Source organism: Mycobacterium sp. NPDC050041, assembly GCF_049541695.1.
In the GTDB taxonomy this organism is placed as follows: Bacteria; Actinomycetota; Actinomycetes; order Mycobacteriales; family Mycobacteriaceae; genus Mycobacterium.
On the sequence record NZ_JBMVDG010000002.1, the window covers coordinates 901382 to 1012114 of the forward strand.

At 68.6% G+C, this 110733-nt stretch carries 111 protein-coding genes, 2 tRNA genes and 1 pseudogene (2 of these 114 only partly in view); 51 read left to right on the forward strand and 63 right to left on the reverse strand.

Annotated features, from left to right (window positions below; translation table 11 throughout):
- On the forward strand, positions 1-422 hold the end of the coding sequence (gene rsmA / locus ACPCHZ_RS09745) for a 16S rRNA (adenine(1518)-N(6)/adenine(1519)-N(6))-dimethyltransferase RsmA (protein ID WP_423484700.1). The gene continues 463 nt to the left of window position 1, outside the view; the window shows 422 of its 885 coding nt (coding positions 464-885); the start codon falls outside the window, past its left edge; the stop codon is at positions 420-422.
- Positions 423-431: 9 nt separating this feature from the next.
- Here rsmA and ACPCHZ_RS09750 read toward each other — a convergent pair whose 3' ends face one another.
- Both ACPCHZ_RS09750 and ACPCHZ_RS09755 read right to left on the reverse strand, forming a co-directional pair.
- A complete protein-coding gene (locus tag ACPCHZ_RS09750) occupies positions 432-1934 on the reverse strand; it encodes an amino acid permease (protein ID WP_423484527.1) in 1503 nt (500 codons plus the stop codon).
- A gap of 80 nt (positions 1935-2014) precedes the next feature.
- Entirely contained in the window at positions 2015-2806 is a 792-nt protein-coding gene (locus tag ACPCHZ_RS09755) for a serine/threonine-protein kinase (RefSeq protein WP_423484528.1), read from the reverse strand.
- Between the two features lie 50 nt (positions 2807-2856).
- Between ACPCHZ_RS09755 and ACPCHZ_RS09760 the strand changes: the two genes are divergently transcribed.
- The 5 genes from ACPCHZ_RS09760 to ACPCHZ_RS09780 all read left to right on the forward strand — a co-directional run bounded on the left by ACPCHZ_RS09760 (position 2857) and on the right by ACPCHZ_RS09780 (position 8767).
- Positions 2857-3825, forward strand: coding sequence for a 4-(cytidine 5'-diphospho)-2-C-methyl-D-erythritol kinase (locus ACPCHZ_RS09760; protein ID WP_423484529.1), 969 nt, complete (start codon positions 2857-2859; stop codon positions 3823-3825).
- 343 nt (positions 3826-4168) lie between these two features.
- The gene (locus ACPCHZ_RS09765) at positions 4169-5803 is read left to right on the forward strand and encodes a fatty acyl-AMP ligase (RefSeq protein ID WP_423484530.1); all 1635 of its coding nucleotides are present in this window, start codon (positions 4169-4171) and stop codon (positions 5801-5803) included.
- Positions 5804-5860: 57 nt separating this feature from the next.
- Positions 5861-6823 carry an ATP-binding cassette domain-containing protein gene (locus ACPCHZ_RS09770; protein ID WP_423484531.1) on the forward strand — a complete coding sequence of 321 codons (963 nt, stop codon included), beginning with the start codon at positions 5861-5863 and terminating at the stop codon, positions 6821-6823.
- A gap of 22 nt (positions 6824-6845) precedes the next feature.
- Positions 6846-7694, forward strand: a complete 849-nt coding sequence (locus ACPCHZ_RS09775) for an ABC transporter permease (RefSeq protein ID WP_423484532.1) — start codon at positions 6846-6848, stop codon at positions 7692-7694.
- A gap of 44 nt (positions 7695-7738) precedes the next feature.
- A complete protein-coding gene (locus ACPCHZ_RS09780; protein ID WP_423484533.1) occupies positions 7739-8767 on the forward strand; it encodes an epoxyqueuosine reductase in 1029 nt (342 codons plus the stop codon).
- Between the two features lie 6 nt (positions 8768-8773).
- Here ACPCHZ_RS09780 and pth read toward each other — a convergent pair whose 3' ends face one another.
- The 8 genes from pth to ACPCHZ_RS09820 form a co-directional block, all read right to left on the reverse strand.
- Positions 8774-9349: an aminoacyl-tRNA hydrolase gene (pth, locus tag ACPCHZ_RS09785; protein WP_423484534.1), complete on the reverse strand. Its 576-nt coding sequence runs from the start codon at positions 9347-9349 to the stop codon at positions 8774-8776.
- Positions 9350-9367: 18 nt separating this feature from the next.
- Positions 9368-10057: a 50S ribosomal protein L25/general stress protein Ctc gene (locus tag ACPCHZ_RS09790; protein ID WP_423484535.1), complete on the reverse strand. Its 690-nt coding sequence runs from the start codon at positions 10055-10057 to the stop codon at positions 9368-9370.
- A 154-nt stretch (positions 10058-10211) separates the two neighbouring features.
- Positions 10212-11078 carry an oxidoreductase gene (locus ACPCHZ_RS09795; RefSeq protein WP_423484536.1) on the reverse strand — a complete coding sequence of 289 codons (867 nt, stop codon included), beginning with the start codon at positions 11076-11078 and terminating at the stop codon, positions 10212-10214.
- Between the two features lie 38 nt (positions 11079-11116).
- Positions 11117-11791, reverse strand: coding sequence for an LpqN/LpqT family lipoprotein (locus tag ACPCHZ_RS09800; RefSeq protein ID WP_423484537.1), 675 nt, complete (start codon positions 11789-11791; stop codon positions 11117-11119).
- Positions 11788-12135, reverse strand: a complete 348-nt coding sequence (gene arsC / locus ACPCHZ_RS09805; protein ID WP_423484538.1) for an arsenate reductase (glutaredoxin) — start codon at positions 12133-12135, stop codon at positions 11788-11790. Before arsC ends, ACPCHZ_RS09800 begins: the two co-directional genes overlap by 4 nt.
- A complete protein-coding gene (locus tag ACPCHZ_RS09810) occupies positions 12136-13116 on the reverse strand; it encodes a ribose-phosphate diphosphokinase (RefSeq protein WP_364974836.1) in 981 nt (326 codons plus the stop codon). It abuts the gene before it with no gap.
- Positions 13117-13218: 102 nt separating this feature from the next.
- Positions 13219-14703 carry a bifunctional UDP-N-acetylglucosamine diphosphorylase/glucosamine-1-phosphate N-acetyltransferase GlmU gene (glmU, locus tag ACPCHZ_RS09815; RefSeq protein WP_423484539.1) on the reverse strand — a complete coding sequence of 495 codons (1485 nt, stop codon included), beginning with the start codon at positions 14701-14703 and terminating at the stop codon, positions 13219-13221.
- 89 nt (positions 14704-14792) lie between these two features.
- A tRNA-Gln gene (locus ACPCHZ_RS09820) sits at positions 14793-14864 on the reverse strand.
- 94 nt (positions 14865-14958) lie between these two features.
- On the opposite strand from ACPCHZ_RS09820, the gene ACPCHZ_RS09825 reads away from it, so the two are divergent.
- From ACPCHZ_RS09825 to ACPCHZ_RS09835, 3 genes are all read left to right on the forward strand, one after another.
- The gene (locus ACPCHZ_RS09825; RefSeq protein WP_423484701.1) at positions 14959-15558 is read left to right on the forward strand and encodes a TetR/AcrR family transcriptional regulator; all 600 of its coding nucleotides are present in this window, start codon (positions 14959-14961) and stop codon (positions 15556-15558) included.
- 71 nt (positions 15559-15629) lie between these two features.
- A complete protein-coding gene (mfd, locus tag ACPCHZ_RS09830) occupies positions 15630-19286 on the forward strand; it encodes a transcription-repair coupling factor (protein WP_423484540.1) in 3657 nt (1218 codons plus the stop codon).
- Positions 19283-20503, forward strand: a complete 1221-nt coding sequence (locus ACPCHZ_RS09835) for a nucleoside triphosphate pyrophosphohydrolase (protein ID WP_423484541.1) — start codon at positions 19283-19285, stop codon at positions 20501-20503. The genes mfd and ACPCHZ_RS09835 overlap by 4 nt, the downstream gene beginning before the upstream one ends.
- Before the next feature lie 74 nt (positions 20504-20577).
- Here ACPCHZ_RS09835 and efeB read toward each other — a convergent pair whose 3' ends face one another.
- The 3 genes from efeB to efeU are packed head-to-tail and all read right to left on the reverse strand — an operon-like array spanning position 20578 to position 23976.
- Positions 20578-21900 carry an iron uptake transporter deferrochelatase/peroxidase subunit gene (gene efeB / locus ACPCHZ_RS09840; protein ID WP_423484542.1) on the reverse strand — a complete coding sequence of 441 codons (1323 nt, stop codon included), beginning with the start codon at positions 21898-21900 and terminating at the stop codon, positions 20578-20580.
- Positions 21881-23017, reverse strand: a complete 1137-nt coding sequence (gene efeO, locus ACPCHZ_RS09845; protein WP_423484702.1) for an iron uptake system protein EfeO — start codon at positions 23015-23017, stop codon at positions 21881-21883. The genes efeB and efeO overlap by 20 nt, the downstream gene beginning before the upstream one ends.
- Positions 23018-23043: 26 nt before the next feature.
- Entirely contained in the window at positions 23044-23976 is a 933-nt protein-coding gene (gene efeU, locus ACPCHZ_RS09850; protein ID WP_423484543.1) for an iron uptake transporter permease EfeU, read from the reverse strand.
- Between the two features lie 188 nt (positions 23977-24164).
- On the opposite strand from efeU, the gene ACPCHZ_RS09855 reads away from it, so the two are divergent.
- The 5 genes from ACPCHZ_RS09855 (at position 24165) to ACPCHZ_RS09875 (ending at position 28377) form a co-directional block, all read left to right on the forward strand.
- Positions 24165-24896, forward strand: coding sequence for a lytic transglycosylase domain-containing protein (locus tag ACPCHZ_RS09855; RefSeq protein ID WP_423484544.1), 732 nt, complete (start codon positions 24165-24167; stop codon positions 24894-24896).
- Positions 24897-24980: 84 nt separating this feature from the next.
- Positions 24981-26276, forward strand: coding sequence for a phosphopyruvate hydratase (gene eno, locus ACPCHZ_RS09860; RefSeq protein WP_364974817.1), 1296 nt, complete (start codon positions 24981-24983; stop codon positions 26274-26276).
- Positions 26277-26283: 7 nt separating this feature from the next.
- The gene (locus ACPCHZ_RS09865) at positions 26284-26958 is read left to right on the forward strand and encodes an FtsB family cell division protein (RefSeq protein WP_423484545.1); all 675 of its coding nucleotides are present in this window, start codon (positions 26284-26286) and stop codon (positions 26956-26958) included.
- Entirely contained in the window at positions 26951-27442 is a 492-nt protein-coding gene (locus ACPCHZ_RS09870) for a DUF501 domain-containing protein (RefSeq protein ID WP_364974812.1), read from the forward strand. Before ACPCHZ_RS09865 ends, ACPCHZ_RS09870 begins: the two co-directional genes overlap by 8 nt.
- A complete protein-coding gene (locus ACPCHZ_RS09875) occupies positions 27439-28377 on the forward strand; it encodes an exopolyphosphatase (RefSeq protein WP_423484546.1) in 939 nt (312 codons plus the stop codon). The genes ACPCHZ_RS09870 and ACPCHZ_RS09875 overlap by 4 nt, the downstream gene beginning before the upstream one ends.
- 5 nt (positions 28378-28382) lie before the next feature.
- On the opposite strand, the gene ACPCHZ_RS09880 is transcribed toward ACPCHZ_RS09875, so the two are convergent.
- From ACPCHZ_RS09880 to ACPCHZ_RS09910, 7 genes are all read right to left on the reverse strand, one after another.
- Positions 28383-29492 carry a GGDEF domain-containing protein gene (locus ACPCHZ_RS09880; RefSeq protein WP_423484547.1) on the reverse strand — a complete coding sequence of 370 codons (1110 nt, stop codon included), beginning with the start codon at positions 29490-29492 and terminating at the stop codon, positions 28383-28385.
- Positions 29493-29987: 495 nt separating this feature from the next.
- A complete protein-coding gene (locus ACPCHZ_RS09885; protein ID WP_423484703.1) occupies positions 29988-31532 on the reverse strand; it encodes a radical SAM protein in 1545 nt (514 codons plus the stop codon).
- An 8-nt stretch (positions 31533-31540) separates the two neighbouring features.
- Complete coding sequence (locus ACPCHZ_RS09890; protein WP_423484548.1) at positions 31541-32017, reverse strand: hypothetical protein; 477 nt, start codon at positions 32015-32017, stop codon at positions 31541-31543.
- Positions 32014-32799: a prolipoprotein diacylglyceryl transferase gene (locus ACPCHZ_RS09895; protein ID WP_423484549.1), complete on the reverse strand. Its 786-nt coding sequence runs from the start codon at positions 32797-32799 to the stop codon at positions 32014-32016. The genes ACPCHZ_RS09890 and ACPCHZ_RS09895 overlap by 4 nt, the downstream gene beginning before the upstream one ends.
- A 49-nt stretch (positions 32800-32848) precedes the next feature.
- Positions 32849-33550, reverse strand: a complete 702-nt coding sequence (locus tag ACPCHZ_RS09900; protein ID WP_423484550.1) for a ZIP family metal transporter — start codon at positions 33548-33550, stop codon at positions 32849-32851.
- Positions 33551-33560: 10 nt separating this feature from the next.
- The gene (locus ACPCHZ_RS09905) at positions 33561-34028 is read right to left on the reverse strand and encodes a DUF4383 domain-containing protein (RefSeq protein WP_423484551.1); all 468 of its coding nucleotides are present in this window, start codon (positions 34026-34028) and stop codon (positions 33561-33563) included.
- A 79-nt stretch (positions 34029-34107) separates the two neighbouring features.
- A complete protein-coding gene (locus ACPCHZ_RS09910) occupies positions 34108-35979 on the reverse strand; it encodes an acetate--CoA ligase (protein ID WP_423484552.1) in 1872 nt (623 codons plus the stop codon).
- A gap of 73 nt (positions 35980-36052) precedes the next feature.
- Between ACPCHZ_RS09910 and ACPCHZ_RS09915 the strand changes: the two genes are divergently transcribed.
- Together ACPCHZ_RS09915 and ACPCHZ_RS09920 are read left to right on the forward strand one after the other, a co-directional pair.
- Complete coding sequence (locus ACPCHZ_RS09915; protein WP_423484553.1) at positions 36053-36853, forward strand: SDR family NAD(P)-dependent oxidoreductase; 801 nt, start codon at positions 36053-36055, stop codon at positions 36851-36853.
- Positions 36850-38439: a phytoene desaturase family protein gene (locus ACPCHZ_RS09920; RefSeq protein WP_423484554.1), complete on the forward strand. Its 1590-nt coding sequence runs from the start codon at positions 36850-36852 to the stop codon at positions 38437-38439. The genes ACPCHZ_RS09915 and ACPCHZ_RS09920 overlap by 4 nt, the downstream gene beginning before the upstream one ends.
- Positions 38440-38452: 13 nt before the next feature.
- Here the strand turns inward: ACPCHZ_RS09920 and ACPCHZ_RS09925 are convergent, their stop codons facing one another.
- The 3 genes from ACPCHZ_RS09925 to ACPCHZ_RS09935 form a co-directional block, all read right to left on the reverse strand.
- Positions 38453-39094 carry a TetR/AcrR family transcriptional regulator gene (locus ACPCHZ_RS09925; protein ID WP_423484555.1) on the reverse strand — a complete coding sequence of 214 codons (642 nt, stop codon included), beginning with the start codon at positions 39092-39094 and terminating at the stop codon, positions 38453-38455.
- A gap of 163 nt (positions 39095-39257) precedes the next feature.
- On the reverse strand, positions 39258-40394 hold the full coding sequence (locus tag ACPCHZ_RS09930; RefSeq protein ID WP_423484556.1) for a serine hydrolase domain-containing protein: 1137 nt from the start codon (positions 40392-40394) through the stop codon (positions 39258-39260).
- A gap of 41 nt (positions 40395-40435) precedes the next feature.
- Positions 40436-41071 (reverse strand): TetR/AcrR family transcriptional regulator, encoded by a 636-nt coding sequence (locus tag ACPCHZ_RS09935; protein WP_423484557.1) that lies wholly within the window; start codon positions 41069-41071, stop codon positions 40436-40438.
- Between the two features lie 77 nt (positions 41072-41148).
- Between ACPCHZ_RS09935 and ACPCHZ_RS09940 the strand changes: the two genes are divergently transcribed.
- The gene (locus ACPCHZ_RS09940) at positions 41149-41817 is read left to right on the forward strand and encodes a DUF998 domain-containing protein (protein ID WP_423484558.1); all 669 of its coding nucleotides are present in this window, start codon (positions 41149-41151) and stop codon (positions 41815-41817) included.
- 31 nt (positions 41818-41848) lie between these two features.
- Here ACPCHZ_RS09940 and ACPCHZ_RS09945 read toward each other — a convergent pair whose 3' ends face one another.
- Genes ACPCHZ_RS09945 through ACPCHZ_RS09960 form a run of 4 tightly spaced genes read right to left on the reverse strand, consistent with a single transcriptional unit; the run spans position 41849 to position 44257 of the window.
- Positions 41849-42214 (reverse strand): hypothetical protein, encoded by a 366-nt coding sequence (locus ACPCHZ_RS09945; protein ID WP_423484559.1) that lies wholly within the window; start codon positions 42212-42214, stop codon positions 41849-41851.
- A gap of 10 nt (positions 42215-42224) precedes the next feature.
- A complete protein-coding gene (locus ACPCHZ_RS09950; protein WP_423484560.1) occupies positions 42225-42854 on the reverse strand; it encodes a hypothetical protein in 630 nt (209 codons plus the stop codon).
- Positions 42847-43536, reverse strand: coding sequence for an MspA family porin (locus ACPCHZ_RS09955; RefSeq protein ID WP_423484561.1), 690 nt, complete (start codon positions 43534-43536; stop codon positions 42847-42849). Before ACPCHZ_RS09955 ends, ACPCHZ_RS09950 begins: the two co-directional genes overlap by 8 nt.
- 58 nt (positions 43537-43594) lie before the next feature.
- Positions 43595-44257 carry an MspA family porin gene (locus tag ACPCHZ_RS09960; RefSeq protein ID WP_423484562.1) on the reverse strand — a complete coding sequence of 221 codons (663 nt, stop codon included), beginning with the start codon at positions 44255-44257 and terminating at the stop codon, positions 43595-43597.
- A gap of 354 nt (positions 44258-44611) precedes the next feature.
- Between ACPCHZ_RS09960 and ACPCHZ_RS09965 the strand changes: the two genes are divergently transcribed.
- The gene (locus ACPCHZ_RS09965) at positions 44612-45118 is read left to right on the forward strand and encodes a hypothetical protein (protein ID WP_423484563.1); all 507 of its coding nucleotides are present in this window, start codon (positions 44612-44614) and stop codon (positions 45116-45118) included.
- A gap of 16 nt (positions 45119-45134) precedes the next feature.
- On the opposite strand, the gene ACPCHZ_RS09970 is transcribed toward ACPCHZ_RS09965, so the two are convergent.
- The 6 genes from ACPCHZ_RS09970 to ACPCHZ_RS09995 are packed head-to-tail and all read right to left on the reverse strand — an operon-like array spanning position 45135 to position 53105.
- Complete coding sequence (locus ACPCHZ_RS09970) at positions 45135-45818, reverse strand: response regulator (protein WP_423484564.1); 684 nt, start codon at positions 45816-45818, stop codon at positions 45135-45137.
- Entirely contained in the window at positions 45815-48340 is a 2526-nt protein-coding gene (locus ACPCHZ_RS09975) for a DUF4118 domain-containing protein (RefSeq protein ID WP_423484565.1), read from the reverse strand. The genes ACPCHZ_RS09970 and ACPCHZ_RS09975 overlap by 4 nt, the downstream gene beginning before the upstream one ends.
- Entirely contained in the window at positions 48333-49199 is an 867-nt protein-coding gene (locus ACPCHZ_RS09980; RefSeq protein WP_423484566.1) for a potassium-transporting ATPase subunit C, read from the reverse strand. Before ACPCHZ_RS09980 ends, ACPCHZ_RS09975 begins: the two co-directional genes overlap by 8 nt.
- A 2-nt stretch (positions 49200-49201) precedes the next feature.
- Positions 49202-51331, reverse strand: coding sequence for a potassium-transporting ATPase subunit KdpB (gene kdpB, locus ACPCHZ_RS09985; RefSeq protein ID WP_423484567.1), 2130 nt, complete (start codon positions 51329-51331; stop codon positions 49202-49204).
- Positions 51332-51333: 2 nt separating this feature from the next.
- On the reverse strand, positions 51334-53004 hold the full coding sequence (gene kdpA, locus ACPCHZ_RS09990; RefSeq protein ID WP_423484568.1) for a potassium-transporting ATPase subunit KdpA: 1671 nt from the start codon (positions 53002-53004) through the stop codon (positions 51334-51336).
- On the reverse strand, positions 53004-53105 hold the full coding sequence (locus ACPCHZ_RS09995) for a potassium-transporting ATPase subunit F (protein ID WP_423484569.1): 102 nt from the start codon (positions 53103-53105) through the stop codon (positions 53004-53006). The genes kdpA and ACPCHZ_RS09995 overlap by 1 nt, the downstream gene beginning before the upstream one ends.
- A 321-nt stretch (positions 53106-53426) precedes the next feature.
- Here ACPCHZ_RS09995 and ACPCHZ_RS10000 point away from each other — a divergent pair, with 321 nt between their 5' ends.
- Both ACPCHZ_RS10000 and ACPCHZ_RS10005 read left to right on the forward strand, forming a co-directional pair.
- Positions 53427-54110 (forward strand): decarboxylase, encoded by a 684-nt coding sequence (locus ACPCHZ_RS10000; RefSeq protein WP_423484570.1) that lies wholly within the window; start codon positions 53427-53429, stop codon positions 54108-54110.
- Positions 54111-54160: 50 nt separating this feature from the next.
- Positions 54161-54808: a DUF4396 domain-containing protein gene (locus ACPCHZ_RS10005; RefSeq protein WP_423484571.1), complete on the forward strand. Its 648-nt coding sequence runs from the start codon at positions 54161-54163 to the stop codon at positions 54806-54808.
- A gap of 47 nt (positions 54809-54855) precedes the next feature.
- Here ACPCHZ_RS10005 and ACPCHZ_RS10010 read toward each other — a convergent pair whose 3' ends face one another.
- Complete coding sequence (locus ACPCHZ_RS10010; RefSeq protein ID WP_423484572.1) at positions 54856-55608, reverse strand: ANTAR domain-containing protein; 753 nt, start codon at positions 55606-55608, stop codon at positions 54856-54858.
- 153 nt (positions 55609-55761) lie between these two features.
- Between ACPCHZ_RS10010 and ACPCHZ_RS10015 the strand changes: the two genes are divergently transcribed.
- Positions 55762-55835: transfer RNA gene (locus tag ACPCHZ_RS10015), tRNA-Leu, on the forward strand.
- A 500-nt stretch (positions 55836-56335) separates the two neighbouring features.
- Positions 56336-57139 (forward strand): glycoside hydrolase family 16 protein, encoded by an 804-nt coding sequence (locus ACPCHZ_RS10020; RefSeq protein WP_423484704.1) that lies wholly within the window; start codon positions 56336-56338, stop codon positions 57137-57139.
- 81 nt (positions 57140-57220) lie between these two features.
- On the opposite strand, the gene ACPCHZ_RS10025 is transcribed toward ACPCHZ_RS10020, so the two are convergent.
- The 3 genes from ACPCHZ_RS10025 to ACPCHZ_RS10035 all read right to left on the reverse strand — a co-directional run bounded on the left by ACPCHZ_RS10025 (position 57221) and on the right by ACPCHZ_RS10035 (position 59598).
- Complete coding sequence (locus ACPCHZ_RS10025) at positions 57221-57688, reverse strand: glucose-6-phosphate dehydrogenase (RefSeq protein ID WP_423484573.1); 468 nt, start codon at positions 57686-57688, stop codon at positions 57221-57223.
- Positions 57689-57877: 189 nt separating this feature from the next.
- The gene (locus tag ACPCHZ_RS10030; RefSeq protein ID WP_423484574.1) at positions 57878-58765 is read right to left on the reverse strand and encodes an oxygenase MpaB family protein; all 888 of its coding nucleotides are present in this window, start codon (positions 58763-58765) and stop codon (positions 57878-57880) included.
- Positions 58766-58809: 44 nt separating this feature from the next.
- Positions 58810-59598 (reverse strand): TIGR02206 family membrane protein, encoded by a 789-nt coding sequence (locus ACPCHZ_RS10035; protein WP_423484575.1) that lies wholly within the window; start codon positions 59596-59598, stop codon positions 58810-58812.
- A gap of 178 nt (positions 59599-59776) precedes the next feature.
- Between ACPCHZ_RS10035 and ACPCHZ_RS10040 the strand changes: the two genes are divergently transcribed.
- Positions 59777-60460, forward strand: coding sequence for a hypothetical protein (locus ACPCHZ_RS10040; protein WP_423484576.1), 684 nt, complete (start codon positions 59777-59779; stop codon positions 60458-60460).
- Positions 60457-60831, forward strand: a complete 375-nt coding sequence (locus ACPCHZ_RS10045) for a hypothetical protein (RefSeq protein ID WP_423484577.1) — start codon at positions 60457-60459, stop codon at positions 60829-60831. Before ACPCHZ_RS10040 ends, ACPCHZ_RS10045 begins: the two co-directional genes overlap by 4 nt.
- Before the next feature lie 27 nt (positions 60832-60858).
- Here ACPCHZ_RS10045 and ACPCHZ_RS10050 read toward each other — a convergent pair whose 3' ends face one another.
- Together ACPCHZ_RS10050 and ACPCHZ_RS10055 are read right to left on the reverse strand one after the other, a co-directional pair.
- Positions 60859-62214 carry an acetamidase/formamidase family protein gene (locus tag ACPCHZ_RS10050; RefSeq protein ID WP_423484578.1) on the reverse strand — a complete coding sequence of 452 codons (1356 nt, stop codon included), beginning with the start codon at positions 62212-62214 and terminating at the stop codon, positions 60859-60861.
- A gap of 206 nt (positions 62215-62420) precedes the next feature.
- A complete protein-coding gene (locus ACPCHZ_RS10055) occupies positions 62421-63077 on the reverse strand; it encodes a lysophospholipid acyltransferase family protein (RefSeq protein WP_423484579.1) in 657 nt (218 codons plus the stop codon).
- 251 nt (positions 63078-63328) lie between these two features.
- On the opposite strand from ACPCHZ_RS10055, the pseudogene ACPCHZ_RS10060 reads away from it, so the two are divergent.
- A pseudogene (locus ACPCHZ_RS10060) lies at positions 63329-64258 on the forward strand (YbfB/YjiJ family MFS transporter); the annotation flags it as partial.
- 107 nt (positions 64259-64365) lie between these two features.
- Here ACPCHZ_RS10060 and ACPCHZ_RS10065 read toward each other — a convergent pair.
- A complete protein-coding gene (locus tag ACPCHZ_RS10065) occupies positions 64366-65418 on the reverse strand; it encodes a class I SAM-dependent methyltransferase (protein WP_423484580.1) in 1053 nt (350 codons plus the stop codon).
- A gap of 302 nt (positions 65419-65720) precedes the next feature.
- On the opposite strand from ACPCHZ_RS10065, the gene ACPCHZ_RS10070 reads away from it, so the two are divergent.
- Both ACPCHZ_RS10070 and ACPCHZ_RS10075 read left to right on the forward strand, forming a co-directional pair.
- Complete coding sequence (locus ACPCHZ_RS10070) at positions 65721-67355, forward strand: long-chain fatty acid--CoA ligase (RefSeq protein WP_423484581.1); 1635 nt, start codon at positions 65721-65723, stop codon at positions 67353-67355.
- 53 nt (positions 67356-67408) lie between these two features.
- The gene (locus ACPCHZ_RS10075) at positions 67409-67957 is read left to right on the forward strand and encodes a DUF1697 domain-containing protein (protein ID WP_423484582.1); all 549 of its coding nucleotides are present in this window, start codon (positions 67409-67411) and stop codon (positions 67955-67957) included.
- Positions 67958-67975: 18 nt separating this feature from the next.
- Here ACPCHZ_RS10075 and ACPCHZ_RS10080 read toward each other — a convergent pair whose 3' ends face one another.
- Entirely contained in the window at positions 67976-68272 is a 297-nt protein-coding gene (locus ACPCHZ_RS10080; protein ID WP_423484583.1) for a hypothetical protein, read from the reverse strand.
- Positions 68273-68377: 105 nt separating this feature from the next.
- Here ACPCHZ_RS10080 and ACPCHZ_RS10085 point away from each other — a divergent pair, with 105 nt between their 5' ends.
- The 4 genes from ACPCHZ_RS10085 to ACPCHZ_RS10100 are packed head-to-tail and all read left to right on the forward strand — an operon-like array spanning position 68378 to position 71274.
- A complete protein-coding gene (locus ACPCHZ_RS10085) occupies positions 68378-68623 on the forward strand; it encodes a BatC protein (RefSeq protein ID WP_364974713.1) in 246 nt (81 codons plus the stop codon).
- 9 nt (positions 68624-68632) lie between these two features.
- Entirely contained in the window at positions 68633-69844 is a 1212-nt protein-coding gene (locus tag ACPCHZ_RS10090) for a cupin domain-containing protein (RefSeq protein WP_423484584.1), read from the forward strand.
- Positions 69841-70728: a sucrase ferredoxin gene (locus tag ACPCHZ_RS10095; RefSeq protein WP_423484585.1), complete on the forward strand. Its 888-nt coding sequence runs from the start codon at positions 69841-69843 to the stop codon at positions 70726-70728. The genes ACPCHZ_RS10090 and ACPCHZ_RS10095 overlap by 4 nt, the downstream gene beginning before the upstream one ends.
- A 60-nt stretch (positions 70729-70788) precedes the next feature.
- Positions 70789-71274: a MarR family winged helix-turn-helix transcriptional regulator gene (locus ACPCHZ_RS10100; protein WP_423484586.1), complete on the forward strand. Its 486-nt coding sequence runs from the start codon at positions 70789-70791 to the stop codon at positions 71272-71274.
- On the opposite strand, the gene ACPCHZ_RS10105 is transcribed toward ACPCHZ_RS10100, so the two are convergent.
- The 3 genes from ACPCHZ_RS10105 to fucP form a co-directional block, all read right to left on the reverse strand.
- Positions 71271-72017 (reverse strand): SDR family oxidoreductase, encoded by a 747-nt coding sequence (locus ACPCHZ_RS10105; RefSeq protein WP_423484587.1) that lies wholly within the window; start codon positions 72015-72017, stop codon positions 71271-71273. The genes ACPCHZ_RS10100 and ACPCHZ_RS10105 overlap by 4 nt on opposite strands.
- Before the next feature lie 90 nt (positions 72018-72107).
- Complete coding sequence (locus tag ACPCHZ_RS10110) at positions 72108-73376, reverse strand: ABC transporter substrate-binding protein (RefSeq protein WP_423484588.1); 1269 nt, start codon at positions 73374-73376, stop codon at positions 72108-72110.
- A complete protein-coding gene (gene fucP / locus ACPCHZ_RS10115; RefSeq protein WP_423484589.1) occupies positions 73373-74704 on the reverse strand; it encodes an L-fucose:H+ symporter permease in 1332 nt (443 codons plus the stop codon). Before fucP ends, ACPCHZ_RS10110 begins: the two co-directional genes overlap by 4 nt.
- 209 nt (positions 74705-74913) lie before the next feature.
- Here fucP and ACPCHZ_RS10120 point away from each other — a divergent pair, with 209 nt between their 5' ends.
- Positions 74914-75189, forward strand: coding sequence for a hypothetical protein (locus ACPCHZ_RS10120; protein ID WP_423484590.1), 276 nt, complete (start codon positions 74914-74916; stop codon positions 75187-75189).
- On the opposite strand, the gene ACPCHZ_RS10125 is transcribed toward ACPCHZ_RS10120, so the two are convergent.
- The gene (locus tag ACPCHZ_RS10125) at positions 75176-75976 is read right to left on the reverse strand and encodes a M15 family metallopeptidase (protein ID WP_423484591.1); all 801 of its coding nucleotides are present in this window, start codon (positions 75974-75976) and stop codon (positions 75176-75178) included. The genes ACPCHZ_RS10120 and ACPCHZ_RS10125 overlap by 14 nt on opposite strands.
- 172 nt (positions 75977-76148) lie before the next feature.
- On the opposite strand from ACPCHZ_RS10125, the gene ACPCHZ_RS10130 reads away from it, so the two are divergent.
- Positions 76149-77015 carry a formate/nitrite transporter family protein gene (locus ACPCHZ_RS10130; protein WP_423484592.1) on the forward strand — a complete coding sequence of 289 codons (867 nt, stop codon included), beginning with the start codon at positions 76149-76151 and terminating at the stop codon, positions 77013-77015.
- An 8-nt stretch (positions 77016-77023) separates the two neighbouring features.
- On the forward strand, positions 77024-77461 hold the full coding sequence (gene cynS / locus ACPCHZ_RS10135; protein ID WP_364976691.1) for a cyanase: 438 nt from the start codon (positions 77024-77026) through the stop codon (positions 77459-77461).
- A gap of 19 nt (positions 77462-77480) precedes the next feature.
- Here the strand turns inward: cynS and ACPCHZ_RS10140 are convergent, their stop codons facing one another.
- The gene (locus tag ACPCHZ_RS10140; protein WP_423484593.1) at positions 77481-77978 is read right to left on the reverse strand and encodes a hypothetical protein; all 498 of its coding nucleotides are present in this window, start codon (positions 77976-77978) and stop codon (positions 77481-77483) included.
- A gap of 210 nt (positions 77979-78188) precedes the next feature.
- Here ACPCHZ_RS10140 and ACPCHZ_RS10145 point away from each other — a divergent pair, with 210 nt between their 5' ends.
- Positions 78189-79514 (forward strand): MFS transporter, encoded by a 1326-nt coding sequence (locus ACPCHZ_RS10145; protein ID WP_423484705.1) that lies wholly within the window; start codon positions 78189-78191, stop codon positions 79512-79514.
- An 11-nt stretch (positions 79515-79525) separates the two neighbouring features.
- Here ACPCHZ_RS10145 and ACPCHZ_RS10150 read toward each other — a convergent pair whose 3' ends face one another.
- Entirely contained in the window at positions 79526-79786 is a 261-nt protein-coding gene (locus ACPCHZ_RS10150) for a hypothetical protein (RefSeq protein ID WP_423484594.1), read from the reverse strand.
- Positions 79787-79875: 89 nt separating this feature from the next.
- Here ACPCHZ_RS10150 and ACPCHZ_RS10155 point away from each other — a divergent pair, with 89 nt between their 5' ends.
- Together ACPCHZ_RS10155 and ACPCHZ_RS10160 are read left to right on the forward strand one after the other, a co-directional pair.
- On the forward strand, positions 79876-80511 hold the full coding sequence (locus ACPCHZ_RS10155; RefSeq protein ID WP_423484595.1) for a cutinase family protein: 636 nt from the start codon (positions 79876-79878) through the stop codon (positions 80509-80511).
- Between the two features lie 80 nt (positions 80512-80591).
- The gene (locus ACPCHZ_RS10160; RefSeq protein WP_423484596.1) at positions 80592-81023 is read left to right on the forward strand and encodes a cupin domain-containing protein; all 432 of its coding nucleotides are present in this window, start codon (positions 80592-80594) and stop codon (positions 81021-81023) included.
- On the opposite strand, the gene ACPCHZ_RS10165 is transcribed toward ACPCHZ_RS10160, so the two are convergent.
- Positions 81000-81680 (reverse strand): DedA family protein, encoded by a 681-nt coding sequence (locus tag ACPCHZ_RS10165; RefSeq protein ID WP_423484706.1) that lies wholly within the window; start codon positions 81678-81680, stop codon positions 81000-81002. The genes ACPCHZ_RS10160 and ACPCHZ_RS10165 overlap by 24 nt on opposite strands.
- Positions 81681-81839: 159 nt before the next feature.
- Between ACPCHZ_RS10165 and ACPCHZ_RS10170 the strand changes: the two genes are divergently transcribed.
- The 3 genes from ACPCHZ_RS10170 to ACPCHZ_RS10180 all read left to right on the forward strand — a co-directional run bounded on the left by ACPCHZ_RS10170 (position 81840) and on the right by ACPCHZ_RS10180 (position 84585).
- Positions 81840-82139, forward strand: a complete 300-nt coding sequence (locus ACPCHZ_RS10170) for a hypothetical protein (RefSeq protein ID WP_364974679.1) — start codon at positions 81840-81842, stop codon at positions 82137-82139.
- 57 nt (positions 82140-82196) lie between these two features.
- A complete protein-coding gene (locus ACPCHZ_RS10175) occupies positions 82197-83081 on the forward strand; it encodes a peptidoglycan recognition protein family protein (RefSeq protein ID WP_423484597.1) in 885 nt (294 codons plus the stop codon).
- Positions 83082-83529: 448 nt separating this feature from the next.
- Positions 83530-84585, forward strand: a complete 1056-nt coding sequence (locus tag ACPCHZ_RS10180; RefSeq protein WP_423484598.1) for a YncE family protein — start codon at positions 83530-83532, stop codon at positions 84583-84585.
- A 6-nt stretch (positions 84586-84591) separates the two neighbouring features.
- On the opposite strand, the gene ACPCHZ_RS10185 is transcribed toward ACPCHZ_RS10180, so the two are convergent.
- Genes ACPCHZ_RS10185 through ACPCHZ_RS10195 form a run of 3 tightly spaced genes read right to left on the reverse strand, consistent with a single transcriptional unit; the run spans position 84592 to position 87750 of the window.
- Entirely contained in the window at positions 84592-85281 is a 690-nt protein-coding gene (locus ACPCHZ_RS10185) for a response regulator (protein ID WP_364974673.1), read from the reverse strand.
- Positions 85278-86789 (reverse strand): ATP-binding protein, encoded by a 1512-nt coding sequence (locus ACPCHZ_RS10190; RefSeq protein ID WP_423484707.1) that lies wholly within the window; start codon positions 86787-86789, stop codon positions 85278-85280. Before ACPCHZ_RS10190 ends, ACPCHZ_RS10185 begins: the two co-directional genes overlap by 4 nt.
- Positions 86790-86847: 58 nt before the next feature.
- The gene (locus ACPCHZ_RS10195) at positions 86848-87750 is read right to left on the reverse strand and encodes an alpha/beta fold hydrolase (protein ID WP_423484599.1); all 903 of its coding nucleotides are present in this window, start codon (positions 87748-87750) and stop codon (positions 86848-86850) included.
- 104 nt (positions 87751-87854) lie between these two features.
- Here ACPCHZ_RS10195 and ACPCHZ_RS10200 point away from each other — a divergent pair, with 104 nt between their 5' ends.
- Both ACPCHZ_RS10200 and ACPCHZ_RS10205 read left to right on the forward strand, forming a co-directional pair.
- On the forward strand, positions 87855-89234 hold the full coding sequence (locus ACPCHZ_RS10200; RefSeq protein ID WP_423484600.1) for a cation:dicarboxylate symporter family transporter: 1380 nt from the start codon (positions 87855-87857) through the stop codon (positions 89232-89234).
- Positions 89235-89335: 101 nt separating this feature from the next.
- A complete protein-coding gene (locus ACPCHZ_RS10205; RefSeq protein ID WP_423484601.1) occupies positions 89336-89662 on the forward strand; it encodes a hypothetical protein in 327 nt (108 codons plus the stop codon).
- A 9-nt stretch (positions 89663-89671) separates the two neighbouring features.
- Here the strand turns inward: ACPCHZ_RS10205 and ACPCHZ_RS10210 are convergent, their stop codons facing one another.
- Positions 89672-89992, reverse strand: coding sequence for a hypothetical protein (locus ACPCHZ_RS10210; protein ID WP_423484602.1), 321 nt, complete (start codon positions 89990-89992; stop codon positions 89672-89674).
- Between the two features lie 153 nt (positions 89993-90145).
- Between ACPCHZ_RS10210 and ACPCHZ_RS10215 the strand changes: the two genes are divergently transcribed.
- Complete coding sequence (locus ACPCHZ_RS10215) at positions 90146-91777, forward strand: long-chain fatty acid--CoA ligase (RefSeq protein ID WP_423484603.1); 1632 nt, start codon at positions 90146-90148, stop codon at positions 91775-91777.
- An 82-nt stretch (positions 91778-91859) separates the two neighbouring features.
- Here the strand turns inward: ACPCHZ_RS10215 and ACPCHZ_RS10220 are convergent, their stop codons facing one another.
- Positions 91860-93050, reverse strand: coding sequence for a lipid-transfer protein (locus tag ACPCHZ_RS10220; protein ID WP_423484604.1), 1191 nt, complete (start codon positions 93048-93050; stop codon positions 91860-91862).
- Between the two features lie 80 nt (positions 93051-93130).
- Here ACPCHZ_RS10220 and ACPCHZ_RS10225 point away from each other — a divergent pair, with 80 nt between their 5' ends.
- Positions 93131-94186 carry a dihydrodipicolinate reductase gene (locus tag ACPCHZ_RS10225; protein ID WP_423484605.1) on the forward strand — a complete coding sequence of 352 codons (1056 nt, stop codon included), beginning with the start codon at positions 93131-93133 and terminating at the stop codon, positions 94184-94186.
- A gap of 9 nt (positions 94187-94195) precedes the next feature.
- Here ACPCHZ_RS10225 and ACPCHZ_RS10230 read toward each other — a convergent pair whose 3' ends face one another.
- Entirely contained in the window at positions 94196-95236 is a 1041-nt protein-coding gene (locus tag ACPCHZ_RS10230) for a zinc-binding dehydrogenase (RefSeq protein WP_423484606.1), read from the reverse strand.
- Between the two features lie 39 nt (positions 95237-95275).
- Here ACPCHZ_RS10230 and ACPCHZ_RS10235 point away from each other — a divergent pair, with 39 nt between their 5' ends.
- Positions 95276-96130 (forward strand): patatin-like phospholipase family protein, encoded by an 855-nt coding sequence (locus tag ACPCHZ_RS10235; RefSeq protein WP_423484607.1) that lies wholly within the window; start codon positions 95276-95278, stop codon positions 96128-96130.
- Here the strand turns inward: ACPCHZ_RS10235 and ACPCHZ_RS10240 are convergent.
- From ACPCHZ_RS10240 to ACPCHZ_RS10250, 3 genes are read right to left on the reverse strand one after another with little or no spacing between them, the layout of a single operon-like run.
- Positions 96127-97176 carry a patatin-like phospholipase family protein gene (locus ACPCHZ_RS10240; protein WP_423484608.1) on the reverse strand — a complete coding sequence of 350 codons (1050 nt, stop codon included), beginning with the start codon at positions 97174-97176 and terminating at the stop codon, positions 96127-96129. The two genes, ACPCHZ_RS10235 and ACPCHZ_RS10240, sit on opposite strands and share 4 nt — an antisense overlap.
- Positions 97177-97209: 33 nt before the next feature.
- A complete protein-coding gene (gene lpqV, locus ACPCHZ_RS10245; protein WP_423484609.1) occupies positions 97210-97641 on the reverse strand; it encodes a lipoprotein LpqV in 432 nt (143 codons plus the stop codon).
- 47 nt (positions 97642-97688) lie between these two features.
- A complete protein-coding gene (locus ACPCHZ_RS10250; protein ID WP_423484610.1) occupies positions 97689-97961 on the reverse strand; it encodes a hypothetical protein in 273 nt (90 codons plus the stop codon).
- 287 nt (positions 97962-98248) lie between these two features.
- Here ACPCHZ_RS10250 and ACPCHZ_RS10255 point away from each other — a divergent pair, with 287 nt between their 5' ends.
- Both ACPCHZ_RS10255 and ACPCHZ_RS10260 read left to right on the forward strand, forming a co-directional pair.
- Positions 98249-98803 (forward strand): cysteine dioxygenase, encoded by a 555-nt coding sequence (locus ACPCHZ_RS10255; protein WP_364974640.1) that lies wholly within the window; start codon positions 98249-98251, stop codon positions 98801-98803.
- Positions 98804-98805: 2 nt separating this feature from the next.
- Positions 98806-99180, forward strand: a complete 375-nt coding sequence (locus ACPCHZ_RS10260; RefSeq protein WP_423484611.1) for a rhodanese-like domain-containing protein — start codon at positions 98806-98808, stop codon at positions 99178-99180.
- Here the strand turns inward: ACPCHZ_RS10260 and ACPCHZ_RS10265 are convergent.
- The 4 genes from ACPCHZ_RS10265 to ACPCHZ_RS10280 all read right to left on the reverse strand — a co-directional run bounded on the left by ACPCHZ_RS10265 (position 99177) and on the right by ACPCHZ_RS10280 (position 104001).
- Positions 99177-100280, reverse strand: coding sequence for a hypothetical protein (locus ACPCHZ_RS10265; RefSeq protein ID WP_423484612.1), 1104 nt, complete (start codon positions 100278-100280; stop codon positions 99177-99179). The two genes, ACPCHZ_RS10260 and ACPCHZ_RS10265, sit on opposite strands and share 4 nt — an antisense overlap.
- Before the next feature lie 188 nt (positions 100281-100468).
- Positions 100469-102169: an alpha/beta hydrolase gene (locus ACPCHZ_RS10270; protein ID WP_423484613.1), complete on the reverse strand. Its 1701-nt coding sequence runs from the start codon at positions 102167-102169 to the stop codon at positions 100469-100471.
- 9 nt (positions 102170-102178) lie between these two features.
- Positions 102179-102955, reverse strand: a complete 777-nt coding sequence (locus ACPCHZ_RS10275; protein ID WP_423484614.1) for an enoyl-CoA hydratase — start codon at positions 102953-102955, stop codon at positions 102179-102181.
- Entirely contained in the window at positions 102952-104001 is a 1050-nt protein-coding gene (locus ACPCHZ_RS10280) for an enoyl-CoA hydratase/isomerase family protein (protein WP_423484615.1), read from the reverse strand. Before ACPCHZ_RS10280 ends, ACPCHZ_RS10275 begins: the two co-directional genes overlap by 4 nt.
- A gap of 172 nt (positions 104002-104173) precedes the next feature.
- On the opposite strand from ACPCHZ_RS10280, the gene ACPCHZ_RS10285 reads away from it, so the two are divergent.
- Positions 104174-105013, forward strand: a complete 840-nt coding sequence (locus ACPCHZ_RS10285) for a Bax inhibitor-1/YccA family protein (RefSeq protein ID WP_423484616.1) — start codon at positions 104174-104176, stop codon at positions 105011-105013.
- Between the two features lie 164 nt (positions 105014-105177).
- Positions 105178-106023, forward strand: a complete 846-nt coding sequence (locus ACPCHZ_RS10290) for a hypothetical protein (RefSeq protein WP_423484617.1) — start codon at positions 105178-105180, stop codon at positions 106021-106023.
- Positions 106024-106088: 65 nt separating this feature from the next.
- On the opposite strand, the gene ACPCHZ_RS10295 is transcribed toward ACPCHZ_RS10290, so the two are convergent.
- Together ACPCHZ_RS10295 and ACPCHZ_RS10300 are read right to left on the reverse strand one after the other, a co-directional pair.
- Positions 106089-107306 (reverse strand): acetyl-CoA C-acetyltransferase, encoded by a 1218-nt coding sequence (locus tag ACPCHZ_RS10295; protein ID WP_269892458.1) that lies wholly within the window; start codon positions 107304-107306, stop codon positions 106089-106091.
- A 33-nt stretch (positions 107307-107339) separates the two neighbouring features.
- Positions 107340-108302 carry an SGNH/GDSL hydrolase family protein gene (locus tag ACPCHZ_RS10300; RefSeq protein WP_423484618.1) on the reverse strand — a complete coding sequence of 321 codons (963 nt, stop codon included), beginning with the start codon at positions 108300-108302 and terminating at the stop codon, positions 107340-107342.
- A gap of 193 nt (positions 108303-108495) precedes the next feature.
- Here ACPCHZ_RS10300 and ACPCHZ_RS10305 point away from each other — a divergent pair, with 193 nt between their 5' ends.
- Together ACPCHZ_RS10305 and ACPCHZ_RS10310 are read left to right on the forward strand one after the other, a co-directional pair.
- Positions 108496-109548, forward strand: a complete 1053-nt coding sequence (locus ACPCHZ_RS10305) for an alpha/beta hydrolase (protein WP_423484619.1) — start codon at positions 108496-108498, stop codon at positions 109546-109548.
- A gap of 29 nt (positions 109549-109577) precedes the next feature.
- Positions 109578-110733 carry the 5' portion of a cystathionine beta-synthase gene (locus tag ACPCHZ_RS10310; protein ID WP_364974613.1) on the forward strand. 239 nt of this gene lie beyond the right edge of the window, so 1156 of the gene's 1395 nt are visible here — the first part of the coding sequence; the start codon lies at positions 109578-109580; its stop codon lies off the right edge, out of view.

The window sequence follows — 110733 nt, forward strand, 5'->3', positions numbered from 1 at the left end:
CCGAGGTCGCCGAGCGACTGGCCGCCGAACCCGGTGGCAAGGACTACGGCGTGCCGAGTGCCAAGGTGCGGTTCTACGGCAAGGTGCGCCGGTACGGCATGGTGTCGCCGACGGTGTTCTGGCCGATCCCGCGGGTGTACTCCGGGCTGGTGCGGCTCGACCGTTACGAGACCTCGCCGTGGCCGACCGAGCCCGCCTTCCGCAAGCAGGTCTTCGACCTCATCGACATCGCGTTCGCGCAACGCCGCAAGACGTCGCGCAACGCATTCGCCGAGTGGGCGGGATCGGGCAACGAGTCGGCACGCCGGCTGCTCGCCGCCAGCATCGACCCGTCGCGTCGCGGGGAGACCCTCGGGGTCGCCGACTTCGTGCGGCTGCTGCAGCGCTCGGACGACTCCGAAGAGCCCGTCCGCCTCGCGTAGTCCGGCCGGCTACTCCTTGTCGGCGTCGCGCCGGTTGTCCTTGCCGAGCAGTTCGTCGAGCAGCGGCGTCTCTGCAACCACCGGGTAGTTGCCGGTGAATCCGATGCGCTCGCGCGCCATCTCGAGCACCCGGCCGCGGACCGCGTACCACCCGCCGACCAGCGTCGGGATGATCACGAGCAGCGCGATCAGGTTCCAGTAGTTCTGGTAACACATCAGTGCGGTCACACCGACGAGGAACACCAGGGTGGCGTAGCTCGTGTAGGGCGTGCCGAACAGCCGGAAGCTGGGCCGCTCGAGGATGCCCTTCTGCGACCAGCGGTACAACTGGATCTGGCAGATGACGATCGTCCCCCATGACGCGATGATGCCCAGGGCCGACAGGTCGAGGGCGATGTTGAACGCCTCCGAGGGCACGATCAGGTTGAGGAAGACGCCGACGACGGTGAAGCAGGCCGTCAACGCGATGCCGGCCCAGGGCACGCCCCTGCTCGACATCTTGGCGGTGAACTTGGGCGCGCTGCCGTTCATGGACATCGACCGCAGGATGCGCCCCGTCGAGTACAACCCGGCGTTGAGACTGGACAGCGCGGCGGTGAGCACCACGAAGTTCATGATGTCGCCCGCCGCGGGAACGCCGATCTTGGAGAAGAACGTGACGAACGGGCTGGTGCCCTCCTCGTAGGCGGTGTACGGCAGCAACAGTGCCAACAGGATGAGTGAGCCGACGTAGAACACCGCGATCCGGAAGATGACGGAGTTGATCGCCTTGGGCATCACCTTGGGCGGATCCTCGGTCTCGCCGGCGGCGGTGCCCACCAATTCGACTGCGGCGTAGGCGAAGATGACGCCCGAGGTGATGATCACCAGTTGCAGGATGCCGGTCGGCAGGATGCCGCCGTTGTCGGCGATCACCGAGGGGCCGGTGGTCTGGCCCTCGATCGAGAATCGGCCCGCCAGGAAGACGATGCCGACGATCAGGAAGGTGACGAGCGCGACGACCTTGATCAGCGCCGCCCAGAACTCCATCTCGCCGAACCACTTGACCGAGATCATGTTCACGCTGAGGACGATCACCAGCGCGATCAGTGCGATGGTCCACTGCGGTATCGCCTCGAAGGCGCCCCAGTAGTGCATGTAGAGCGCGATGGCGGTGACGTCGACGATCGACGTGCAGGCCCAGTTGAAGAAGTACATCCAGCCGGCGACATATGCGGCCTTCTCGCCGAGGAACTCGCGCGCGTAGGAGACGAACGATCCCGACGAAGGGCGGTGCAGCACAAGCTCGCCCAGTGCGCGCAGGATGAAGAACACGAAGACGCCGCAGATCGCGTACACGATGAACAGGCCCGGTCCGGCGCTGTTGAGCCGGCCGCCGGCGCCCATGAACAGGCCGGTGCCGATGGCGCCGCCGATGGCGATCATCTGCAGCTGCCGCGGCTTCAGGCCCTTCTCGTAGCCCTCCTCCTCGTGCGCGAGTGCGGAGTTGTCGTACGGCGCGGTCGCGGTCATACGCCCGAAGTTAGCCCCGGCCGTGTAAAGCGGAACCTGACGCCAGTTAAAGCTGCGTTAAGTCGGCGGGCGGACGCCGTTCACCGCAGCGTGCGGGTGATCAGCCGGATCATCTCCGAACACGAGTCGTAGCGCAGGTCAGGATCCTTCGCCAGCGCCTTGGCCATGATCGAGTCGAACGCGTGCGGGATCCACGCGATCCGCCGCGCCAGCCGCGGTGGCGGGGAGTTCAGATGCTCGTCGACCAGGCCGAGCGAGGTGCTCGCGGTGAAGGGCGTTGCACCGGTGATCATCTCGATGGCGGTGCAGGCCAGCGCGTACTCGTCGACCGCCGGCGTCGGCGTCCGTCCTCGCAGCAGCTCCGGTGCCGAGTAGGGCAGCGACGCCTCGATGCGGGTCGGGTGGCGGGCGGCGTCGTCGGCCATCGAGTGCGCCACGCCGAAGTCGACGAGCACCGCATCTGTCGGCGAGAACGGCTCGCGCACAAGGATGTTGGCGGGTTTGACGTCACAGTGCACGATTCCCTGACGGTGTGTGTGGTCCAGCGCGCCGGCGATCTGAGCCAACGCCGTCAGCCGGTCGTCCATCCGGGGCAGGGTCATCGCCGTTCCGCCGCCGACGATCTCCATGGTGAGCCAGTGCGGTCCGGCCTCGTAGACCTTCACGACGTGCGGGTGGTCGGCCGCGCGGGCGAACCCGAACTCGCGCTGTAGCCGGCCGAGGTCGGCGGGCCTGCGGTGATGCTCGTCGAGCATCTTGAGCGCCACCTCGGCGCCTGCGTCGGTACGCACCCGGTAGACCTCGGCGTACCCGCCGCGGCCCAGCGGTTCGTCGACGACGTAGGACGCCACCCGGTCGCCGCGCGCGAGCATATGGGGAAGCCTAGGTTCTCCGGGCCGGCCCGCGGCGCTAGTGTCGTGCGGTGGCCGACGGCAACACCGCATCGCAGTGGGTCCCCACGGGTTCGGTGACCGTGCGCGCACCAGGCAAGGTCAACCTCTACCTCGGGGTCGGCGACCTGCGCGAGGACGGCTACCACGACCTCACCACCGTCTTCCACGCCGTGTCGCTGGTCGACGAGATCACCGTGCGCAACGCCGACGTGCAGTCGCTGGAGATCGCGGGCGAGGGTGCCGAGGGGCTGCCCCTCGACGAGCGGAACCTGGCGTGGCAGGCCGCCGAACTGCTCGCCGAACACGTCGGACGCGCCCCCGACGTCGCGATCTCGATCGAGAAGGCGATTCCGGTGGCGGGCGGCATGGCGGGCGGCAGCGCGGACGCAGCGGCCGTGCTGGTGGCGATGAACGCCCTGTGGGAGCTGGGGGTGCCGCGCCGCGACCTGCACGCGCTGGCCGCCACGCTGGGCAGTGACGTGCCGTTCGCCCTGCACGGCGGTACGGCGCTGGGCACCGGCCGTGGCGAGGAACTCGCGACGGTGCTCGCGCGCAACACCTTCCACTGGGTCCTCGCGTTCGCCCCCAAGGGCCTGTCGACCCCCAAGGTCTTCCGGGAGATCGACCGGCTGCGTGCGGCGGCGGACGACCAGCGCGAGGCGCCGCCGCGGCTGGACGATCCCGAGCCGCTGCTCTCGGCGCTGGCCTCCGGTGATCCCGCCGAGCTGGCTCCGCTGCTGGGCAATGACCTGCAGGCCGCGGCGCTCAGTCTGTACCCGGGTCTGCGGCGCACGCTGCGGGCTGGTCGCGAAGCCGGCGCGCTGGCCGGCCTGGTGTCGGGCTCGGGTCCGACCTGTGCGTTCCTGTGCGAGTCTGCGGCGGCGGCGGTCGACATCGGTGTCCGGCTGGCCGGCGCCGGCGTCTGCCGGACCGTGCGGGTGGCCAGCGGGCCGGTGCACGGGGCCCGGTTGGTGCCCGCTCCGACCCCGTCGGGCTGAGCGGCCGCGCTGCGTATTTGACACCGCAAATTGTGACCCAGGCCTCATTCGGCGCTGCGGTTTGTCGGTTACTTAAGGGTCTTCTAAGATGACGGGCGGTGAAAACTCACGGTCAAGCATCGGGCGCACGACCTTTACCTGCCGGGCACCTCGGCGGGTGGCCGCGCAGCCGCGCGGCAGGCACCCTCGAGGGCGTCGTCGCTACCGCGCCCGGGTTTTCCAATGCATCACCGTTTCGAGACGAAATCGCTCCTGAATTGTGTATGCGCGCCTGCTCGGCAGCGTCTGCTCACTGGCGGAGCATGAGAATCCGGGCGATGTCGCCGGTCCCGAGGAGGATGTCGTGAGCAGGTTCACCGACAAGATGTACCGCAACGCCCGCACCGTCACCACCGGCATGGTGACCGGCGAGCCGCACGAGCCGGTCCGGCACACCTGGGGTGAGGTGCACGAGCGTGCACGGCGCATCGCCGGTGGGCTGGCCGCGGCCGGTGTCGGACTGGGCGACGCGGTGGGCGTGCTCGCCGGCTTCCCCGTCGAGATCGCGCCGACCGCACAGGGGCTGTGGATGCGCGGCGCGAGCCTGACCATGCTGCACCAGCCGACCCCGCGCACCGACCTGGTGCTGTGGGCCGAGGACACCATGATGGTGATCGGGATGATCGAGGCCAAGGCCGTGATCGTGTCCGAGCCGTTCAACGTGGCCATCCCGGTGCTCGAGGAGAAGGGCATCACGGTCCTGACCGTCGCCGAGCTGTTGGCGTCGGAGCCGATCGACCCCGTCGAGGTCGGCGAGGACGACCTGGCGCTGATGCAGCTGACGTCGGGTTCGACCGGGTCGCCCAAGGCCGTGCAGATCACCCACCGCAACATCCACTCGAACGCCGAGGCGATGTTCATCGGCGCCGAGTACGACGTCGAGAAGGACGTCATGGTCAGCTGGCTGCCCTGCTTCCACGACATGGGCATGGTCGGCTTCCTCACCATCCCGATGTACTTCGGCGCCGAGCTGGTCAAGGTCACGCCGATGGACTTCCTGCGCGACACGCTGCTGTGGGCCCGGCTGATCGACAAGTACAAGGGCACGATGACGGCCGCGCCGAACTTCGCCTATGCGCTGCTGGCCAAGCGGCTGCGCCGGCAGGCCACGCCCGGCGAGTTCGACCTGTCGACGCTGCGCTTCGCGCTGTCGGGCGCCGAGCCGGTGGAACCGGCCGACGTCGAGGACCTGATCGACGCGGGCAAGCCGTTCGGATTGCGCGCCGAGGCGATCCTGCCCGCCTACGGCATGGCCGAGACGACGCTGGCGGTGTCGTTCTCCGAATGCGGCGCAGGCCTGGTGGTCGACGAGGTGGACGCCGACCTGCTGGCCGCCCTGCGGCGGGCCGTGACCGCCACCAAGGGCAACACCAAGCGGCTGGCCACGCTCGGCCCGCTGCTCGAGGGGCTCGAGGCCCGCATCATCGACGAGCAGGGCAACGTGATGCCCGCCCGCGGCGTCGGCGTCATCGAGCTGCGCGGCGAACCGCTGACCCCCGGCTACATCACCATGGGCGGATTCGTCCCCGCGCAGGACGAGCACGGCTGGTACGACACCGGTGACCTCGGCTACCTGACCGAAGAGGGCCACGTCGTGGTCTGCGGCCGCGTCAAGGACGTCATCATCATGGCCGGGCGCAACATCTACCCGACCGACATCGAGCGGGCCGCCGGCCGCGTGGAAGGCGTGCGGCCGGGCTGTGCCGTCGCCGTCCGGCTGGACGCCGGCCATTCGCGTGAGACGTTCGCCGTCGCGGTGGAGTCCAACGCCTGGCAGGACCCGCTCGAGGTGCGCCGCATCGAGCACCAGGTCGCCCACGAGGTGGTGACCGAGGTGGACGTGCGTCCGCGCAACGTCGTGGTGCTCGGGCCCGGCACCATCCCGAAGACGCCGTCGGGCAAGCTGCGCCGGGCCAACTCGGTCTCGCTGGTCACCTAACCCCGCGGGCCGCCCACGGGTAACGGGGTGTCGGTGATCACCGATACCGTCGTTGACATGACACCGGCCATCGAAGCGATCGACCTGGTGAAGCAGTTCGGGGATCCCGCGGTCGTCCCGCCCGCGGTCGACCACGTCAGCTTCGCCGTCCCGCCGGGCACCGTGCTGGGCCTGCTCGGGCCGAACGGCGCGGGCAAGACCACGACCGTCCGCATGATGACCACGCTCACCGAGCCCACCAGCGGGACGGCCCGCGTCGCCGGTTACGACGTGCTGCGGCAACCGGACGCGGTGCGGCGCAACATGGGGCTCACCGGTCAGGTCGCCACCGTCGACGAACTGCTCACCGGCCGCGAGAACATCCGGATGATCGGCGGCCTCTACGGCATCCGGCGCAGGGAGCTCAGCCGCGTGGGCGATGAACTGCTGGAACGGTTCTCCATCGCCGACGCCGCCGACAAGGTGGTCAAGTCCTACTCCGGCGGGATGCGTCGCCGCCTCGACCTGGCCGTCAGCCTGCTCGCGTCGCCGCCGGTGCTCTTCCTCGACGAGCCGACCACCGGCCTCGACCCGCGCAGCCGCAGCGACCTGTGGGACGTGCTGCGCGGCCTCGTCGATCAGGGCACCACGCTGCTGCTCACCACCCAGTACCTGGAGGAAGCGGACCAGCTCGCGGACAACATCGTCGTGGTCGACCGGGGCCGCATCATCGCCGAGGGATCGCCGCTGGAGCTCAAGCGCCAGGCCGGCAATGCGAGCCTGGTGGTCACCGTGACCGAGGCCGACGACCTGGCGGCGGCGCAGGAACTGCTGGCCCGCACCGGTGCCGAGGTGTTCGTCGAATCCGGGGCCCGCCAGGTCACCGCCTCCGCCGACGGGCTCGACGACGTCATCCGCGTCGCAGGCTGGCTCCGCGACAGCGGCATCGCCGTCGACGACATCGGGCTGTCCCGGCCCAGTCTCGACGACGTCTTCCTGTCGCTCACCGGGCACCGGACCGAAGAGGAGGCCAGCGCGTGACCGAGCGAGGAGGAGTCGAGGCATGACCACCGTCGCATCGCGCACGGAGGTCGAGGCGCAGCGTCCCCGCACGCACCCGACCAACATCGCGCAGCAGTCCTGGATCATGGTCAAGCGCAACATGATCCACACCAAGCGCATGCCGGAGATGCTGAGCGACGTCACCGCGCAGCCCATCATGTTCGTGCTGCTCTTCGCGTTCGTGTTCGGCGCGTCGATCACCGACACCGGCGGCGCGTCCTACCGCGAGTTCCTGCTGCCCGGCATCCTGGCGCAGACCATCGTGTTCTCCGCGTTCGTCGTGGCCTCGGGCATCACCGCCGACGTCGAGAAGGGCATCATCGACCGGTTCCGATCGCTGCCCATCCACCGGTCGTCGGTCCTGATCGGGCGGAGCGTCGCGAGCCTGGTGCACTCGTCCATCGGGGTCGTGGTGATGGCGGTGACGGGCCTGGCGATCGGGTGGCGGATCCGTGGCGGTGTCGGTGAGGCGGTGCTCGCGTTCGTGCTGCTGCTGGTGTTCGGGTTCGGCATCATCTGGTTCGGCATCCTGGTGGGCTCGCTGATGCGATCGGTGGAGGCCGTCAACGGTGTGATGTTCACTGTGCTGTTCCCGATCACCTTCCTGGCGAACACCTTCGTGCCGACCGGGCCGATGCCGCACTGGTTACGGGTGATCGCCGAGTGGAATCCGGTCTCGTCGCTGGCGCAGGCCATGCGCGAACTGTGGGGCAACGGGCCGCCTGCGGCGCCCGAAGCTCAGCTGCCGCTGCACCATCCGGTGCTCGCGACGGTGTTGTGGTCGGTGCTGCTGACCGCGATCATCGCGCCCGTCGCGCTGCGCGCCTACGCCCGCCGCACGGGCGGCTGACGGTCCGCCTGGCGAGCTGAGTATTTATCGCTATACTCAGCTCCATGCTGAAGCCCCCTGCGCGGATCGCCGACCATCCGACCGTGCGGGCGGTGCTGGCACGGAAGCGGGAGAAGCCCGGCGCCGTCGACGCCGGCTGGCTGCGCGAGGTGTGTCTGGCCGCGGGCGCCGACGACGTCGCCTTCGCCAGTGTCGCCAACCCTGAGCTGGCCTCGGAGATCGAGCACGTCGAGGCGGCGCTGCCCGGCGTGAGGAGCTACATCTCGCTGGTGGTGCGGATGAATCGCGACAACGTCCGGTCGACGGCGCGCAGCGTCGCCAACCAGGAGTTCCACCGCAGCGGCGAGATCATCAACGAAGCGGCGCACCGGATCACCCGTGCGCTGGAGGACGCAGGCCACCGGGCGCTCAACCCGTCGGCGACGTTCCCGATGGAGATGGACAAGTTCCCCGGCCGCATCTGGGTGGTGGCGCACAAGCCGGTCGCGGTCGCGGCGGGCCTGGGCGTGATGGGCATCCACCGCAACGTCATCCACCCGAAGTTCGGCAACTTCATCCTGCTGGCGACGATCCTGCTCGACGCCGAGATCACCGAATACGGTTCGCCGCTGGACTATTCACCATGTCTGGAGTGCAAACTCTGCGTCGCGGCCTGCCCGGTCGGCGCCATCGGCAAAGACGGCGCCTTCGACTTCGTCGCATGTTCGGTGCACAACTACCGCGAGTTCATGGGCGGCTTCACCGACTGGGCGCAGACAATTGCCGACAGCGCCGACGCCGACGACTTCCGCTCGCGCGTCAGCGATTCGGAGAACGCCTCGATGTGGCAGAGCCTGTCGTTCAAGGCCAACTACAAGGCGGCCTACTGCCTCGCCGTGTGTCCGGCGGGCGAAGACGTCATCGAGCCCTACCTCGAGGACCGGAAAGGTTTCATGGACCTGGTGCTCAAGCCGTTGCAGGAGAAGCGCGAAACGCTGTACGTGCTGCCGAATTCGGCGGCCAAGGCGCACGCCGAACGACGGTTCCCGCACAAGCCGGTGAAGGTGGTCGACAGCGGGATCCGCGGGCGCTGACAGCCGCTACCAGGCGTGGACGGTGTTCTGCGCCGGTTCGATGCCGTGCAGGAGCAGGAGTTCGGTCGCGTCGGCGGCCTGCTCGCAGATCGTCGGCACCTCGGCGCGCTCGGCGGTGGTGAACGCCTCGAGCACGTATGCTGCCGCATCCTTGCGTCCGGGCGGGCGGCCGATCCCGACGCGAACGCGCTGGAACCCGTTGCTGCCCAGCGCCGCCGACACCGACTTCAGCCCGTTGTGGCCGGCGACGCCGCCGCCGGACTTGAGCCGAATGCGGCCGAAGTCGATGTCCAGCTCGTCGTGGATCACCACCACGTCGGCGGGGTCCACCGAGTAGAACTTGGCGAGCGGGCCCACCTGGCGGCCCGACTCGTTCATGTAGCAACGGGGCTTGGCCAGCACCAACGACCGGCCGCCGAGCCGGCCGGTGACGACCTCGGCGCCGGACTTCTTGTGCACCTTGAAGCCCGACCCCATCCGTCCCGCGAGCAGGTCGGCGACCATGAAGCCCACGTTGTGCCGGGTCTTGGCGTAGGTGGGCCCGGGATTGCCCAGGCCCACCACCAGCAGCGGCTCGGCCATGAGAGGTGAGTCGACCGCCTACTCGGCGGATTCGGCCGGGGCCTCGTCGCCCTCGCCGGCCTCGCCCTCGGCCTCCTCGACGGCTTCGACGAACTCCGCGGCCTGCTCGTCGATCGACGCGCCGCCGCCCTCGGCCTCGAGGTCCTCGGCGGTGGGCGCGGCCACGACGTTGACCACGAGCGCCTCGGGATCGGTGATCAGGGCGACGCCCTTGGGCAGCTCGATCTGGCCCGCGGTGAACTGGGTGCCTGCCTGGGCGCCCTCCACCGAGACGGTGATCTGCTCGGGGATGGCCTGCACGTCCGACTCGATCTCGATCGTGTTGGCTTCCTGCGTCACCAGGGTGCCGGGGATCGCCTCGCCCTCGACCACGATGTTGACCTCGACGGTCACCTTCTCGCCGCGGCGGACGACGAGCAGGTCGGCGTGCTGGATGTTGCGGCGGATCGGGTGGATCTCCAGCGACTTGGTCAGTGCGAGCTGCTCGGTGCCCTCGATGTCGAGGCTCAGCACCGCGTTGGTGCCGGAGTGCCGCAACACGGCCGCGAAGTCGCGGGCGTCGATCTCGAGGTGCTGCGGATCGGTGCCGTGGCCGTACAGAACGGCCGGGACCTTGCCCTCACGGCGGGCGCGACGCGATGCGCCCTTGCCGGTGGCGGTACGGACCGATGCGGTCAGATTGTTCGAAGAGGCCGACTTCTTGGCCATGTGCGGTGCTCCTGTGCTGGTCGAGGGAATTCATCGCACAGCAGGGGCCGCATCCGTGAAGACGCGTGTTCCCGTCGATAACGGTGGCCGACATGCCGGCCGCCCTCGCCGTGACGCTCGCCCAGGGTAGCGCAACCCGCTGGTCAGAGAGAAATCAGCGGGGGAACGCGGTTCCGGTGAGCTGCTCGGACAGCTCCCACAGGGCTGCTGCGGTGTCCTTGTTGCGGGCCAGCGGGCTTCGTCCGACCGACCGCGTCGGGCCCGTCATCGAGAACCTCGGCCCGACGAAACTGTCGCCCGGGACGTCCTGCGACACCGCATAGAGCGTCTGGCGGGCCCCGAAGTCGGTGTCGGTGGCCAACCGGTTGCCGATCGACATCAGCGCATCGCCCAGCTTGCGGCCACTGCGGCCCTGCAGGTTCGTCGAGCTGTAACCGGGGTGGGCGACCACGGCCCGCACGGTGGACCCGGACCGCTGCAGACGGTTCTGGAGTTCGGTGGTGAACAGCAGGTTGGCCAGCTTGGACTGACCGTAGGCCGGCCAGGCGGAGTACGGCCGGGCCTTCCAGTTCAGGTCCTTGAGGTTGATGCGCCCGATCCAGTGCATCATCGACGACACCGTGACCACCCGGTCGGTGATCTTGGGCAGCAGCAGGTTGGTCAGCGCGAAGTGGCCGAGGTGATTGGTGCCGATCTGGCTCTCGAAGCCGTCCTTGGTCTGTGCATACGGCACCGCCATGATGCCGGCGTTGTTCACCAGGACGTCCACCGCGTCGACACCGGCGGCGAACTCCCGCACCGACGCCAGATCCTGCAGGTCGAGCTTGCGGACGGTGACGTCGCCGGTCATGCCCGCCGCGGCCTCGTCGCCCTTGGCGGTGTTGCGGACGGCGAGCACCACCGACGCGCCGGCACGTGCCAGTTCGCGGGCGGTGATCAGCCCCAGACCGCTGTTGGAGCCGGTCACGATGACCGTCCGGCCGGTGTAGGAGGGCAATTCGGCAGCGGTCCAACCAGTCATGGCCACCACCCTATAGACGTCGCCTCAGCGGGCCGCCGTCACTTGGGTGCTGCCGGCTTGGGGGCGACGGTGAACCCGGAGATGATGGTCTCGATGTCCTTGCCCTGCGCCTGGGCTTCGGCGGCGAAGCTGGTGACGGTGAGCTGAACCAGATAGCGCTGGTTGGCCGGTGGCGATCCGGTGGCGATCACGATGCGGTTGTAGCTCTGCATCCGCTGACCGTTGAGGTCATAGCTGCCCTCGATCATCGACGACGGGAATCCTCGCCAGTTCTTCTCGGAGGCGTTGAGGCGCTTGAAGTTCTCCGACAGCTCCGCATCACCCGTGCCGTGCTTGACCGCCTCGGCGGCGTCGAAGTCGCCCTTGAGCTCCAACACCACCAGCATCGCGATCGGGTAGGTGTCGCCCTTGACGATGGTGCGGGTGCCGGGCTCGAAGTTGGGATTGGTGTAGGGCTTCCAGCCCGGCGGCGTCGGCAGCGTCACCGTGAGGTCCGGCAGCCGGTCGGGGGCCACCGGTTTGCCGTCGACCCCGATGCTCGCCAGGTACTGCGACAGCGGCACCGGCGCCTCGGTGCTCGTCGGGGCCGCCGAGGTGGTGCTGCTCGTCGTCGACCAGACCGCTTCGTAGTCAGGGGTTTCCGCGCCGCAGCCGGCGGCAAAGACGGTGATCAGCGCGAGCGTTGCCGCCACGCAGCGGCGGCGGGGGGTCACAGGATCTCGCGCACCGTGTCGATCGGCCGGGCCAGCCGGGTGCCCTTCGCGGTGACGACGAAGGGCCGCTCGATGAGGATCGGGTGCTCGGCGAGCGCGTCGAGCAGCTCCTCGTCGCTCGCGTCGGCCAGATTCAGCTCACCGTAGAGCGATTCGCGCTTGCGCACCGCCGCGCGTACCTCGATGCCCGCGTCGCGGATCAGTGCGGCCAGCTCGTCGCGCGACGGCGGCGTCTTCAGGTACTGCACGATCGTCGGCTCGATGCCGTTGTCCCGCAACAGATCCAGCGTCTTGCGTGACGTGCTGCACCGGGAGTTGTGATAGATGGTGGCGGTCTGCGCCATCTAGGCCGACCCGTCGAACAGGCTGGTCACCGAACCGTTGTCGAACACCGCGCGGATGGTGTTCGCCAGCAGCGGCGCGATCGAGAGCACCGTGAGTTGGGGGAACTGCTTGTCCTCGCCGATCGGCAGGGTGTTGGTGACGATGACCTCGCGGGCACCGGAGTCGGCCAGCCGCTCACGCGCAGGATCGGACAGCACGCCGTGGGTCGCCGCGATGATGACGTCGCCCGCTCCGTCCTGCTTGAGCAGTTTCACCGCGCCGGCGATGGTGCCGCCGGTGTCGATCATGTCGTCGGTCAGCACGCACGTCTTGCCGCGCACGTCGCCGACGACGCGGTTGGACACCACCTGGTTCGGCACGAGTGGATCCCTGGTCTTGTGGATGAAGGCCAGCGGGACGCCGCCGAGTGCGTCGGCCCACTTCTCCGCCACGCGGACGCGGCCGGAGTCGGGGGAGACCACGACCATGTCGTGGTTGGCGTAGTTCTCGGCGATGTACCCGGTCAGCAGCTTCTGCGCCCGCATGTGGTCGACCGGCCCGTCGAAGAAGCCCTGGATCTGGTCGGTGTGCAGATCGACGGTGAGGATCCGGTTCGCGCCTGCGGTCTTGAGCAGATCGGCCACCAGCCTGGCCGAGATCGGTTCACGTCCGCGGTGCTTCTTGTCCTGCCGGGCGTAGGGGTAGAACGGCAGGATCGCCGTGATTCGCTTGGCGCTGCCGCGCTTGAGCGCGTCGATCATCAGCAGCTGTTCCATCAGCCACGTGTTGAGCGGCGCGGGATGGGACTGCAGCACGAAGGCGTCGCAGCCACGCACGGACTCGTCGAAGCGGACGAAGATCTCGCCGTTGGCGAAGTCACGTGCGGTCTGCGCGGTGACCGGGGTGTCGAGCTCCTTGGCCACCTGCTCGGCGAGTTCGGGATGCGCGCGGCCCGAGAAGAGCATCAGGTTCTTGCGGTTGTCGGTCCACTCGGTGCCCACTGTGCGCCTCTGCCGGTCGGGGGTCGATGTCGGCCCAATCGTACGTAGCGGTCCTGCAGATGCGCTGCCGGGTTGCCGGATCGCCAACAGAAGGGGTCGAGATCACGACCCCTGGGCGTCGTCCTGTCGGTCGGCGGCGCGCTCGGCGGCCTCATGTGCCGCCGCCGCGGCATCGGCGGCGGCCGATCCCGGCCGTTTGCGGATCACCCAGCCCTCGATGTTGCGCTGTGGGCCCGCCGACACTGCGAGCGCACCCGGCGGCACGTCCTCGCGGACCACAGTGCCCGCGCCGGTGTAGGCACCGTCGCCCACGGTGACCGGCGCGACGAACATGGTGTCCGAGCCGGTCCGCACGTGTGAACCGATGGTGGTGCGGCTCTTGTTCTCGCCGTCGTAGTTGACGAACACGCTGGACGCGCCGATGTTGGTGTTCTCACCGATGTCGGCGTCACCGACGTAGGTGAGGTGCGGCACCTTGGTGCCCGCGCCCAGGGTGGCGTTCTTGGTCTCGACGAACGCGCCGAGCTTGCCCGCGGCGCCGAGCACGGTGCCGGGCCGCAGGTAGCTGAAGGGTCCGACGGTCGCACCTGATCCGATGGCCGCCTGCGAACCGTGGGTGCGCACCACCGATGCCGCGTCGCCGACGGTGACGTCGGCCAGGGTGGTGTCCGGGCCGATCTGGCAGCGGCCGCCCACGCTGGTGGCGCCGAGCAGCTGGGTGCCCGGCTGGATGACGGTGTCCCGGCCGATGGTCACGTCGACGTCGATCCACGTGGTGGCGGGGTCGACGACGGTCACGCCGGCCCGCTGGTGGGTGGCCACGATGCGGCGGTTCAGCTCGGCGCCCAGCGCGGCCAGCTGGACGCGGTCGTTGATGCCCGCGACCAGGGCGCTGTCGTCGACGTGGCGGGCCCGCACCACCAGGCCGTCCTGCCGCAGGATCGAGACGACGTCGGTGAGGTAGAGCTCGTGCTGGGCGTTGTCGGACCGCAGCCGGCGCAGTGCCGAGCGCAGGGCGCCGATGTCGAAGGCGTACACACCGGCGTTGACCTCGCGGATCGCCAGCTGCGATGGGCTGGCGTCGGACTGCTCGACGATGCGGGTGACCTCGTGGTCCTGGGTGCGCAGCACTCGGCCGTAACCGGTGGGGTCGGGCAGCGTGGTGGTCAGCACGGTGGCGGCGGCGGCCTCCGCGCTGTGGGCGGACAGCAGGTCGGCGAGGGTGTCGGCGTCCAGCAGCGGCACATCCCCCGAGGTGATGACGACGACGCCGGCGAACTCGTCGGGCAGTGCCGACAGCCCGCATTCGGCGGCGTGGCCGGTGCCGAGCTGCTGGTCCTGTACGGCGATGTCCACGGGACGGCCGAGGCCCTCGGCCAGTGCGGTGACCGCAGGCGCGATCCGGTCGCGGTCGTGGCCGAGGACGACGACGAGGTGCTGCGGCGCGACCTTGGCGATGGTGTGCAGGACGTGGGAGAGCAGGCTGCGCCCGCCGAGGGTGTGCAGCACCTTGGGGGTGTCGGACCGCATGCGGGTCCCTGCGCCCGCCGCCAGCACCAGCACCGCGGCTTCGCCGTGCACCGTCATCGCCGTCCCCTCTTCTCGCGTAAGCGGATGCCTGTCGGTCGACACGCCGCTCGTCGCGCCGTTCCGCGCACGCCCGCCGCCGAGAATTGTTCCGTCGCCAGGACTCGAACCTGAACTATCTGAACCAAAATCAGAGGTGCTGCCGATTACACCACGACGGAAAGATCACCTGGAGACTCTAGTCGACACAGGCCAGCGGCTACCCTGAGCATCGTGGCAGCACCCGACAAGGAAGTGCGTGCACCCCGCGCCCGGATGACCGGCAGTGAGCGGCGCCAGCAACTCATCGAGATCGCGAAGTCGCTGTTCGCTGCGCGTGGCTACGAGGGCACCTCCATCGAGGAGATCGCGCAGCGGGCGAACGTCTCCAAGCCGGTGGTCTACGAACACTTCGGCGGCAAGGAGGGCCTGTACGCGGTCGTCGTCGACCGGGAGATGTCCGCACTGCTCGACGGCATCACCTCCTCGCTGACCAACAACCGCTCCCGCGTGCGCGTCGAACGGGTCGCCCTGGCGCTGCTGACCTACGTCGAGGAGCGCACCGACGGGTTCCGCATCCTGATCCGCGACTCGCCGGCCGCGATCACGTCGGGCACCTACTCAACCCTGCTCAACGACGCGGTGAACCAGGTGAGCTCGATCCTGGCCGGTGACTTCTCCCGCCGCGGCCTCGAACCCGAGTTGGCGCCGCTGTACGCACAGGCACTCGTCGGCTCGGTGTCGATGACGGCTCAGTGGTGGCTGGACACACGGGAACCGAAGAAGGAAGTCGTCGCCGCGCACCTGGTGAACCTGATGTGGAACGGCCTGACCCATCTCGAGGCCGACCCCAGGCTGCAGGACGACGAGGGGTAGTTGACACCCGTCGAAACGGGGTAGGTGCACGGAGAACGTGCCCGACGGGCGTTGCCTAGGATGGATGCATCATGACCTCTTCGGGGCCCACCCATGTCGAAACCCCGATCGCGGGGCTCATCTCGTTGGCGTTGCGCGATCCGGCGCTCGCCGACCTCACCCGCCGCGCGGCCGAACGGCCCGAGCGGCTCGCCGTGGTGGGTCCGGCCAGTGCCCGGGTGCTGGTGGCGGCGGCGCTGGCGCAGGACGGCCCGCTGTTGGTGGTTGCCGCAACGGGCCGCGAGGCCGACGACCTGACCGCAGAACTGCGCGGCTATCTCGGGGACGCCGCCGCCCTGTTCCCCTCGTGGGAGACGCTGCCCCACGAACGGCTGTCGCCAGGGGTGGACACAGTCGGCGCGCGGATGATGCTGCTGCGCCGGCTGACCCACCCGGACGACGCCCGGCTCGGCCCGCCGCTGCGGATCGTGGTGACGACGACCCGGTCACTGGTGCAGCCGATGGCGCCCGGCCTCGCCGAGGTGGAGCCGGTGACGTTGACCGTCGGCGCCGAGCTCGACTTCGAGGGACTGGTGGCCCGGCTGGTCGACCTGGCCTACAGCCGGGTGGACATGGTCGCCCGGCGCGGCGAGTTCGCGGTGCGCGGCGGCATCCTCGACCTCTTCCCGCCCACCGCCGAACATCCGGTGCGCGTGGAGTTCTGGGGCGACGAGGTCTCGGAGATGCGGATGTTCGCCGTCGCCGACCAGCGATCGATCCCCGACATCGACATCGACGCGGTGATCGCCGTGCCGTGCCGCGAACTGCTGATGACCGCGGACGTCCGCGAACGGGCCGCCAAGATCGCCGCTGACCATCCCCGCCTGGAGAACGCGGTGCCCGGAGGCGTACCCGACATGCTGGCCAAGCTCGCCGAGGGCATCCCCGTCGACGGCATGGAGGCGCTGCTGCCGGTGCTGCGGCCCGGCGAGCTCTCCTCGCTGGCCGATCACCTCCCCGCGGGCACCCCGGTACTGGTGTGCGACCCGGAGAAGGTGCGCACCCGCGCGGCTGACCTGATCAAGACGGGCCGGGAGTTCCTGGAGGCGTCGTGGTCGACGGCGGCGGTCGGCGGTGACGCGCCGATCGATCTGGAGGAACTCGGCGCGTCGGGGTTCCTGCAGCTCGAGGACGTGGCCGAAGGCGCCCGGGCGGGTGGCCATCCCTGGTGGACGTTGAGCCAGCTGTCCGACGAGTCGGCGATCGCGCTGGACGTCCGGTCCGCGCCGTCGGCCCGCCAGCACTCGACGGTCAGCGAGATCTTCGCGATGCTGCGCGCTCACGTGGCGACCGGTGGTCATGCGGCGGTCGTCACCCCCGGCACCGGCACCGCGCACCGGGTCTGCGAGCAGCTCGCCGACGCCGACACCCCCGCGGGGATGCTCGAACCCGGTGACGAGCCGAGGGCCGGCGTGGTCGGGGTGCTCCGGGGTCCGTTGCACGACGGCGTCGTCCTTCCGGGGTCGAACCTCGTCATCATCACCGAGACCGACCTGACCGGTAACCGCGTCACCGCCCCGGAGGGCAAGCGGCTGGCCGCCAAGCGCCGCAATGTCGTCGACCCGCTGGCACTCTCTGCCGGCGATCTGGTGGTGCACGACCAGCACGGCATCGGCCGGTTCGTCGAGATGACCGAGCGGGTGGTGGGCGGGGCGCGCCGGGAGTACCTGGTGCTCGAGTACGCATCCAGCAAGCGCGGCGGCGGGTCGGACCGGCTCTACGTGCCGATGGACTCCCTGGACCAGCTGTCCCGGTACGTGGGCGGCGAGGCGCCGTCGCTGTCCAAGCTGGGTGGCAGCGACTGGGCGAACACCAAGACCAAGGCCCGTCGGGCGGTGCGCGAGATCGCCGGCGAACTGGTGTCGCTCTACGCCAAGCGGCAGGCCGCGCCCGGTTATGCGTTCGGCCCGGACACCCCGTGGCAGGCCGAGATGGAGGACGCGTTCGGCTTCACCGAGACGATCGACCAGTTGACCGCGATCACCGAGGTCAAGTCCGACATGCAGAAGCCGGTGCCGATGGACCGGGTGATCTGCGGCGACGTCGGATATGGCAAGACCGAGATCGCGGTGCGCGCCGCATTCAAGGCCGTGCAGGACGGCAAGCAGGTCGCCGTGCTGGTGCCCACGACGTTGCTCGCCGACCAGCACCTGCAGACGTTCACCACGCGGATGGCGGGGTTCCCCGTGACGGTCAAGGGACTGTCGCGGTTCACCGACCCGGCCGAGTCCCGGGCGGTGCTCGAGGGCATGAAGGACGGGTCGGTCGACATCGTGATCGGCACCCATCGGTTGCTGCAGACCGGGGTGACGTGGAAGGACCTCGGCCTGGTGGTCGTGGACGAGGAGCAGCGCTTCGGCGTCGAGCACAAGGAGCACATCAAGTCGATGCGCACCTTCGTCGACGTGCTGACGATGAGCGCCACCCCGATCCCGCGCACGCTGGAGATGAGCCTGGCGGGCATCCGCGAGATGTCGACGATCCTCACCCCGCCCGAGGAGCGCTACCCGGTGCTGACCTACGTCGGTCCGCAGGACGACAAACAGGTCGCGGCGGCGCTGCGGCGCGAACTGCTGCGCGACGGTCAGGCGTTCTACATCCACAACCGGGTCCGCACGATCGACCAGGCCGCCGCGCGGGTGCAGGCGCTGGTGCCCGAGGCGCGGGTGGTGGTGGCCCACGGCCAGATGCCGGAGGAGGCGCTCGAGCGCACGGTCGAGGGCTTCTGGAACCGCGAGTACGACATCCTGGTCTGCACGACGATCGTGGAGACCGGGCTGGACATCTCCAACGCCAACACGCTGATCGTCGAGCGGGCCGACACCTTCGGTCTGTCGCAGCTGCACCAGCTGAGGGGCCGGGTGGGTCGCAGCCGGGAACGCGGTTACGCCTACTTCCTGTACCCGCCGGAGATGCCGCTGACCGAGACCGCCTATGACCGGCTGGCCACCATCGCGCAGAACAACGAACTCGGCGCAGGCATGGCGGTGGCGATGAAGGACCTCGAGATCCGCGGCGCGGGCAACGTGCTGGGTGCCGAGCAGTCCGGGCACGTCGCCGGGGTCGGGTTCGACCTCTACGTCCGGCTCGTCGGCGAGGCGGTGGAGGCCTACCGGGCTGCCGCCGACGGCAAAACCGTTGCGACAGCGGAAGAGCCGAAGGATGTCCGGATCGACCTCGCGGTCGACGCGCATCTGCCGCCGGACTACATCGCCAGTGACCGGCTGCGACTGGAGGCTTACCGGCGGCTCGCGGCGGCGCACGACGACGCCGGGGTGGACGCGGTGATCGACGAGCTGGTCGACCGGTACGGGCCGCTGCCGGAGCCGGCACTGCGATTGGTCGCGATGGCGCGGCTGCGGCTGCTGTGCCGCGAATACGGCGTCACCGAGGTCAGCGGAGTCTCAGGGTCGACGGTGAAGGTGTCGCCACTGGAGCTGCCCGATTCGGCGCAGCTGCGGCTGAAACGGCTGTATCCGTCGGCGTCTTACCGGGCGACGACCGCGACGGTGCAGGTCCCGATACCGCGGGCCGGTACCGGGGTCGGCTCGCCGCGGATCCGCGACCTCGAACTGGTGGCGATGGTCGCCGGCTTGATATTGACGCTTAGCGGGAATGCTGTGACGGATGTTGATATAACCAAATTCGGAGGTGGCCCGGCCATGACTGACAGACGGCAGACGCCATGACAGTCGTGCTGGTCGATCCCCGCCGACCCGCCCTGGTCCCGATCGCGGCCATCGAGATGCTCGCCGGAGACGTGCAGTACACCGAGGAGATGCCGATCGCGGTGCCGTGGTCACTACCCGCGGCACGGCCGGCCTACGACGGCGAGGATGCCCCGGTGCTGCTGTCGTCGGATCCCGATCATCCGGCGGTCCGGGCGCGCTTGGCGGCGGGTGACCGGTTGATCGCCGCGCCGGAACCGCAGGCGGGCGAACGACTGGTCGACGCCGTCGCCATGATGGACAAGCTGCGCACGGCGGGGCCGTGGGAGAGCGAACAGACCCACGACTCGCTGCGGCGCTATCTGCTCGAGGAGACATACGAGCTGTTCGACGCGGTGCACAGCGGCAACGCCGACGAACTCCGCGAGGAGCTCGGAGATGTGTTGCTGCAGGTGCTCTTTCACGCCCGGATCGCCGAGGACGCCCCGGAGCATCCGTTCACGATCGACGACGTCGCCGACTCGCTGGTGCGCAAGCTCGGCAACCGGGTGCCCGCGGTGCTGGCCGGCGAGTCGATCTCGCTGGACGAGCAGCTCGCGCAGTGGGAGGAACGCAAGGCCCAGGAGCACTCGGTCAGGTCGCGCAGGTCGTCGATGGACGACGTGCCGACCGGTCAGCCGGCGCTGGCGTTGACGCAGAAGGTGATCGCCCGGGTCACGCAGGCGGGCCTGCCTGCCGACCTGATCCCCGTCTCACTCACCGCGGTCACGATCTCGGCCGATGTCGACGCCGAGAACGACTTGCGCACAGCGACTCTGCGATTCATGGACACGGTGCGGCGGGTGGAGAGGGACATCGCCGCGGGCCGCCGCGGCGAGGATGTGCCCGAGGAACTCGACATCGCCGCGCTCGGTGCGGTGAGCGAGGACGAATGGCGGGCGTACTGGCCGTCGGACACCTCGCCGGCCGTGGATGCCGCCACCGATGCGGATGACGCTGTCGATGCGGATGACATTGCCGACGAAGACATCACGGACGACGACATTGCGGACGACGAGGCAGAGCTGGAGGTCGAGATGGACACCGAACCCGCACCGGATCGGATCCCGGAGCCTTCGCCGGTCGAGGTGCCCGAACCCGGTCCCGTAGAGGTGCCCGAGCCGTCGCCGGTCGACGTACCCGAGCCCGCGCCGGCCGATCCGCCTGCCGCCGGCGAGGTGAGCGCCGCCGAGCGCTGACTCGCCGAATGTGAAGTGGTGGCGAGAATCGGCGCCGAATGTCGCCGTGGTTTCACACTCAGCGCGCTTGCGGCTCAGGCGAACAGGGTCGAGCCCCAGTAGGCCGACTCGTCGCCCTCGCGCAGTCCGGGCGGGCAGGCGAAGATCGCCGTCCCGGTGTGGGTGATGTACTCGTTCATCGCATCCTTGCGCGACATCTCCGCCTGCATCGGGATGAACTGGGTGATGGGATCGCGGACGAAGGCGATGAAGAACAGCCCGGCGTCGAGGTGCCCGAAGCCGTCGGTGCCGTCGGTGAAGTTGTAACCGCGCCGCAGGATCTCGATGCCGCCGAGGTTCTCCGGTGACACCAGGCGCACGTGCGCGTCGACGTCGATCAGCGGCGCTTCCTTGTCGTCGCGCAGGTCGAAGTCGAGCTCTTCGAACTCGTCGGTGAGCCCGTTGGGGGCGCCGCTGCCCTTCTGCCGGCCGATCACCCGTTCCTGCTCGAGCAGTGTCGTGCGGTCCCAGTTCTCGATGCGCATCCGGATCCGCCGGGTGACGAGGTACGACCCGCCGGTGAGCCAGTCCGGGCCGTCGCCGTCGGCCACCCATACGAACTCGTTGATCTTGTCGGTCTCCTCGGCCTTGAGATTGGCCGTTCCGTCCTTGAAGCCGAACAGGTTTCGCGGTGTCGCCTGATCCTGGGTGGTGGAGCTGGTGCGTCCGAAGCCGAGCTGCGCGTAGCGCACCGCGACCGTGCCGAAGCCGACGCGCGCGAGGTTGCGGACGGCGTGGAACGCGACCTGCGGGTCGTTCGCGCACGCCTGGATACAGATGTCGCCGTAGCTCTTGTTCGGGTCCATCGTCTCGTTCGGGAACTTCGGCAGCTTCGCGAGCTGTTTTGGCAGCTTGTCAGCGATGCCGAAGCGGTCCTTGCCGTCCTTGCGGAAGAACGACGGGCCGAACCCGATGGTGAGCGTCAGCTGCGATGCGGGCAGGCCGAGTGCCTCACCGGTGTCCGGCGGTGGGGCATAGGGGTTGTGATCGACAGCGCCGCCTGCGACGGTCTCCTCGCCGCGGGCCATCCGCTCGGCCATCTCGGACCACTGCTTGAGCAGCGCGACGACGTCCTCGCGACGGTCGGTGGTGACGTCGAAGACGACGAAATTCATCCGATCCTGCTGTGCGGTCACGATGCCCGCTTGATGCTCGCCCCGGAATGCGACCGGACTCTGCAGCCCGGCGGTCGACGTGCTGGCCGCTGAGGCACGGCCGGCCAGCGCACCCGCGCTGGCCGCACCGACGACAGCCGCCGTCACCCCCGCCGCGCCGAACAGCTTGCGCCGGGAGAGCCCGGCGTTCTGCTGCTCGGCCTGCGGCACGGGCGGTTCCGGATTACTTCTGGGCGACGACACCTTGTACCTGGCTGACTTCCTTGCTCAGCGCGTCGATCGCGCGCGACAACTCCTGACGCTGCGGCTCGGTCACCTTGTCGTAGGAGACGAAGCCGTCACCCTCACGGCACTTCTCGAGCAGCGCCTCGACGTCCTCGAAGCGCTGGTCGACGCGTTTGCCCAGTTCGGCGTCTTTCTCGTCGAGGATTGGCCGCACCGAGGACACCGCGGTCTGCGAACCCTGAAGGTTGGCGTTGATATCCCACAGGTCGGTGTGGCTGAAGGCTTCCTCTTCGCCGGTGATCTTGCTGATCGCGATCTCGTCGAGCAGACCCTGCGCGCCGCCGGCGATCTGGGTCGAATCGATCGAGTAGTCAGGGGCTTTGACGCCGTCGCTGAGTTCCTTGACGTCGGCGATCAGCTGGTCGCCGAGCTTGTCGGTCTCGGGGGTGAGACCGGTGACCCACAGCGCCTTCTCGATGGCGTGGAAGCCGGTCCACTTCTGGCCCTCTTCGAGATCGGCCTCGCGGAGGTCGATGCGCGGGTCGAGGTCGTTGGGGAACGACTCGGCGACGGGTTCGATGCGCTCGAAGTAGACGCGCGACGTGGGGTATTGCGCCTTGGCCGATGCGACGTCGCGGGCCTTGACCGCGGCGACGAACGCCTCGACGGCGGGCAGCAAGGCGTCGGCCTGACTGTTGACATAGCGCTTGTAACTGTCGGCCGCCTCCTTGAACTTGCCGTCGGTGTCGACCTGGACGGCCTCACCGGAGACCGTGAAGTCGCCGCGGATGCCGTCGCCGACCATCCCCGGGCGGCACGACGTCTGGTAGGTGCCGGGCTCGGTGAGCTGGACGATCAGCTTGCGCTGCAGCCCCGGGGAGATGTTCTCCACCTCGCCCATCACCCGGTCGCCCTCGCCGTAGACGTAGAACTCGGTGACCTTGTTGCCGCTGTTGGTGACGACGAAGGTACTCGGCCCGGTCGAGGTCTCGGTGCCCGACAGCTTGCACTCGCTGTCGGAGGCCTCGACGGTGATGTCGCTCGCGGCGCCGCCCCCGGAAGTGTCGGTGCCCTCGTCTTTGGCCTGACAGCTGGTCAGCGAGACGCCGGCCAGCAGGGCGGCGACGGCGGCCATGCCGGCTCTGGCTCCGGGGAGATTGTTCACGTGGTGGACCTTTCGGACGAGGTGTCGGACGGTAGAGGATTCCGGGAATCGGCGGGGGTGGCGGCGGGCTTGGCGCTGGCGACCGGCCACAGAAACGCGGTCAGCACCGTCACCAGGTAGGCCAACCACAGCAGCAGCTGCAGCCAGGTGGGTGACGGGGTGATGTTGAAGACGCCCTGGATGACCTCGCCGTACCAGGTCGACCAGTTGAACGATGCACTGACGTCGATTGCGCGCGATCCTGCACCGGGGAGCCAGCCGACGGTTTGCAGCGCGCCGATGCCGTAGGACAGGATCCCGGCGGCGACGACGATCAGGAACACGCCGGTGTATTTGAAGAACTTGGCGAGATTGATTCGGACCGCACCGGCGTACATGCCGTAGGCGATGGCCGCGGCGATCAGCACGCCGATGATCAGGCCGAGGAGTGGCCAGGCGGTCTCGGCCTCGGCGAAGCCGACCATGAACAGCGCGGTCTCGACGCCCTCACGCCCGACGGCCAGGAACGCCAGCGCCGTCACCGCGAATGCGCCGGCCTCCAGCGCTCGCGTCATCTCGGTGCGCAGCTCGCTCGACAGCCCCGCGGCGGCCTTCTTCATCCACAGCACCATGGTGGTGACAATCGCGACCGCCGCCAACGACGCGGCACCGGCGATCGCCTCGGCCCCGAGGCCGGTGATGGTGTACGCGGAGAATTGGATGGCGAGGAACACGACGACCGTCATCGCGATTGCTGCGCCCACGCCCAGCCACACCCATTTCAGGGCGTCGCGGCGGTTGGATTTGACCAGGAATGCGACCAAAATCGTTACCACGATCCCGGCTTCGAGGCCCTCGCGCAGACCGATCAGACCGCTGCCGAACAGCTGCGATGTCACGTTGGGGGCGGCGGCGTGGATACTGGCCGGAAATCCCGCGAACGCAGTCATCGACGCAACCTCGCTTCAGGAAAATCGGTAAGCCAGCTATGCCTATCCATAGCAAGGCGTGGCTCACCTTAGCAGGGCGTTCTTGCGACCGGGACGGGCCTGCGAGAGGTGACGTTGCAAGACCGGCGTTGCGGACCACGGCGCAACGCATGCAACTATGGGGACAGCAGAGCAGGTTGAGGAGTCCGGTGTCGCCAGTTCGTTGGCTGCGGGCTGTCGCGGTGATCGGCGCGACGGCCTTGCTGATGGCTTCCAGTTGTTCATGGCAGCTGGGCGCACCGATCCCCGAGGGAATCCCGCCACCGGCGGGGGACCCGGTGCCTGCCATCGACACCTACGCCTCGGGACGGCCCGCCGACCAGTTGCAGGATTGGGCCGCCGAACGGGCCGATGCGCTGGAGATCCCGGTGACCGCGCTGGAGGCCTACGCCTACGCCGCCCGGGTCGCCGAGGTGGAGAACCCCGACTGTCACCTGTCCTGGACGACGCTGGCGGGGATCGGGATGGTCGAGAGCCACCACGGCGGCTACCGGGGCTCGATGGTGGCCACCGACGGTGAGGTGACGCCGCCGATCCGGGGGATGCAGCTCGACGGTTCCAGCGGGAACCTGAAGATCGACGACAGCGACGGCGGCGAACTCGACGGGGACTCCGAGCTGGACCGGGCCATGGGACCGATGCAGTTCATCCCGGAGACGTGGCGGCTCTACGGCGTGGACGCCAACAACGACGGCCACGTCAGCCCCGACAACATCGACGACGCCGTGCTGTCGGCGGCCGGCTACCTGTGTTACCGCGGCAAGGACCTCTCGACGCCCCGTGGCTGGATGAACGCGCTGCGCGCCTACAACTACTCCGACCAGTACGCGCGGACGGTGCGGGACTGGGCCACCGCCTACGCGCAGGGCCGGTCCCTCTAGACGCGTCCTCGTTCCGCCGGCGCGATCTGAAGCCTCTAGGCTGAATGCGCAACGAGCCAGTCGCCGCATACCAAGGAGACGCCAGTGCCCATCATCGAGCAGGTCGGAGCCCGCGAGATCCTCGACTCCCGCGGCAACCCGACGGTCGAGGTCGAAGTCGTGCTGGACGACGGCAGCTTCGCCAGGGCCGCGGTGCCCTCGGGTGCGTCGACCGGTGAACACGAGGCGGTCGAGCTGCGCGACGGTGGCTCGCGCTACGGCGGCAAGGGCGTGCAGAAGGCGGTGGAGGCCGTCCTCGACGAGATAGGCCCGACGGTCATCACCATGAGCGCCGACGACCAGCGGCTGATCGACCAGGCGCTGCTGGACCTCGACGGCACACCGGACAAGTCCCGGCTGGGCGCCAACGCCATCCTGGGCGTGTCTCTGGCGGTGGCGAAGGCCGCGTCGACGGCCGCGGACCTGCCGCTGTTCCGCTACATCGGCGGTCCGAACGCCCACATCCTCCCGGTGCCGATGATGAACATCGTCAACGGCGGCGCGCACGCCGACACCGGTGTCGACGTCCAGGAGTTCATGGTGGCCCCGATCGGGGCGGCGTCGTTCAAGGAGTCGCTGCGGTGGGGCGCCGAGGTGTACCACTCGCTGAAGTCGGTGCTCAAGAAGCAGGGGCTGTCCACCGGCCTGGGTGACGAGGGCGGATTCGCGCCCGACGTCCCCGGCACCAAGGCGGCACTCGACCTGATCTCGTCGGCGATCGAGGGGGCAGGCTTCAAGCTCGGCTCCGAGATCGCACTGGCGCTCGACGTGGCCGCCACCGAGTTCTACACCGCCGGGACGGGTTACGCGTTCGAGAAGGAGACCCGCACCGCCGAGCAGATGGCGCAGTTCTACGGTGAGTTGCTCGACTCCTATCCGCTGGTGTCGATCGAGGACCCGCTGTCGGAGGACGACTGGGACGGCTGGGTGGCGCTGACCACCGAGATCGGCGACCGCGTCCAGATCGTCGGCGACGACCTGTTCGTCACCAACCCCGAGCGGCTCGAGGAGGGTATCGACCGCGGCGCGGCGAACGCGCTGCTGGTCAAGGTCAACCAGATCGGCACGCTCACCGAGACCCTCGACGCCGTCGCACTGGCGCACAACAGCGGCTACCGCACGATGATGAGTCACCGCAGCGGCGAGACCGAGGACACCACCATCGCCGACCTCGCGGTCGCCGTGGGCAGCGGGCAGATCAAGACCGGTGCACCGGCCCGCAGCGAGCGCGTCGCCAAGTACAACCAGCTGCTGCGCATCGAGGAGATCCTCGGCGACGCGGCGCGGTATGCAGGCGATCTGGCGTTCCCGCGGTTCGGGGTGGGCGAGGGTCAGGCCTGACACAGACGTGCCCGAGGCGAAACGGCCCGACCCGAAGCGGCGGTCACCGGCTTCCCGGCCAGGGAAGCCGGCGAAGCCGGGCGAGTCGAAGCGGGACCGTCCCCGCGGTGCGTCGCCGGTGCGGCGCGAGCCGAGGGCGATCGAGGCCAAGCCTGCCGTCCCCGAGACCACACCCGAGGTCGCCGACGCCATCCGCGAGTCGATCGCGGCGTCGGCGGAGCAGCAGTCGGAGCAGCGGTTCGGGTCGGCCGCGCGGCGGGCGGCGATCCTGGCCGCTGTGGTCTGCGTGCTGACGCTGACGATCGCCGGGCCGGTGCGGACCTACTTCGGGCAGCGCACGGAGATGCAGCAGCTGCGGGCGAGCGAGGCGGTGCTGCGTGAGCAGATCGCCGAACTCGAGCAGCAGAAGGTGAAGCTGGCCGACCCGGTCTTCGTCGCCGCGCAGGCCAGGGAGCGGCTCGGCTTCGTGATGCCGGGCGACATCCCGTACCAGGTGCAGCTGCCGCCGTCGGCGGTGCTGCCGGAGGCGCCAGACGCCCGGGTGGACACCGTGCCGCCGGGCACGCCATGGTATTCGGCGCTGTGGAGCACCATCGCCGATGCGCCGCACGGTCTTCCGCCGAGCGCGACACCGCTTCCGCCGCCCCCGCCGGGCCCACCCGCACCCCCGCCCGGTGGTTGAGCGCGCCGACCTCGAGGCCGTCGCGCGGCAACTGGGTCGCGAGGCCCGCGGGGTGCTCGAGATCGCGTACCGGTGTCCCGATGGCACCCCGGCGGTCGTCAAGACCGCGCCGAGACTGCCCGACGGCACGCCGTTCCCGACGCTGTACTACCTGACCCACCCGGCGCTGACCGCGGCGGCCAGCCGGCTGGAGTCGGCGGGTCTGATGCGCGAGATGACCGAACGGTTGCAGCAGGACCCGGAGTTGGCCGCGGCGTACCGGCGGGCGCACGAGTCATATCTGGCCGAGCGCGACGCGATCGAATCGCTGGGCACCACGTTCTCCGGCGGAGGCATGCCGGATCGCGTCAAGTGCCTGCACGTGGTGATCGCCCACTCGCTGGCGAAGGGGCCCGGGACGAACCCGTTCGGTGACGAGGCGTTGGCGGTGCTGGCCGCAGAACCTGGGATGGAGGGCATCTTGGACCCGGAGGTGTGGACATGAGCAGAGTCGCTGCCGTGGACTGTGGCACGAATTCGATCCGGCTGCTGATCGCCGATCCGGTCGACGGCCGGTTGCGCGACGTGCACCGGGAGATGCGCATCGTCCGGCTGGGCCAGGGCGTGGACGCCACCGGTGAGTTCGCGCCGGAAGCGTTGGCGCGCACCAGGGCCGCGCTCGTCGACTACGCCGCGCTGATGCGCGACCACCGCGTCGAGCGGGTCCGGATGGTCGCGACGTCGGCGGCCCGGGACGTGGCCAACCGGGATGCGTTCTTCGCGATGACGGCCGAGGTGTTGGGTGACGTGGTGCCCGGTGCGGTCGCGGAGGTGATCAGCGGCACCGAGGAGGCCGAGCTGTCCTATCGCGGCGCGGTCGGCGAATTGGATCCCGACGCCGGGCCGTTCGTGGTGGTGGATCTGGGTGGCGGCTCGACCGAGGTGGTGGTGGGCCGGGTCGACGTGGAGGCGAGTCACTCGGCCGACATCGGCTGCGTGCGGCTCACCGAGCGGTGCCTGCACTCCGATCCGCCGACCGCCGAAGAGATCTCCGCCGCACGGGAAGTGGTGCGCGACGGTCTGGCCGCGGCGTTTCGGGCGGTGCCCGTCGACGGCGCGCGGACGTGGGTGGGTGTGGCCGGGACGATGACCACGCTGGCCGCACTCGCGGCGAAGATGACGACCTACGATTCCGACGCCATCCATCTCTCGCGTGTGGGTTTCACCCGGCTGCGCGAGGTGTGCGACGAACTGCTGACGATGACGCATGCGCGGCGCGCGGTGCTCGGGCCGATGCACGAGGGCAGGGTCGACGTCATCGGCGGCGGCGCGATCATCGTCGAGGAGCTGGCCGACGCGCTCGGCACCCGGGCCGGGCTGGACGAGCTGGTGGTCAGCGAGCACGACATCCTCGACGGCATCGCGCTGTCGGTCTCCTAGCGAAGTCAGCACCACTCGTCGTCGAGCCGGTCGAGCACGTGCAACCGCGGTGAGAGCCGCAGCGCCGTCCGGCTGCCCCCTGCGCTGCGGGCAGTGGCCATGGCGGCCGTGGCGACGGTGAGCAGTTCGTCGACGACGTCGGGCACCGGCTGATCACTCAGCGGCATCAGCGATGTGCTGACGGCGCCGATGCTGGCCGTCAGCCGGAACGGCGCATTCCTGACGGTGGCGTGGATGCGTTCGGTCAGCGGTTCCGGGTCTGCCCTGGTGAACAGGTCTGCGATCAGGTACTCGGTATCCGCGACGTGGGCCAGGACGGTGTCGCGCCGTACGGTCTCCCGCAGGCGCTGCGCGATCGCGACACGCGCGCGATCTCCGGTCACCGCGCCGTCCAGGCCGGTGAGCAGCGAGAAGCTGTCCAGGCTGACCACCAGAACCACCAGGTACCGGTCGTCGCCCCTGCTGCGCGCGCCGAGCAGCGTGGCCATCCGCTCGTCGAACGTCTCCCGGGTGAGCAGCCCGGTGAGCGGCTCGATCCCCGCGTGGCCCGGCTCGTCGTCGATCAACCGGATCGCCGTCCGGCAGGCAACGGTGAACAGGACGTTGACCAGCAGCACCATGCCGACCGCACAGACCGCGAGGGCCAGGTCGTCCGCGGCGATTCGTGGCGCCAGGACCGCCAGGACTCCGCCTCCGACCAACCACGGGACGGCCAGCAGCCTGCCGGAGTGGAACAGCATGGCGAACGCGGAGAGGATCGCCAGGCCCGTTGCGCCCAGGATGCCGACCAGCGGGTCGTTCTCGATCATGCAGGCGAGCGCGATGCACACGGTGCCGACGACGACGGTGCCCTGCGACTGTCTGCGGGTCGGCCAACGGGGCCTGCGCCACATCCATCCCATGGCCAGGCAACATCCGGCGATGCCGAGCGCGACGGCTCGGTGCAGCGGACCCTGGGGCCCTGCGGGGCTGGCGATCAGGACGGTCGGGATCAACCCGAGGCCGACGATGGTCGCGGCGATGGCCCGGCACAGCACGCTCTGCAGATCGTGGCTCGCGAAGAATGCGGTCAGCCAGTAGTAACGGTCTTCCTCGCGCGGTTGGCGTGGTCGCATCAACAGCACTGTCCCGATAGCCGGGGGTGACCCCCGCCAGAGCGAACGTCGCTCCGGCGGGGACCCGCTTCAGCCCGCCACCGGAATCGGGGTGCCGGGCCGACCCCTCGTGCCGTCGCAATGGTTTGTCGGCGGTGCGTCGAGCTGCGCTGGCTTCTTAACGTCAGGGTTGCTCCCGACGACCACCTCGTGGGGATATGGACGCGACCTGTCCTTCGTCCCACACGTAGATCGGGGTGCTCGGACGATTCGGGACACGCGTCGCAGGGGTCGGCACTCGGTGGCGCGCGGAACCGCCACAGAGCCGACGATCTCGTTTGGTGGTGAGACCCCTGAGACATGGTGAACTCGTCGTCCGCACGCTGTGTCGTCAACGAGGGGCGGAGAAAGAAGGCGCCGAGCGCCTTCGTGCCGGTCGACCAGAAAGAAGTCGCCTTCGACAATACTCACCGTCGAAATAGTTTGTCGAGATCACCGCGGGATGGGCCCGGTGCGTCAGGTGAGCTCGATCAACGGCAACTCGCGCCCCGCGGCGATGGAGAGCCGCTGCCGGCCGAGCGCGGGCCAGGCCTGCACGGCGCAGAACGGGGCGCACTGGTCCTGCGAGGATCTGGTGCCGACGTGCACGCAGCACTGCACGAGGCGCTCCTCGATCATCGTGGACATGTCCATGAACGGTTTGACGGTGAGCCGCACCACCCGTTCACCGAGGAGTCGCCGAATCTTGTTGCGGCGTCCGGGTAGCGCTGACGATGCCAGCGTCAGCATCGTCGGCATGCCGAGATCGCAGCTCTCGCAGATGATCCGCCAGATGTCACCGATCTTGGGATGCGACAGCGACGACTGCTCCGAGAGCAGGCCGAGCAGTGACTCCTGCACGGCGACCCGTAGCTGCTGCGGGATCTCGGCGTCGGCGATGCGATTGGCCACCAGGCCGAGCCGGTCCTTGAGAACGTCGTGCCCGATGAGTGACACCAGCGAGCGCCACCGGTCGCTGTCGTCGCGAATGAGGTAGCCGACCGAGCAGCAGTGCGGATGCGAGCACGGCAGTGCGGTGAGATCCCGCCAGGTCACCAGTCCGTCGGTCTGCGGACCCAGCCGGCTGAGCACCCCGGTGTGGGTGAGCCGGTCGAGCGGGTCGATCAGCCCGGACCGGCCGGAACCGAACTGTGGCTGAATCGTCAGCCCGCCGACGTAGGGGGTGGCCAGCGCCAGCCGCACCATCTGCCCGATCTCGTGGTCGTTGACCCCGAGGGTCACGGTCATCACCAGCGTGGTGAAGATCTCCCGCTCGGAGAGGCGCTGCAGTGCAGTGGCTTTCATCCTGCTCAGGTCTCCGCCGCGGTGGAAGCGGTGGGTCGTGGCGGCCTGGCCGTCGTACTGCAGGTACACCTCGACCCGTTGCCGGTGTTCGGTGAGCAGGTCGAGCAGCGCGTCGTCGGTGGCGATCCGGATGCCGTTGCTGTTGACCAGGATCCGGGTGATCGGCCGAGTCGTCAGTTCGGCGAGCAGCCGCGGGAGTTCCGGGTGCAGCGTCGGTTCGCCGCCGCTGAGCATCAGCACGTCGATGCGGCCGTTCTCCCGGGCCAGTCGCTGGTCGACATTCGCGAGCACGTCGGCCACCGGTACCACGTTGCGCAGATCGGGGGAGGAATCGGTGAAACAGGTGGGGCAGCGCAGATTGCAGGTCTCGGCGATGTCCTCGAGGAGGATGCAGGTGTGTTGGGTCTGCATCTCGGGCAGCCCGCGCAGATACGCCGAGGGCACCGGGTCGAAGTTTCCGGCGACGTCGGGCACGTGGGTCTTGGTCGGCGCGGTCCACTCCTCGAGGTAGCAAAGGATCTCGGGATCCTCGTCGTAGAGGGTGCGGACCAGACCGTGCTCGCGGCATCCTCGCTCCAGCCATACCCGGCCGCCGCGTTCGACCAGCCAGGCGTTGAGCCGGACGACGTCGGCGAGTGGCCGCTCCGGTGCCTCGTCGTGGCAGCGTGGGCAGTAGGCGGTGACGTATCGGTGAATGCGGTCGCCGCGCAGCGACATCCCGGGCGTCACGTCGTGTACAACTCGGGGTTGATGCCGGTGCAGAAACCGACGGTGACCAGGGAGGTGACCGCCCAGCCGATCATCAGGCCGAGCCCCAGTCCTCTGGCGTTGGGGTTCTTCGACCGCAGCAGCGCCGCACCCCCACCGAACGCGATGAGCAGCAGCATCACCGCCGCCCCACCGAAGACGGCGTCGGAATTGCTGGTCTGCGCTCCGACGATGAATGCGGCGAACGCCAGCACGGAGTTGACCATGATGTACAGCAGAGTGCCGAGCACCGCCAGGCCTGCGCTGATACCGGACTTCTGCTGTGGCGCCGGGTAGTACGGATATCCCGGCGGCGGGTAACCCGGCGGATAGCCCTGCGGCGGTCCCGGCGGATATCCCGGCGGCGGGCCCTGCGGGTAACCGGGCGGGGGACCCAACGGCCGGCCGTCCTCCGGATAGTCCTCGGGCGGTGGTTCCGAGGGTGGGAACGTCATACAGGTACTTCCTGGTCGCGGGCCGGTGAGCGATAGTACCCACGTCGGTGGCCGTACCACAGCCGAACCGCGATGATGAGCAGCGAGGGCAGCAGGAACCATTGCGGCCGAGTGAGATTCAGCCACACGGTTTCGTTGGCGCGAGTGAACTCGACCAGGAAGCGAAACGCCGCGTAACCGGCGATGTAGAGAACGAACAATTCCCCGGGCCGGCCGATGCGCGGTCGCAACCAGAGCAGCACCGCGAACGCGGTGAGCTGAAAGGCGATCTCGTACAGGAACGACGGGTGCATGGCCAGGCCGGCGAGACAGCCGGGGCATTCCGGGGTGCCCGGGGATGCGTGCACGCCCCAGGGCAGGCCGGTCGGGCGGCCGGGCGCGTCGGTGAGATGGCACCCGATGCGGCCGATCGCCATGCCGAGTGCCACGGCAGGCGCGAACAGGTCTCCGGTCTTTCCGCGGTAGCCGCCGACGCGTTTGGCGACGAGCACTCCGATGTAGGCGCCCAGCAGTCCGCCGAGGATGCTGCGTGAACCGAACTGCCACGCCTCGGCCAGGCTCGGGTTGGTGGAGAAGTCGAGATGGCGCGCCCATCCGGACAACCGCATGCCGATCGCTCCGCCGATGAGGGCGCCCGCCACGGCGACCAGCGACTGTTCGTTCACCGCTGCGCGCCTTCTGGCCTCGTGCACGAAGACCGCCATCGCCGCGAGCACCCCGAGCGCCACGAACACGCTGTGCACCGGCACCGCGAGCGGCCCGACGTGCCAGACGGGAACCATGGGCGCAACCTATCGTGTTCGGCCGGAGTCAGGCACCCGGTCGCGTCACTCAGGACGAGAGTGACAGCCCGGCCGCGAGGGCGAAGCCGAGGACGGCGGCCAATCCGGCGGATTCCCGGGCCTTCTCGGTGGCCTCCGGGATCATCGAACCGACCAGCATGACGAGCAACGCACCCGCCGCGAAACCGTCGATACCACCACGCATCTGGTCACCGGCGAACTCCTGGAGTTGATAGCCCGCGGCAGTCGCCGCCACGCACAGCAGGGCGACCGCGCCCCAGCCCGCCATGATGAGCTTCGCGGGGCGCCCGGCGGCGCGCATGTCGGTGGCCGAGCCGATGGACTCCGGCAGGTTCGACACGAAGATCGCGAGCAGCAGCGCCGGACTGACGGCGCCGCCGCCGGCGATGCCGATGCCGAGGACGGCCTGCTCCGGGATGCCGTCGAGGAGGGCGCCGAGCAGCAGTGGCCATCCCGTCGTCGGCCCGCCGCCACCGATGCGGTCGACGGCCCGGTCGGCGACGAAGAAGGTCACGGCGCCGAGCGCCAGCCCGACCGAGACCGCCAGCGCGCCGCCGACGCGAAAACCTTCCTCCGCCAACTCGAACGAGATGCTCGACACCAAGGCGCCCGCACCGAATCCGAGCACCCAGCCGACCAGTCGCCCGTTCCAGGTGTGCGCCACGCCGGCGAGCGCGCCGATCAACAGCGAGGACGCTGCGACGGCACCCCACAGCAGCGCGCTCAGCACATGGTCGAGCCTAGGCCGGGGCCGCCCGCCTGCGCACCCGTTGCTTCGTCGGATCGCGCCGGCCGCTCAGCGTCAGGCCCAGCAGCAGCATGCCCGCGCCCAGCCCGAGGTGCAGCCAGTTGTCGGCGTTGTTCAGCGGCACGAAATTGGCTTGGCTGCCATGGTCGATGAGCAGGCCGTACACCCAGAGTCCGAGGTAGGCCACGCCGCCGCCCAGGAGGTAGAGCCGGGAGCCGACGTAGCTACGGGCCGACAACAGCCCGATCACGCCGAACGCCAGATGCAGCGCGTTGTGCAGTCCGGACACCGCGAACGTCCCGAACAGCATGGCCCCGGAGTGGTGGCCCACCCACTCCAGCCGGTCGTAGTGACTGGTCAGGCCAGGAATGAAGCCGGCGGCACCGGCCACCAGGAATGCGGCGGCGACGATGATCGCCGCACCCTGGACGGCCATGTACTTCGGAGTGGTCGTCGTCATCGCCATGCCTCCCTTCGCTCATATTGACGGAGCAGTAGAAGGGAAATACCCCTACGCAGGTCTAACTAACCGGCGGCGGTCAGCCTTTCAGCACCGGTGCCAGGGCGTCGATCACCGACGGGTCCTCGATGGTCGACGGCAACGGCTCGTCGCGGCCCTCGGCGATACCGCGCATCGTCTTGCGCAAGATCTTGCCCGAGCGCGTCTTCGGCAGCGCCGACACCACGTCGACGGTCTTGAAAGCGGCCACGGCGCCGATGTTCTGCCGTACGGCCTCGACGAGTTCCTCGGCAAGTCCGTCGGCCGAGGCTCCGGACTTGAGCACGACCAATCCGCGCGGCACCTGTCCCTTGATGTCGTCGGCCACCCCGATGACGGCGCACTCGGCGACCGCCGGATGGTCGGCCAGCACGGCCTCGATCGATCCCGTCGACATCCGGTGCCCGGCCACGTTGATGACGTCGTCGGTGCGGCCCATCACGAACAGGTAGCCGTCGTCGTCGAGGTAGCCGCCGTCGCCGGTCAGATAGTGGCCGGGGAAGGCGGACAGGTACGACGACACGTAGCGGTCGTCGTCGCCCCACAGCGTCGGCAGGGTGCCCGGCGGCAGCGGCAGCCGGACGCAGATCGCGCCTTCTTCGCCGGGGTCGCACGCTGATCCGTCCGGCCGCAGGATCCGTACGTCGTATCCGGGCATCGGCACGGTCGCCGATCCCGGCTTGACCGGAATCTGCTCGACGCCCATCGGGTCGGCGGCGATCGCCCAGCCGGTCTCGGTCTGCCACCAGTGGTCGATCACCGGGACGCCCAGTTTCTCTGCGGCCCAGTGGTAGGTGCCGGGGTCGAGCCGCTCACCGGCCTGGAACAGGTACTGCAGCGCGGACAGGTCGTGGTCGCCGATGTGCCGGCCCTCGGGGTCTTCCTTCTTGATCGCCCGGATGGCCGTCGGCGCGGTGAACAACGCCTTGACCCGGTGCTGGGCGGCGACCCGCCAGAATGCGCCCGCGTCGGGCGTGCCGACCGGTTTGCCCTCGTACAGCACGGTCGTCGCCCCGGCGAGCAGCGGCGCGTAGACGATGTAGGAGTGGCCGACGACCCAGCCGACGTCGGACGCCGCCCAGTACACGTCGCCGGGCGCGGTGTCGTAGACGTGGCGCATGCTCCACAGCAGCGCGACGGCGTGGCCGCCGTTGTCGCGGACGATGCCCTTGGGTCTTCCGGTGGTGCCGGAGGTGTACAGCACGTAGAGCGGGTCGGTGGCGGCGACCGGTACCGGGTCGACGGGTGCGGCGCCTGCCGCCAGTTCGGCCCAGTCGTGGTCGCGGCCGGGGGTGAGCGTGCACGGCGACTGCTCGCGCTGCAGGATCACGCATGCCGACGGCTGGTGCTCAGCGCGCTCGAGGGCGGCGTCGAGCATCGGCTTGTAGTCCACGATGCGGGTCGGTTCGATGCCGCACGACGCCGTCACCACGACGGTGGGGCGGGCGTCGTCGATGCGGGCGGCGAGTTCGTGGGCCGCGAAGCCGCCGAACACCACCGAGTGCACGGCGCCCAGCCGTGCGCAGGCCAGCATCGCGATGACGGCCTCGGGCACCATCGGCAGGTAGATCACGACGCGGTCGCCTTTCCCGACGCCCAGGCCGCGCAGAGCGCCGGCGAAGCGCGACGTCAGGTCGAGCAGTTCGCGGTAGCTGTAGGTGCGGGTGGCGCCGGTGACCGGCGAGTCGTAGATCAGGGCTGCCTGCTCGGCGCGGCCACCGTCGACATGGCGGTCCAGCGCGTTGGCGCAGGTGTTCATCTCGCCGTCGGGGAACCAGCGGTAGAACGGCGGATTGTCGTCGTCCAGAATGCGTTTCGGTTCGCGGGTCCAGGTGACAGCGGTCGCGGCGTCACCCCAGAAGGCCGTCGGGTCGGCGATGCTGGCGTCGAACAGTTCCCGGTAGGCACCCATCTCCGTACGGTAACCCCGATGGCGGTGCCCACCGTGGTCGTTTGACGCGAGGGGCGGCGGGTAGTCCGTGGCCATGGCAGCCCAGCGTCCGCGCGCTCTCGTCACCGGCGGGTCGAGTGGTATCGGTCTGGAGCTGGTGAAGCTGTTCGCGCGGGACGGCTACGACGTGGTCGTGGCCGCCGACGGGGACGGCGTCCACGAGGTCGCCGATGTCGTGGCGGACGCCGGTGTGGACGTCGAACCCGTCCAGGTGGACCTGAGGGACCCCGACGGCGTGGAGCGGCTCTACCGTGCGGCCACCTCCGAGGGGCGGGTGCTGGACGCGGCGGCGCTCAACGCGGGCACCGGCCGGGCCGGGCCGTTCGTCACCGGACCGCTCGAGAAGGACCTCGGCATCGTCGACCTCAACGTGCGCTCCACGGTGCACCTGGCCAAGCTCGTGCTCACCGACATGGCGGCGCGGGGCGCGGGCCGGGTCCTCATCACGTCGTCGATCGTGGCCACCATGCCGGGCTCGCGCCAGAGCATGTACAACGCGTCGAAATCGTTCGTGCAGTCGTTCGCCACCGCGGTGCACGACGAACTGCGGGGCAGCGGGGTGACGGTGACGGCACTGGCCCCCGGCCCGGTGGACACCAACTTCTTCGCCCGGACCGGGATGCTGGACACCGTGCTCGGGCGACTGCCCGGCAAGGACGATCCGCGTCAGGTCGCCGAGCAGGGCTACCGCGCGATGATGCGCGGGGAAGCCAGAGTGGTCGCCGCGTCGCCGCTCTCCAAGGCGACGGCACTGGCGAACTCGGTGCTGCCGGACTCGGTGAAGGCCACGGCCAACAGGCTGATCATGACTCCGTTGGACAAGCGGGCGCGGTGAGCGAATCGGCGGACGCGGTCGTCATCGGCGCGGGACACAACGGCCTGGTCGCCGCGGCGCTGTTGGCCGACGCCGGCTGGGACGTCCTGGTGCTCGAGGCGCAGCCCGAACCGGGCGGCGCGGTGAAGAGCGCAGAACTGTTCCCCGGGTACGTCTCCGACCTCTACAGCGCGTTCTACCCGCTGTCGATCGAGTCACCGGCGCTTCGGGCGCTGCATCTCGAGGAGCACGGCCTGCGTTGGGTGCACGCTCCCGCGGTGGTGGGCCACGCACGGTCGGCCGCCGACGACGATGCGCCGGTGATCTACCGTGACATCGACCGCACCGCAGCCGATCTGGAGCGGCGCGCGCCCGGCGACGGTGACCGGTGGCGGGAGCTGTTCGACCAGTGGCAGCACATCAAGGCCCCGGTGTTCTCGGCCCTGTTCGCACCGTTCCCGCCGGTCCGCGGTGCGGCGGGGATGCTGCGCCGGCTCGGCAGTGCCGGGGCGCTGCGGTTCCTGCACCGGCTGCTGTTGCCGGCCGGCGTGCTCGCCGAGCAGTTGTTCGACGGTGATGCCGCCCGGCTTCTGTTGCTGGGCAACGCGATGCACGCGGACGTGCCGATCGACGCGCCGGGCAGCGGCCTGATGGGATACCTGCTGGTGATGATGGCCCAGGACGGCGGTTTCCCGGTGCCCGAGGGCGGCGCGGGTCAGCTCACCGCGGCCCTGGCGAGCCGGGCCCGGTCGGCGGGTGCGCGCATCGAGTGCTCGCGCGAGGTGACACGGATCGACGTCAGCGGCGGTCGCGCGGTCGCGGTCCACACCGCTGACGGATCGACCGTACGGGTCCGGCGCGCGGTGGTCGCCGACACCTCGGCGCCGCGGCTGTTCGGCAGCCTGCTCCCCGAGGCGGCGGTGCCTCCGGCCGTGCACCGGGGGATGGCCCAGTTCGTCTGGGACACACCGGTCTTGAAGATCAACTACGCGCTCGACGGGCCGATTCCATGGCGGTCGCCGAACCTCAACGAGGCAGGCACGGTGCATCTGGGCGCCGACCGCGACGGGTTGATCCGATGGATGGCCGACCTCAACACGGCCACGGTGCCGGAGCAGCCGTTCATGCTGTTCGGTCAGATGACCACCGCGGACGCCGGCCGCTCACCGGCGGGCACGGAGAGCGCCTGGGCCTACACGCACCTGCCCCGAGGCATGTCCGACGACGAGTCCGCCGACCGGTTGTCGGTGGCGGTCGACCGGGTGCTCGAGGAGCATGCGCCGGGCTTCGCCGGCCGGATCGTGGGCAAGGCGATCCAGCGGCCGTCGGACCTCGAGGCAAGTGACGCCAACCTGCACACCGGCGCCGTCAATGGCGGGACGTCACAGATCTCCCAGCAGTTGATATTCCGGCCGGCGCCGGGGTTCGGGCGGGCCGAGACGCCGGTGCAGAACGTCTTCCTCGGCAGCGCCGCCGCGTCGCCCGGCGGCGGTGTGCACGGGATCTGCGGCCGCAACGCCGCGCGTGCCGCGTTGGCCTCCGCCGGGGTGCGGGGCTGGCCGCGGCGCCGGCTCACCGCCGCGGTGAACTCACTGTTCCTGCGCTGAGCGGCAGCCGGCCTCAGCGCGCGTTTCCCAGCGCGTTCTCGACGACGGGGGTCAGTACCTCGTCGGCGAAGCGCCGCAGTTGCGCCTCGTCGCCGACGGCGGGATCAGCGGGCGGAGCGCCCAGGTAGGTGACGAACAGCCGCGCGAACGTGTCGGCGACCCAACGCACCTGCTGTGAGGGCTCGCCGGGTGCGTCACCGTGGATCTCGCGCGCGATGAACGCCGCACCCATGGACAGTATTTCGTTGTCGTTGGCGGCGACGGTCTCCAACGCGAGCCCGGGTTCGGTGATGGCCAGTCGTCGGAGCAGTGGATGTCGTTGCGCGAAGGTGACGGCCGCGACGAACGCCTCGGAGACGCTGGTGCGCCGGTCCTCGGCGCGGTCGATCCCGGCCGCCACGGCCGCGAGGAAGCGCTGGATCTCCCGCAGCCGCAACGCCTGATTCATGTCGTCGCGCCGGGGGAAGCGCCGGTACACCGTCATTCGTCCCAGCTTGCTGCGGCGCACGACGTCCTCCACGGTGACGCGATCGAGCCCGACGGCGGCGGCCTCGGTCAACGCGGCGTCCAGTATCCGGTCCCGGGTGGTGTCGGGATCCGGCGGGAGGCCGCGCGCGGCCTGACCGACGAGGACCGCGAACTCCGAGGCGCTCATCCGGGCGCGGTGTCGTGTGCGACGTGCACCGTCCTCGTCGCGTGCTCGCACGAACCCATCGGACTGCCTCCCGGGGCGTAGGTGGTACGCATGCTACTGAAAACGTATCTCACGTATCTGGCGCGGTCATGGTCGGGCACCCGATGCGCTTCCGAACTCAGGGCTAGGCCGAGGCGGGGATCGCATAGACGCGGCCGGGAGTGGCGACCGTCGTGACCGCTTCCGCGATCTTCGTCGAGGCGTCCTCGGAGACATCGGAGTTCACGATCACGACGAGGGTCGCGTCGCGCTCCGGCAGGTACACGGCGACCGTCTGATAACCGGGGATGTCGCCGTTGTGCCCGATCCAGCCGTGAAAGTCGGCGAGGGCGAACATGTAGCCGATGCCGGGCGCCGCCTCGGTGGGCCTGGCCGTCCTCTCCTGGTGCGTCCATGGCAGCAGCAGCGCACCTTTCGCCACGGCGGGCGCCCATGTGCGCAGATCCCGGTAGGTGGAGACCATCGCGCCCGCAGCCCAGGCGACGGAAGGATTCCACAGTGTGGTGTCGACCGGTTCGCCGTCCGGCGTTTCGGCGTAACCGTGGGTATAGGGTGGGGGCATCGCTCCGTTGGCCGGAAAGCTGGTGTGTGCCAGCCCGAGTGGGCCGGTGACGTGCTGCGCCAGGTAGTCGCCGAGACGCTGCCCGGTGACACTCTCGATCACCATGCCCAGCAGCACGGTGTTGGTGTTGGAGTACTCGAACTCCGTGTCGGGCGGGAAGTTCGTCGGGTGGGCGAACGCGATGTCGACGAGTTCGCGCGGGGTGAACGCCGCCGCGTCGGGCCCCTTGCCGCCCTCGGCGAGATAACGGTCGAGGAACGCTTCGTCGGTCGTGTAGTTGAACAGTCCGCTGCGCATCCGGCCGAGCATGTCGAGGGTGATCACGTCACCGGACGGCACGCCGCTGACGTAGCGGGAGATGGGGTCGTTCAGCCGGATTCGGCCCTGGTCGACCAGTTGCAGGACGGCGGTGCCGGTGATGGTCTTGGTGACACTGCCGATGCGGGTGTGGTCGGCCGCCGAGATCGGTGTGCCTGCGGCGGTGTCGCTTTCGCCCAGGGCCCTGACGTACTCGAGCGTGCCGGGAATCGACAGGCCGACGATCGCGCCCGGCACGCCGGCCTCGGCGAACACCCTGTCGACGGCCGCGTCCAGTGCGGCGGCCAGGGCGTCGCCGGGCTGTGCGTCGGCGACCACCGGTGCGGTGAGCAGCGTCAGAACTCCGAGCAGGAGGGCGAGCGTCGCACGCAGGGGCCTCATGCGCAGACCGTAGCCGAGCGCGTGGCCGTCGGTGAGGGAGGTCAGCGATGGCGTCGCTGGTAGATCACCAAGAATGCGTCGGCCACGGCGCGGGCGTGTCCCTCGACGTCGAGTCCCTCGAGCGTCGCGGGGCCGCCGAAGAACAACGCGCGATCGATCCAGTGGCCGACGGCAAGGGAGGCGAAATGGATTGCCGCCGAATCGCCATCGGATATGGAGAGCAGTCCGCGCTCATCCAGTTTCCCGAATGCGGTCGCGAGCGCCTGCAAGGTCTGGGCCGGCGCCTGGCGGTAGTAGGTCAGTGCGAGCTCGGGCAGGGCATTGGCTTGGCCGATGACCAGGCGGCGCAACTGCACGACGGGCTCGGCGAGTACCGACCGAAGGTAATCGGCCGCCAACGTGGCCAGATCGCGATGCACGTCGTCACTGTCCGCCAGCGCCGCGATCCGCTGTACGAACGGCTGTACCGCCGTATTCATCGCCGCACTCACGATTGCCTCCAGCAACTCGCGTTTGTCGCCGAAATGCTTGTACACGGTCTGCTTCGACACGACGGCGAGCGCGGCGATCTCATCGACGCTCGTGCCTCGGTAGCCCTTGGAGAGGAAGAGTTCGCGGCCCGCGGACATGATCGCTTCCCGTTTGCGCGCTGAGCGCGCCGGCAGTGCGGCTGTCATCGATCTCCTCCCAGGTGTACTGGACAGTCTAGTTCCAGCGGTAGTACTGTACGGTCTAGTTCAGCGAAGGGACGGCCGTGGCCACCACCGAATGTCCGCCACTTGCGGATCGCATCACGAAATCGCTACTGGGATATGGCGTCATCGCCGGACCGCTCTACGTGCTGACAGCGTTCGGACAGGCCGTTTTCCGGGACGGCTACGACCCGTCACGCCACACCGTCAGCCAGTTCGCAAATGGTGACTGGGGATGGATCCAGATCGCCAGTTTCCTCGTGACCGGGGCGATGACGATCGCCGCTGCCGTGGGCATCGGCCGCGCGCTGAAGCCGGGCCGACGGGCGAGTTGGGCGGCGGTGCTCATCGGGGTCTACGGTGCCGCGCTGATCGTCGCCGGGATCTTCCCCGCCGACCCTGCCGACGGGTTTCCGCCGGGCACGCCGGAAGGGGCGGGATCAGTGAGCGGCCATGGGCTCGCCCATTTCGCGGCGGCCGGTGTCGGCTTCGCCTGCCTGATCGCTGCAGCCTTCGTCATCGCGGGCTGGTTGTCGGACCGAGGTTCAGTCCGCTGGGCCTGGTTCTCGCGAATTGTCGCAGGCTTTTTCGGCGCGGCCTTCGTCGCGACGGCCTCGGGTGCCCATGGGGCACTGACGATGTACGCCTTCACCGTGGCGGTGATCGTGATGTGGGGCTGGCTGTCGGCGCTCTCCGTCAAGGTGTACGGGATGGTCGGACGCCCGACGTGACGTCCCTGCTCCCGACCTGATCCGCGGGTGGTCAGCCCACCTTGCCTGCGGGGTTGGTTCCCGTGCCCGCACTGCCGTTGCCGGTGGCGGTTCCGCCGGGGCCCTGTCCAGCCGCGGGGTTGATCCCGGACCCCGCACTGCCGTTGCCGGTGGCGGTTCCGCCCGTGCCCTGTCCGGCGGCGGGGTTGATCCCTGACCCGGCGTTGTAGTTCCCGACGGCCGTGGGGGCTGCCGTGCTCGACGAGGTGCTGCTCGACGTCGTGGTGCTGCTCGATGGTGACGCGGGTGCATTGGTGTTGGGGGCTGACGGCTGCGCGGTGGCGTTCGCCGCGCCCAGCACGACGGCGACCGACAGTGCGGCGGTACCCACCATCACCGTGAAGGTTTCGCGATTCATGTGTGTCGTCCTAAGGGGTGAGTGGCGGGGCCTGGGGGCCCGGGGGCACCTCGGCAGGCGTGGGTGGGGGAGGAACGGATGCGGCCGGCGGACCGCCGAGGCCGGGCGGAAGAGCCGTCCCGGGTAGCGGTGCGGTGCCCGGAAGCGGCGCGCCGAGTTGCTCTTTGGGCAGCCGGCCCAGCAGTGCACCCTTGAGATTGCCCTCGCGGTACATCCCGTGCAGCCGACGCAGGTAGTCCAGCCGACCCAGGTCGGCGTTCTCCTGTCCCGGGGCCACCCCAGCCACCGCGCCATCGCCGGGTGCGGCGGGTTCGGTGTTTTGCGGGAGCAGGTATCCGCCGTTGAGCGCGTTGAGGTTCGGCGGGGTGCCCGGCGCGGCGCCGGGAGCTGCGGGCACCGGGTTCTGGCCCAGGAGCACCTCGGTGCCGGTCGGACCCGCGATGGGCATACCCGCCGGGCCGCCCGGTTGGCCGGCCTGCGCGAGCGGACTGGTGACGGCCGCCGGGGGTGGCGCGGGTGCGGGCGGTGGCGGGGGCGGAACCTCCGAAACCGGTTGGGCCCCCGCCACACCGCCCGCACCGAACACGCCCGCGCAGGCGAGCGCACCGACCAGGGCGGCGCGCACGCGGATGTCAGACAACCTTGGTGACACCGTAGTAGGCGACGACGTCGTCGGTGTCGGTCGTGGTGCTCGTCAAGATCGCATACGACCGCAGGAAGGACTGACCGACGCAGTTGTCGATCTTGATGTGCACGTCCTTCACCGTGACCCGCGCTTCGGTCGCCTTGAACGACTTCTTGTCGACCAGGACGCTGATCACCTCACCCGGACGGGGTTCGACCTCGATCTGGCCCTGAATGGGCACCGTCAAACCGGTGGGCACGAGGCCGCCCGCGAATCGCGATCCGGACGTTCCGAGACCGACCGAGCCGTTCAACTTGATCTTGTCCATGGCGATGCCGCAACCGATCTGGAATCCGGTCTCCAGCGTTCCGCCGCCGAGTGTCGTCGAACCGTCGCCCTTGACCGAACCGGTGAATGTCGCGCCGACGAGATATTCGCGCGACGACACCGCCGTGGTCAGCGGCGCGACCGGCAATTGCGATTCATTACTCGCTGCGACATTCAGTTCCCAGCCGTCAGGCGTGTGGACGATTCCGGGCGGCCCGGACGGCACCGCACCCGTGTCCGGCGGCGGCGGGGGCGGCGCCGCGTCACCTGCCGGCGGTGGTGGTGGGGCGGGTTCGGCAGCCACCGTCGGCGCGACGTAGAGCGGCACCACCACGCACAGCGCGGCCAGTGGCGCGATGCACCTCATCATGCGGCCTTTCGTCGTCGTGTCGGAATCATCGGAGTGTGGTCGCATATTCCCATTCATTTCAGACGGCCTTTGTGACGCCGAGGTACGTGATCACGTCGTCGGTGTTCTCCGTCGAACTCGTCAATGTCGCATAAGAACGCAAGAATGACTGTCCGGCGCAGCCGTCGATTTTCACCCGGAATCCAGTGATCGTGATCCGGGGCGCTTTTCCTTTGAACGATTTCTTGTCGACCGGGACAATGCTGACGGTGCCCGGCTTCAACACAACCTTGATCTGTCCGGTGATGGACGCGCCGAATACCGGATCGTTATTGGCGAGCGGTATGGCGATTCCCGGTGTCAGGCCGGCGCCGCCGATCAATTCGACATCGTCGGCGTTTATGCCGCAGCCGATCTGGAAGCCGGCCTCGAGCGACCCGCCGGACAGCTTGGTATCGCCGCTGCCCTCGACGGACCCCGTGAAGGTGCCGCCCACCAGATACTCGCGAGAGGACAGAGCCGTCGTCAGGGGCGCGACCGCTTGCTGGGTCTCGTTACTGCCCAACACATTCAGGTGCCACCCGTCGGGGGTGTCGAGCACCCCGGGAGGCCCCGACGGCACTGCTGCCACCGGAGGTGGTGGTGGAGGCGCCGGAGCAGGCAGTGGCTGCGCGGCGGCATTCCCGGCCGCCAACGGCAGCACCAGGCAGGCCGCGACGAGCGGAAGGATTCGGTTCAACATTGCGCCTCTCGGGGTTTGTGACTCCGCAGATCGTGTCGCGGAAATCATCAGTACGGTAGGTGGACTGATGGTGAACCCAAGGGCAATACGTCACGCTGATTCTAAGTACAGAAAGCGGCGCAGAGCTGTGAGAAAGCTGCCAGTGGGGAATTCGTGCATGTGGGGCCGGAATGTGTGACGCACGACATGATGGAATGGCGCACTGACAGCTTTCCCACAGAATTACTGGCAGCTCTTTCACAGCTTGTGTTCATCGAATGGATGCCGGGATCGGCTGGTATTTACGTTCGTCATTGGGGGTGCGACGGCGCCGCCGCCCACACTGCGTATCGGCTAGAACGTTCTGGAGGATGAATGCGTCGACACTTCCGCACCCAGGTGCTTCCCGCGACGGTGCTCCTCGCGGCCCTCGGACTCGCGCCCGTCGCAGCTGCCGAGCCGGACGCAGTAGATCCCGCGGCGCCGGTCGCTGCCGCACCACTCGACGGGCAACCGGCGAGCGACGCGTGCACACAATTCGGGGCCGCACTCGATCACGCGGCCACCTACTACTCGGACTTCGCCGACGCCATCGCCGGAGACCGGTGGACCTTTCGCGACGCGAACGTCGTCGGGACGAACGACGACGCGCGCACCGCGCTCCGCCAGTCCGCGGCCGCGGCGATGAAAGCCGCAGGCACGCCCGGGCTGCAGCCGGAGATCGCGAACCCGATGCGGGCCTGGTCGGTCGGTGCGACCAAGCTCCTGCTCGTCATGGGCCTGCACGGCAGCGGCGACCGGATGAATTCCGCTGCGGCTGAACTCAACAACCGCGCCACGGACACGCAGATGGCGTGCGCTCAGGCCGGCACACAGGCCTGAGCGGCGCCGCCGGAACTCACTGCTGGAAGCGGTAACCCATTCCGGCCTCGGTCAGCAGGTGCACCGGGCGCGACGGGTCGTCCTCCAACTTCCGCCGCAGCTGCGCCAGATACACCCGCAGGTAATGGGTCTCTTTCGCATACGCCGGGCCCCACACCTCCCGGAGCAACTCCTCGCGGCCGACGAGCTTTCCGCGGTGGCGCACCAGCATCTCGAGCATTCCCCATTCGGTGGGGGTCAGGTGCACCTCCGCACCGTTCTTGGTCACCTTCTTGGCCGCCAGATCGACTGTGAACGACGCCGTCTCGACCACCGGTTCGTCGGAGTCGGAGACGGTGCCGCGACGGACCGCGGCGCGCAGCCGGGCCAGGAACTCGTCCATGCCGAAGGGCTTGGTCACGTAGTCGTCGGCGCCCGCGTCGAGCGCCTCCACCTTGTCGCCGGAGTCTGTGCGCGCTGAGAGCACGATCACCGGCGCGCTGAGCCAGCCCCGCAGACCGGCCAGCACCTCGATACCCGACATGTCCGGCAGACCGAGGTCGAGCACGATCACGTCCGGCCGGTGGTCGGCGGCCGAGCGTAGGGCGTCCGCGCCGGTGGCCGCGGTGGTGACCTCATAGCCACGCACCGACAGGTTGATCCGCAACGCCCGCAGGATCTGTGGTTCGTCGTCGATGACGAGCACCCTGGTGGCCGTCACGGCGTGTCCTGCGTCGGCGCGGCCAGTTCGATCTCCATCGTGAGCCCGCCGCCGGGGGTGTCGGTGACGGCGAGGGTGCCACCCATCGCCTCGGTGAACCCGCGCGCCACCGACAGGCCCAGACCGACGCCGCTGCTGGTGTCGCTGTCACCGAGGCGCTGGAACGCGCCGAACATCTGCTCCTCGGCGCCGCGGGGGATGCCGGGGCCGTCGTCGGCCACGGCGATCAGCACCCGACCCCCGACCCGGCCCGCAGTGACGCGCACCTGGCCGTCAGGCGCATACCGCAGTGCGTTGTCGATCAGATTGGCCAGCACCCGCTCGAGCAGACCGGCGTCGGCCAGCGCCACGCAATCCTGCACGTCGACCTTGACGCGGTCCACGCCTCGACCGAGCCCCGTTGTTCCTCTGCTGATTCCGAGGAGTGCCCGCTGGACGGTCTCCTCTAGGTAGACGCGCCGCAGTGAGGGCCGGACCGCACCGGCTGCCAGTCGCGACGAGTCCAGCAGGTTGCCCACCAGTGCGGTCAGCTGGTCGACCGATTCTTCGACCGTGGCGAGCAGTTCCGAGGTGTCGTCCTCGGAGAACTGCACGTCGTCGCTGCGCAGACTGGACACCGCCGCCTTGGCCCCGGCCAGCGGGGTGCGCAGGTCGTGGCTGACCGCCGACAGCAGCGACCGCCGGAGATCGTCGGCGCGCGCGATCGCCTCGGCGCGCCCGGCCTCCTCGGTGAGTTCGTGCTGCCGGACCAGGCCTGCGGCCTGCCGGGCCACCGCGGACAGCACCCGCCGGTCGCGCGCCGCCAGGCTGCGACCGGCCAGCAGCAGCCAGAATTCGTCGCCATCGGTGTCGACTTCGACTGCGGTGTCCGCGGAGTCGACATCGACGCAGGGATCTGTGCCGACGCAGGCGACGGTCCCCGCGCCCACCCGGAGCAGACTGACCGCCCGCTGGCCGTACGTCTCGCGCACTCGCTCCAGCAGCGCCGTCGGGTCCGCCCCGCGCAACACCGATCCGGCGAACAGTGCGAGGAGCTCGGCTTCCTGCGACGCGCGGCGGGCTTCGCGGGTGCGGCTCGCCGCACTGTCGACGAGGGCCGCGACGGCGACCGCCACGGCGAGCAGGACGACGATCGTCAGCGCGCTGTCGGGATCGGCGATGGTGAAGGTGTGCCGGGGTGTGATCAGGAAGTAGTTGAGCAGCAGACCCGACAGCACGGCCGAGAGCGCCGCGGGTGCCACACCGCCGAGCAGCGCCGCCACCAGTACGCCGATGAAGAACAGCGCGCTCTCGCCTGCGACGCCGAGCAGCGGGTCGAGCAGTACTGCGAGGGCGCAGACCAGCGGCGGTACGAACAGCGCGGCGAGCCACGACGTGAGGTGCCGGTGCCGGGGCAGCCGGGTGCCCGCACCGCGGTGGGCCTCGTCGTGGGTCACCATGTGTACGTCGATCTTTCCGGAGTCCTGCACGACGGCCGCGCCGATGCCCTCGTCGAAGATGCGCGCCCAGCGCGACCGGCGGGACGTGCCGAGGACCAACTGGGTGGCGTTCCGCTCCCGGGCGAAGTCCAGCAGTGCGGCGGGAACGTCATCGCCGACGACCGTGTGCAGCGTCGCACCGAGGTCGGCGGCCAACTCCCGGACCTTGCCCATCCCGGGCGCCGACACTCCGGCGAGGCCGTCGCCACGCACGACGTGCAGGATCATCAGCTCGGCACTGGACTTCGATGCGATGCGAAAGGCTCTGCGCACCAGGGTCTCCGATTCGGCACCGCCCGTGACAGCGACGACCACGCGCTCTCGCGCCTCCCAGGTGTCGGTGATGTTGTTGTCCGCGCGGTATTTGGCCAGTGCGGCGTCGACCTGGTCGGCGAGCCACAGCAGCGCCAATTCGCGCAGCGCGGTGAGGTTGCCCCGGCGGAAGTAGTTCGACAGCGCCGCGTCGACCCGCTCGGGTGCGTAGACGTTGCCGTGGGAGAGCCTGCGCCGCAACGCCTCCGGCGTGATGTCGACGAGTTCGATCTGGTCGGCCGCCCGGACCACCTCGTCGGGCACCTTCTCCTGCTGCTCGATGCCGGTGATCTGGGTGACGACGTCGTTGAGGCTCTCCAGATGCTGCACGTTCACCGTGGAGATCACCGTGATGCCGGCCTCGAGCAGTTCCTCGATGTCCTGCCAGCGCTTGGGGTTGCGGCTGCCGGGGGTGTTGGTGTGGGCGAGCTCGTCGACCAGCACCACCTCGGGCCTGCGGGCCAGCACGGCGTCGACGTCGAGTTCGGCGAACCGGCCGCCCCGGTACTCGACGTGGCGGGGCGCGACGACCTCGATACCGTCGAGCAGTTCGGCGGTCCGCGTGCGGCCGTGAGTCTCCACCAGTGCGGCGACCAGGTCGGTGCCGCGTTCCAGTCGCCGGTGCGCTTCGCCGAGCATCGCGAACGTCTTGCCGACGCCGGGAGCCGCACCCAGGTAGATGCGCAACTCACCTCGCTTGGCGCTCGACGTGCTCACCCGTCCATCATCCACCCGGGTACTTCTGGTCGAGTGCGACGTTGAGCGACAGCACGTCGACCCGGGGCTCGCCGAGGAAGCCCAGTGTGCGGCCGTCGGTGTGGTCGACGACCAGCCGCCGGATGTCGTCGGCGCCCACGCCGCGGGCCTTGGCCACCCGCGCCACCTGCAGATCCGCGTAGGCCGGTGAGATGTGCGGGTCCAGGCCGCTGCCGCCGGCCGTGACGGCGTCGGCGGGCACCAGCGCCTCGGCCGAACCGCGGATCGGCACGGTCTGACCGAGGCGGTAGTCCTCCCCGGGCGCAGCGCATTCGACCCGCACGCCCTCGTAGGAGTCGAGGAACGGGCGCGCGGTCGTGGTGCACGGCTCGTTGACGCTCACCACCCTGGTGGGGGCGACGACGGTGCCGTGCGCGTCTCGCGGCCCGATCACCGACAGCACCGCGCCGACGCCGCCACCGGTGCAGAACGGCCGGCCGCCCTCGACACCTTCGAGCTCACCGACCGCCTTGCTCCGGCTGCACACCAGGGTGAGCAGGCTGGTGCGGTCGGGGGTGTCGACGACGTCCTCGGGGCCGAGGTTGCTCGCGCCGGACGCCATCGGGTCGTATCCGTCACCCGCCGCGGACGGCCGGCTCTGGAAGTACCGTGGCACCGGCTCGCCGGCGGCGTCGGAGTAGAGCTGCCCGATCAGGCTGCTGCCGACCGGCTTTCCCGCGACGTCGACGATCGAGCCGTTCGCCTTCTCGGACAGCCCCGGCAGCTGGGCGGCCAGCCAGATGAGGGCCGGGTAGGCGATGCCCAGGATCGCGGTGAGGACGAGCAGCGCGCGAAGCGCCGCCCAGTGCTGGCGGAGGACAGCGGTGAGTTTCATGGTCACATTCCCGGGAGAAACTGGATGAGGAGGTCGATGAGTTTGATGCCGATGAACGGCGCCACGATGCCGCCGAGACCGTAGAGAGTCAGGTTGCGACTCAACAGCTTCGATGCGCTGCTCGGGGTGTAGCGCACACCGCGCAGGGCCAGCGGGATGAGCGCGATGATCACCAGTGCGTTGAAGACGACGGCGGACAGGATCGCCGACTGCGGACTGTGCAGCCGCATGACGTTGAGCACTTCCAGCCCGGGGAACACGCCGACGAACAGCGCCGGGATGATCGCGAAGTACTTGGCGATGTCGTTGGCGATGGAGAAGGTGGTGAGGGCGCCGCGGGTGATGAGCAACTGCTTGCCGATCTCGACGATCTCGATCAGCTTGGTCGGGTCGGAGTCCAGATCGACCATGTTGCCGGCCTCCTTGGCCGCCGATGTGCCGCTGTTCATCGCGACGCCGACGTCGGCCTGGGCCAGCGCGGGGGCGTCGTTGGTGCCGTCGCCGGTCATCGCGACGAGCTTGCCGCCCGCCTGCTCGCGTTTGATCAGCGCCATCTTGTCCTCGGGGGTGGCCTCGGCGAGGAAGTCGTCGACGCCGGCTTCATCGGCGATCGCCTTGGCGGTCAACGGGTTGTCGCCGGTGATCATGACCGTGCGGATGCCCATGCGGCGCATCTCGTCGAAGCGTTCCCGCATGCCCTGCTTGACCACGTCCTTGAGGTGGATGACGCCCAGCAGATGGGCCTGCCCGTCGCGCACTTCACCGACGGCCAGGGGAGTACCGCCCGCGGCGGAGATGGCGTCGACGATCTCACCGAGCTGACCCGGCACGGTGCCGCCTTCGGTGCGGATCCACTCGGCGACCGATGCCGCCGCGCCCTTGCGCAGCTGACGGCCCTGCAGGTCGACCCCCGACATCCGGGTGACCGCGGTGAATTCGACCCAGCGTGCGTTGCCGAGTTCGCCTGGTATTCGGGCACGCAACGCGTACTCCTCCTTGGCGAACACCACAACGGAGCGGCCTTCGGGAGTCTCGTCGGCCAGGCTGGACAGCTGTGCGGCGTCGGCGAGTTCTTCCTCGGTGACGCCGTCGAGCGGGACGAAGGCGGCGGCCTGCCGGTTGCCCAGGGTGATGGTGCCGGTCTTGTCGAGCAGCAGGGTGTTGACGTCGCCGGCCGCCTCGACCGCGCGACCCGACATGGCCAGCACGTTGCGCTGGACGAGGCGGTCCATGCCTGCGATGCCGATCGCGCTGAGCAGCGCCCCGATCGTGGTGGGAATGAGGCACACCAGCAGCGACACCATCACGATCCCGGTGATGCCGTAGTCGTCCAGCGCGAGCGTGTCGGGCACACCGGGGTTTCCGGCCTTGGAGTAGATGGCCAGGGGCTGCAGGGTGACGACGGCGAAGACGAAGATGATCGTCAACGAGGCCAGCAGGATGTTGAGCGCGACCTCATTCGGTGTCTTCTGCCGGTTGGCGCCCTCGACGAGCGCGATCATCCGGTCGATGAAGCTCTCACCCTGCTTCTGGGTGATCTTCACGACGATGCGGTCGCTGAGCACCGTGGTGCCGCCTGTCACGGCCGACCGGTCGCCACCGGATTCACGCACCACCGGGGCGGATTCGCCGGTGATGGCGGATTCGTCCACCGAGGCGATGCCCTCCAGGACGTCGCCGTCGCCGGGGATCACCTGTCCGGCCTCGACGACCACCACGTCGCCCCGCTGCAGCAGTGCCGCCGCGACCTCCTCTTCGCGGCCCGATGCGGTGAGCCTTCGGGCCATGGTCGACGTCTTCGTCTTACGCAGGGTCGCGGCCTGAGCCTTGCCCCGGCCTTCCGCGACCGCCTCGGCGAGGTTGGCGAAAAGCACCGTCAGCCACAGCCAGCCGACGATCAGCCAGGCGAACCAGCTCGAATCGGTGACGGCCAGAACGGTGCTCCAGACCGCGCCGACCTCGACGATGAGCATCACCGGATTGCGCCACAGGGTGCGCGGGTCGAGCTTGCGCAGGGCGTCCGGCAGGGAGCGCCACAGCATCGACGGGTCGAGCAGGCCGCTGCGTACCTGACTGCGCGCCTGGGTTTCGACAGCGTCGGCGGCGGGCGACTCGTGGGTGGTGAGTGTCATGGTCAGTGGATTCCTTCGGCGAGGGGGCCGAGCGCGAGCACCGGCAGGTAGGTCAGGGCGACGAGGATCAGCGTCACGCCGGCGACCATGCCGACGAACTGCGGCCGGTGTGTCGGCAGCGTGCCGACCGACTCCGGCGTCTTGCCCTGTCGGGCCAGCGATCCGGCGAGGGCGAGCACGATGATGATCGGCAGGAACCGCCCGAAGACCATGGCCAGGCCGAGTGCGGTGTTGTACCACTCGGTGTTGACCGAGATGCCGGCGAAGGCCGAGCCGTTGTTGTTCGCGGCCGAGGTGAACGCATAGAGCACCTCCGAGAGGCCGTGCGGACCGGCGTTCAGCATGCTGTCGCGCTGGCCGGGCATGGCCATCGCGGCGGCGGTGCCCGTGAGCACGATGAGTGGGGTGATCAGGAAATACGTTGCAGCGAGTTTGATCTCACGAGGGGTGATCTTCTTGCCCAGGTATTCGGGCGTCCGTCCGACCATCAGTCCCGCGACGAAGACCGTGATGATCGCCAGGATCAGCATGCCGTAGAGCCCGGAGCCGACGCCGCCGGGCGCGACCTCGCCGAGCTGCATGTTGAACATCGTGATGAGGCCGCCGAGGCTGGTGTACGAGTCGTGGAACGAGTTCACCGCCCCTGTGGAGGTCAGCGTGCTGGATGCGGCGAACACCGCGGAATCGGCGACACCGAAGCGTTGTTCGACGCCCTCGGTGGCGGCGCCGACGGCGCTCGGGACGGTGCCGTGGGCCTGCAGCTGGAAGAACATCAGCAGCGACACGCTGGCGGTGGCGATGATGCCCATGACCGCGGCGATCGCCAGCCCCTGCTTGCGGCTGCCGACCATGCGTCCGAAGGTGCGGGGCAGCGAGAACGCGATGCAGGACAGCAGGAAGATCTCCACCCAGTTGGTCCACGTGGTGGGGTTCTCGAGCGGGTGCGCGGAATTGGCGTTGAAGAAGCCGCCGCCGTTGGTGCCGAGCTCCTTGATGGCCTCCTGGCTCGCGACGGGTCCGCCGGGAATGACCTGCTGGGCGCCGGTCAACGTGGTGACCACCTGGTCGTGCAACGCGAAGTTCTGCACGACGCCGCCGGCCAGCAGGATGATCGCACCGATGATGCTCAGGGGCAGCAGGATTCGCAGCGAACCCCGGACCAGGTCGACCCAGAAATTGCCGAGCTCACCGGTGTCGCGACGAGCCAGTCCGCGGACAAACGCCATCGCCACGGCCAAGCCGACGGCGGCCGAGACGAAGTTCTGCACCGCGAGGCCCGCCATCTGGACGAGGTGGCCCTGGGTGGATTCGCCGGAGTAGGCCTGCCAATTGGTGTTGGTGACGAAGCTGACCGCGGTGTTCCACGCCAGCGCGGGCGTCATCTCGGTGCCGGGATTCTCCAAATGCAGTGGCAGCCTGCCCTGCACCAGTTGAAGCGCGAACAGGAACAGGATGCTCACGGCGGAGAAGGCGAGCACGCTGCGCGCGTAGGAGCCCCAGGTCTGCGGCGAGCGCGGGTCGGCGCCGATCACCCGGTAGACGGCACGTTCGGCGCGCAGGTCCTTCTCCGATGCGTACACGCGGTACATGTAGTCGCCGAGAGGCACGTGCACGGCCACCAGGGCGACGACGAGCGAGGCCAGGAACAGGATCCCGGCGAGTTCGGTGCTCACTAGAACCTCTCGGGGAACAGCAGGGCGGCGAAGAGGAACACGGCGATGACGACGGCCAGCGCCAGGCCGATGAGGTTGTGGATCACAGCTGCTCCACCCACTTCTGCACCAGGCCGAGCAGGGTGAAGATCGCCACCGTCACCGCGATGTAGGCGACTACGGACATGCCACTCCAGACGTTGACGCGGCGCCGGATCTCGACGCCTGCACCAGCATCTGTCCAGTTCGGGCGCGTCGACCCGATCTTGACGCTTTCTTGACGGGCGCGCGGCCGACCTTTACGGCTTTCGCGCGGGGGCCGACGCGAACGTGAAGCTGTGCACGTGTTCTGCGCGTTTTCACGCGCACCACTTCACGCTCGCGAGGCGGATTGACAGGCTGCGCTCAGTGCGAAGTCAGGCGTCGGAGTCAAGATCGGTGGCATGAACCGTTGGCGCCGTCCCCAAGCATCACCCCGGTATGCGGTGTGCCGCCGCGCGTTGCGGGGCATGCCGCTGCAGGTGCCCGCCGAGCTGCTGACGACCGCCTCAGTTGCGGAGTGGGTGCGCCGGCGCGGGCTGGGTGTCGATGTGTCGAGCGCCGAGGAGCTGCGGCTGGCGCTGGCGGCCGGCGTGCCGGCGGAGCGGGTGGCGGCGCAGTGCGCGGATGATGCGGCCATCGAGGCGGCGGTGGCGGCGAGGGTCGGGCGATTCATCGTCGGGACCTGGTCGGAGGTGATGCTGCTGGCGCGGTGCCGGCCGTCCGCGCCGCGGGTGCTGCTCGACGTGACGAAGGGCCCCGGCGATCGGATGGCAGCCTCGCTGATGGCGGCGGCCAGGGTGGACGTCGTGGGTCTACGCCACCGGATCAGTGGCGACGACGATGACGCGGGGGAGGCGGCCCACGCGATGGTCGAGCAGATGGCTCGGTTGCGGCGCTCGCACGACGTGATTCTCACGCGGCTGTGCCTGTCGGGCTTCGGGCACGGAGGCGGCGACGCGCAGGCGTTGCGGCAGGGGGTGCACCGGCTGCAGTTGACGGTCGAGGAGGCGTGCGCCGAACTGCGTTATCCGCGGCCGGCGCTCGGACTGTCGCTGCACGCGGCCGCACTGGTGAGTGCGGGTTAGCCCGACAGTCAGCTCGGTGCACTATACCCCATGGGGGTATAGTGCAGGGCATGACGGAACACCACGACCACACCGGCCACGACATGGGCGGCAACGTCAACACGATGGCGCTCAGCGCCACGCTTCACTGCCTGACCGGGTGCGCGATCGGTGAGATCGTGGGCCTGATGATCGGCACCGCCCTGGGGTTGGGCAACGTCGCCACCATTGCGATCGCCGTCGCGCTCGCGTTCCTGTTCGGTTACTCGCTGTCGACGCTGCCGCTGCTGAAGGCCGGTCTGGCGGTCGGCACCGCGCTGAGCGTCGTGCTCGCGGCCGACACCCTGTCGATCCTGACGATGGAGATCGTGGACAACCTCGTCATGGCGCTGATCCCGGGGGCGATGAACGCCGGCCTGGTGAACGCCGTCTTCTGGATCGGTATGTCGATCGCGCTCGCAGCTGCGTTCGCGGCCGCGTATCCGGTGAATCGCTATCTGCTGCAGCGCGGAAAGGGGCACGCGCTGACCCACGAGTACCACCACGGCGGCGGCGACGCGACCGGGTGGCGGCGGTACATCCCGTCGCTGAGCACCGGGACGCTCGTTGCGGCGATCGTCGCGTTCATGCTGGGCGGGCTGGTGGTGTCGATCGCGGACGGCCTGGACGGCGGCAGCGCCCACGCACTGGCCGCAAGTGTCGGCTCGGGCGGCGCGTAGCGCTGCTCACGGGTCTCGGATCACCACACGGCGGTCGCGGTGGCGTGCTAGCCGGACCTCGGCGCCGTCTGCAGCCGATCCAGCAACTCGTGGACGACGTCACGCAGTTTGACGTTGCGCCTTTGGGATTCGCTCTTGAGTCGGTCGAAGGCATCACGTGGACTGCAGCCGTGCACCGCTATCAGAGCGCCCTTGGCCATGTCGATGTCAGAACGAGAGACGAGCGCTGTCTCGAGCTGGGTGACGGTTTCCCGGGCTCTTTGCCAACGGCTGGAGTTGCTGATCGCCTGGCCGGCGGCAACGCTGTACAGGCGCATGAGCTCGGCGTCGAACTGATCGAATGCTGTTGCCGTGTGGCTGTAGATGTTGAGTGAGCCGACGAGTTCCTGCTCGCCCGCCCCGCTCGCGATGAGTAGCGGAACCGACAGGCTTGCGCAGATCCTGTGTCGCAGTGCGGCCTCGGCGAACTCCGGCCACCGCTGGAGCTCGTCGCCCATGATCGCTCGCAGCGGCGTGCGCTGTCGTGCGGCTTCCAGGCTAGGTCCTCGTCCCGATGCGTATTGCCGGCGATCGAGTTCCAGCGCCGATTGATCGGTGTAGGCCACCGTCGTCGCATCGGGCCCCGAGAGCACCGTGATGCTGACGACGTCCGCATGCGGGATCGCGGCGACCGCCGTCTTGGCGACCCGCCCCGTGATGTCGTCGATGGGCTCCTCGGCGACGAAGAGATCTCGCAAGCCCTCGATCGCCTCTGCGGTGGTGACCAGCCTGGCCAATGGTGCGACAAGATCAGCAGTCATGATCTGTGCCCTTCAACAGCATGCGATAACCGCCGCTGCGGACACACTATGACCTGACCATAGACCCGTTACCGCATCGGCATCGCGGATCACTGAGATACTCCGATTCAGCCGCGTGAGGTCCCTAGGGTAAGAACGGCTCCGAACAGCCGAGCCCCCATAGCCCAATTGGCAGAGGCAGCGGACTTAAAATCCGCACAGTGTCGGTTCGAGTCCGACTGGGGGCACCGGAAAAAGCCAGCCGGTGGCGATTGCGGCGGCGAGGATGAAACGGCTCGACCGGGGCTCTCGTCGCAGCTCGCGGCGTGATCCCGGCGGCGAGGGGGGCGCTCAGCTGACCTGGCGTTGACTTCGGCCATATGCTCCGCGACCAGCGCCGAAAGCTCAGACGCGGGTTGACTCCTGTCTATTTACTTATACAAGCTACGCATATGGTCGAGTTGAGTAATTAGGAGGTCATGCATCAGATCGCCGAAAGTCTGACCGGTGTCTACCGCGACATCGCCTCTACCGAGGTTCCTCGGCTCGTCCGTCAAAAACACGCGCGCTTCTAGGGGCGACCCATTCGAGACTTCATACCGCTGCCGTGGCGAGAATGCAGGCCACGATCGTCGTCACGTTCGGCGGCATTGCGCTCCTCCTGACCGACACCTTCCCAAGGCGTCGCCGTAGTGCGTCACCGCCCCGAACGTTTGCGCTCGGCGGGCATAACGGCTTACCTATTGGGATGTCTGAAATGAATCGTCGCCGCGTGATGCAGATTGCCGGTATTGGCGCGTTGGCGGCCTCAATGCCCCTGCCCACGGCCGGAGCTGCGCCGCCCTCGAGCGCTTACCTGTTCCACGATGAATTCGACGGCCCGGCAGGCTCGGCCCCGGATTACTCCAAATGGGAGCCGGCGCTGGCCCGCGAAGACATGGAGGACCCGACGTTCTGGGAGTTGCCCGGGAACGTCGGCCAATACCGTGACGATCAACGAAACGTCTTCCTCGACGGCAAGTCCAACCTCGTTTTCCGGGCAGCCAAGGACGGCGACACGTACTTCAGCGGGAAGCTCTTCGGCAAGTACAGGGGACCTATTGGCACAACTTGGGAAGCCCGGATAAAGCTGAACTGCCTCACCCCCGGCTGCTGGCCCGCCTGGTATCTGGCCAACAACAATCCAGTCAACGGCGGCGAAGTCGACATTATGGAGTGGTACGGCAACGGCAGCTGGGCACCGGGCACCACCGTCCACGCAAACTTGAACGGTGGAGAACACCAGAGCCAAACAATCGCGGTGGACAGCGCGTGGCACACCTGGCGCGCCGGGTGGGATGCGGACGGTATCCGCTTTTGGAAGGACTACGTCGACGGCGCGCAGCCGTACTTCAACGTTCCCGCCAGTTCGCTGCCCGGCTGGCCGTTCAACACCCCGGGTTACACGCTCTTTCCGATACTGAATCTCGCTGTTGCCGGTTCCGGCGGCGGCGATCCCAGCGGCGGTGTCTACCCTGCCGAGATGCTCGTGGACTGGGTTCGGGTCTGGTAAGTCCCGCTAGCGCGCCGTCGCGAGCGGGTCTTTCAACGCGCCGACAGTGCCCATATCGGCTTCCGACACCTGCCCGGCTGTCTATGCAGGCAGATCTACCCGCAGCGCCAGGTGCTCATCGAGTATCCGGCGCAGCGCGGCGTCCATCGGATGCGCGGACGCGAGGTCGCGGCCCAACCGGCTGTCCACCACAACTACTGTGCCGTCACGCAGTTCGGCGGTGTCGACCTGATCGACGAATGGATCGAACAATGCGGGCGGTGTGGCCAAGTAGTACAGCCCCCGGCGCGACTCGTTCAGCCCGGCGGCATACATCAGTCCGTGTTGGGTGATCACGAAGAGTTCCGAGGTTATCCTGGCGTTCGGGGTCTCGGCTTTGGCCCATGCCGTTGCGGCGCACCGGGTCTGCGCCAGTCTGTCGGGGATGTCGTCACTCAACGTGAGTAATCTGTCGACGAGTGCTGCGCCCATTCGCGGATATGCGTCGATCGCGGGTCTGAAGTACCTCTGGAAGATCTCGCCGAAGAGGTCGTACGGTTGCTTGCTCATCGCAGCTCCCCAGGTTCAGGCGGACCCCTCAATTGTGCGCCCTTAAGGCTGCTGAGGACAGAGTTTGGCCAGGACGGCGGGCTAGCAGCATCGCGACCACCATCGACCATGATCAACCTGAAGACAACGGGTCAATCAATCTTCGAGACATCACAAATCGGAGACCTGTGAGGCGGGAAGGACCGCCGGTCAGGCCGACGTCGCGTGCGGTATCTCTTCTTGACCGGCCGTCAGCACCCAGCGAATCCCACCGACGAGCACCCGCCCGGACAGCCGCACCGCCGTCGACTCGAGAGGTGGAAGATGCGGTAGCCGCAACGGCTTGCGGGCCCACCCCGGCAGCATCGCCACCGAGGTGGCGGCCAACACACCGTAGGGAGCGCGGGCAGGCAGCGGCAGCGGCGGCGTCAACAACAGGAACCGGGCCGCCTCGCGCGCCGACGCCGTGCTGCGCAGCTCCGGTCGGTATGCCTCGATCCGCGCCCGCAGCTCGTCCTCGGTGCGCGGCGGGTCGAGCACCCCGAGAGCGGTTGCGACGCGGGCGGTGTCGGCGACGTACTGGTCGCGGCCGGTTTGGTCGAGTGGCTGTGCGCCGTAGAGCTGGTGTGCCAGAAGAAAGCTGTCGATCTCGGCGATGTGGACCCACTCGAGGAGGTGGGGATCCGTGGCCTCGTAGGGCGTGCCGTCCGGCGCCACCCCGCGTACGCGTCGGTGGATCCCGCGGACCTTGTCGACGGCCCGCTGCGCGTCCGCGGCAGGCCCGAAGGTCGTCACCGCGAGGAACGTGCTGGTGCGCTGCAGGCGTCCCCAGGGATCGCCGCGGTAGTCGGAGTGGTCGGCGACGCCGGCCATCGCCAGTGGATGCAGCGACTGCAGGAGCAGTGCGCGCAGTCCTCCGACGAACATCGACGCGTCACCGTGGACGCGGCGGATCGGCCGATCCTCGGCGAACCACCGCGGTCCGGGTGTTCCGTGGATCCGTGCGCGGTTGTCCGGTCCGTCCGGTCCGGCGACCAATCCGAACAGTGCGCGACCCAGCCCGCTTCTGACTGCACTCAGTTCCCGCGCCAACACCATGACTCGACGTTACGTGGCAACACCGGTACTGGTGAATCCGTCGATCAGCCCGAGACGTCGCTGGACCCGACATTCCGCTCGGCGGTGTGAACCTGGGCTGCTGCCGTCGGTCGGATGCCCGGCTGTCGCCTCAGCCTTTCCCATGGCCAAGTCATCAGCGCCCAGACTCCCATCACGATCAGGATCTCGATCACGAGGTACAGCGGCCACGGGCCGAGCACGTCCAGGATCGAAGCCGTCGGCGGTTTCCCGTTGAGGTATCCGTAATTGGTCCCCGCGATCGTGTTGAACGTGAACGTGAACAACAGCCATCCCAGCGTCGCGACGACCGCGAACCGGTAGTCGCGCCATTGCGGACGCATCCGACGACCCCACGTCAGATAGACGGCCGACCACACCACGAGCACGTGCAACACGAAGAACGTGAGGAAGAGGTGGCTCGGGAAGTCGGGCGCCCCCTCCTGGGTAGTGCCGATGTCCGGGGTGAGCAGCGCCTGCGAGCTGAGGAGCAGACCCCAGTAATAGGTGAGGACGAACGCCCGATGCCGCTGCGTCCACAGCGCGTAGGCCGCCATGAGTTCCGCGATGTCGCAGAGTTGCAGCGGTATCGACGTGGCGAGGTCCGGCCGCATCAGCTTGTAGACCAGCGCCGTGCCGAACGCCGCCAGCAGCAGCACCGCCAGCATTCGACTCACCAGACGCGTCTGCGCGGCGCTCTCGCGGCGACCGTGCCACACCAGAACGGCTGCGCCGACCGCGAACACCCCGAGCACCACCACGTGAGATGGGCCGTATGCAACGAACTCGTGCTGCGATGAAACCAACTCGATCACCTCCTGCGCCCTCGAGCAACGCTGCGGGCCGTGACGATCATCCGCCCGGCGCGACGCCTCGTCACGATCCCGTGGAGGCGTGTCGCCAGACGCGGCAACATGCGCCGTGATGTTCGACGGCAGGGCGCTTCCGGCGCGTCAGAACCTCGAATCGATCGTGCGCGGGCATGATGCAGATGTGACTGCTGATGCCACTGTGATCATCGGGGCCGCCGCCGACGCGCCGCAGACCGAACCCGACACAGGTCCATTTCCGCCGACGCAGCGAACCTGGACGATGCCGAAGTCGTACGTCACGCGACAGCACGTCGACCGACTCGGTCGCTTCACCAGCAAGGCAGGTGCCGGCATCGCCGTCGTCGCGGCCGACGTCGCCAGATCGGGTGGCCGCGTGGTCAAGCAGGCGTGGTCGGCGATGGGCGTCGTGCCCCCCACTCTCCGGCTGCTCGCCGTTCTCGGCCTGCTCACGCTGCTGGGAATCGTCGGGTCGATCGCACTGGCCGACACGCCGAAGCTGTTCTGCGCCATCGTGATCGTTCCGGTCTGTTCCGTCGCATTCGGTGCGCTCGCCCACGGCTGGGTCAGCAGGAACGGTGACGTCGGGGTGCCCCGAACCGACGCACGCGATGCCGACGCCAAAGCGGCCGAGATCGCACGATCGGTCGTTTACGTCGACAAGAAGCTCACCGTCGCGCTGAGCGCCATCGGCACTGAGCACCACCAGCAGGCGGTGATCGCTCTGGTGCAGGCGAAGACGGCCACCGACCTGGCTCTGGGCGCAGACACCGGCGCGGCCCTGACGGTCGACGATCTTCGCCGGCGACCCCGCATCCAAGCGGGCCCGTCACTGGCGGCGTCGTGACCGACCAGTCCGCTGGACGCGTCGCGCTCGTCGAGGACGACTACACCCTTGTGATCAACCGCGGCGCCGACGCGGGCGTCGCAGCGGGCATGGTCTTCGCCGTCTACGGCCGCACCGGCCGGGTGGTCACCGATCCCGACACCGGCAGGGAGCTGGGCACGATCCGGCGGGAGAAGCTGCGGGTGAGGGTCTTCGACGTCCAGCCCCTGTTCGCGCGGGCGCATACGTTCGTCGAGACCGACGACTTCCACGGTCTGCTTCGATTCCCGTTCATGGCCGAGCCACCCGAAGACGTCGTCAGCATCGACGTCGGGGACAGCGTCGAACTCGTCAGCACGGATGAGGTCGCCGTGCGCCGTGACACTGGATAACACGCCTCTCTCAGACGTCTGCGCAATTCACGCGAAGTGCGACTTGAAGATCTCGCCGTGCACGCCCACCGTCTTGTCAACCACCTGCGAGACGTGGAAGTTCGAGGCCGCCGACAGATAGGCGTACGCGGTGGCGCGATCCATTCCGCGGTCGGTCTCGAGATAGTCGAGTGCATTGATCACGGCGCGACGCATCGCGACGTCGAGGTCGCTGCCCTGGCCGTCGCGGGCGCCGTCGGGATCGGAGAGGCCGATCGGCACCCACACGTCGGCGGTCTCTGCGAAGGGGTAACGGAAGGCCACCGACGGGGCGTCGCCCGACCCCTTCTTGCACACCGTGAGGCGGAAGGTGCTGCGCAACGATCCCTCCATCGCCGTCAGCGCGACCTCGCCGTTGCCCATCGCCATGTGCGGGTCGCCGACGTAGAACAGGGCGCCCTCGGCCACCACCGGCAGATAGAACGTGGATCCCTTGCCGAGCAGCCGGATGTCGATGTTCCCGCCGCCGAGGGTCGGCGGCACCGAATTGGACGTCGGCGCAGTCAGTTCGGGGTCCTGCGAGTAGGCGACGCCCATCATTCCCATGAACGTCTGCAGCGGGAAGCGGACCTTGGCATCGCCGTAGGCCATCACGCCCTGGCCGTCCTCGATGGCCGTGAACGTCGAGATGTTGCCGTAGGACATCGGGTCTTTGGTGGCTCTGCCATCCGCGGCGATCGGCGGCATCACTTCGGCCAGTGAGATTCCCGCCGGGGCGCCACCGTCGGCCGTGCGTGCCAGCGATCCCTTGCCGTGCCGGCTCGACACCACGCCGTACGGCACCCTCGGCACGGCTTCGAGGGTCTCGATCTTCAGCACGTCACCCGGTTGCGCGCCTTCGACGAACACCGGGCCGGTCACCACGTGTGGACCGTCCTTGTCGAAGTTCCTCGGTGTGCGCCGGTAGTCGCTCGCGATCGCGACGGCGTCCTCGAGCACGTCGCCCCGCGCGACGCCGTGACTGCCGAAGTACGTGACCGGGTCGCGGCCCTGGTCTTCGAGAATGCCTTCATGCGACACGGCGTCGATCGTGACGGTCTCGCCGGACCGCATCTGCATCACCGAGGTGGCGTGCACGTTCGGCACGTATCCCCACAGCACCTGGTCCGGGTTGGACGGCAGGTAGTGGTCACCGGGCGTCTCGCCCTGGCCGGGTCGCAGCACCGTGACGGGGCCCGCGACGGCGGCATTACCCGGTGGAGACGCACTGTCGTGCGAGCAGGCCGCGGCGACACCGGCGACACCGGTGCCCGCGCCCAACAGAGCCGCGGCGCGCACGAAGTCACGCCGCCCGATGCCGGCGACGAGTGTCTGCGCGGCTGTCCTGGCGAGCGATTCGGTCATGGAGGTCTCCTCGCTCGGCGATCGGCAGCACATCGGTCCGCGCCATTGCGTCACACGTCTTCTACCCGGTGCGTTGACTCGCCGAAACGGTCCGCACGTTTCCATTGCGTTTCGTTTCCCGGGCGGATATGAGCGACCGCGCAGCTAGGGCATCGGACGCGATGCGCTTCGACCGGTGAACAGCGGCAGCCCAGAAGCCGCCGCCCTCATCGTTCTTTCGCCATCGCGGTGATGCGCAAGTGGATCTCCTCGAGCAGATCGGTCACCGAGTCGAAGTCGGCCGGATCGATCGGCTCGCCGAAGAGGACGTAGACGGTGTGCCCGAACGACGGAAAGCTCCGACCCACCGGCAGCACCTTGTTGGCGTTCACCAGGCTCACCGGGATGATCGGCACACCGGTGCGCTTGGACAGCACCGCCACCCCGGGACGGTACGGGGCGACCTCGCCGGGCATCACACACTTCTGCTCCGGGAAGATGCCGACCAGGGCCCCGTCCGCCAATGCCTTGGCGGCGCTGTCCATCGCCTGCTTCCCGGATTCCGGATCGCCGCGCACGACCGGTATCTGACCGAGCACCTCGACCAGCCAGCGGGTGAGCGGTGACTTCCACAGCTCCGCCATCGCCATGGCGATCGCCTCACGGCGCAGCGCCGCCAGGATGAACAGCACGTCGATCATCGATGTGTGATTGGCCGCCAGGATGACTGCGCCGCTGTCCGGCACCACCTCGGCGCCGACGATCTTCGTCCTGATGACGCGGGTGATTCCCAGCGTCCACAGGACGAGCCGAATCGACCAGGTGACCAGCCACGCACGCTTACCGAGCCCGCGGATGCGCCGCCCTCGTCCACTCCCGGTCATCTGGTCCTTCGTTGTCGCCGTGCGGGGTCCGCGCATGAGACTACCGAGCTCGACGGCGCCGGGGACCCGCTCCGACTGAGAGCCGACGACTTGCAGCTGCGAGCAAACGGGTCGTGGCGGAGCCGCCGCGCGGTGCCGACGATGGCAGGATGAGCCGGCCCCACCCACACATCCACATCGCCCGCGGCGCAGCGACCTTGGCCGCGGCCATGGGCATCGGCCGTTTCGTCTACACACCCATCCTCCCGCTGATGACCGCGCAGACCGGTCTGAGCGCCGCGGCCGCCGGTGGCCTCGCCACGGCCAATTACGCCGGGTACCTCGCCGGTGCGTTGGCCGGTGTGGTGGTTCCCCGCCTGGTGCGCACGACCGTCACGCTGCGTGTCGCACTCGTGGTGGTGGTGTGCAGTCTGGCCGCAATGCCCCTGACGCACAGTGTGCTCGCGTGGTTGGCGATCCGTACCCTCGCGGGCTTCGCCAGCGCCGTGCTGTTCGTCATCGCGGTCGACTGGATGCTCGATCATGCCGGCCGCCGGTCTGCGCTGTCCGGGTGGGGATTCGGGGGCGTCGGCGTCGGTATCGCCCTGTCGGGTGCACTGGTGCTGGTGGTGCCCGCCTCGGGTTGGCGGGTCGCATGGTGGGCGGCCGCGGCGTTGGCCGCCGTGATCGCCGCCGTGGCCTGGCACCTGCGCGGTGCGGCGCCGATCACAGGGCCGTCGAAAGAGGATGAGCAGCAACCCGACTCGCGCCGATGGTTCGCCGTGCTGCTCGCGTGCTACACCCTGGAGGGAATCGGCTACATCATCGCGGGCACGTTCCTGGTTGCCGCCATCGGCCAGAGTTCACCGCAGTGGCTGGGCAACAGTGCGTGGATCGTCGTCGGACTGGCAGCGGCGCCGTCGGCGGCGCTGTGGGCCGCGGCGAGCAGACGCTGGTCGCACGCGACGCTGCTGGCGGTGGCACTCGCGCTGCAGGCGGCGGGAATCGCGCTGCCCGCCCTCGCCGGTGGCGCCGCAGCAGCGTTCATCGGCGCAGTGCTGTTCGGCGGCACCTTCATCGGGGTGAGCACGGTCGCACTGGCGGCCGGTCGCCTGCTCGCCTTCCCGCGTGCGGTCGCGGTGCTCACCGCGGGCTACTCGGTAGGCCAGATCCTCGGCCCGCTGATCGTCGCACCCCTTCTGCATCAAGGGTTTCGGTATGCCCTCATGGCGTCGGCCGTCGTGGTGTCGGCAGCGGCGCTCACCGCCGTCTGGCTGCGCATCGGCTGTCCGGCATTCGGCGACGAGCGTCACGGCCTCGCTTCGAAGATCATGTTGAACGGCGTCTCGGTGGCCCGCCGGAATCGCGTGAAACCGCCGTCGTCGACCATCACGCTCCTCAAACGGTGTTCGCCGGCCTGCGCACCGAGCGCAGGTCCCTGCTGGGACAGGGAAACCGGCACGCAGATCAGGGATGACGCACCGTAGAACAGGCGGCCGACGGGATTCAGGTTGTCGGTCAGGTGGTCACCGGCCATCGGCTCCACGAGCATGCAGTGGCCGTCCGGTTTGAGCGCCTCCCTCGCGCGCCGGGCGGCACCCGCCGGGTCGGCCATGTCGTGCAGGCAGTCGAAGAAGGCGATGACGTCGTAGTCGCCACCTTGGTAGGACGTCGCGTCCGCCGCCTCGAAGCGGGCGTTGCTCACCCCCGCCTCCGCCGCCCGGTCACGTGCGGTCTGGATGGACGCGTCGTGATAGTCGATGCCGACGAACTCGGATTGCGGGAATGCCTGCGCCATCAGGATCGTGCTCGCGCCATGGCCGCAGCCGACGTCGGCGACGCGCGCCCCGGCGTTGAGCTTGTCGACCACCCCATCGAGCGCGGGGAGCCAGGAGGTCAACAGGTTCGCGTTGTAGCCGGCGCGGAAGAATCGCTCGGTGCCCTCGAAGAGGCAGGGATGGTGCTCACCCCACTCCATGCCCTTGCCGGAGCGGAAGTCCTCGACCGCCCGTTCCCGTACCTGGAAGAGGTCGTTGACGATCTGGTAGGCGCCGGGCAGATCCACCGGCCCGTTCGGATCAGCAAGGCACAATGCCTGCTCCTCGGTCATGTGGTACTCATCGGTGTCGGCGTCGTATTCGACGTATCCGCCCGCGGCTTGATTCGCCAGCCACTCACGAAGATAGCGCTCGCTCGTGCCGGTCTTCTCGGCCAAAGCTGATGCCGACAGGCGCTGACCGGCCAGTGCCGAATACAGTCCGAGTTCATCCCCGATCAACATCAGGACCGCGCTGACCGAGGCCGCCAGATCGCCGACCGCCCGTCCCAGAAATGCGTTGAGTCTCTCCTCGGAAACGGTCACATCGTCCTCCTTCGCCCCGTGCAGAAACGGTGGCACATCGAACGAGGCGGCGTGACGGTTCGCACAAACCCGGCAGATCCAGACATATGTTAGCTGTTCTAGGCGATCCTGGTCAGGTCCTGCGCGCGGCCGTCGAGCGGCCGTGCCACATCAGTGCTTGTCGGAGGCCGTTTCTTTCGCGTGCGTCAATGAAGAGCGCCGAGCCGGGGAGCAGTATCGACACAATTCGTCAATTCGCTGAAAGCGACCTCCGGCGGTCGTAGCATCGCACCCACTGGCCGGTTGCCTGAAGGGCGGACGTCATGAAGAGCACGATGCAGACGGTTCCGCTGAGCATCACCACGATCATGCGCCACGCCTGCGACGTGCACGGCGACCGAACGGTCACCACGGCGATGGGTGACGGCGAGTATCGCCGCGTCTCCTATCGCGAACTCGGCGAGCAGGCGGCCCGAATGGCCAATGCGCTGCGCCGGCTGGGAATCGCCGGCGACGAACGTGTCGGCACCTTCATGTGGAACAACGCCGAGCATCTGGCGACGTACCTGGCCGTGCCGGCGATGGGAGCGGTGCTGCACACGTTGAACATCCGGCTGTCCCCGCAGCAGATCGCCTTCATCGCCAACGACGCCGAGGACAGGGTCATCTTCGCCGACCTCTCGCTCGCCGCGCAGCTGGCTCCGGTGCTGCCGTTGCTCGAGACCGTGCACACCGTCATCGCGGTCGGGCAGGGCGATGCGGACATGCTGTCGTCACCCGGCAAGACAGTGCTGCGCTATGACGACATCCTGGCCGCGGAGTCGCCGATGTTCGACTGGCCCGACATCGACGAGGATTCCGCGGCGGCGATGTGTTACACCAGCGGCACCACGGGAAATCCGAAAGGCGTTGTCTACAGCCATCGTTCCGACTACCTGCACTCGATGGCGGTGTGTTCGGGCAACGGTCTGGGTCTGAACTGCGCGGACTCCCTGGTTCCGATCGCGCCGATGTTCCACGCCAACGCATGGGGAATGCCCTACGCGGCCATGATGGCCGGCGCCGATCTGGTGATGACGCACCGCTTCCTCGACGCCAGATCGCTGGTCGACCTGATCGAGACGCAACGTCCCACGGTGGCCTGCGCGGTGCCGACGATCTGGAACGACGTCATGCGTTACCTGGACAAGAACCCCGGCCACGATCTCTCGTCGCTGCGGCTGGTGCCCTGCGGTGGGTCAGCCGTCCCCACCTCGATGATGAAGACGTTCCAGGAGAAGCACGGCGTGGAGATCGTCCAGGTGTGGGGAATGACCGAGACGTCACCACTGGCCACCGTGGCGCGCGCGGCGCCTGCCACCCCGAAAGACCGGATCTGGGCGGTGCGATCGAGCCAGGGCAGGCCCGTCTGCGGAGTCGAGACCCGGCTCGTCGACGACGCGGGCAACCCGCTGCCGCACGACGGAAAGGCGGTCGGCGAGATCGAGGTTCGCGGCCCGTGGATCACCGGCTCGTATCACCGCGGACACGACGAAGCGAAGTTCGAGGGCGGCTGGCTGCGCACCGGTGACGTCGGGCGCATCGACCCGCAGGCCTTCGTGACACTGACCGACCGCGCCAAGGACGTCATCAAGTCCGGCGGCGAGTGGATCTCCTCGGTGGAGCTGGAGAACCACTTGATCGCGCATCCGGCGGTGTTGGAAGCGGCGGTGGTCGCCGTGCCCGACGAGCGTTGGCAGGAAAGGCCACTGGCCGCCGTGGTACTCGAGGACGGCGCCGATGCCACACCGGCGGAGCTGCGGGAATTCCTCACGGACAAAGTGGTTCGCTGGTGGCTGCCCGAGCGGTGGACGTTCGTCGACGAGGTGCCCAAGACCGGGGTCGGCAAGTACGACAAGAAGCTGATCCGGTCGAGGTACGCCGAGAACGCCTATGACGTCCTGGAAGTCAGGGACTAGCACCTCGACCACAAGCCCACCGCGTCCATCGCGTTCTGGGTACCGTTGCGCGCATGGGCATGACGCGGTACGTGGCGCTGCTGCGAGGCATCAATGTCGGCGGGCGCAACAAGATCTCGATGGCCGACCTGCGTTCCGCGTTCGAGTCCCTCGAGTTCGAAGACGTCACCACCTACATCCAGTCGGGCAACGTGCTGTTCTGCTCGGATGCGCCGCGCGCGTCCCTGGAGTCCTCGATCGAAGGCATGCTCGAAGCCCGGCTCGGAATCCCGCTCGTGGTCGTGGTGCGCTCGCACCGCCAGGTACGGGCAGTGGTGCACCGTGCGCCGGCAGGTTTCGGTGAGCAGCCGGACACCTATCACTCGGACGTCGTGTTCTTGAAGCCGCCGCTGACCGCCGCGCAGGCGATGCGCATCGTCGACGTGCGCGACGGCGTGGACCAGGCGTGGCCCGGAACCGGAGCGGTGTACTTCGCCCGGCTCAGCGCGCGGCGGACAGAGAGCCGGATGAGCCGGATCGTGGGTAAGCCGGAGTACCAGATGATGACCATCCGCAGCTGGTCGACCACCACCAAGCTGCTTGCCCTGCTCGACCGGACCTGATCGGCGCGGTCGCGTCGTTCACGATCCGACGATGAGCAGGACCAGCGTGATCGACGCGGTGACCCCGAGGAACGCACCGGCCAGGAAGGCGCGCATCCACAGCCGGTGCACCGCTATCGCGCCGGCCAGCAACGCTGCAGCGGCCAGTCCGCTCAGGCCCAGCAGAGGGCCCTCGCGTAGCGGCAGCGCGAGCACCCCGGTGACGAGGAACCACCCGGCGACGACGCCCGCCCCGGCGACTGCGAGAGCCAACACCGACCGGCCGATGCGCCGCGACGGGGAGCGTGGCACCGGCTGGGGCGCGGGCGAGGTCATCCCGTCATGATGGCAGCGTTTCGGTCAGGCCTCTGGCGGCAACACCTCGACGGTGTAGATACTGCGAACACAGGTGGTACGCACGCAGCCCCGAGAGGATTCACCATGGCACTCGACGACGACGACATCACGACATCCGGTGGCGGGGAGGGAACCGCTGACGGCGGTTCGAACCCCGAGGGCCACGACGGCGGCGCGGACGGCACCGCAGGCGGGGAGGGAACCGCGGACGGCGGTTCGAACCCCGAGGGCCACGACGGCGGCGCCGATGGCACCGCAGGCGGGGAGGGAACCGCGGACGGCGGTTCGAATCCGGACGGTCACGACGGCGGCGCGGACGGAACCGCGTAGCCCTTTCTCATGCTGAGCCGCTGCATCGCCGTCGACCCTGCGGAGTTCGCGGAGCAGTACTGGGGCCGTAGGCCTCTGCTCAGCCGGTCCGGTGCACCGCCCCGCGACTTCGCCGATCTGCTGTCGTCCTCGATGGTCGACGAACTGATCGCCGAGCGCGGGGTACGTGCGCCGTTCATCCGCATGGCCAAGGCCGGCGACGTACTGGCGCGCAACTGCTACCTCGACTCGGCCGGCTTCGGCGCCGAGATGCCCGACCAGGTGGATTCCGGGAAGGTGCTCGGCGAGTTCGCCGCGGGCGCCACCATCGTGCTGCAGGGCCTGCACCGGTTGTGGCCGCCCGTGATCGAGTTCGTGCGGGGCATGGTCGACGACCTCGGGCACCCCGTTCAGGCCAACGCGTACGTCACGCCTCCGAGCCAGACGGGATTCGAGACGCACTACGACGTGCACGACGTGTTCGTTCTGCAGACCTGCGGGCAGAAGCGGTGGATCGTGCACGCACCGGTGTACGAGCACCCCCTGCCGTCCCAGCCGTGGACGGACCACCGGACGGCGATCGCCAGGCGCGCCGGGGAAGAACCGGTCATCGACACGGTGCTGTCCGCGGGCGACGCACTGTATCTGCCGCGGGGCTGGGTGCATTCATCTCACGCGCTCGACACCACGTCCATCCACCTGACCGTCGGCGTCTCCGCGGTGACGCGCCTCGACGTCCTGCAGGCCGTCGTGGACACGTTGACGACGGTCGGGGACTTCCGCGCATCCCTGCCGTTGGGCATCGACGCCACGAATCGGGACGACATGATGGCCACCGCCTCGAAGATCATGGCCGAGGCCATCGCATTCATGCGCGACAGCGCCGCCGAGCTCAGTGAGTCTGCGGCCCAGCGACTGTCGCGACGCCACGCCGACCGGACGCGTCCCGTCGCGGTCCGCCCGCTGGCGACGCTGAAGGCCACCGAGCACGCCGACACCGTCACGGTCCGGTGGCGTCACGGCCTCGTCGGTTCCGTCGAGGACCGCGATGGCTCCGTGGTTCTGCGGCTGCCGGACCGGACCATCACCTTCCCGGAGTCCTGCGCGCCCGCGGTGGAGGCGCTGCACCACGGGGCGGTTGGGAGAGCGGATTCCCTGCCGGGCCTCGACCGCGCGGACGGCGCAGTGCTCATCCGAAGGCTGCTGCGGGAGGCCGTCGTCGTACCGGTGAGCGGAGGATGACCTCGGCGAAGCGCGAACCGTGCAGTGACCAGTCCCTCGCCCGCAACGACACCATGTACGGCACGGCGTCCGCCGGGCACTCCTGGCTGATGCTCGAACTGGCGGGACCGTGGGGGCATTCGGCATTCCTGGACTCCGGCGCGGTCCTCGATCGTGACCTCGGCCGTGCGATCGCGCGTCGGGCCGAAGCCGCGGGCATGCGGATCGCCGCGATACGCCGCCCGGGCCGTCGCTCCGCCACACCGCGGTGGCGCTGGTTCGTCGCCCACTGCGACGAGGGCAGCGAGGCGCTGCACCACGGCGAGGTCGATGATGCCCGTGGATATCTGAGCCTCGCCCTCGACGGCTCCGACGGCGAGGTGAGCACGGACCCGCTCGTCGCCATCTGCGCTCACGGCAAGCACGACCAGTGCTGCGCGGTGCGGGGGCGATCCGCCACTGCGGCGATCGCCGCGCAGTTCCCCGAATCCACCTGGGAGTGCTCCCATCTCGGCGGCGACCGGTTCGCGGCGACGATGCTCGTACTGCCCGAGGGTCTCTGTTACGGCCGGGTGGACTCGGCCGACTCACCGGAACTGATCCGCAAGTATCTCGACGGCAGGCTCGACAACCGATTCCTGCGGGGCCGGACGTCGCTGCCGCATCCGGTGCAGGCGGCCCAGCATTTCGTCAGGGAGGCCACGGGCGAGGACCGCATCGCGGCGCTGTCGCCCCTGCACGTCGAACGCGATGACCACACCGTGCGCGTGGTGCTCAGCGCGGAGTCGGGACCCGTGGAGGTCGTGCTCGCCGAGGAGTTGTCCGAACCGCTCCTGTCGATGTGTTCGGCGAAGGCGTCGGGTCGGGTGCGCACCTTCGTGCTGGTGTCGATGACGCCGAGCTGATGCCGCCCAGCGATAGGATGCGTGAAAGATCACCCATCTGTTGATCGGAGACGCGTCGCGATGCCGAAACGTGACCCCTATCCGCTCAACGAGTCTCAGCAGCGAACCTGGCTGAACTACATGCGGGTGTACCACCGGCTCGAATACGAGATGAATCGTCAGCTGCTCGCGGATTCCAACGTCTCGCTGGGGGACTACACCGTGATGAATGCGCTGTCGCAGGCACCGGGGCGACGGGCGCAGCTCACCGCCCTGGCCACCACCATCGGCTGGGAACGCAGCCGGCTGTCACACCATCTGCAGCGGATGACCGGCCGGGGCCTGGTCGACCGGGTCAAGTCCGACACCGACGGCCGCGCCACCGACGCGGTGCTGACCGCCGCCGGCTGGCGCGAGCTGCGCGCCGCCGCGCCGCTGCACGCCGCGTGGGTTGCGCAAGCCTTCTTCGCCGACCTCGACCCGGCGCAGGAGACCGCCCTGGCCGACGCGCTGGCCGTCGTTCACGAGAGCCTCCTGCGGCACGGCAGCCTGCCCAGGCCGGATTAGAGCTGTCGCGAGCCGCCATCGACGAACAACTCGGTCCCTGTCATGAAGCTGCTCTGATCCGACGCCAGAAACACCACGGCCGAGGCGATCTCGTCGGGCCGGCCCAGGCGGCCCAATGGCACACTGGCGGCCTCCCCGTCGAGCAGCGCCTGATCCTGCCCACTCGGTGCCAGCCCCCGCAGCCCGGGAGTCTCCACCGGGCCCGGCACCACGGTGTTGACCCGGATCTTGCGGTCCACCAGCTCGGCAGCCCATGTGCGGCCCAGCGAGCGGATCGCGGCCTTCGACGCCGCGTACGCACCGAACGCGGGCACCCCGGCGGACGCCGCCGTCGAACCGGCCAACACGATCGATGCGCCCTCGTTGAGCAGCGGCAGCACCTTCTGGACGGTGAACACCGTTCCGCCGACATTGCGGGTGAGCGTGTCCAGCAGATGCTCCGGCGTCTCGTCGGCCAACGTGGCGAACTCGCCGCCACCGGCGTTGGCGAACACCACGTCCAGTCCCTCGCCGTGTTCCCGGATGGCGCCGGCGAGCCGTTCGAGATCGTCCGCTTCTGTGATGTCACCCTGCACCCCGGTCGCGTTGGCACCGATGGAGGCGACGGCTTCGTCGACACCGCTCTGGCGCCGTCCGGTGAGGAAGACGTGTGCCCCCTCGGCCGCGAGCCTCTGCGCCGTCGCCAGGCCGATGCCCGACGTTCCGCCGGTGACCAGAGCTGTCTTTCCGCTGAGCTGATTCACGGATACTCCTCGATTGTTCGGGCGGACGTTCCGCCGTACCCGTGACAACTGCGTGACATGTCACGTTATTCCATGCCGCGCCGCCCGGCGTCACCGTCCTGCGACGGGGACCTCGATCGAGTTCTGCAGCGTGTCGATGAAAGCGTCCTGGTTCTTGCTGACGACGAACGCGGCGACAGCGTCGTACACCGCCTGCTGGAAGCCGGTCGACATGAGTTCGCCGTGGGTGATCGACAGGACGATCTTGTCCTTCCACAGCGACTGTGAAGCCTGCCGCTGGTAGGCGGGCAAGGAAGACACGTCGACGTCGTCGCGGATCGGCACCGAGCCCTTCGCCCTGTTGAACTCCAGTGAGGTCTTGGGATCGGCGACGGTCGCCACGAAGTCCATGGCGTTGACCCCGTCCTTCGCCTGGGAGGACACCACGAAGGTGTCGACGATCGCGAGGTACGCCTCAGCTGTGCCGGGGTAGGGCACGTACCCGAAGTCCTTGCCCTCCACCGACTTGTTGGCGACGAGTTCGCCGTAGACGGAGTCGTTCATCGACAGGAAGGCGCACTCTCCGGTGGCCAGCTTCTTGGCCGCCTGGTCCCACGTCAGCCCGGCTGCGTTCGGGTCGGCGTGCGAGACGATCTGCGCGAAGGCCGAAAGAGCCTGTCGCAGTTGCGTACCGCGCCAATCGAACGAATCGTCGGTGATCTTGGACCAGCCGTCGGTGCCGGTGACACCCAGCAGCGTGTTCTCGAACAGTTCCGTGGCGGTGAACCTGTCCTTGGCGCCGAGGCACAACGCGGTCTTCCCGCCGGCCGAGACCTTCGCCAGGTCTGCTTCGAAGGCGGCCGTCGTGTAACCGGGGCCGGGTGCCCTCACTCCGGCGTCTCGCAACATCCGCTGGTTGAACCACAACACATTTCCGCGGTGCGAGCCGGTCGGCACACCCCAGGCCTTGACACGGTGCGTCGCCGCGTCGAGCAGCGCCTGCGGCATGGTGCGATCCAGGCCGGAACGCTCGTAGACCGCGGACACGTCGGCGATGCGGTCCGCGTCCACCCAGGCACGCAGCGAGCTGCCGAGGAAGGTCTGCCAGACGTCAGGCGGATCACCGGCCCGCAATCGCGCGGCGAGGGCAACCTGCACATTGCTGCCACCACCGCCGGTGATGGCGCCGTCGACGATCTCGACGTCGGGGTGGGCCGACGTGAAGGCGTCGAGCAGTACGTCCAGGGCGGGGCGTTCCGAGGACGACGCCCACCAGGACACCACCTCCAACCGGTCGGTCACTTCGGAGAAGTTCGCCTGCTGGCCGCCTCCGCAGCCGGCGAGGACGAATGCCAGCGCGATGATCCAATATCGCCTCATGCTGTTCGGTCTCCCACCTGGTGCGGCGCCGCCTTCAGGTCGAAGACGGCGAAACTGGTGACGACGACGAAGCAGAAGGCGGGCACGATGAACGAGAACGCCGGGCTCGTCGCATCGAGGATGCCGCCCTGGATGAGCGGCATCACGGCGCCGCCCACGATCGCCATGACCAGGCCGGCCGCGCCGAATTTCATTGCCGGACCAAGGCCTTGCAGCGCCACACCGTAGATCGTCGGGAACATCAGGGACAGGCAGAAGGACAGCGCGACGACGGCGGTCACACCGGCCACATTGGGCGAGAACATGGCGAACACACACAGCCCCACCGCGAGAGCGCCGAGCACCAGAAGGACTTTCGTCGCGCGGATCCGGCCGATCACCCACGTCATGATGAACCGGGATATCAGGAACACGATCAGACTGACCTGCAGCAGATACCCGCCGAGTTCGAGCGAGCCGTTGAGCGCCTGCTGCGAGTACTGGATCAGGTACGTCCACGTGCACACCTGCGCGGCGACGTTGAAGAACTGCGCGACCACGCCGTAGACGTAGCGCTTGTTCGACAGCAGGATCTTCAAGGGCCGCCGGCCGTCCAGGTCGCCCGACTCGAACTCCTCGACGATCGGTGGCGATTTCTTGATCGCGATCACCAGACCGATCGCGATGAGGACGAGACCCAGGCCGAGATACGGCCCCATGACGGCACCCAGTTGGCCGGCGCGGATGGTCTGTTCCTGAGCCGGGGTCAGGTTGGCCATGTTCACCGGCTCGTCCAGCTTCGGCAGGATGAGCGTGGCGGCCAGCAGCACGCCGATGTTGGTGCCCACCGGGTTGAACGCCTGCGCGAAGTTGAGCCTTCGGGTCGCGGTCTCCTCGGGCCCGAGTGACAGCACGTACGGGTTGGCAGACGTCTCGAGGATCGAGCAGCCGGCGGCGATGGCGAACAGCGCGATCAGGAACGCCTCGTAGGTCATGATCTTGCTGGCCGGGTAGAACGCCATCGCTCCTGCCGCGGCGAGCAGCACACCGGAGAGCAGGCCGGCCTTGTATCCGAATTTTTCGTTGATGAATGCCGCCGGGATCGCCAGCAGGAAGTACGCCCCGAAGTACGCCAACTGCACCAGGGACGCCTGGAAGGTGTTCATGTCGAAGATCTGCTTGAAGCCCGCCACCATTGGCGTGGTGAGGTCGGCCGCGACTCCCCAGGCTGTGAAACAGCTGATCAGAACCACGAACAGCAGGCCCATCCCCGGATAGACCAGACCGACCTTGGCCGGCTTGGCCGCCGGGGCGTCGGCGGGCTGATCGGCGTGGTCGGTCGTCGTCATGATCAGTACCTCTCTGGTGCTGAGGAATCAGCCGAGGTTTCGACCTGTGATGTAGATCACGCTACTCAGGTCGCGTGCCCGCGGGGCGACATTGCCGATGACGTTCGATGCGCCTCGACGGGCCGAGCCACAGCGACCGCTCAGCAATCCAGAGGATTTCCACAAACAACCCTTCGAGGTCCCTCAGTCCGCGCGCGGACAGTGGTGTCATGACCGCTTCGATCGAACCCCGCCGGAGGGCCGCCGGCGCCGCCTCCAGCAACGGCCGTCGCGGGTGGTGGCGACGCACTCCGGCCGCCAGGACCGCCCTGGCCGCAGCCTTCATGGCGATGCTGCTCGCCGTCGTCTACGCCACGGGGCAGTGGGCGTACGTGGTCGCCTCGCTGGCCGGCTTCGCCACCGCCATCACGCTGATCGCCGTCGGCATGATCGGGTGGGAACGCGTCGTCGGCTCCGCCCGGTCGGCGGGCCTCATCGAGCAGTGACCTGGCCCGCCAGTGAGGACGGGTCGACCACGAAGTCGAAGTACGTGTCCGGATAGGCCTCCGGCTTGAACGTGAAGTGCCACCACTCGTTCGGGTAGTTCTCCAGGCCCTGCGCCGCCAGGCCGTCCTTCAGGCGGAGCCGGTTCTTCAGCTGGTCGCCGTGGACCCTGGGATCCGTTGTGTGGGCCAGCGTGTCGAAGCAGTCGTAGCCCGTACCCATGTCGATGGTGTTGTCGGCAAACCGTTCGGGCTGGGGGGCGGTGCAGTCGACCAGCGGCTGACCGGGAACGTACGGGGGTGTCGATTGCGCGGGCAATGCCACGAGTGTGAGATCCACTGTGCTGCCCCGGCTGTGGCCCGACTTGTCGGCGATGGATCCGTCGGCGAACAGCTGTGACTTGTCCACCCGTGGGTAGAACTCGGCCTTCATCCGCTGGTCGAACGGATCCTTGGCCCATGCGACGAAGTCGTTGACGGCGCGCTGCGGCCGGTAGCAGTCGTAGATCTTCAGCGAGTAGCCGTCCTCGAGGAACTGCTGCTGCGCCCGGCGCAGCGCCTCGGCCGCCGGGCGGGTGAGGATGCACATCGGCGCGCGGTACCCGTCCACGGGATCCCCGGTGAAGTTGTGCGGCGTCACGTACCGGATGTCCAGCAGGATGGTCGGGTCGACGTCACTGACTGAAACGAAGTCCGGCGGAGCGGCGGGATCCACGGCAGACGCGGTGGGTGCCGTGGTGACGGACACGACGAGGGCGGCACAGGCGAGGCCCGTCATCAGAATCTTCATCCCGCCATTGCAGCACCGACGCGGCGAGCCGTCGCGGTAATGCGGCCGCAACTCACAGTCCGCGGCTCTGCGTTGTGCGGAGCCCGCAACATCGGCGCAGCAGTGACGTTCCCTTCCGGAAATAGCGTTGCGCGACGCTGCTGGAAACCGTCTCCTCCCGGAAGGGTCAGTCATGTCCTATGTCAGTCCGCCCGACTTCGTCGGCAAGATGATCGAAGCCGGAGAAACCAAGGCGCTGATGTCCACTCGGGACACCCTCATCCGCGCCTTCATGGCGGGCGCGGTGCTCGCGCTGTCGGCTGCATTCGCCGTCTCCATCACCGTCCAGACCGGCAATCCGTTGCTCGGCGCGGTGCTCTTCCCGGTCGGTTTCTGCCTGCTCTACCTGATGGGATTCGACCTCGTCACAGGCGTGTTCACGCTGGTGCCGCTGGCGTTGCTGGACAAGCGCCGCGGCGTGACCGTCAGGGCGATGTTCCGCAATTGGGGCCTGGTGTTCCTGGGCAATCTCGGCGGGGCACTGCTGGTCGCTCTGCTGATGGCGATCGTCTTCACCTACGGCTTCAGCGTGGATCCCAACGCCGTCGGGCAGCAACTCGGCGAGATCGGTCACAGCCGGACCGTCGGGTATGCCGCACACGGCGCCGCTGGGATGCTCACCCTGTTCATCCGCGCGGTGCTGTGCAACTGGATGGTGTCCACCGGAGTGGTTGCGGCGATGATGTCGACCAGCGTCTCGGGCAAGGTCATCGCGATGTGGATGCCGATCATGCTGTTCTTCTACATGGGTTTCGAACACTCCGTGGTCAACATGTTCCTGTTCCCGTCCGGGCTGATGCTGGGCGGTGACTTCTCGATCGGCGATTACCTGATCTGGAACGAGATCCCGACGATCGCGGGCAACATCGTCGGTGGTGTGACGTTCGTCGGACTCACGCTGTTCGCGACCCATGCGCGCACTGCGGCGCCCCGCACCGTCGTGCCCGATGTGCCCGCGCAGGTCGCCGCGGCGCTCGAAACGAACGGGGCGCGCTCGTGACACCGATCATGCCGAAGTCCGAGGCGGCCGAACTCGTGGTGGCGGCCCGTATCCGCAAGAAACTCAGCTGGGCGGACGTCGCCGCGGAGATCGACGCGCCCCTGGTCTGGACGGTGGCCGCGCTGCTCGGCCAGCACCCGATGCAGGCCGCACAGGCCGACACGATCTGCGCGCTGCTCGAACTCGACTCATCGGTGTCGGAAAGCCTTCAGCGTCAACCCAGCCGCGGCATCGACCCGGCGGCGCTCGCCGACCCGACGATCTACCGGTTCCAGGAGGCCCTCGCCGTCTACGGACCCGCGCTCAAGGAGTTGATCCACGAGGAGTTCGGCGACGGCATCATGAGCGCCATCAACTTCAACATCGAGTTCGGGCGGCGGCCACACCCCGACGGTGACCGGGTGGTGGTCACCTTCGACGGGAAGTTCCTCGACTACCGCTGGTGACGGGTTCTCCTGTAGCCGTTCAGATCCGGACCCAGATGACCCGGACGGGATGGCCGAGCACCGCCTCGAGCTGTTGCTGTTCCTCACCACCGAGGTTGTCCGTCTGAGGTCTGTAGGCCTCCATCGACCACAGCGCGAAGCCCATCGTCGCGTCGGCGGACTCATCGTTGAGGTCGTTGAGCGAGATCTCTGCCCCGCAGCACGGCGCGACGACCTCGAGCGGCCAGTAGCCGTCCTGCTCGGTGTGGCATCGGTCGAGTTGTTCGACGAACCACTCCATCGACACCGGCCCTACGGGTTGGCCGAGCACCTCAGCGCAACGGGGACACACCAGGCGCTCGAGATTCACCCCACCGGTGAAGAGTGTCACGCCATCTGAACGGTCGGCCTTCACTTCGCGGTGGCCCGAATCCGGGTACATCTGATCGGCGAACAGCGCCACGGCAGCCGACTCGTGCGGATCGTCTGGCGCCCACCTCGGATCGGTCGGGATCACCATGCAGTAGAAGCCACTCACGCGCCCACGGTAAGGGGCGCAGCACATAAGTTCACCGAGAACTGAAACGCGGCCGCGCCGACGACACCGCGTCGCGCGGCCGGCTGAGCGCGGACAATCGCACCGCGTCGACGGTGACCGGGCGGACCCGGACCGCGAATCGGCTCGCTGCGCCCCGGCACACCCACTATGTTGACCGCGATGTCCACGCCGTCCGAGTTCCCGCGTGGGATGGCCCTGCTGGTGGCCGGCGCGTTCTTCATGGAGATCCTCGACGCCACCATCATCGCTCCGGCCATCCCGCTGATCGCCGACTCGTTCGGCGTCGCGGCCGTCGACGTCAACGTCGCCATCTCGGCCTACATGGTGACGGTCGCCGTACTCATCCCCGCCACCGGATGGATGGCCGACCGGTTCGGCGTGCGGCGGGTGTTCATCACCGCCATCGCGGTGTTCACGGTGGCCTCCGTCGGGTGTGCAGTCAGCACGACCCTGCCCATGCTCGTCGGCATGCGGGTGCTGCAGGGGGTCGGCGGCGCGATGATGGTGCCGGTGGGTCGGCTGGCGGTGCTGCGCCGGTCCGGCAAGGCCGACCGGGTACGGGCGATCGCGCTGCTCACCTGGCCCGCGCTCACGGCGCCGGTGCTGGCGCCGGCGCTTGGCGGCGCCATCGCGACCTACGGCTCGTGGCGATGGATCTTCCTGATCAACATCCCGATCGGCATCGCCGGATTCGTGTTGGCGCTGCGCCTCGTCCGGGGCGGCCCGACGTCGTCGTCGAGGTCGCTGGACTGGCGCGGCATGCTGATCATCGGTGCGGGAATCGCGACTGCGCTGATCTCCCTCGAACACATCCGAGTGAGCGGAACCGACTGGTGGTTCGTCGGGATCGGCGGTGCGGCGGCCGTGGTGCTGCTGGGTTGGGCGCTGCGCCATCTTCTGCATGTATCGGAGCCGCTGGTGCGACTCGCGGTATTGCGCGTGCAGACGTTGCGGGTCACCGTGACAGCCGGATCGCTTTACCGCATGGTGATCACCGCGGTGCCGTTCCTGCTGCCGCTGCAGTTCCAGCTCGCCTTCGGGTGGTCGCCGGTCGCCGCCGGTCTCATGGTCGCCGCATTGTTCGCCGGCAATCTCGGCATCAAGCCCGCGACCACTCCGCTGATGCGCAGATTCGGTATCCGACAGGTGCTGTTGGTCAACGGAATCGCCTCGGTCGGCTGGTTCGCAGTGTTGGCGACGATGCAACCCGGACTCCCCGTCGCGGTGATCGCGCTGATCCTGTTCATCAGTGGCGCGCTGCGCTCGATCGGCTTCACGGCCTATGCCACGCTGGCCTTCTCCGACGTCGAAGGCGACGACCTCACCCACGGGAACACGCTGAACGCGTCGGTCCAGGAGCTCGCCGCCGGGCTCGGAATCGCCGTCGCGGCATTGCTGCTCAGCCTTCTCGCGTCCTACCAGACGACATATCTGGTGCTCGGGGCGGTGCTGGCCGTCACGCTCGTCGAGACGCTTCGGCTACCACGCGACGCCGGAGCACACGTCAGCCGCTGATGTGCGCCGGCTCAATCTCCGCCGCCGCCACACCCGCCGCCGCCACTACTCGCGCCGCCGCCGCCACAGCCGCCGCCCCCGCCGCCACTACTCGCGCCGCCGCCGCCACCGCAGCCGCTTCCGCCGTGACCACCGTGGTCGCCGCTACCGGCACCCCAGAATCCCGAATCGCCGGAATCGCCTGCACCTCTGCGGGCGAGAAACCGATAGACGGCGATCACCACGGCGATCACCACCGCGACAACGCCGATGGCGATGATCGTTCCCATCATGTGGGAAGCGTACGCCCGCCAGAAGCGCTCGCCTATTGTGGATTTCGCAAGAACTGTCACATTTCGCCCGCATTACGCGACATATCAGCATGAACTCGAAGCCCCGGATTCTCGGATACGTGTTGGCGCCGGCTGCCGTGCTTGCGCTGACTTCCACCGTCGCGCCCACAGCGGTCGCCGCGCCGTGCCCGGACGTGGAGGTGGTCTTCGCCCGCGGCACCACGGAGCCACCCGGAGTGGGCGGCACCGGCGGGGCATTCGTCGAGGCGCTGCGCTCGCAACTCGGACCCCGTTCGCTCGGCGTCTACCCGGTGAACTACCCGGCGAGCAACGACTTCGACTCCAGCACACCCGCGGGCGCCCGCGACGCCGTCGACCACATCCGGGCGACGGCGGCGAGCTGCCCGAACACCAGGATGGTGCTCGGCGGGTACTCCCAGGGCGCGGCGGTCATCGACATGGCCACAGGCGAACTGCCGCCCGAGGTGGCCGACCATGTCGCCGCGGTGGCCGATTTCGGCGGGCCCAGAAGCACATTCGCCGACAGTCTGTCGGCTGGTCCGTCACCGGTCATCGCACCGGCCTACGCCGGCAAGCTCATCGACCTGTGCGTGCCCAACGACCCGATCTGCTTCCAGGGTGGCTGGGACATGGGCGCACACACGGCATATGCCCGAAACGGCCTGGTGAACCAGGCCGCATCCTTCGCCGCCGGTCGGATCTAGTCCTCAGCCGGGGAACTGCTTTACGATTCTTCGCACGTTCCGGGGGAGAGGAAAGCATGAAGATCCAACGACTTTGCGCAGTGACGATCGGTGCGATCGGCTGCGGCGCGGCGTTCAGCGCCTCGGCGGCGGCCACTCCGCCTGAAGGTGACGTGGTCCGCACCGACCTGGCCAAGGGCGTCACCGACGCGCCCGTGTCCATCGTCACCGAGGCCGGCAGGCCGACGACGTTGATCGTGCAGAATCTCGTGCTCAAACCGGGGGCGGACAGCGGCTGGCACACCCACGAAGGGACGGAGTTCTCGGTCATCACCGCGGGCAGCGTCGCGCTGCAGCAGGCACCCGGCTGCGCCGTCGTGCGGTACGGCCAGGGCCAGGCGGTGTTCATCCCGGCCGGGGTCCCGCATCGCGTCGACAACGACGGCCCCGTCGACGCCACCGTGGTCGTCAACTACACCCTGCCCGCCGGCGCGCCCCCGCGCGGTGACTCACCCGACGTCTGCAGGAAGTGAGCCGGCATCGGGGTCGGCGGCGCGGCGACGTCGCGCCAGCACCACCCGGGTGACCGAGACGATCACCGGCAGCGACGACAGGCAGGCGATCGCCAGCACCAGCAGTTCGAGGTGCCGCGAGACGAAGGCGACGGTGCCGAGGTGGTATCCGACCGCCGGCAAACCGAATCCCCAGATGACGCAACCGATCGCGTTGAAAGTCGTGAACACCGCATGGCGCATCCCAGAGATCCCGGCCACCACGGGCGTGAAGGTGCGGACCACGCCGATGAACGGTGTGATGGTGAGGATCTTCGAACCGTATCTGGCGAAGAAGTCGTGGGACTCCGCCAGGTATCGCCGCTTGTAGATCCGGGAATCCGGGCGTTCGTACAGGCTCGGCCCGATCCGCCGCCCGACGAGATAGCTGCATTGGCTGCCCGCGATCGCGGCCGCGGTGGCGCACGGCATCAGTGTCCAGATGCTGACGTCGGCCGCTGCCTGTGCGGCGATCACTCCGGCAGTGAACAACAGGGTGTCGCCGGGCAGGAAGGGAACGAACAGCCCGCATTCGACGAACACGATGACCATGACGCCGGCGACGATCGCCGACGCGAACAGTCCGCCCTCGCCGAGCCAGTACATCGGATCGAGGAACTCCGGGCCCGCCGCGAGCATCACACTCGGCGAAGCTACCGCTGCGAGGTTTCGGGTCGGCGAACGGCGGCGGAAGTGTCGCCGCGCACGAATTCGGCGCGATGTGGCCGGCGGGTGAACACGGCGTAGCGACAGGGTTATCGACGTGTGGGTTGGCCCGGCAGCGGGGATCATGGGCCGGTGGAGGCTTTCGCATCGGTCTACGTCGACATGGCGGCCAGTCCAGCCGCGGTGCGTGCGGCGGTGACCGAACTGCCGCTGCCCGACGGTGTGCTCGAGGCGGTCGTCGACGACCGTTCGGTCACCGACACCTTCGGCTGCCGCATCGCCGTCGACCTCACCGGGACCTTCGACGAGCAGCACGACGGCCTGACGATCGCCCGTGGGTACGCCAGGCAGCTCGCCGCGCTACTCGGCGTCCCGGCATTCGCCTTCCCCGACCTGCTACTGCTCGACTCGCCGCACCGCTTCCTGCAGTGAGCCCCGGCGGGCAATTCGGCTGCAGGACAGCTCAATCGCCCCGGTAGATTCGTACCGATGCCTCAGACTTCCCGGACCGGTGACCCGGTGTGGCTGGTTGACGTGTTGCGTGGCGAAGGTGTGCACCCGGTCGAATACCCCGGTTGGCGATCGCGCGGGCACGGTGACTTCCGGGACATCCGCGGCGTGATGGTTCACCACACGGGCTCGGACAGTGCCGATGCCGGGTCCATCGCGCGCGGACGGCCCGATCTGCCCGGTGCGCTGTCACAGCTGCACATCGCCCGCGACGGCACCGTCACGGTCGTCGCCGCGGGCGTGGCGTGGCATGCGGGTGTCGGGATGTACCCGTGGCTGCCGACCAACATGGGCAATTGGCACACGATCGGTATCGAGTGCGCCAACAGCGGCACCGGCCCGTCCGCGCCGCACCGCACGAACTGGCCCGACGCGCAGTACTCCGCCCTGGTCCGTTGCTGTGCCGCGATCAACCGGCGGCTGGCGCAGACGGCGGACCGCACCATCGGCCACAAGGAGTACGCGGGCCGGGCGCAGGGCAAGTGGGATCCCGGAGCCATCGACATGCACCTGCTCCGCCGCGACGTGCAGGCGCGCATCGGCGTGGTGCCCTCGCCGGCGCCGACGCCCAAGCCGGGTGTGCCGATCGGTCGATACGCCGACATCCTGCTGTTTCGGGGTTCGACGGGCGCACAGGTCGCCGAACTGCAACGCCGACTGAAGTACGGCTATGCCGCCTACGGGGGTCACCTGGTGGTCGACGGCGTGTACGGCGAACAGACCGAGGCAGCGGTCAGAGAATTCCAGCGACGAACGCCTGACCTCGTCGTCGATGGTGTGGTCGGACCGGCCACGGCGGCCGCCCTCCGGCTGCGGATCGTCCCCGAAGTACGCGCACCCTCGGCGGCAGACGCGGGGGTCTGACCTGCCCGCCGATCGTCCAGCGAACACCCGCGACCGCGGTCCGGCGTCGTCCGGACGACGTCCACGGCGCCGACCAGAACAGTGGCGGTCCCTGTCAGCAGTTTGCTGGGTGCGCAGGCTGTGATTTGGCCCTCACTTCACCGGTCGAAACTAAGAAATCCTTAGTCGCGTGCTCGAACAAATTGATCAAGCAAGAATTGCTGTGGCGCTAACCCAGCAGCTGGAGGTGCCACCAACGATTCGCTGAGGAAGGGTAACAACTCGATAACGATCGGTTTCTTAAGCATGGTCTGAGAGTAAAGAACGTTACTGCCGCGATCGCGTGAAGTCGGTGACTAATGCGCCCAATTCACGTCGCTACACTCGACCGGGACCGCGCCCAGGAGGCGCAGAGACAGCTGCAATCGAGAGCCGGCGCACAGCCATGCCGGCGGAGGTGCCCAACACCATGGCAAATATCTTCACCCGCGCAAGCCGCGCCGCCCACGACGAGCCGTTAGACGACGTCATCACCACCGACCATGACCTCACCGTCATCGGATCGGTGGCGATCGGCCGACCCATCGGCGATCTGACCGTCGATCCCGACAGCGGAGCGGTCGTCGCGACGCACCTCGGCGTGCGGGCGGTGTCGGTCCTCGACGCCGATGCGGCGGCCGTCACGGCTCTTGTCCGCGCGCCGGGGGAACCGTTCGCCGTAGCGGCGACCGGTGACCGCGCATACGTGACGACGATGTCGTCGACCACGGACGGCGTCGCGGTGATCGACACGGTCGGCGCCTCGGTGCTGGCCGAATACCCGCTGGCGTTCGGCGTCACAGCAATCGCGGTCAGCCCCGACGGCAAGAAGGTCTTCGCGGGCCGCACCGGCTACGACCACGTCGACGTCGCCGTCATCGACACCACGGCGGAGCGGGCGGGCACCATCGACCTGGCCACCGGCCCCGGGATCAACGTCGACGCGCTGCGGGTCGACGCGGCAGGCAAGCGTCTGTACGTCGCGGCTTCCGACAGCGAAGGCAGTCGCCTCCTGGTGGTCGACGTGGAGACCACCCAGATCGTGGCGACGATCAGGATCGGCGCCCCCATTCGTGACCTCGCGCTCGGCGAGGACGGCACCGCTCACGTGCTCACGTCTCACCGCACCCTCGGCGGCGCGATCGAGATCGTCGACCTGTCGACGAACAGGGTGACCGACACCGTCGAGATCGGCCGCGCACCGGTGCAGCTCGCGCTCAGCGCCGACGGCAGCCGGGCGTACGTCGTCGACTACAACCACGTCGCCGTGCTCTGCACGCGGACCAACGAGGTGCTTCACACCGTGCAGGTGGCAGCTCGCCCGTCGTGCATCGCGCTCAGCGTCGACGGCAGCCGGCTCTACGTCGCCGATTACGCAGGCACCGTGACCGCGTTCGCCGTCGCGGCGATGCAGCCGCTGGTGTACTCCCATACCGCGGCCACCGACCGCATCCCGGCGCAGGCGCGCGAACTCGTCGCGGTCTGACCGGGGTCAGCCCCACTCGTAACGGGTCTTGGGGCGGCCGGCCTTGCCGTAGTCGGTGGTGCGGGTGACGGTGCCGTCGTCCGCGAGCCGCTCGAGGTAGCGCCACGCCGTCACCCGTGACACCCCGATCTGCCGGGCCACCTCGTCGGCCGTCAGACCTTCGGCGGCGTCGCGGACGACGCGGGCGATCTCATCGGTGGTGCCCGCCGCCGCACCCTTGGGTGTCACCGACCTGTCGGTGGCGATGCGCAGTTCGGCCAGCGCGCGGTCGACCTCCACCTGACTGGCCGCATCGGTACCCGCGGGCAGCGCGTCGCGGTAGCGGCGATAGCGCTCGAGGCGGTCGCGGAACGCGGCGAAGGTGAAGGGCTTGAGCAGGTACGCCAGTGCGCCGTGGGACACCGCCGCGCGCACCATCTCCAGATCCCGTTCCGACGTGATCGCGATGATGTCGGGCGCGGGCCGCAACCCCGAAAGCGCTGACGCCAGCGAGATCCCGCTCGCATCGGGCAGGCCGATGTCGAGCAGCACGAGGTCGATCGGACTGTCCGACGCCGCCGCCTCGGCCGCCAACCGCATGCCGTCGCGTGCGGTGTGCGCGACGGCCGCCGTGGTGAATCCGGGCAGCCGGCCGAGATACACCTGATGCGCCTCGGCGATCAACGGGTCGTCCTCGACGATCAGCACCGAGATCACGGCGCCTCCCGCGGCACGGTCACCGTCACCACCGAACCGTAGGTGACGTCGGCGGTCAGCGTGCCCCGATGACGGTTGACCACCTGCGCCACCAACGCGAGGCCGAGGCCGTGCTGGCCGGCGTCGGTGCCGGACTTCGTCGAATACCCGCGCTGCATCGCCCGCCGGAACGTCTGCGTGTCCATCCCGGACCCGCTGTCGGCCACCCGCAGCAGCAGGGTGTCGTCGTCCAGGGTCACGGTCACCTCCACCCACGGGTCGTCGCGGTCGCACGCGTCCATCGCGTTGTCCACCAGATTGCCCAGCACGGTGACCATCTCCTGACCGCTCAGCGGCACGTCGTCGGCGTCCGACGGCAGGTGGGTGTCCTCAGTGACGGTCAGTGCGATGCCCCGCTCGTCGGCCTGCGCGGTCTTACCCAGCAGGAGCGCCACCAGCGCCGGCTCGCCGACGGCCTCCGAGAGACGGTCGACGAGGCGCTGGGACAGCTCCAACTCGCGGGTCGCGAACGTCACCGCGTCCTCGGGCCTGCCCATCTCCACCATCGTGACGACGGTGTGCAGCTTGTTGGCGGCTTCGTGCGCCTGCGCGCGCAACGAGTCGGCGAGCACCTGCAGGGAACTGAGTTCGCCCAGCGCGCCCTGCAATTCGGTGCGGTCACGGACCGTCACCACCTCGGAGTCCGAGTCGGCGACACGTGACCGGTTCACCACCAGCACCCGTTCGTCGGTGACGTGCACCTCGTCGCGTACGCCCGGATCGTGGGCGCGCAGGAAGGCGGGCAGCGCCGAGGCGTCCACCGGGCCGGGTGGCAGCCCGAGCAATCGGCGGGCCTCGTCGTTGACCAGCGCGACGCCATTGCGGTCGAGCACGATCAGGCCCTCCGACACCGAATGCAGGATCGCATCGTGATGCTCGTACATCACCCGCAGTTCGTCGGGCCGCAGCCCGTGGGTCTGCCGGAGCAGGCGGCGCCGGATCAGGAACAGCCCGACCGACGACACCGCCAGCGCCGCAACACTCAGCGCGACGATCGTCGGGACCTGGCCGCGCCACCGTTGCGCGAGGGTCTGCTGGGTGATCCCGGCCGAGACCAGCCCGACGATCTCGCCGGAGCCGTTGCGCACCGGCGCGACCGCCCGGATCGACGGACCCAGGGTGCCGGTGTACACCTCGCTGAACGTCTCGCCGCGCAGTGCCGGCTCCGTCGTGCCGAGGTAGCGCCCGCCGATCTGGCGGGGATCGGTGTGGGTGTAACGGATGCCGTCGGGGGCCATGATGGTGATGAACGCGATGTCGGTGTGCATCCGGACCGCCTCGGTGACCGGCTGCAGAGTCGCTGTCGCCGTGCCGGATTCGATCGCCGACGCCGTCGACGGTGCGTCGGCCAGCGCGGCGGCGATGGCGACCACCTGCTGGCGCGCGGCCTCGTCGCCGTCGCGGCGCGCGTCGAGCAGCGCGAGCACGCTGCCGGCCAGCACGATCACGGCGATCACCACGATCTGCATCGCGATCGCCTGACCGGCCAGCGACCGCGGCCAGGCCCTCCACCGCACCGGGCGCCGCCTAATCCGCGCCGAGATCCGCTGCGGCGATGGCGAACACCTCGTCCGCGCAGCCGACGGCCACGAAGTGGCCGGCCTCCGCCACCGGATGCCACACGGCGCCGGGCATCCGCTCGGCGACCGTCTCGTTGATCGACGCAGGCACCAATCGGTCGTCGAGCCCCTGCCACAGATGCACCGGGCGTTCGATCGCCGTCACGTCGAACGCCCACTGCCGGTACAGCAGATCGGCGTCGCGGACCAGACCCTCACTGCCCTGCGCGAAGCACTCTGCACCCGCGCGGGCGAACACGGCCGCGTTGTCGGCCTGCTGCAGGACCTCTCGGTCGTAATCGTTGACGGCCTTGCGCACTTCGTTGAGGTAGCTGCGCGGGAACCGGGTGGCGGTGAACCCGACCGCCGCGTACATCAGGTGGAAGCCGGGCCGGAAGCGCAGCGCCAGGGTGCCGCCGAACGCGTCGGCTCTCGACAGCCGGCCGGCCGCCCAGTTGTCGCCGAAGGCGCCGTAGCTGCCCGGGGCGAGGCTGCTGACGTGCCGCAGCCGTCCGGCATCGAGGTAGGCCGCGGCGGCCAGTGCCCACGGGCCGCCCTCCGACCAGCCCGTCACGCCGAACTCGTGGCGGCCGAGTGCGTCGGCGACAGTGATCAGGTCCTCGGTCCAGCCGCGGTAGGTGCGGTGGCGCTGCCGGGTGGAGCGCCCGAAGCCGGGACGGTCGACGCAGACGAGCCGCAAGCCTCGGGCCGCCGCCGCGTCGGCGAACAGGCGCGCCTCGAGCCTGCTGCTGGGCCCGCCGTGGTTGTGTAGCACCAGGGGCCCGCCTGGGTCTCCCACGTCGAGATAGCTCAGGGTGCGGCCGTCCGGCGTCATCACCTGCCCGTCGGCGCCGTCCGTGCCGTCGACCACCCCACCGCCTCCCGCTGCACTTAATGAACTAAAGCGTGACCTGGCTCACGTCCTCGCCGAACCTACTTGCAGATCACATTCACTGTCGACCTTGGAGAAGAGCCATGAGCGTGACCCTGGACCCGCCCCCGCCGTCGCAACCCGATCCCACGCCTGCACCGCCCAAGCGCCGCGACCGCACGCACTGGCTGTACATCGCCGTCGTCGTCGCGGTGCTGGCCGGTGTGGTGGTGGGCCTGCTCGCCCCCGAGGTCGGCAAGAGCGTCGGCGTGCTGGGCACGATGTTCGTCGACCTGATCAAGATGATGATCGCCCCCGTCATCTTCTGCACGATCGTGCTGGGCATCGGGTCGGTACGCAAGGCCGCCACCGTCGGCAAGGTCGGCGGGCTGGCGTTCGTCTACTTCCTCGCGATGTCCACCTTCGCCCTCGCCATCGGCCTGGTGGTCGGCAACATCCTGCATCCCGGCAGCGGGCTGAACCTGTCCGAGAGCTCAGCAGGGAAGGGTGCGGAGCTGGCCGAGAAGGCGCACGAATCGGGCGGCATGCTCGACTTCGTCCAGGGCATCATCCCCGAGACGCTGTTCTCCTCGTTGACCGAAGGCAGCGTGCTGCAGGCGCTGTTCGTCGCCCTGCTGGTCGGGTTCGCGCTGCAGGGCATGGGCACCGCGGGCGAGCCGGCACTGCGGGCCATCGCTTCGCTGCAGAAGCTGGTGTTCAAGGTCCTGGTGATGATCCTGTGGCTGGCCCCGATCGGCGCGTTCGGCGCCATCGCCAACGTCGTCGGCCAGACCGGCTGGTCCGCGGTCACGCAGCTGCTCGGCCTCATGCTCGGCTTCTACATCACCTGCATCATCTTCGTGTTCGGTGTGCTCGGCGTCATTCTCCGCGTGGTGTCCGGCGTGTCCATCTTCAAGCTGGTGCGCTACCTGGCCCGCGAGTACCTGCTGATCGTGTCGACGTCGTCGTCGGAATCGGCGCTGCCGCGACTGATCGCCAAGATGGAGCACCTCGGCGTCGACCGCACCACCGTGGGAGTCGTTGTCCCGACCGGCTACTCGTTCAACCTGGACGGCACCGCGATCTACCTGACGATGGCCTCGCTGTTCATCGCCGGAGCGCTCGGCGACCCGCTGTCGGTCACCGAACAGATCGGACTGCTGGTGTTCATGATCGTCGCGTCCAAGGGTGCGGCCGGTGTCACCGGCGCCGGCCTGGCCACCCTGGCCGGCGGCCTGCAGGCGCACCGCCCGGACCTGCTCGACGGGGTGGGCCTGATCGTCGGGATCGACCGGTTCATGTCCGAGGCCCGCGCGCTGACCAACTTCTCCGGCAACGCCGTCGCCACCATCCTCGTCGGTTCGTGGACCCACACGATCGACAAGGGCAGGGTCGACTCCGTTCTGCGCGGCGAGGATCCGTTCGACGAACTCACCATGGTCGACGACGATCACGCCGACACGCGGCAGACCGTCACCGCCTGACCGAGACGCGAAGAGCCCGGCCGACACGTTCGGCCGGGCTTTTTCGTGCGGTGAACCTTTTCGGTGCCTCGCCCGTCGAGCCTCCTGAAGCACAACGACGAATGAAGGGCACGACCATGAAGACCTACCTGTTGATCACCACCGGCATCGCGGCCGCGGCCTGCGCGGCGATCCTCGCACCGGGGACGGTGGCCGAGGCGGCCGCCGAATCGGCGAGCCAGACCATCGCCGTTCTCGAAGCACAGGGTTTCGACGTGAGGGTCAACCGGTTGGGCAGCGCTCCGATCGACGAGTGCGTCGTCACCGACATCAGGAACCCGCGCAGGCAGACCGGATTCGTCCTGCGCGACGAGGACGGCGACAACCCGTTCGCCACCGGCAACAACCGACGCCAGACGATCACCGTCTCGGTGGACTGCTCACGTTGAGCGATCGGTTCAGCGCGAGCAGTTCAGCGACACCGAGATACTGCGGACGACGACCTCGATCAACCTGTCGTCGTAGTCGTCGTCCCACCATCGGTACTGACCGTTGTTGGGTACCAGCCGTGTGGTCTGTTGGGGATTGCGGATCCCGGTGACGGTGCATTGGTCGAGCGGTGCGGAACCGACCCGGTCGATGTTGACCGTGTAACCGGCGTCCTCATAGCGGGTGATGGTCTCCAGCGCCGTTTCCTCGGCCGATGCCAGACCAGCGGGTACGGCCAGCACCCCACACATCGCCAGCGTCGCAGCGCCCAGTGCTGTCTTCGCATTCATGACCGAACCTCCTGGTTCACCTCAACCATCCTCTGAATACATCGCCGGCGGAAGCCCAAACGTTCCTGACGCCGGACGTTCGACAGCACCAATCGACGGACTCCACCGCCGCGCCGGCATTAGCATCGCGCCCAACCGAAGGGGAGGCGTCCGATGCACAGCACCATGCAGGACTGTCCGTTGACGATCGCGGCGATCATGCGGCACGCCGCGACCGTCAACGGCGACCGCGCCGTCACCACTGCCACCGGCGGGGGCGGCTACCGCACGACGAGCTACCGCGAACTCGGCGACCAGGCCGCGCGCCTGGCCAACGCGCTGCGGAGGATCGGTGTCAGCGGCGACGAACGCGTCGGCACGTTCATGTGGAACAACGCCGAACACCTGGCCGCCTACCTGGCGGTGCCGTCGATGGGGGCGGTGCTGCACACCCTCAACATCCGGCTGTCGCCCGAACAGATCGCGTTCATCGCCAACGAGGCCGAGGACAAGGTGATCATCGCCGACGTCTCGCTGGTGGCCCAGCTGGCGCCCGTGCTGCCGCTGCTGGACACGGTGCACACCGTGATCGCCGTCGGCGACGGTGACCTCGATCCGCTCGATTCGCCGCACATGAGGGTGCTGCGCTACGCCGATGTCGTCGCAGGCGAACGTCCGGTCTTCGACTGGCCGGAGATCGACGAGACCTCGGCGGCAGCCATGTGCTACACCAGCGGCACCACCGGCAACCCGAAAGGCGTTGTCTACAGCCACCGCTCGAGCTACCTGCACTCCATGAACGCCTGCACCGCCAACGCGTCGGGCATCGGCTGCAGCGACTCGGTGCTGCCGATCGTGCCGATGTTCCACGCCAACGCCTGGGGTTTGCCGTACGCGGCGCTGATGGCCGGCGCCGACCTGGTGCTGCCCGACCGTTTCATGGACGCCGCGTCGCTGATCGACGTCATCGAGTCGCAACGGCCCACGGTGGCCGGCGCGGTGCCGACCATCTGGAACGACATCCTGCACCGGATCGAAGCGTCTCCTGGCCATGACATCTCCTCGCTGCGACTGATCACCAGCGGCGGATCGGCGGTACCCGTGTCGCTGATGCGGGCCTACGAGCGGCTCGGCGTGCAGATCGTGCAGGCGTGGGGGATGACCGAGACGTCACCGCTGGCGACCGTGGCGCACCCGACCCCCGGCGTGAGCGACGACGAGCGGTGGACGCAGCGCGCGTCGCAGGGCCGCCCGGCGTGCGGGGTCGAGGTGCGGATCGTCGACGACGAGGGCAACCCGTTGCCGCACGACGGCAAGGCGGTCGGCGAGATCGAGGTCCGCGGGCCGTGGATCACCGGCGGCTACTACCGCGGCCGCGACGCGGAGAAATTCGACGACGGCTGGCTGCGTACGGGCGACGTCGGCCGCGTCGATCCGCAGGGCTTCGTCACGCTCACCGACCGGGCGAAGGACGTCATCAAGTCCGGCGGCGAGTGGATCTCGTCGGTCGAACTCGAAAACCACCTGATCGCCCACGAAGCGGTGCTCGAGGCAGCCGTCGTCGGCGTGCCCGACGAACGCTGGCAGGAGCGCCCGCTGGCGGCGGTGGTGCTCAACGAGGGCGCGGCCGCCGACCCCGCCGAACTACGGGAATTCCTCGCCGACAAGGTCGTCCGCTGGTGGCTACCGGAACGCTGGACCTTCGTCGACGAGGTGCCGCGCACCAGCGTCGGCAAGTACGACAAGAAGACCATCCGCGCCCGCCACGCCGACGGCGCCTACGACGTCATCGAACTGCGGGACTGACGCTTCTCTGGCGAGCAGACGCAAATCGTTGCGACACGCCGTCGTTAACGGGCAATTTGCGTCTGCTCACGCTGGAAGGTGACTACCGCTCGGCGCGCTGGTAGGCCGTGACGACGGCCGCGCCGCCGAGCCCGATGTTGTGCTGCAGCGCCGCCGTCACGTTGTCGACCTGACGCCTGTCGGCGGTGCCGCGCAGCTGCCACGTCAACTCCGCGCACTGCGCCAGTCCGGTGGCACCCAGCGGATGACCCTTGGAGATCAGCCCGCCCGACGGGTTGACCACCCAGCGGCCGCCGTAGGTGGTGTCGTTGTTGTCGATCAGCTTCGGCGCCTCGCCCTCGCCGCACAGGCCGAGCGCCTCGTAGAGCAGCAGTTCGTTGGCCGAGAAGCAGTCGTGCAGCTCGATCACCTGGAAGTCGCTGGGGCCGAGACCGGACTGGTCGTAGACCTGGCGCGCCGCCTGCACGTTCATGTCGTAGCCGATGACGTTCTTGGCGCTGCCGTCGAACGTCGACTCGAAATCGGTGGTCATCGCCTGGCCGACGATCTCCACGGCTTGGTCCGCCAGCCCGTGCTTGTCGACGAACGCCTCGCTGGCCAGGATCGCCGCGCCCGAACCGTCGGAGGTGGGGGAGCACTGCAGCTTGGTCACCGGATCAGAGATCATCCGCGCGCCGAGGATGTCGTCGAGGCTGTACTCCTCCTGGAACTGCGCGTAAGGATTGTTCACCGAGTGCTTGTGGTTCTTGTATCCGATCTTCGCGAAATGCTCTGCGGTTGAGCCGTGTTGACGCATGTGCTCGCGGCCCGCGGCGGCGAACATCCACGGCGCCACGGGGAACGCGAACTCCTCGATCTCGGCCAGCGCCTTGATGTGGCGGCCCAATGGTGACTCGCGATCCTCGGCGCCGCCGGCCAGCGCGCCGGGCTGCATCTTCTCGAAGCCGAGCGCGATCGTGCAGTCGGCCAGGCCGCCTCGAATCGTCTGGGCGGCCAGGAACAGTGCCGTCGAACCGGTCGAGCAGTTGTTGTTGACGTTGACCACCGGGATGCCGGTCATGCCCAGCTCGTAGAGCGCGCGGTTGCCCGACGTGGAATCGCCACTGCAGTAGCCGACGTAACCCTGCTGCACCTCGGAGTAGTCGATGCCGGCGTCCTCGAGCGCCTTGGTGCCCGACTCCTTGGCCATCTGCGGGTAGTCCCACCCCTCGCGGCGGCCGGGCTTCTCGAACTTCGTCATCCCGACGCCGACGACGAACACTTTCTCAGGCATGGCTGTGGCCCTTCGCTTATCACCGCAAGTGGTGTAGACCACAATAGAACGCGTTCTAATTCGCCGACAAGGAGGGTGACGTGGGCCTACGGGTCGTGCAGTGGGCGACGGGCGGAGTCGGTGTGGCTGCGATCAAGGGCGTGCTCGAGCACCCCGATCTGGAGCTTGCCGGCTGCTGGGTGCACTCGCCCGACAAGGCCGGACGCGACGTCGGGGAGCTGGTCGGTGTCGACCCGATCGGCATCGCCGCGACCAACAGTGTCGAGGAGATCCTGGCTCTTGACGCCGACGCGGTGATCTACGCGCCGCTGCTGCCCAACCCCCAGGAGGTCGAGGCGCTGCTGCGTTCGGGCAAGAACGTCGTCACCCCGGTCGGCTGGTTCTACCCCGGGGAGAAGGAGAGCACACCGCTGCGCACCGCCGCCGTCGAGGGCGGTGTCACGCTGCACGGCACCGGTATTGCGCCCGGCGGCATCAGCGACAAGTTCCCGCTGATGATGTCGATCATGTCGACCGGAGTGACATTCGTTCGCGCCGAGGAGTTCTCGGACCTGCGCACCTACGACGCGCCGGACGTGCTGCGCTACGTGATGGGTTTCGGCGACACCCCCGAGAAGGCACTCACCGGGCCGATGCAGAAGCTGCTCGACGGCGGTTTCATCCAGTCGGTGAAGATGATCGTCGACACCATGGGCTTCAACGCCGACCCGCAGATCCGCGCCACCCAGGAGATCGCCGTCGCGACCGCGCCCATCGACTCCCCGATGGGCGCCATCGAACCCGGCCAGGTCGCGGGCCGCAGGTTCCACTGGGAGGCTCTCGTCGGCGACGAGGTCGTCGTCCGGGTCACCGTCAACTGGCTGATGGGACAGGAAAACCTCGATCCACCATGGGATTTCGGACCGGCCGGCGAGCGTTACGAGATGGAGGCGAAGGGCAACCCGGACTTCGCGGTCACCATCAAGGGCTTTCAGCCCGAGAGCGTGGCGGAAGGCTTGGAGTGCAACAACGGCATCGTGGCCACCGCGGCGCACTGCGTGAACTCCGTCCCCGCGGTGTGTGCGGCCGCACCGGGCGTCGCCACCTATCTCGATCTGCCGTTGATCAGCGCCAAGGCGGCGCCGCGGCTGCGCTGAGCCGACGAGCTACGGCTGCACCAGGATTCGGATCGGATCGCCGTCGGCGTTCTCGAGCTTCTCGATGCCGAGCGCCACGTCCTCCAGCGGTACGACGGCACTGATCGAGCGCGACAGGTCCAGCCGGCCGAGTGAGACCAGTTGGGCCAGTGTGCCGATGTCGGAGTTCTGGTACCCGAGGTGGCCGAGCACCTGGCGCTTGAACAGGTTGAAGATCGAGGTCGGACCGATGGTGGGAGCGTCGGCGCTCATCCCGACACCGACGAGCCTGCCGCCGACGGTGAGGCTGTTCAGCGCCTGCTCGAACGTCGACCCGAGGCCGACCGCGTCGAACGCGACGTCGAGGTTGCGCCCGCCGGTGACCTCGGCGATCTTGCCCGCGAGGTCGGGGTCGCGCGCGTCGAACGCATGGTCGGCGCCGACGGCCAGCGCCCTGTCGAGGATGGCGGGTTTGATGTCGACCGCGACGATCGGCGCGGCGCCGACCAGCCGGGCGAGCTGGATCATGTGGGTGCCCAATCCTCCGACACCCCATACGCCGACGGACTCGCCGATACCGACCCCGGCCGTCCGGACCACCGCTCCGTACGGCGTGGAGACGGCGTCGGCCAGGATCGCGGCCTGCTCCAAGGGCACGTTGTCGGGAATCCTCGTCAGCCCGAACGCCTGGGCCACCGTGTACTCGGCCCAGCCGCCGTCGTAGGCGAACGCCATCAACCTGATCCGCAGGCAGTTCGACATGTCGCCGCGGCGGCAGTTGACGCATTCCAGACAAGGCTTGCCCGCGGCCACCACCACGCGGTCGCCCTCCGCCCAGCCGGTGACGCCGGGCCCGATGGCCGCGACGGTGCCCGACGTCTCGTGGCCCTGGGTGACCACCGGCAGCTGCGAGGGAAACGTGCCGTTGATCAGGCTCAGGTCGGAATGGCAGATGCCGCAGAAGGCGACCTTGACCAGCACCTCACCCGGACCAGGCTCAGGGATCGGGACGTCCTCCACGGCGACGGTCCTGGTGTCGGCGTAGAAGCGCTGAGCGCGCATGGTGGCCATCCGACTCACGGTAGGCGACTGCTGGCACACTCGGGACCCGTGACAACGAAAACGGCACTGGTCCTCGCCGGCGGCGGGATCGCGGGCATCGCCTGGGAGACCGGCATTCTGCGGGGCATCGCCGACAGGTCGCCGTCCACGGCGCAGGCACTTCTCGACGCCGATGTGCTGCTGGGCACCTCGGCCGGATCGACGGTCGCCGCGCAGATCAGCAGCGGCACGAGCCTCGACGCGCTGTTCGACCGTCAATTGGCCACGGCGTCGGCGGAACTGAGTCCGGCCGTCGGAATCGACGGCATCGTCGAACTGTTCGTCGGCGCGATGGCACAGCCCGGGTTGACCACCACAGAGAAGCTGCAGCGGATCGGTGAGATCGCGGTGTCCACCCCGACAGTCGACGAGCGGGTGCGGCGCGACGTCATCGCCGCCCGGCTGCTATCGCACGAGTGGCCCGACCGGGTGCTGCGGATCCCCGCGATCGACACGGCGACCGGCGAACTCGTGGCGTTCGACCGGTCCGCCGGTGTCGGCCTCGTCGACGCCGTGGCCGCCAGTTGCGCTGTGCCCGGCGCATGGCCGCCGGTGACCATCGACGGCCGCCGCTACATGGACGGCGGCGTCGGCAGCACGATCAACCTGCGATTCGTCGACGACTGCGACGTCGTCGTGGTGCTGGTGCCGTCCGGCCGGGACTCGCCGTCGCCGTTCGGTGGTGGCGCCGCAGAAGAGATCGCCGCACAGGGCGACCGGGTGCTCGGGGTGTTCGCCGACGACGACGCGCTCGCGGCGTTCGGCGCCAACCCGCTCGACCCGGCGTGTCGCGTCCCCTCCGCCCATGCCGGGCGCACGCAGGGCCGCCGGGTGGCCGCCGAGATCGCGGCGTACCTCGGCTAGGGGGTCAGCGTCGGGGTGAACCCCGGCGCCTCCAGCTCGTCGAGCGCGTGCGCGGCCAGCTCCCGGCCGACCTGGATGACCTCGGCGGCGCGGTGGAAGTCGAGACTGCGGCAGACCGTTCGCGGCACCTCGATCAGCAGATCCGGCGGATAGCCGGCCAGCGTGTGTCGGGCCAGCGCGGCCTGCGCGATGTCGATGGTGCGGTTCATCACCTCGAAGCTGCTGAGCCGGGGCACCACCACGTCGTCCACCTCGTCGGAGCCGTCCTCGGCTGCGCCGTCCGGAGTGTCCTCGACGATGCCGCCCTGGCCGTCTGTGCCGTCCTCCGGGTCTTCGGTGGTGCCGAACCGGCTGAGCATCGACCGCACCGCCGGCGTGTCGAGCACCGTGCGGGCCGACTTGGTGTCGAGCAGCGCGGATGTGCTGCGCAGCAGGCGGTTCAACCATTCGGAGTTGACCCCGGACTGGTCGCCGTCGGGTTCGGCGCGCCCGCCGGACTCGCTGCCGCTCAGGCTCACCGCGATCGTCAGGTCGGCGTTGACGGCCGAGATCGGCGCCATCGGCAGCGGGTCGAGGATGCCGCCGTCGGCGAGCAACCGGCCGTCCAGCACGTACGGCATGATCACACCGGGGATGGCGATGGAGGCGCGGATCGCCTCGTCGAGCGGACCGCGCTGCAACCACACCGATTTGCCCGCGATCAGGTCCGTCGTCACCGCGGTGTACGGGATCGGCAGGTCCTCGATCGCCACCTCGCCGAGGATCTCGCGGACCGCGTCGATGATCTTCTCGGCGCGCAGCACTCCGGCGGCGGTGATCGCCGGGTCGAGCAGCCGAAGCACCGCACGCTGCGTCAAGCCCTTCGCCCACTCGGCGTACTCGTCGAGCTTTCCCGCCGCGTGCAGACCGCCGACGAGCGCACCCATCGACGACCCCGACACTCCGACGATCTCGTAGCCGCGGTCGCGCAACTCCTCGATCACCCCGATGTGCGCGTAGCCGCGGGCTCCGCCGCTGCCCAGCACCAGAGCGACCCGCTTGCTCATCGCGCTATTGTGCGCCCTCTCGAATCGGCGCGGTCAGCCGCACAGCCCACCGGCGGCCGCCTCGACCGCGACGATCACCGCCGCCTGCCGCGGCGGTGCCAGCTTCGACCACGGCGTCCCGAACGTCCCGGGTCCCGCCGAGTCCGAGCGCTGCAGTTCGCCGAGGTACGGCTCGATCTGCGACGCGAGGTCGCCGCCCTTCTCCGTCATCCACGTCTTGGCGGCGTTGCACGCCTGGAAGTACTCCTCCTCGGTGGACTCCGCGGGCGAGCCGACGGCGGTGGTCACCCCGCCCGGCGTCACCTCCTGCGCGCCCGGCGCCGCCGTCCGGGTCTCCGAGGTAGCCGTCGTCGACGGGCCGGGCTGCGGCGAACTGGCGGGGGCGGCGTCGTCGGAGCCCGACGAACAGCCGGCGAGGGCCAGGACACAGGCGGCCGCGATCACCACTGCGGGGTAGCTGCGCATACCGCTCAATCTAGGCAACGGCGCGATGCGGCCCGCCGCCGCCCGCGTCAGATGCCGGTGCAGATCGACACGAAGGGGATCGGCGCGCACACCCCGATGGAGAAGCCGGGCGTCGGGTCGCCGTTCCACGGCGGCGGCGGTGGCGGGGGTGGCGGGGGTGGCGGCGGCGGGGGTGCGCCCACACATGAGTTGGACGGCGCGTCGTACACCGTGCCGGGGCCGCATTCGGCGGCATTCCCCACACCGGGAGTGGCGACGGTCACGAACAACAACGGCGCGAACGAGGCAGCCGCGGCGACCGCCAGATGTCTGATCTTCATTGCAGGCCTCCTGCAGCTTCTCCCCACGGCCCGACCCCGACTTTACCCCCGGGAGGCGGTGTCGAACCCACGCTTCGACACCTGTCTGCACCGCTTCGGCCGCGCCGGCGCTCGCGACCCGACCAGCGCATTTCAAGATTCACCCTGAGGTTAAAGCCGGCGTCTACCGGGCGGTCCCGGGCTGTGGAACACTTGGCGCTGTGACGAAGACGACTGACCGTCTGGAGTGTTGTCGGGCCTGACGCCCGCCCCCGATCCGTCCCGTCACACCCCTTTGGAGCTCCTCCATGGTTTCCGCGGTTTCCACGCGTCCCCTCACGCTGCCGCCCGTCGCGGTCGCCCCCGCCGTCTCGGCGCCCACCCGGCTCCGGCTGCCCGACCTGCTGCACGCCACCGACGCAGGCGCGGACGAGGTGCTCAGCGGCCGCTACGACCACCTGCTGCCTGCCCGCGGCGTTCCGCGCGACGACCGCTGGTTCACCCGCATGTACGGCGACGACGAACTCGACATCTGGCTGATCAGCTGGGTGCCTGACCGGTCGACCGAACTGCACGACCACGGCGGATCGCTCGGTGCGCTCACTGTCGTGTCGGGGTCGCTGTCCGAAACCCGTTGGGACGGCGAGGCGTTGCGGCGCCGTCGGTTGTCCGCGGGCGATCAGGCCGGCTTCCCGCTGGGCTGGGTGCATGATGTGGTGTGGGCGCCCGATCCGGTGCCGACGCCCACGCTCAGCGTGCACGCCTATTCGCCGCCGCTGACGGCGATGTCGTACTACGAGGTCACGGAACGGCAGACGTTGCGGCGCAACCGCACCGAACTCACCGAACACCCGGAGGGATGAGCATGCCCAGCCGTATCGACCGCATTCTCGAGGGTGCGCGATCGCGCCTCGACCGGATGCCGGCGCGCGACGTGCCCGTGGCGCTCGAGCGTGGCGCCCTGCTGGTGGACATCCGCCCGCAGGCGCAACGGGCGCGCGAGGGCGAGGTGCCTGCCGCGCTGGTGATCGAACGCAACGTGCTGGAGTGGCGCTGCGACCCGACCAGTGACGCGAAGATCGCCCAGGCCGTCGACGACGACGTCGAGTGGGTGGTGCTGTGCTCGGAGGGCTACACCTCGAGCCTGGCCGCTGCTGCGCTGCTCGATCTCGGGCTGCACCGGTCGACCGACGTCATCGGCGGCTACCACGCGTTGAAGGCCGAAGGCGTCCTCGTCTAGCTCTCCGCGTCGGCTTCGTTCTTCTTTTTCTTCTGGTCTGCGGCCGGAGCGGAGTCCGATGTCGCACGATCGGTCCTGGACCGGATCTGGTCCGTGGCCTTCTCGACGCGGTCTTGGATTCGCGTTCGAAGGCTCTTCCGCGGAGTCTCCGACGTTGACTCCGTCGCCTCGCCACGCTCGTCCCTCGCCTGCTTCAGATTGCCCCTGATCTCGCGGAGCACACCGAATGGGCGCAGAAGCCGCTTTTCCGCCTTCGGCGTCGAGGTCGGCTCAGCGGGTTCGACGTCGACGGTCGCGGTATCGACCACGGCGGCGCCCGTCTCGAGTTGCGGATCGACCGGAGCCGCCGGCTTCGGCGTGACTGTGTCCACGACGGTTTCGATGCTGCTGCCGGGTTGCGCCTCGACCACAGGCCCGGTCGGTTCGGCCGGATCGATAGCGACGTCTTCCTTCGCCTCCGGCACCACCTCGGTCTTCGCCAGACTCACGTCGACCAACGTGGTCGATCCCACCGGTGGCCGCTCCTCGTCGTGGTACGGAAGCAGATCGGACAGATTGCGGAGGAACTCCCGCGCCGACGTGCGGAAGGCCTCATAGCCCTCGGCGAACTCCGTCGACCCGGGAAACGGCGGAAGCGGAGGGAGATTCGGCAGGAAGAAGTTCAGCTCGTCGATTCCCAGCTGGATGAGCGCGTCCACGCTCCACGAAACACCCTCGGCGAGATTCGTCCAGAAGTTGCCGTCGCCGTCGATCCAGTCGAGCGTGTTGTGGACGATCGCATGGACGATGCGCTCGCCGAAGTTGTAGAGGATCATCACCTGGGGTGCGAGCCACCCGACGTACGGGATCCATCCCACGGCGTACTCGCCGAGTTCGAAGCCGTACCGAACCCACGGCTCGATGGCGTGATACGCCGCTTCGAGACTGCCGGCCACCGAGCCCGGCGTCGGCACCGGCCCAGTCACCGGCGGCTGCGGTACCGGACGGTTCGCGCTGGGCCAGAAGGTCTGCTGCCACCACTCGTACAGTTCGGGGAACTGGCTCGTCTGCGCGGCGGGCCGGACGTCGGCCACGTACCGCACGGCGGCTGTTTCCGTCACGGGTGGCGTCACCGTCGGCGATGCGACAAGCGCACTGATTCCGACGACCGCGATTCCGGTGCAGATCGATCTTGAGACAAGCGTCATGATTGCTCCTCAAATTGACGCCGATGCAGCGAACATAGCCCTCGACCCGGGAAATAAGGGCATTTGCGCAAAATTGCTCGGCCGATCGTTGATCGATCTTGTTAGCTGCTCTCGCCGGAACGCAGCGTCGGACGCAGGCGCTCGGTCTTCTCCGGCGTCCAGCCCGGCGGCTGCAATATCGCCGCCCAGGCGTTGGCGACGTCCCTGACGTAGACATGGCCGTGTCCGTCAGGCACGTCGATCGCCACCGCCATGTCGGCCGACACCTGCAGGAACGTCACCACCGGAATCCACTTCATCCGCGGGGTGCGGTCGTAACCGGGCGGTTCCTCGAGCCAGTCGGGCCGGGCGAACAGCAGTTCCGGGTTCCACCACGAGATCGGATCGGAGGCGTGCTGCAGGTACACCGCGCGCGGCACACCCCATGGATCGGCGGGCCGGTCGAGGTTCTCCGGCCGGGCGGCGAACCGGACGTTCTCACCCTTGTCGTAGATCGGCAGCCACTCCGGTGATACGGCGTCGCGGTTGAGGGTGAGGTCGGTCCACATCGTGTTGTTGAACGTCGGCCCGCTGAACAGCGCGCCGTCCGTGCGGGCGACGAGGTTGTTCAGCGCGAGGAACGGCGCCTCGCCGCCGAAGGAGCCGAGGCTCTCACCGAACACCACCAGCCGGGGCCGCTGCGCTTCGGGCATCGCCCGGATGAGCCCGTCAACGGCTTCGAACAGCGCCTGCCCGGCTTGGCGGGCGTTCTCCTTGTCGACGAGGAACGACAGCCAGCTCGGCAGAAATGAGTACTGCATCGACACGATCGCGGTGTTGCCGTTGAACATGTACTCCAGCGCGGCGGCCTCGGCGCCGTTGATCCAGCCGGTGCCCGTCGAGGTGGCCACCGCGACCACCTCACGTTCCAGGCCGCCGGTGCGCAACAGTTCCTGCGCCGCGAGTGCGGCGGTGGCCTTGATGCCGTCGGCGGAATTCAGGCCCGCGTAGGCGCGGATCGGCTCGACGGCCGGCGCGCCGTTGAACCGTGTGAGCCGCTCGGTCGTCGTCGCGCCCGAAACGAACACCCGGCCCTGGTGGCCCAGCGACTCCCAGCTCACCAGTGACTGCGGCCCGCCGGACTGCAGCGCCGACGTGGGCGCCGCGAAATCCGGGTCGGTTTCGTCGTTCACCGCCTCGAAGGTGTTGTTGATCGTGCTCATCGCGAAGCGGACGACGACGCCGTTGAGGATCGCGATCGTCAGCACGAGCAGCAGGGCCACCACCACGACGGCCGAAACCCGCGGTGGGGCAACGCGTTCGAGCTGGCGCATCAGGAACAGGATCAGCTTCCGGATGAGCTGGCCGATTTCCACGAGGGCGAACAGCACCACGATGGACAGCACCGCGGTCAGCGGATGGTCCCAGAATCCCAGCCGCGGCACCCCCATCAGGTCGCGGACCTGGTCCTGCCACACGTGGAAGTACACGATCATCAGCACAGTCCCGATCACGCCGACGACGAGCAGCCCGAGCCACGCCCACAGCGGGGCGCGCGGGCTGGTGTTCCTGGAGAGCATGAAGCGGACCAACCACACCCCGAATACACCGAGCGCGTAGCCGAATGCACCTGCGCCGCCGCTGACGAGGCCCTGGAACAGCGGTCCGCGGGGCAGCAGCGACGGGGTCATCGAGAACCACAGGAACACCAGCCCGACGGCTGTGCCGAAGAACGTGTAACGGCGTAGCCACCACGGTCGCTTGGCGGGCGGCGGTTCCTCCTGCGGGGGCGCCTGCGGTTCGGCCTCCGCGGTCTCGGTCACCAGAGCACTTTAGCGATGGGTGAAGTTCGGTGGGCGCTTCTCGCTGAACGCCGCCATCCCCTCCTTCTGATCCGCCGTGGCGAAGGTGGAGTGGAAGAGCCTGCGCTCGTAGAGCAGGCCTTCGGAGAGTGAGGATTCGAACGCGCGGTTGACGGCCTCCTTGGCCATCCGGGCGGCGTTGAGGGACATCCCCGCAATGGTCTTGGCTACGGCGTTGGCCTCGTCGAGCAGCGTGTCGGCCGGGACGAGTCGCGACACCAGGCCGCTGCGCTCGGCCTCCTCGGCGCCGATCGTGCGCCCGGTGAGGATGAGGTCCATCGCCTTGGCCTTACCGATCGCGCGGGTGAGCCGTTGCGAGCCACCCATACCGGGCAGCACGCCGAGCTTGATCTCGGGCTGGCCGAACTTCGCGGTGTCGGCGGCGATCAGCAGGTCGCACATCATCGCCAGTTCGCAGCCGCCACCCAGTGCGTAGCCGGCGACGGCCGCGATGGTGGGGGTGCGGGTGGCCGCGAATGTGCCCCAGGGAGCGAAGAAGTCGGCCGCGAAGACGTCGGCGAACTCGAGGGTCGCCATCTCCTTGATGTCGGCGCCCGCGGCGAAGGCCTTCTCGTTGCCGGTGACGATGATGGCGCCGATGCCCGGATCCTGGTCGAGTTCGGTTGCCGCCGCGCCGACTTCGGCCATCACCTGGCTGTTGAGGGCATTGAGTGCCTTCGGCCGGTTCAGGGTGATGGTGCCGACGCGGTCGTCGCGGGTGACGAGGATGGTCTCGTAGGACGTCACGGTGTCTCCTCCGGGAAGGTCAGATCGGGGTCGGCGGGGGCGAAATAGGCGTCGACTTCTTCCTCGGTGACGGCGTCGATCGAGGGGGGCGACCACTTCGGGTTGCGGTCCTTATCGACCAGTTGCGCGCGGATGCCCTCGACGAGGTCGTGCGAACGCAGCGACGCGCACGACGTCCGGTACTCCTGGCGCAGCACGTCCTCCAGGGTGGCGAGTTCACCGGCGCGGCGCACGGCTTTGAGCGCAACGGCCAGCGAGACGGGGGAGCGACCGACGATGAGGTCGGCTGCGTCGTTGGCCGGCTTGGCGTCGTGGCCGCGCAGTGCCGCCACGATGTCGGCGATGGTGTCCCCGGCGTAGCACTCGTCGATCCAGTCGCGCTGCTCGAGCAGGGTGCTCGCAGGCGGCTCGACGGCGTGGGTCTCCAGCGCGGCCTCGACCCCGTCGGCGACGACTGATTCTGTGAAGGCTCTCAGCGATTCGTGCGGCACATAGTGGTCGGCGAAGCCCATCGCGATGGCGTCGGCGCCGGAGAACGGTGCACCCGTCAGTGCGGCGTGCAGGCCGAGCAGACCGGGCGCACGCGCGAGCAGATAGGTGCCGCCGACGTCGGGGATGAAGCCGATGCCGACCTCGGGCATCGCCATCTTGGTGGTGTCGGTGACGACGCGGACGTCGCCGTGCGCGCTGACGCCGACTCCACCGCCCATCACGATGCCGTCCATCACCGCGACATACGTCTTCGGATAGCGGCCGATCACCGCGTTGAGCAGGTATTCCTCGTACCAGAACTGCCGCGCCTCGGAACCGTCGGCCTTGGCGCTGTGATAGATCGCGACGACGTCGCCACCGGCGCACAGGCCACGCTCACCGGCGCCGGTCAGCAGGACCGTGTGGACGTCGTCGTCGCCTTTCCAGGCGTCGAGCGCCTCGGCCAGGGCCGTGACCATGCCGTGGTTGAGCGAGTTGATCGCCTTCGGCCGGTTCAGGGTGACGAGGCCGACGCCGTTCTCGACGGTTACTAGGACATCCTCGTTTTCCTCCATGGGTAGCAATCTAGATCGTCGCCCGACTCTCTGGTCCGACGGGTAATGTTTTGACACGAACCGGCCACAGGAAGTTCCCAGGATCCCTTGCCATCTCGGGAACCAACTCGCTGCCGGTGATCGTTGAGAGTGTGTTCGTCACTCGAACCACAGCACAGGAGAGGATCCGACGGTGCGCGAGAGCAGCAACCCGGTATTCCGCTCGCTGCCCAAGGGGCAGCAGGGCGGATACGCGTCATTCGGTACCGGAGCCGCCGGCTACGGTGCCCAGCAGACATACGCTGAGCCCTATACCACTCAGTACCCCGAGCAGACGGGCGTCGCCCGGCCGCTAACCATCGACGACGTCGTCACCCGCACCGGCATCACGCTGGCCGTGCTGACGGTCTCGGCCGTGGTCTCCTACTTCCTGATCACGCAGAACCTCGGGCTAGCTGTGCCGATCACCCTGATCGGTGCGCTCGGTGGTCTGGCGCTGATACTGATCGCTACGTTCGGCCGGAAGCAGGACAACCCGGCCCTCGTGCTGAGCTACGCGGTGCTCGAAGGCATGTTCGTCGGCGGATTCTCGTTCCTGCTGACCTTTGACATCCAGGGCGCCAGCGCCGGTGGGCTGATCTCGCAGGCGGTGCTCGGCACCTTCGGCGTGTTCTTCGGCATGCTGGTCGTCTACAAGACCGGCGCCATCCGCGTGACGCCGAAGTTCACCCGCATGCTCGTCGCCGCCATGTTCGGCGTGCTTGTGCTCGCGCTCGGCAACTTCGTGTTCTCGATGTTCACCGACGGTGCCGGCCCGCTGCGCGACGGCGGCCCAATGGCGATCATCTTCTCGCTGGTGTGCATCGGCCTCGCCGCGTTCATGTTCTTGCTCGATTTCGACTCGGCTGACCAGATGATCCGCGCCGGCGCGCCGGAGAAGGCCGCATGGGGCATCGCCCTCGGCCTGACCGTCACGCTGGTCTGGCTGTACACCGAAATCCTGCGGCTGCTGAGCTACTTCCAGAACGACTAGCAGCCTTCGCGAGGGAAGCCCGGCACCGGACGAGGTGTCGGGCTTTCTGCGTTCTCGAGGCCTTTCGCGTTGACTTTGTTCACAGATCGCGATTGCTCCACAGATCGCGATCTGAGTGCAAAGTCAACGCGCTTGCCGTCGGTGGCCGCCATGAGGCTGCGGGCATGGACGGCACTCCATTCCTCGGGTCCGAGGCGGTCGCCGCGGGCGCAGTTCCCAAGCACCGCCTGCGGTCCCATTTCCGCGGCATCTTTCCCAACGTCTACGCACCGAGGGACGCCACACTCGACACTCGACAGCGCGCCTACGCCGCGTGGTTGTGGTCGGGGCGCCGCGGTGTTCTCGCGGGCCTGACGGCATCTGCCCTCCACGGCGCCAAGTGGGTCGACGCCTCCCAGCCCATCGAACTGGTCTTCAGCTGTGCGCGTCCGCCTGCCGGCCTACGGACCTACGCGATGGGCCTGGAGCCCGAGGAGTGCGCGGTCGTCGCGGGTCTGCCGGTCACCACGCCGGAACGGACGGCCTTCGATCTCGGCAGGCGTGGCACGGTCGACGATGCCGTCGCACGACTGGACGCACTCGCACGGGCGACGCGTCTCGACCTGGCGAAGGTCGAGGACGTCGCCGGGCGCCACCCACACACGCGAGGTCTGCGCCGACTCGCGGCGGTGCTCGACCTGGTGGATGCGGGCGCCGAGTCGCCGCGAGAAACGTGGCTGCGCCTCCTACTCCAGCGCGCCGGATATCCGCGACCGCGCACGCAGATTCCCGTGCTCAGCCCGGATGGATGGCAGAAGTACTACATCGACATGGGGTGGGAAGACCTCAAGCTCGCCGTGGAGTACGAAGGCGACCACCATCGGACGTCAAAAGAGCTGTACGCCTACGAGATCCAGCGCGCCGAGGACATCCGCGAGCTCGGGTGGCTGGTGATGCGAGTGGCCGCGCGAACCCGTGAGGTCGACGTACTGGACCGCATTCAGCGGGCGTGGCGCATGCGAACGCGTTGACTTTGCACACAGATCGCCGATCCACGTGATTCGACGATCTGTGTGCAAACTCAACGCGCAAAACTCTAGGAAAGCCGCTCCACGATCATCGCCATGCCCTGGCCGCCGCCGACGCACATGGTCTCCAGGCCGAACTGCTTGTCCTGGGTCTGCAGGTTGTTCAGCAGCGTGGCGGTGATGCGGGCACCGGTCATACCGAACGGATGGCCCAGCGCGATTGCGCCGCCGGACACGTTCAGGCGCTCCTCGTCCATCCCGAGCGCACGCGCCGAGCCGAGCACCTGGACGGCGAACGCCTCGTTGATCTCGTAGAGGTCGATGTCGCCGATGCTCATGCCCGCGTTGGCGAGCGCCTTCTTCGACGCCTCGATCGGCCCGAGCCCCATGATCTCCGGTGACAGACCCGACACCCCGGTGGCGACGATGCGCGCCAGCGGCGTCAGGCCCAGTTCGCGGGCCTTCTCGTCGGACAGGATGACCACGGCCGCGGCGCCGTCGTTGAGCGGGCAGGCGTTTCCGGCGGTGACCGTGCCGTTCGGCCGGAACACCGGCTTGAGCTGGCTGATCTTCTCGTAGGAGGTGCCTGCGCGCGGGCCGTCGTCCTTGGACACGACCGTGCCGTCCGGCAGCGTGACCGGGGAGATCTCGCGCTCGAAGAAGCCGCTGTTGATGGCCTCCTCCGCCCGGTTCTGCGACCGCACACCCCAGTGGTCCTGGTCCTCGCGGCTGATGCCGGTGTGCAGCGCGACGTTCTCGGCGGTCTGACCCATCGCGATGTACACGTCGGGCAGCGAGCCGTCCTCGCGCGGGTCGTGCCACTCGTCGCCGCCCGCAGCGGCCTGGTTCGAACGCTCCTGAGCCTCGGCGAACAGCGGGTTCTTCGTGTCCGGCCACCCGTCGGCGTTGCCCTTGGCGAACCGCGACACCGTCTCGACGCCTGCGGATATGAAGGCGTGGCCCTCGCCGGCCTTGATCGCGTGGAACGCCATCCGGGACGTCTGCAGCGACGAGGAGCAGTAGCGATTGACGGTGGTGCCGGGCAGGAAGTCGTAGCCGAGCGCAACGGCCACGGCGCGGCCGATGTTGAAGCCGGACTCGCCGCCGGGCTGGCCGCAGCCCATCATCAGGTCGTCGATGTCGTGCGGGTCGAGCGACGGAACCTTGTCCAGCGCCGCGCGGACCATCTGGGCGGCCAGGTCATCGGGTCGCATGTCGACCAGCGACCCCTTGTTGGCGCGGCCGATCGGCGAGCGGGCGGTGGCGACGATGACGGCTTCAGGCATGACGGCTCCTCAACTTGCTGGTCACCGAAGAACCTAGCTGGCGGGCCCGACGATCGGCGCGGGCACCCCGGTGGTGGGCCGGTGCCACAGCCGCGAGATGCCGCCGATCCGCTCGAGCAGCGAACTGCCCTCGGGTGCTCGCGGCTCCAGCGCGGCGTCGGTGTCCGCGGCGGAGACGCCCAGCGCAGTGCACAACGCCGGCAGCAGCTGGTTGCCCGCCAACGCGTATCCCTCGGCCGAGGGGTGGAACATGTCGTCGGAGATCATCTGGTCCGGCGCCTTGAGGAATTCGGGCGCCAGCAGGTCGGCGAACGGCACCGGCACACCCCCGGCAGCCCGCACCGCGTCGGTCTGGGCGCGCGCCAGCCGCAGTCCGAGAGCGCGGGTGACCATGCGCAGCGGCTGCGGAATCGCGGTCAGCACGCCGAAGTCCGGGCAGGTGCCGACGACGACGACGGCGCCCGCGGTCCGCAACCGTTGCACCCCGGCGCCGAGTCGGCGCGCTGAGGCACCGATGCCGTTGGGGCGGGTGATGTCGTTGGCGCCGATCATGATGACCGCGGCGTCCGGCGGCGGGCCGGCGACGAACATTGCGTCGATCTGGCCCTGCAGACCCTTGGACGTCGCGCCGACGATGGCCTTAGTGCTCAGCCGTATCCGCTTCCCCGACGCTTCGGCCAGCCCGCGTGCCAGCAGCACCCCGGGCACCTCGTCGGCGACCCGGCAGCCGTAACCGACCGCGGTGGAGTCGCCGAAGATCATCAGGTGGATGTCGAACGGCACCCCGCGGGTCCATTTCTCGACCGGTCCGCCGCCAGCCGAGTACACGCCGTCGGCGCGCGGCGGGATGTCGAAGGCCTTCGGGATGGTCTGACGCGCCTGGTCGGCCTGCCCGACCAGCAGGTTTCGCGCCCCGATGTAGGCAGAACCCGTTGACGCCAGCGTGGCCGCAGCGGCGAGAGCGACGGTCGACTTGCGCGGTGCACGTATGCCCACGCGGCCAGTTTAGGTGCCCAAACGGTCATCGACCGCGTGGCGACGCCAACTGGCAGTCACGGTGCGGTATCAACTCCGGTACGAAAATGGTTTAACAGGCTAGGAAACCGGTTACAGATGTCAAGCTAAGTTACCGAGGTTGGCTGAAACAACATGCACCCGGGGCACTACAACGGCGTAGGAAGTGGTGGCGATGACCGCACCTAGTAAGGTTCCGAGCACCCCTCGTGCTGCTATTCATGCAGCTAGAGCCAACAAACCGCGCAGATTTCCCGTCAGTGACGGGGCTCCGGTCGAGGTGGTCGAGGACGGCCCGAGCCTCGGCGGACGGCTGGTCGCACTGGCCGCGATGGCCACTATCAAGCCAACTCTGGCCATCGGCAGCTACGCCCCCAAGATGCCATGGCCGTGGGGAATCGTTGATTTCGCATGCAGAGTGCTGCGGCCGCCGCCGGGCACCGTCCGGGCGACGATCGGGCTGACCCACTGCAACGCACAGCTGGTGCGGGCCCCGGGGGTACTGCCCGCCGACGGCAAGCGCAGCGTCATCCTGTACCTGCACGGCGGCGCATTCATCACCTGCGGGGTGAATTCCCACCACCGCATCGTCAACGCGTTGAGCGGCTACGCCGACAGCCCCGTGCTGGTGGTGAACTACCGGATGATCCCCAAGCACTCGGTGGGCCAGGCCGTCGACGACTGCTACGACGCGTACCAGTGGCTGCGGCTCAAGGGCTACGAGCCCGACCAGATCGTGCTGGCCGGCGACTCCGCGGGCGGCTACCTGTCGCTGACGCTGGCCCAGCGCCTGCTCGCGGAGGGTGAGGAGCCCGCGGCGATGGTGACCATGTCGCCGCTGTTCGAGATCGACAACCAGCGCCGTGCCGACCACCCGAACGTACGCAGCGACGCGATGTTCCCGGCGCATGCCTTCGGGGCGCTGGTCGACCTCATCGAGCACGCCAACCGGCGCAATCCGGTCGACGGCGCGGCGCCGGAGATCTACGAACCGCTCGACCACATCGAACCCGGCCTGCCTCGCACGCTGATCCACGTGTCCGGCTCAGAGGTTCTGATCAGCGATGCGCGAAAGGCCGCCCGGCTGCTCGCGGAGTCGGGTATCCCGGTCGAGATCCGCGTCTGGCCTGGTCAGATGCATGTTTTCCAAATTGCTTCGCCGATGGTGAAGGAGGCGACGCGGTCGCTGCGCCAGATCGGCGAGTACATCCGTGAGGCCACGTGGTGAGCTGATCGCGAGCCTGACACGATGGAGTCATGCGCATCGCCCGGCACGTCAGTGAGCTCATCGGCAATACCCCTCTGGTACAGCTGAACTCCGTCGTCCCTCACGGCGCAGGCACCGTCGCCGCGAAGATCGAGTACCTCAACCCCGGCGGCAGCTCCAAGGACCGCATCGCGATCAAGATGATCGACGCCGCTGAGGCGAGCGGCGAGCTCAAGCCCGGCGGCACCATCGTCGAGCCCACCTCGGGCAACACCGGCGTCGGCCTGGCGCTCGTGGCGCAGCAGCGCGGTTACAAGTGCATCTTCGTCTGTCCCGACAAGGTCAGCGAGGACAAGCGAAACGTGTTGCGCGCATACGGCGCCGACGTCGTCGTCTGCCCGACGGCGGTGGCGCCCGATGACCCCGACAGCTACTACAGCGTGTCCAACCGGCTCACCACGGAGATCGACGGCGCCTGGAAGCCCGATCAGTACTCCAACCCGATGGGTCCGGAGTCGCACTACGAGACCACGGGCCCGGAGATCTGGGCCGACACCGACGGCAAGGTGACGCACTTCGTCGCCGGCGTCGGCACCGGTGGCACCATCACCGGCGCCGGCCGCTACCTCAAGGAGGTCTCCGGCGGGAAGGTGAAGATCATCGGCGCCGACCCGGAGGGCTCGGTGTACTCCGGCGGCACCGGCCGGCCCTACCTGGTCGAGGGCGTCGGTGAGGACTTCTGGCCGTCGGCCTACGACCCTGCGGTGCCCGACGAGATCATCGCCGTCTCCGACGCCGACTCCTTCGAGATGACCCGCCGGCTGGCCCGGGAAGAGGCGCTGCTGGTCGGGGGATCCTGTGGAATGGCGGCGGTCGCCGCGATCCGGGTCGCCGAGCAAGCGGGCCCCGATGCCCTCGTGGTGGTGCTGCTGCCCGACGGCGGCCGTGGCTACCTGTCCAAGATCTTCAACGACGCCTGGATGTCGTCCTACGGCTTTCTGCGCAGCAGGCTCGACGGATCGATCGAACAGTCGACGATCGGAGATGTGTTGCGCCGCAAGTCGGGTGCGCTTCCGGATCTGGTGCACACCCATCCGTCGGAGACCGTGCGCGACGCGATCGGCATCCTGCGCGAGTACGGCGTCTCGCAGATGCCGGTGGTCGGCGCCGAACCGCCGGTGATGGCGGGCGAGGTGGCAGGCAGCG

What these genes read in the sequence shown, in the direction of transcription:
- fucP (WP_423484589.1), bottom strand. Translation starts at nt 74,704, where the DNA reads ATGACGACGACCGACCACGCCGATCAGCCCGCCGACGCCCCGGCGGCC.
- ACPCHZ_RS09925 (WP_423484555.1), bottom strand. Translation starts at nt 39,094, where the DNA reads ATGAGCGCCTCGGAGTTCGCGGTCCTCGTCGGTCAGGCCGCGCGCGGC.
- ACPCHZ_RS10080 (WP_423484583.1), bottom strand. Translation starts at nt 68,272, where the DNA reads ATGACCTCGCCCGCGCCCCAGCCGGTGCCACGCTCCCCGTCGCGGCGC.
- ACPCHZ_RS10190 (WP_423484707.1), bottom strand. Translation starts at nt 86,789, where the DNA reads ATGCAGATCGTGGTGATCGCCGTGATCGTGCTGGCCGGCAGCGTGCTC.
- ACPCHZ_RS10020 (WP_423484704.1), top strand. Translation starts at nt 56,336, where the DNA reads ATGTCTGAAATGAATCGTCGCCGCGTGATGCAGATTGCCGGTATTGGC.
- ACPCHZ_RS10240 (WP_423484608.1), bottom strand. Translation starts at nt 97,176, where the DNA reads ATGAGCAAGCGGGTCGCTCTGGTGCTGGGCAGCGGCGGAGCCCGCGGC.
- ACPCHZ_RS10180 (WP_423484598.1), top strand. Translation starts at nt 83,530, where the DNA reads ATGGCAAATATCTTCACCCGCGCAAGCCGCGCCGCCCACGACGAGCCG.
- ACPCHZ_RS10055 (WP_423484579.1), bottom strand. Translation starts at nt 63,077, where the DNA reads ATGACCGGGAGTGGACGAGGGCGGCGCATCCGCGGGCTCGGTAAGCGT.
- ACPCHZ_RS10155 (WP_423484595.1), top strand. Translation starts at nt 79,876, where the DNA reads ATGAACTCGAAGCCCCGGATTCTCGGATACGTGTTGGCGCCGGCTGCC.
- ACPCHZ_RS09795 (WP_423484536.1), bottom strand. Translation starts at nt 11,078, where the DNA reads ATGACTGGTTGGACCGCTGCCGAATTGCCCTCCTACACCGGCCGGACG.
- ACPCHZ_RS09910 (WP_423484552.1), bottom strand. Translation starts at nt 35,979, where the DNA reads ATGGGTGCCTACCGGGAACTGTTCGACGCCAGCATCGCCGACCCGACG.
- ACPCHZ_RS09895 (WP_423484549.1), bottom strand. Translation starts at nt 32,799, where the DNA reads ATGGTTCCCGTCTGGCACGTCGGGCCGCTCGCGGTGCCGGTGCACAGC.
- ACPCHZ_RS10075 (WP_423484582.1), top strand. Translation starts at nt 67,409, where the DNA reads ATGGGCATGACGCGGTACGTGGCGCTGCTGCGAGGCATCAATGTCGGC.
- ACPCHZ_RS09885 (WP_423484703.1), bottom strand. Translation starts at nt 31,532, where the DNA reads ATGTCGCTGCGCGGCGACCGCATTCACCGATACGTCACCGCCTACTGC.
- ACPCHZ_RS09980 (WP_423484566.1), bottom strand. Translation starts at nt 49,199, where the DNA reads ATGAAACTCACCGCTGTCCTCCGCCAGCACTGGGCGGCGCTTCGCGCG.
- ACPCHZ_RS09750 (WP_423484527.1), bottom strand. Translation starts at nt 1,934, where the DNA reads ATGACCGCGACCGCGCCGTACGACAACTCCGCACTCGCGCACGAGGAG.
- ACPCHZ_RS10250 (WP_423484610.1), bottom strand. Translation starts at nt 97,961, where the DNA reads ATGAAGATCAGACATCTGGCGGTCGCCGCGGCTGCCTCGTTCGCGCCG.
- mfd (WP_423484540.1), top strand. Translation starts at nt 15,630, where the DNA reads ATGACCTCTTCGGGGCCCACCCATGTCGAAACCCCGATCGCGGGGCTC.
- ACPCHZ_RS10120 (WP_423484590.1), top strand. Translation starts at nt 74,914, where the DNA reads ATGACCGCTTCGATCGAACCCCGCCGGAGGGCCGCCGGCGCCGCCTCC.
- ACPCHZ_RS10145 (WP_423484705.1), top strand. Translation starts at nt 78,189, where the DNA reads ATGGCCCTGCTGGTGGCCGGCGCGTTCTTCATGGAGATCCTCGACGCC.
- ACPCHZ_RS09880 (WP_423484547.1), bottom strand. Translation starts at nt 29,492, where the DNA reads ATGCGACCACGCCAACCGCGCGAGGAAGACCGTTACTACTGGCTGACC.
- ACPCHZ_RS10085 (WP_364974713.1), top strand. Translation starts at nt 68,378, where the DNA reads ATGGCACTCGACGACGACGACATCACGACATCCGGTGGCGGGGAGGGA.
- cynS (WP_364976691.1), top strand. Translation starts at nt 77,024, where the DNA reads ATGCCGAAGTCCGAGGCGGCCGAACTCGTGGTGGCGGCCCGTATCCGC.
- ACPCHZ_RS10175 (WP_423484597.1), top strand. Translation starts at nt 82,197, where the DNA reads ATGCCTCAGACTTCCCGGACCGGTGACCCGGTGTGGCTGGTTGACGTG.
- lpqV (WP_423484609.1), bottom strand. Translation starts at nt 97,641, where the DNA reads ATGCGCAGCTACCCCGCAGTGGTGATCGCGGCCGCCTGTGTCCTGGCC.
- ACPCHZ_RS10030 (WP_423484574.1), bottom strand. Translation starts at nt 58,765, where the DNA reads ATGGTGTTGGCGCGGGAACTGAGTGCAGTCAGAAGCGGGCTGGGTCGC.
- ACPCHZ_RS10090 (WP_423484584.1), top strand. Translation starts at nt 68,633, where the DNA reads ATGCTGAGCCGCTGCATCGCCGTCGACCCTGCGGAGTTCGCGGAGCAG.
- ACPCHZ_RS10005 (WP_423484571.1), top strand. Translation starts at nt 54,161, where the DNA reads ATGACGGAACACCACGACCACACCGGCCACGACATGGGCGGCAACGTC.
- efeU (WP_423484543.1), bottom strand. Translation starts at nt 23,976, where the DNA reads ATGACTGCGTTCGCGGGATTTCCGGCCAGTATCCACGCCGCCGCCCCC.
- ACPCHZ_RS09780 (WP_423484533.1), top strand. Translation starts at nt 7,739, where the DNA reads ATGCTGAAGCCCCCTGCGCGGATCGCCGACCATCCGACCGTGCGGGCG.
- ACPCHZ_RS09890 (WP_423484548.1), bottom strand. Translation starts at nt 32,017, where the DNA reads ATGACGTTCCCACCCTCGGAACCACCGCCCGAGGACTATCCGGAGGAC.
- ACPCHZ_RS10125 (WP_423484591.1), bottom strand. Translation starts at nt 75,976, where the DNA reads ATGAAGATTCTGATGACGGGCCTCGCCTGTGCCGCCCTCGTCGTGTCC.
- ACPCHZ_RS10290 (WP_423484617.1), top strand. Translation starts at nt 105,178, where the DNA reads ATGGACGGCACTCCATTCCTCGGGTCCGAGGCGGTCGCCGCGGGCGCA.
- ACPCHZ_RS09955 (WP_423484561.1), bottom strand. Translation starts at nt 43,536, where the DNA reads ATGATGAGGTGCATCGCGCCACTGGCCGCGCTGTGCGTGGTGGTGCCG.
- ACPCHZ_RS09915 (WP_423484553.1), top strand. Translation starts at nt 36,053, where the DNA reads ATGGCAGCCCAGCGTCCGCGCGCTCTCGTCACCGGCGGGTCGAGTGGT.
- ACPCHZ_RS10260 (WP_423484611.1), top strand. Translation starts at nt 98,806, where the DNA reads ATGCCCAGCCGTATCGACCGCATTCTCGAGGGTGCGCGATCGCGCCTC.
- ACPCHZ_RS10025 (WP_423484573.1), bottom strand. Translation starts at nt 57,688, where the DNA reads ATGAGCAAGCAACCGTACGACCTCTTCGGCGAGATCTTCCAGAGGTAC.
- glmU (WP_423484539.1), bottom strand. Translation starts at nt 14,703, where the DNA reads ATGACGGTGCACGGCGAAGCCGCGGTGCTGGTGCTGGCGGCGGGCGCA.
- ACPCHZ_RS10230 (WP_423484606.1), bottom strand. Translation starts at nt 95,236, where the DNA reads ATGGCCACCATGCGCGCTCAGCGCTTCTACGCCGACACCAGGACCGTC.
- ACPCHZ_RS09835 (WP_423484541.1), top strand. Translation starts at nt 19,283, where the DNA reads ATGACAGTCGTGCTGGTCGATCCCCGCCGACCCGCCCTGGTCCCGATC.
- ACPCHZ_RS09770 (WP_423484531.1), top strand. Translation starts at nt 5,861, where the DNA reads ATGACACCGGCCATCGAAGCGATCGACCTGGTGAAGCAGTTCGGGGAT.
- ACPCHZ_RS10000 (WP_423484570.1), top strand. Translation starts at nt 53,427, where the DNA reads ATGAACCGTTGGCGCCGTCCCCAAGCATCACCCCGGTATGCGGTGTGC.
- ACPCHZ_RS09755 (WP_423484528.1), bottom strand. Translation starts at nt 2,806, where the DNA reads ATGCTCGCGCGCGGCGACCGGGTGGCGTCCTACGTCGTCGACGAACCG.
- ACPCHZ_RS09965 (WP_423484563.1), top strand. Translation starts at nt 44,612, where the DNA reads ATGCGTCGACACTTCCGCACCCAGGTGCTTCCCGCGACGGTGCTCCTC.
- ACPCHZ_RS09905 (WP_423484551.1), bottom strand. Translation starts at nt 34,028, where the DNA reads ATGACGACGACCACTCCGAAGTACATGGCCGTCCAGGGTGCGGCGATC.
- ACPCHZ_RS09930 (WP_423484556.1), bottom strand. Translation starts at nt 40,394, where the DNA reads ATGAGGCCCCTGCGTGCGACGCTCGCCCTCCTGCTCGGAGTTCTGACG.
- ACPCHZ_RS10110 (WP_423484588.1), bottom strand. Translation starts at nt 73,376, where the DNA reads ATGAGGCGATATTGGATCATCGCGCTGGCATTCGTCCTCGCCGGCTGC.
- ACPCHZ_RS10050 (WP_423484578.1), bottom strand. Translation starts at nt 62,214, where the DNA reads ATGACCGAATCGCTCGCCAGGACAGCCGCGCAGACACTCGTCGCCGGC.
- ACPCHZ_RS10305 (WP_423484619.1), top strand. Translation starts at nt 108,496, where the DNA reads ATGACCGCACCTAGTAAGGTTCCGAGCACCCCTCGTGCTGCTATTCAT.
- ACPCHZ_RS10165 (WP_423484706.1), bottom strand. Translation starts at nt 81,680, where the DNA reads ATGCTCGCGGCGGGCCCGGAGTTCCTCGATCCGATGTACTGGCTCGGC.
- ACPCHZ_RS10010 (WP_423484572.1), bottom strand. Translation starts at nt 55,608, where the DNA reads ATGACTGCTGATCTTGTCGCACCATTGGCCAGGCTGGTCACCACCGCA.
- ACPCHZ_RS10280 (WP_423484615.1), bottom strand. Translation starts at nt 104,001, where the DNA reads ATGGAGGAAAACGAGGATGTCCTAGTAACCGTCGAGAACGGCGTCGGC.
- ACPCHZ_RS09790 (WP_423484535.1), bottom strand. Translation starts at nt 10,057, where the DNA reads ATGGCCAAGAAGTCGGCCTCTTCGAACAATCTGACCGCATCGGTCCGT.
- ACPCHZ_RS10220 (WP_423484604.1), bottom strand. Translation starts at nt 93,050, where the DNA reads ATGCCTGAGAAAGTGTTCGTCGTCGGCGTCGGGATGACGAAGTTCGAG.
- ACPCHZ_RS10205 (WP_423484601.1), top strand. Translation starts at nt 89,336, where the DNA reads ATGAAGGGCACGACCATGAAGACCTACCTGTTGATCACCACCGGCATC.
- ACPCHZ_RS09945 (WP_423484559.1), bottom strand. Translation starts at nt 42,214, where the DNA reads ATGAATCGCGAAACCTTCACGGTGATGGTGGGTACCGCCGCACTGTCG.
- ACPCHZ_RS10295 (WP_269892458.1), bottom strand. Translation starts at nt 107,306, where the DNA reads ATGCCTGAAGCCGTCATCGTCGCCACCGCCCGCTCGCCGATCGGCCGC.
- pth (WP_423484534.1), bottom strand. Translation starts at nt 9,349, where the DNA reads ATGGCCGAGCCGCTGCTGGTGGTGGGCCTGGGCAATCCCGGGCCCACC.
- ACPCHZ_RS10100 (WP_423484586.1), top strand. Translation starts at nt 70,789, where the DNA reads ATGCCGAAACGTGACCCCTATCCGCTCAACGAGTCTCAGCAGCGAACC.
- ACPCHZ_RS10200 (WP_423484600.1), top strand. Translation starts at nt 87,855, where the DNA reads ATGAGCGTGACCCTGGACCCGCCCCCGCCGTCGCAACCCGATCCCACG.
- ACPCHZ_RS10070 (WP_423484581.1), top strand. Translation starts at nt 65,721, where the DNA reads ATGAAGAGCACGATGCAGACGGTTCCGCTGAGCATCACCACGATCATG.
- ACPCHZ_RS09825 (WP_423484701.1), top strand. Translation starts at nt 14,959, where the DNA reads ATGACCGGCAGTGAGCGGCGCCAGCAACTCATCGAGATCGCGAAGTCG.
- arsC (WP_423484538.1), bottom strand. Translation starts at nt 12,135, where the DNA reads ATGGCGCAGACCGCCACCATCTATCACAACTCCCGGTGCAGCACGTCA.
- ACPCHZ_RS09875 (WP_423484546.1), top strand. Translation starts at nt 27,439, where the DNA reads ATGAGCAGAGTCGCTGCCGTGGACTGTGGCACGAATTCGATCCGGCTG.
- ACPCHZ_RS10215 (WP_423484603.1), top strand. Translation starts at nt 90,146, where the DNA reads ATGCACAGCACCATGCAGGACTGTCCGTTGACGATCGCGGCGATCATG.
- ACPCHZ_RS10130 (WP_423484592.1), top strand. Translation starts at nt 76,149, where the DNA reads ATGTCCTATGTCAGTCCGCCCGACTTCGTCGGCAAGATGATCGAAGCC.
- ACPCHZ_RS09960 (WP_423484562.1), bottom strand. Translation starts at nt 44,257, where the DNA reads ATGTTGAACCGAATCCTTCCGCTCGTCGCGGCCTGCCTGGTGCTGCCG.
- ACPCHZ_RS10150 (WP_423484594.1), bottom strand. Translation starts at nt 79,786, where the DNA reads ATGATGGGAACGATCATCGCCATCGGCGTTGTCGCGGTGGTGATCGCC.
- ACPCHZ_RS10255 (WP_364974640.1), top strand. Translation starts at nt 98,249, where the DNA reads ATGGTTTCCGCGGTTTCCACGCGTCCCCTCACGCTGCCGCCCGTCGCG.
- ACPCHZ_RS10095 (WP_423484585.1), top strand. Translation starts at nt 69,841, where the DNA reads ATGACCTCGGCGAAGCGCGAACCGTGCAGTGACCAGTCCCTCGCCCGC.
- ACPCHZ_RS09935 (WP_423484557.1), bottom strand. Translation starts at nt 41,071, where the DNA reads ATGACAGCCGCACTGCCGGCGCGCTCAGCGCGCAAACGGGAAGCGATC.
- ACPCHZ_RS10210 (WP_423484602.1), bottom strand. Translation starts at nt 89,992, where the DNA reads ATGAATGCGAAGACAGCACTGGGCGCTGCGACGCTGGCGATGTGTGGG.
- ACPCHZ_RS09775 (WP_423484532.1), top strand. Translation starts at nt 6,846, where the DNA reads ATGACCACCGTCGCATCGCGCACGGAGGTCGAGGCGCAGCGTCCCCGC.
- kdpB (WP_423484567.1), bottom strand. Translation starts at nt 51,331, where the DNA reads ATGACACTCACCACCCACGAGTCGCCCGCCGCCGACGCTGTCGAAACC.
- efeO (WP_423484702.1), bottom strand. Translation starts at nt 23,017, where the DNA reads ATGGCCGCCGTCGCCGCCCTGCTGGCCGGCGTCTCGCTGACCAGCTGT.